Source organism: Burkholderia sp. SCN-KJ, assembly GCF_024656005.1.
GTDB lineage: Bacteria > Pseudomonadota > Gammaproteobacteria > Burkholderiales > Burkholderiaceae > Burkholderia.
In genome coordinates, this window is sequence record NZ_JANKOG010000028.1 from 1 (window position 1) to 86,200 (window position 86,200).

Here is an 86,200-nt window from a genome sequence, read left to right on the forward strand (position 1 = left end):
GCCTCCAGAGACAGGACAGGAAGTGAGAGAAATCCCGAGGGTCCAGGGTGGGCGGCCGCGGCGTCGGGATCGTCGTCGCGGCGGGGCGCCCGTGCTGTCGCACACGTCCGATGCGGTGCGCTCGGCGGGCGAGTGCTCCAAGCTTAGTCAATCGATTCGGCGCGCGAGGCACCCGTCAGGGAAAATCTCCGGTCGCGTTCGCGTAATCGATCCCCATCGAAGAACGATGCTATGCGCGCAACAACCGCGCTTCCAGTCCCTTAGAATGCCGTCAGTGTTCTATGGGTGGAACAATCATGGATGACCTGAACGACCTCTACTATTTCGTGAAGGTGGTCGAGCACGGCGGCTTCACGCAGGCGGGGCGGGCGCTGGATGTCCCGAAGTCGACGCTGAGCCGGCGCATCGCCGCGCTGGAAGCGCACTACGACGTGCGGCTGCTGCAGCGGACGACGCGTCATTTCACGGTCACGGAAACCGGCCGCGAATTCTACGAACGCTGCCTCGCGGTGCTGGTCGAGGCCGACGCGGCGCGCGAGGTGATCGAGCGCCGGCACGCGGAGCCGCGCGGGATCGTCCGCGTGAGCTGCCCGACCGCGCTGCTCGAATATCGCGTGAGCGAGCTCGTCGCGCGCTTCATGGCGATCCATCCGGCGGTGCACGTGCATCTCGAAGCGACGAACCGCCGCGTCGACCTGCTGAGCGAAGGCTTCGACCTGGCGCTGCGCGTGCGTTTCCCGCCGCTGGAGGACAGCGACCTCGTGATGCGGATTCTCGGCGACAGCCCGCAGCGGCTGGTGGCCGCGCCGCAGTGGCTGGCCGGACGCACGGTCCCGGCCGACCCGGCCGAGCTGGCCGGCGAGCCGAGCCTCGACTGGGGGCCGCCGCGGCAGCACGTGTGGCAGCTGGTCGGGCCGCACGGCGAGCAGGCGCAGCTGCGCCATCATCCGCGCTACATCTCCGACGACATGCACGCGTTGCGCGACGCGGCGATTCATGGCGTCGGCATCGTGCAGTTGCCGTGCATGGTCATCGAGGACGACCTGCGCGACGGCACGCTGATCGACGTGCTGCCCGGGTGGGCGCCGAAGGGCGGCGTGATTCACGCGGTGTTCCCGTCCCGGCGCGGGCTTCTGCCGCGCGTGCGGCTGCTGATCGACTTCCTTGCCGAGCATATTCGCAAGGACTGACGGCGGCCGGCGGGGCCGGTGCGCTACAAATAATCGTCTGACAAATCGGGGCGCCGTCCCGCCGGCCGCGACCACGCGTATACCCTCGATGCGCGCGGGTACGCCAGCGGGTGCGGATTGGTGTTAAATATATTTTGGCGCGCCGTGACCGGCGTGCAATGGGGGCGCACCGGGGGCGAGTCGACTCGGGGCGGTACACGGCACGAAGAATCGCTACGAATCGGGCGCATCAGACCCGGTCGAACTGACGGCAGGATTCATCTTGAATACCGAACCGCAAAGTTCTCGCTACAGTCTCGGCCTCGCAGCGGAAGTGCTCGCATCCGAGCAAAGCGTGCTGAGGCTGATCACACGCAATACACCCCTGCCGGAACTGCTCGTCGAGGTCTGCCGGCGCGCCGAGGCGCTGCTCGGCGACGGCGCGTCGTGCACGATCCTGCTGCTCGACGCGGACGGCATGCACGTGCACGTCGGCGCCGCGCCGTCGCTGCCCGTGCAGTACAGCGCGGCGATCGACGGCGCATCGATCGGGCCCGCCGCGGGCTCGTGCGGCACGGCGATGTACGAGCGCCGGATGATCGCCGTCGAAGACATCGAAACCGATCCCTTGTGGGCCGACTATCGTTCGTTCGCGTTGCCGCACGGCCTGCGCGCGTGCTGGTCGGTGCCGTTCCTGGACGATGCGGGCACCGTGCTCGGCGCATTCGCCGTCTATCACCGTACGCCGCGGCGGCCCACCGATGCCGAAACCGACCTGCTGCGCGATATCGGCAACAGCGTCGGCCTCGCGGTGCACCAGGACTGGATCGCGCGGCAGCTCGCGCGCAGCGAGGAACATCACCGCCTGGTCGTCAACAGCCTGAACGAAGGGATTCTCGTCGTGTCGCGCGACGGCATCGTGATCGCGAGCAATCCGAGCGCGAACCGGATGATGCGCGCGAAGGGCGACCTCGTCGGCCGCCGGCTGTCGACGGTGATTCTGTACAAGCTGCGCGAGGACGGCACGCCGATCGCGCCCGACGACTGGCCGAGCCGGCTCGCGTTCACCACGGCCATGCCGCAGCTCGACTACTCGGTCGGCTTCGGGCTCGCCGACGGCGACGTCATCTGGGTGCGCGGCAACGCGGTGCCGATCGTGAAACCGGGCGAGACGCAGCCCGAATCGGTGCTCGTGTCGTTTCATGACATCGGCCCCGTGCGCGAAGCGCAGCAGCAACTGCGCTACCTGGCGACGCGCGACGCGCTGACGGGCCTCTACAACCGGCGCTGGCTCTCCGAGCGGATGCGCGAGCTGTTCGGCGCGCGCGAGGCGGCGGCCGGGCCCGCGCACGTCGCGATCCTGTTCATCGATCTCGTCGGCTTCAAGAAGGTCAACGACACGGCCGGCCACGAGGCCGGCGACGCGCTCTTGCGCAGCGTCGCCGCGCGCCTCGCGGCCTGCGCGGGCGGGCGCCACGCGCTCACGCGCGTCGGCGGCGACGAGTTCGTGATCCTCGTCGACCACTGCGACGATCCCGACGAGCTGGCCATGCTCGCGCGCGAGGTGATCGACACGATCGCGAAGCCGTTCGAGATCGCGAACAACGAATACTGGCTCGGCGTATCGATCGGGATCAGCGTCGCGCCGCGCGACGGCGACGATGCGGTCACGCTGATGCGCAACGCCGACTCCGCGATGTACGACGCGAAGCAGCGCGGCCGCAACCACTTCACGTTCTTCACCGCGCAGCTGAACCTGCGCCTGCAGCGCCGCTTCGCGATCGAGCAGTCGCTGCGGCGCGCGCTCTCCTCGGACATGCTGCGGCTCGCGTACCAGCCGGTCGTCGACGCGCGCAGCGGCCGCACGGTCGGCGCCGAAGCGCTGCTGCGCTGGACGAGCCCCGAACTCGGGCCGATGTCTCCGGCGGAATTCATTCCGGTCGCGGAAGATACCGGGCTGATTGTCGCGATCGGCCAGTGGGTGCTCGAAACGGCCTGCCGGCAGGCCGCCGAATGGCGCCGCACGATCGCGCCCGACCTGATGCTCGCGGTCAACCTGTCGCCGCGGCAGTTCCACGAGGGGCTCGTCGAGTCGGTCTACCACTGCCTCGCGCAGACGCAGCTCGATCCGGGGGCGCTCGAGCTGGAGATTACCGAAGGACTGCTGATGAACGACACGGACACCGTGCTGCCGATGCTCGAAGCGCTCACGGACATGAACGTGCGGATCTCGGTCGACGATTTCGGCACCGGCTACTCGTCGCTCGCCTACCTGAAGCGTTTCCCGCTGCACAACCTGAAGGTCGACCGTTCGTTCGTATCGGGCGTGCCCGATCATCGCGACTCGGTCGCGATCACGCAGGCCGTCGTCGCGATGGCGCATTCCCTCGGGATGAAGGTCACCGCGGAAGGCGTCGAGACCCAGGCGCAGTCGTGGTTCCTGCAGCAGATCGGCTGCGACATGCAGCAGGGCTACCTGTTCGGCCGGCCGCTCGATCCGACCGATTACGCGCGCCGGCTCGTCACCGTGTAGGCGTTCAGGCGAAACCGCCGCCGGCCGGCTGAACCGGGGGCGCCGGCGGCGCGTCGATCTCGACGCGATTCTTGCCGTCGTGCTTCGCGCGATACAGCGCGCGATCGGCCGCCTCGATCAGCGAGGTGGTCGGCAGGCCGAGGGCCGGCACGATGCTCGCGCCGCCGATGCTGATCGTCACGTAGCGGCCCGTCGACGCGTGCACATGCTCGAGCCGCAGCGACTCGACCGCGAGGCGGATCTTCTCGCCGAGCAGCCGCGCGGCGCCCGGCGACGTGGCCGGCATCACGACCGCGAACTCCTCGCCGCCGAAACGCGCGGCGAGATCGCCGGACTGCCCGAGACAGCGCTCGATGGTCGTCGCGACCTGCTTGAGCACGCTGTCGCCCGACACGTGGCCGTATGTGTCGTTGTACAGCTTGAAGTTGTCGACGTCGATCATCAGCAGCGACAGCTCGCTGCGCTCGCGCGTGCCGCGCCGCCATTCGGCCGCCAGGTATTCGTCGAGATAGCGGCGGTTCGACAGCCCGGTCAGGCCGTCCGAATGCGTGAGGCGCCGCAGTTCGAGATTGGCCTCGAGCAGTTGCTGCTGCGATTGCCGCAGCGCGCGATAGGCCTCGTCGCGCTGCAGCAGGTTCATGTACGAGCGCGAGTGATAGCGGATCCGCGCGACCAGCTCGATGCGGTCGGGCAGTTTCACGAGATAGTCGTTCGCGCCGGCCGCGAACGCGGCGCTCTTGATCACCGGCTCTTCCTGCGTCGACAGCACGATGATCGGCACGTCACGCGTCGCCGGATTCGCGCGGTACGCCTTCACGAGGCTCAACCCGTCGATGCCGGGCATCACGAGATCCTGCAGGATCACGGTCGGCCGCGTCTCGATCGCGGTCGCCAGCGCGTCGTCCGAGCGCGGGCAGTAGTGGAAGTCGATGCCGTCCTCGTCGACGAGCGCGCGCCGGATGGCTTCCGCGACGATCGTCTGGTCGTCGACGAGCAGGACCATCGCGGGGGTGTCGGCGTGCGGCATGGGCGGCAGGTGCGCGGCGTCGAACGCCGCCTGCGGGCCGCCGGGCGGGCGGGTGAGGTCGCTGGTCATGATTGATGCAGGGTCGCGCCATGGCTGCGACGGGTGTGACAGGGTTTCATTGGGTTAGATTCGCGCGAGTGCCGCCAGCTCGCCCGCGATGCGCTCGAGCGGCAGGATCGCGCGGGCCGCGTCGAGCGTCGCGGCCGCCTTCGGCATGCCGTAGACGGCGCTGGTCGCCTCGTCCTGCGCGATCGTGTGATAGCCCTTCATCCGCAGGGCCTTCAGGCCGATCGCGCCGTCGCGTCCCATGCCGGTCAGCAGCACGCCGATCACGCGGCCCGGCCAGTGCTCGGTCAGGCTGTTGAAGAACACGTCGACCGACGGCCGGTACGGCGTGGCGGCCGGTTCGCGCGTGTATTCGAGCGTGCCGGTGCGCGTGATGCGCAGGTGATCGTCGGTCGCCGCGAGCAGCGCGACGCCCGGCTGCGGGCGGTCGCCTTCGTGCGCCACGCGCACGGTCAGCGGCGTCTGGCCGTCGAGCCATTGCGCCATTCCTTCGGCGAACGCGCGATCGACGTGCTGGACGATCACGATCGGCGCGCTGAAGTCGGCGGGCAGGCCGCCGAGGATCGACGCGAGCGCGCCGGGGCCGCCGGCGGACGCGCCGATCGCGATCAGCGGGCCGCCGCCCGTGCGCGAGGCCGTGCCGGCCGCGCGGACACCGCCGGGCGCGTCGAGCAGGCGGCCGATCTGGTCGATCTTGGCGAGCAGCAGCCGCGCGCCGTCGCCGGCCGCGTCTTCGCCGAGGCGAGGCGTATCGACCGCGTCGAGCGCGCCGGCACCCATCGCTTCGAACACGCGCCATGCGTTCGCGCCGATGCAGCTCGTCACGATCAGGATCGCGCACGGGCGGGCGGAACGCATGATCCGCCGCGTCGCCTCGATCCCGTCGCACTTCGGCATGACCAGGTCCATCAGCACGACGTCGGGCGGTTGCGCGGCGCACAGTTCGACGGCTTGCGCGCCGTCGGTCGCGACCCACAGCACGCGATGCTCGGGCCGGCGCGCGAGCGCGCGGCGCATCGCCTCGACGGCAAGCGGGAGGTCGTTGACGATGCCGATATTCACAAGCGGGATGCTCCGGTCGGTTCGTAGTGTTGGATATGGGCCGGGTTCATGAAAGGCAGTGCCGGTTCGGCGCCGCCGAACGGCGTCGGCGGGCGCGCGGCACGGAATTCTTTTCGATTGGCGACGTCCGCATGCTGTCATGCGACGCGAGCGGCGGCAATCGAAAAAATTGCGCATTGCGTCGTTTCCGACCCTTTTCTCTAATCCGAGGCGACATTTTTGCCGCCCGCGAAGGCGGACGGCCATCTGCGGGACGATGCGGCGGTGCGGAAACCCGTTGCCGGCGCGTTCGTTTCGGCGGGAAACGGGCGCATGCGGGCGCATGCGCGGGCATCGGCGAGCCGGCCGCGCGGGCCGGCGCACCGCGCCCGGGGCGCGTTCAGTCGATCAATGGCTGCGCGCGTACCCCTGGATCAGCGCGCGCATCATCCCTTCGACGGTTGCGTCGAGCAGGTCGGCTTCCTGCTCCGATTCCTCGACGAGCGCGGCATAGGCGGTCGCGAGCGTCACGCGGTCGACTTCCTGGCGTTGTTCCATCAGCGTCACCATCCCGTCCTTCGCCAGATGAGCGGAGAACGCGCGGCTGCCGATGGTCTGGAATACGTCAATCATGGCGGCTCTCCCGAACGTTGCCGATGCCTTCCAGTTTAGTCGGCGCACCGGCGCTCCGCCATGCGCGGCGGGCGCGCCGGCCGCCCGCGGTTCGCGCGGCGCAAGCGTGCGTGCCGCGCGCGCCGCCGGTGCCGCCCGCTGCCGACCGCACACGGCTGAAACATCGCTGACACAAGGCCGACACAAGGCCGACACACGGTAGTACCGGTTTCAACGTTTACCCGAAGCATCAAATTGTCGACTTTTTATCGATAAAGTCTCGTGTTAGATTTTGCGGCCTGAACCCGGTCGAAACCGGGCGGGCGGCACGTCGTCACGGCGCCGCGCATCCAACACAAGGAGGAGCAATGCTGGTGCTGATTGGCGTGCCGATCGTCGTGATCGGTTTCGCGCTGCGCTTCAACGCGCTGCTGGTGGTGACGATCGCGGGCCTCGCGACGGGGCTGGCGGGCGGGATGCCGCTCGTCGGCATCGTCAGCGCATTCGGCAAGGCGTTCGCCGACAACCGCTACATGGGGCTGATCTGGCTGACGCTGCCGGTGATCGCGCTGCTCGAGCGCAACGGCCTCAAGGAACAGGCGAAGCGGATGATCTCGCGCGTGCACGCGGCGACCACCGGCCGCGTGCTGATGCTGTATTTCGTGCTGCGCCAGGTGACGGCCGCGCTCGGCCTCACGTCGCTCGGCGGACACGCGCAGATGGTGCGGCCGCTGATCGCGCCGATGGCCGAGGCCGCGGCCGTCGGCCGGCACGGCGACCTGCCCGAGTCGGTGCGCCAGCAGATCCGCGCGCACGCGTCGGCCGCCGACAACGTCGCCGTGTTCTTCGGCGAGGACATCTTCATCGCGATCCAGTCGATCCTGTTGATCAAGGGCTTTCTCGAACAGAACGGGATCGCGATCGAGCCGCTGCACCTGTCGGTCTGGGCGATCCCGACCGCGGTCGCCGCGCTGCTGATTCACTGCACGCGGCTCGCGCTGCTCGATCATCGGCTGTCGCGCGGCTTCGGCGCATTCGGGCGGGAGGGCGCGCGATGATCGGCCTCGAACCGCTGTACACGCTCGCCGGGCTGATGTTCGCCGCGTTCGCGTGCTTCAACCTGACGGACCGCACGAACCCGCGCCGTGTCGTCAATTTCGCGTTCTGGGCGATCTACGCGCTCACGTTCCTGTTCGGCGCGCTGCTGCCGCACTTCGTGACGGGCTGCCTCGCGATCGCGCTCGCGCTGATCGCGGGCTCGGGCAAGCTGGGGCGCGGCAAGTCGGACGAAGCCGGCGACGCGGCAGCCGCGCGGCGCGACGCGAAGGCGCTGCGCTTCGGCAACCGGCTGTTCCTGCCCGCGCTGCTGATTCCCGTCGTCACGCTGATCGGCACGTTCGCGCTCAAGCTCGTGCCGTTCGTCGAGCCGAAGAGCGTGACGCTGATCTCGCTCGTGCTCGGCACGCTCGTCGCGTTCGCCGTCGCGCTCGCGATGCTGCGCGATTCGCCGGTGCACGCGCTGAAGGAGGCGCGTCACACGATGGACGCGGTCGGCTGGGCCGCGATCCTGCCGCAGATGCTCGCGGCGCTCGGCGCGCTGTTCGCGGTCGCGGGCGTCGGCGGCGTGGTGGCGGGGCTCGTGAAGGACTGGGTGCCGATCGATTCGCCATTCGCGGTCGTCGCCGCCTATACGGTCGGCATGGCGCTGTTCACGATGATCATGGGCAACGGGTTCGCCGCGTTCCCGGTGATGACGGCCGGCATCGGCCTGCCGCTGATCGTCCACCAGTTCCACGGCAACCCGGCGATCCTCGGCGCGATCGGGATGCTGAGCGGCTTCTGCGGTACGCTGATGACGCCGATGGCCGCGAACTTCAACATCGTGCCGGCCGCGCTGCTCGAACTGAAGGACAAGAACGGCGTGATCAAGGCGCAGTGGCCGACCGCCGTGCTGCTGCTGGCCGTCAACACGCTGCTGATGTACGCGTTCGTATTCCGCTTCTGACGAGACTGACGAGATGCCCATGACCGACCGACTGACCCCCGGACTCGCCTCGAAATTCGCGTCGCTCGCGCTCGCGCACCTGACCCGCGAATATCCGAACAAGCTCACCCATTCGCTCGAAGGCCCGCACGACGTGCAGGGGCCGCGCGCGTTGCACCCGATCTTCTACGGCAGCTACGACTGGCATTCGTGCGTGCATGGCTACTGGCTCGTGCTGCGCGTGCTCGAACGCTATCCGGCGCTGGCGGAAGCCGAGCGGATCATCGCCGTCGTCGACGCGCATTTCACCGACGCGAACGTCGCCGGCGAACGCGCGTATCTTGCGCTGCCGCACAACAGCGGCTTCGAGCGGCCGTACGGATGGGCGTGGCTGCTGGCGCTGTCCGCGCAGCTGGAACGGCTCGCGCTGAAGGGCGTGGTGCCGCAGGCCGCCCGCTGGGCGAAGACGATCGCGCCGCTCGCCGACCTGTTCGTCGCGCGCTTCGAGACCTTCCTGCCGAAGGCGACCTATCCGCTGCGGGTCGGCACGCACTTCAACACCGCGTTCGCACTGGCGCTCGCGCTCGACTTCGCGCGCGCGACGCAGCGCGACGGGCTCGCGGCACTGATCGTCGATACCGCGAGACGCTGGCACCTGAACGATGTCGCGTGCCAGGCGTGGGAGCCGTCGGGCGACGAGTTCCTGTCGCCCGCGCTGATGGAGGCGGAGCTGATGCGGCGCGTGCTGCCGGCCGCCGAATTCGACGGCTGGTTCGCGCGTTTCCTGCCGGATCTCGCGCGCGGCGAGCCGGCGACGCTGTTCGTGCCGGCGACGGTCAGCGACCGCAGCGACGGCAAGATCGCGCATCTGGACGGCTTGAACCTGAGCCGCGCGTGGTGCCAGCGCGCGCTGGCCGGCGCGCTGCCGGAAGACGATGCACGGCGCGCGAGGCTGCTCGATGCGGCCGACCGGCATCTCGCGAGCGCGCTCGCGCACGTGGCCGGCGATTACATGGGCGAGCACTGGCTCGCGACGTTCGCGCTGCTGGCGATCGAAGGCTCCGTGTACTGAATCCGTCAGGTTTTCGTGAGGGGCGACGGCTTTGCATCCGGCGCAATACCGCTTTCCACCGGCCGACCGGCTCGACCGGGCGGCAGACTCGATACACTGCCGTACCGGTTGCACGGGCCCCGGCATTCAGGCCCCGACGAAGGAGACAAGACAGATGGACACCCAACGCGCAGCGGTCGTGACGTACCGCGGCAAGGCGATCGAGAATAGACACGTCGCCGACGTGGCGGTGGTGGATGCCGGCGGCAAGCTGCTGTTCCGGCTTGGCAATCCGTACCGGATGACGCTCGCGCGCTCGGCGGCGAAGCCGGCCCAGGCGCTGTCCGTGATCGAGACGGGCGCGCCCGAGCGGTTCGGTTTCGACGACGCGGACATCGCGTTGATGTGCGCGTCGCACAGCAGCGAGGAGCGGCACATCGCGCGCACGCGGGCGATGCTGGAGAAGGTCGACGCGCAGGAGTCGGATCTGCGGTGCGGCGGGCATGCGCCGCTGTCGGACGCGGTGTACCGGTCGTGGATCAAGCGCGACTACACGCCGACCGGCGTCTGCAGCAACTGTTCGGGCAAGCATGTCGGGATGCTGGCCGGCGCGCGGGCGATCGGCGCCGCGATCGCCGACTATCATCTGCCGGAGCATCCGATGCAGGTGCGCGTGAAGCAGGTGGTCGCCAACGCGTGCGGCCTGCGCGACGACGAGGTCGACTGGGCGATCGACGGCTGCAACCTGCCGACGCCGGCGTTCCCGCTCGATCGCCTCGCGCGTCTTTACGCATCGCTGGCCGACGGCGCGGATACGGTGGCAGCCGGCGGCGCCGCGGCGACCGGTCGCGTGCGTGCGCTGGCGCGCATTCATCATGCGATGACGGCCCATCCGGAGCTTGTCGCCGGAGAAGGGCGCTACTGCACGGTGCTGATGGATGCGTTCGACGGGCAGGTCGTCGGCAAGCTCGGTGCGGATGCGTGCTACGGGATCGGCGTACGCGCATCGGCGCGCACGCGGGCGCTCGGCGCCGACGGCGCGCTCGGCCTCTCGGTGAAGATCGAGGACGGCAACATCGACGTGCTGTACATGATGGTCAGCGAACTGCTCGAGCGTCTGCAGATCGGCACGGACGCGCAGCGCGCGCGGCTCGCCGCGTTCCACCGGCCGCGGATGCTGAACACGCAGGGTGTCGAGGTCGGGCACGCGACGTTCCCGTTCGAATTGCAGCCGGCCTGACGGGCGTCGGCGCACCGATGCCGCGGGCCGCGGTGCGCAGCGGCGCCGCGTTGCCGGCCGGCGCGACGGCAGCCGCTACGCGCCCGCGTCGCGAATCTTCGCCAGCTCGACTTCCGACAGCTCGCCGATGTGCGCGAGATGCTCCATGAGGAAGTCCTTCAGCACGCGCAGCTTCGCCGAGCTGCGCCGGTTCGACAGATACGCGATGTAGATGTAGTCGCCCGTCAGCTTGTTCTGCAGCCGGTAGCGCGGCAGCACGGCTTCGAGCCGACCGCTCGCGAGCAGGTCGCGCACCAGCCAGATCTCGAATTCGGCGATGCCGAGCCCCGCGCAGGTCGCATCCAGCAGCAGTTCCGAATGATCGGTGACGAGGTTGCCGGCCGGCAGCACGCTGTGCCGCGCGTCGCCGCGCACGAGCTCCCACCGCGGATCGCCTTCCGGGTGCACGTAGCGCAGGCAGTTGTGATGCCGGAGATCGTCCGGCGTCGCGGGGCGTCCGCAGCGGTCGAGATAGCCGGGCGTCGCGCACAGGATGCTGTCGTTGCGCGACAGCCGGTGGACGACCAGGTTGTCCAGGTAGTTCTCGCCCTCGTGAATGTCGAGGTCGAAGCCGCCGGCGACGAGGTCGTTGTGGTTGTCGGTGAGCCGCACGTCGAGCTGGATCGTCGGGTAGCGCGCGAGAAACGGCGCGATCATCGGCGCGAGGTGGCGGCGGCCGAACGCGACCGGCGCGGTGAGCTTCAGCGGGCCGCTCGGCTGCGAATTGAGCTCGGCGACGACGCGCAGCGTGTCGTCGAGATCGGCGATCAGCGTGACCGCGCGTTCCAGGTAGATGTGGCCGGCCTCGGTCAGCGTCACGCTGTGCGTCGAGCGATGCAGCAGCGCGACGCCAAGCGCGTCCTCGATCGCCGTGATCTTGCGCGCGACGGTGGACGTCGACACATGCATCTCCTTCGCGACCGCGGAAAAACTCCCCATTTCGACGACCCGCACGAACGCGCGCATCGCGCCGAGGTGATCGATGCCGGTGTCTCTTGCCATTGTTTTCATTCGTCTCTCGTTGTTGCATCCCACGCAAAACCGCTTTCGATAATACAGAGGCGAGCTTCTTTATGCAAAGGCATAGAATGCGAACCCGTCGTACGGGGAAGCGGGGAACGCAGCCGCCTTGCCGCGGCGGCACGAGACATTTCAGGAGGGGCACCCATGACGGAAAACGGCTTCCGCGTCGAAGCGGATCTCTTAGGGAAACGAAGCATTCCGGATTCGGCGTACTACGGCGTCCATACGCTGCGCGCGAAGGAGAACTTCGACATTTCGGGGCGCACGATCGCGTCGCTGCCGTACCTCGTCATGGCGCTCGCGGCGGTGAAGGAAGCCGCGGCCGACGCGAACTGCGAGCTCGGGCTGCTGCCGGACGCGTATCGCGACGCGATCGCCGCCGCCTGTGTCGAGATCCGCGAAGGCCGCCTGCACGACCAGTTCGTGGTCGACATCATCCAGGGCGGGGCCGGCACGTCGACCAACATGAACGCCAACGAGGTGATCTGCAACCGCGCGCTCGAGATCATGGGGCATGCACGCGGGCAGTACGAATACCTGCATCCCAACGAGCACGTCAACCTCGCGCAGAGCACGAACGACGTCTATCCGACCGCGATCCGGATCGCGACCTGCTTCGCGGTCGAGCATCTGCTCGACGCGATGGCGCGCCTGCGCGATGCGTTCGCGGAGAAGGCCGACGCGTTCTCGGATCTGCTGAAGCTCGGCCGCACGCAGTTGCAGGACGCCGTGCCGATGACGCTCGGCCAGGAGTTCTCGACCTACGCGGTGATGGTGACGGAAGACATCGCGCGCCTGCAGGAAGCCGGCTTGCTGATGCGCGAGATCAATCTCGGCGCGACCGCGATCGGCACCGGCATCACCGCCCATCCGCAGTACGCGGAGAAGGCGCTGGCCGCGCTGCGCCGCATCACCGGCCTGGACCTGAGCACCGCGCCGAACCTGATCGAGGCGACGCAGGACTGCGGCGCGTTCGTGCAGGTCTCCGGCGTGCTGAAGCGGATCGCGGTCAAGCTGTCGAAGATCTGCAACGACCTGCGGCTGCTGTCGAGCGGCCCGCGTGCCGGCTTCGGCGAAATCAACCTGCCGCCGGTGCAGGCCGGCTCGTCGATCATGCCGGGCAAGGTGAACCCGGTGATTCCGGAAGTCGTGAACCAGGTCGCGTTCGAAGTGTTCGGCAACGACCTGACGGTGACCTTCGCCGCCGAGGCCGGCCAGCTTCAGCTCAACGCGTTCGAGCCGGTGATCGCGAGCGCGCTGTTCCGCAGCTTCGGCCATCTGACGGCCGCCTGCACGACGCTCGCGGACCGCTGCGTGAGCGGAATCACCGCGAACCCCGAGCGCTTGCGCGAAACGATGGAGCGGTCGGTCGCGCTCGCGACCGCGCTGAACCCGTACATCGGCTACAAGCGCGCGACCGCCGTGGCCGCCGAGGCGCACGCGAGCGGCAAGTCGATCCGCGAAGTCGTGCTCGATCGCGAGCTGATGACCGCCGCGCAACTGGACGAGGCGCTGCAGCCCGAAGCGCTGATCCGTCCGCGCGCGTACTGATTCCGGCCGCGCGGCGCCGGCGCCTGCCGCCGGCGGCCCGCGCGCGGCCGTTCCCGCAGCGCCCGTCGACGGGCGCGACACATCAAGAAACGGAGACACACCATGAAGCACGCCAGCGAGCGCGCGGCCGACCCGGCCGGCGGCGCGGACCCCCGTCATGCCGATCGCGACGCGATGTTCGCGTCGCACGAGGCCGGCTATGCGCAGCACCTGAAGCCCCGACACGTGCAGATGATCGCGATGGGCGGTGCGATCGGCACCGGCCTCTTTCTCGGCGCGGGCGGCCGCCTGCAGAGCGCGGGGCCCGCGCTGGCCGTCGTGTATCTCGTGTGCGGCGCGTTCGCCTTCCTGATCATGCGCGCGCTCGGCGAGCTCGTGATGCACCGGCCGACCAGCGGCTCGTTCGTGTCGTACGCACGGGAGTTCATGGGCGAGCGCGCGTCGTTCGTCGCGGGCTGGATGTACTACCTGAACTGGGCGACCACCGGCATCGTCGACATCACCGCGGTGGCGATCTACATGAAGTACTGGGCCGTGTTCACCGACGTGCCGCAGTGGGTGTTCGCGCTCGGCGCGCTGGGGATCGTGTCGGTGATGAACATGATCGGCGTGAAGGTGTTCGGCGAGATGGAGTTCTGGTTCTCGATCGTCAAGGTGGGGACGCTCGCGCTGTTCCTCGCGGTCGGCGCCGTGTTTCTCGCGAGCGGCCATCCGGTTGCCGGGCAGATGCCGGGGCTGCACCTGATCGCGGATCACGGCGGGATCTTCCCGCACGGGATCCTGCCGGCGGTGCTGATCGTGCAGGGCGTCGTGTTCGCGTATGCGAGCATCGAGCTCGTCGGCGTCGCGGCCGGCGAGACCGCCGATGCGCGCAAGGTGCTGCCGAAGGCGATCAACAGCGTGATGTGGCGCATCGCGCTGTTCTACGTCGGCTCCGTCGTGCTGCTGACGATGCTGCTGCCGTGGACCGCGTACAGCGCGCACGAAAGCCCGTTCGTGACGTTCTTCAGCAAGCTCGGCGTGCCGTACGTCGGCACGGTGATGAACGTCGTGGTGCTGACCGCCGCGCTGTCGAGCCTGAACTCCGGCCTCTATTCGACCGGGCGCGTGCTGCGTTCGCTCGCGATGGGCGGCTCGGCGCCGCGCTTCGTGTCGCGGATGAACGCGCGCGGCGTGCCGTACGGCGGGATCCTGGTCACGGTCGCGGTCAATGCGATCGGCGTGCCGCTGAATTACATCGTGCCGGCGCAGGCGTTCGAGATCGTGCTGAACATGGCGTCGCTCGGGATCATCACGACCTGGGGCTTCATCGTGATGTGCCAGATCCTGTTCCGCCGCGCGGTCAATCGCGGCGAGCTGAGCCCCGTGTCATTCCGGATGCCTGGCGCGCCGTTCACGTCGTGGCTCACGCTCGGGTTCCTGGTCAGCGTGCTGGTGCTGATGGCGTTCGATTACCCGGGCGGCACGTGGACCGTCGCGATGATTCCCGTGGTCGTGCTCGCGCTCGTGGTCGGCTGGAAGCTGGCCAAGCGCGGTGCCGCGCGAGAGGCTGCTGCCGAGGCTCGCGTGCCGGTCGTTGCCGATCCGGCGAGCAACGTCTGACGACAGGCCCGGGCGGGCGACCGCCCGGTGCGCTCAGTTCAACCCGGCGCGTGCGCCGACCCAGCGGCTGAAGTCGCGGGCCATCTGCGCGGTCAGTTCGTGGCCGGCGTCGTAGAGCCGCGTATCGTGCGCGACGCCGAGCGCCGTCAGCTTCGCGTCGGCCGTGTTCGCCCACGCGACCGGTAGCTTGTCGTCGAAGCGGCCGTGCATCACCAGCGCGTGCAGCGGGCTCAACGCATCGCGCGACGCGATCAGCGGATCGATCTCCGGCAGGATGCGCCCGCACAGCACCGCGAACGCGGCGACGTCGGCCGGCGAGGTGAGACCGACGCTCGCGCTCATGATGCCGCCCTGGCTGAAGCCGGCGATCACGGTGGGCAAGGCGGCGGGTTCGTTCCCGGTGTCCCGCGCGCGCAACGCGCGCAGCAGCGCGATCAACTGCACACGGCTCGCCTCCGCGCGGGCCGCATCGATTTCCGGACCGTTCGGGCCGAAGCGCACCGGAAACCACGCGTGCTGGCCGGGGCCGAACGTCAGCGGCCCGCGCACGAACGCGATTTCGACGCGCGGATCGATCGTGCCGGCCAGGTTCAGCAGGTTGGTTTCGTTGCCGCCGACGCCGTGCAGCAGCAACAGGCGGCCCGCGGGGCGGCCGGCGGCCGGGCGCAGCCGGTAGTGGAGGCCGGATTCGGGGTCGGTGGTCAGCGGCAGGACATCGGTCATTGCGTGGGTCCGGTGGGGAAGTGATCCGATAGTCTAGAACGCGCGGACGGGGAGATGAATCGCCGGATGGTGATTGATTGTTTCCTGATGGGAATGAATGTGGGGCAGGATGTCCGATATGGGGTACGGCTACATGTGTCCCCCGCGAGCAAATTTCCCGAGAGGCGACCGTTCATCACCAATATGTCGACCGCACGATTCGCCGCCGCGACCCACAGTCGGCAAAATATCCACGTTTTGTCGATGCATGGAGTGCCGAGATGGAGACCGCCAGGATTTTCGAGCACGATGGATCGCAGGCTGTTTGCTTGCCGAAGGATTTCCGCTTCGATACCACGGAGGTCCGGATTCGGCGGCACGCCGCTGATCGGCCCGGTTGATGCCGATTTCGAGGAGGCTTCGACAAGCGCGCCCGCCGCTCATGAATGCTCCGGGCCGGACGTGTTCGAATGAAGTTTCTGCTGGATATCACCGCAACCGGATCACCGTCGACTTCAACTCCGTGTACTTCTCCAACGCGTGCAATGAGTTGTCGCGCCCGTTGCCCGATTCCTTGAAGCCGCCGAACGGGAAGTTCATGTCGTCGGTTTCCTCGTAGCCGTTCACCCACACCGTGCCGGCCCGCAGCCGCCGCGCGGTTTCGTGCGCGGTCGTCAGGTTCGCGGTCCACACCGACGCCGCGAGCCCATAACGCGTGTCGTTCGCGAGCGCGACGGCCGTATCGAGATCGTCGAACGCGGTCACCGCCAGCACCGGCCCGAAAATCTCCTCGCGCACGATCCGCGCATCGGCCCGCGGACAGTCGAACACGGTCGGCTCGACGTACTGGCCGCCGCTCGCGGCGCGCGCGCGCCGGCCGCCCGCGAGCAGCGTCGCCTCGTCGCGGCCGGCGTCGACGTAGCCGAGCACGCGCTCGACCTGCGCGGCGTCGATCAGGCTGCCCATCCGCGTGTCGGGCGACAGCGGATCGCCGGGCGCATACTCGGGCGCGATCGCGAGCACGCGCGCGACCAGTTCGTCGCGGATCGCGCGATGGACGAGCAGGCGCGAACCCGCCGTGCACATCTGCCCGGTGTTGTAGAACACCGCATGCGCGACGGTGCGCGCCGCGCGTTCGAGATCGGGGCAATCGGGCAGCACGATCTGCGGCGACTTGCCGCCGAGTTCGAGCCATACGCGCTTCAGGTTCGAATCGGCCGCGCAGCGCGCGACTTTATGGCCGACCGCGGTCGAGCCGGTAAACGCGATGCAGTCGACGTCCGGATGCCGCGCGAGCGCTTCGCCTGCATCGCCGAACCCCGGCAGCACGTTCAGCACGCCGGCCGGCAGCCCGGCCTGCACGGCCAGCGCGGCGAGCCGCAGCGCGCTCAGCGGCGACTTCTCGGACGGCTTGAGCACGACGCTGTTGCCGGCCGCGAGCGCGGGCGCGCATTTCCACATCGCGATCATCGCGGGGAAATTCCACGGCACGACAGCCGCGACCACGCCGATCGGCTCGCGCGTGACGAGTCCGACGAGATGCGCGTCGGCTGGCGCGACTTCGCCGCCGGTCTTGTCGATCGCCTCGGCGAACCACTCGGCGCAATAAGCGGTGGACGGGATGTCGATCGTGGTCGTATCGCCGATCGGCTTGCCGGTGTCGAGCGTTTCGAGCAGCGCGAGATCGTTCGCGTGCTCGCGGATCAACGCGGCCCAGCGCAGCAGCACGCGCTTGCGTTCGCGCGGCGATGCGTCGCGCCAGATGCCGCTTTCGAACGCGCGCCGCGCGGCGGCGACCGCGAGGTCGGCGTCGGCCGCGCGGCAATGCGCGACCTGCGCGAGCACGCGGCCGTCGATCGGGCTCGTGCATGTGAAGGTGGCGCCGTCGTGCGCGTCGCGGAACGTGCCGTCCACGAACGCGCGGGAAGCGATGTCGAGCTGGCCGGCGCGGCTGCGCCAGGCGTCGTGCGTCTGCATGGGAAAACTCCGTCGTGGTTCGGCTTGGTCAGCGGGAAGTGGAAGTGGCGGAAGCAGTGGAAACGGCAGGCACCGCGCGGCGGATCGCGATCGCACGGCCCGCGTGCGGCTCGCGCGGCGCGCGCGCATGCTCGGCGTGAATCGCGTCGAGATGCCGGCGGATCGCGTCCGGAAACGGCGCCGAGCGTTTCGCGCGCATGTCCACGTGCGTGAGCAGCTGTTCGCCGGTCGCGAGTTGCGCGCCGGTCGTCGCGTGATGCATCGAATGGAACACGTGCAGCCGGCGATCGTCCAGGTCGAGCAGCCGCACCGTGAGCCGCAGCGGCTCGCCGAGCATCGCTTCGCGCAGGTGGCGGATGTGCGTTTCCGCGGAATAGATCGAGCAGCCGGCTTCGCGATAGTCGTCGTCGATGCCGAAGTAGCGGAAGAACGCATCGCTGCTGTCGCCGAACACGAGCAGGTAGCACGACTCGCTCATGTGGCCGTTGTAGTCGACCCATTCGGGCTGCACGATGCAGCGATGCAGTTCGAGCGGCGTCGCGATCGGCGCGGCCGGGTCGTACGGGCGCGACTTCTGTCCTTCGTAGGCCGAGCGCAGGCGCGGCTCGGCGGCGGGGCTGAGGGTGGTCGTCATCCAGTGCACTCCGAGGTTCGGAACGGGCCCGCACGTCGTCCGCGGGGCTGCCGGTCGATGTTATGACGGGTTGAACGTTTTTTCAATAATGAAATCGCCGATGGGTGTAAACACCGGTGCATCCGACCTCGTCAATCGATTGAACATTCATTCAGCAAAACCTATACTCGCCAGCGCCGCGGTGCCGAAGCGAAGCAGGCGGGCGGCGTTCACGCACAACGAAAATCGAGCCGCCGTGCGCGGCAACCGGAGACACCGAAAATGAAGAAGCGCTTCCTGCTGGCCGGCATGATGTCGGTGATGGTCCACGGCTACGCCCATGCCCAGAGCAGCGTGTCGCTGTACGGGATTATCGACGGCGGCATCACCTACGTGAACAACACGGGCGGCGCGCACGCGTACCTGTTCGACGACGGCGTGTCGTACGGCAACCGCGTCGGCCTGATGGGCACCGAGGATCTCGGCGGCGGCAACAAGGCGGTGTTCAAGCTCGAGAGCGGCTTCCGGCTCGGCACCGGCAGGCTGAACCAGGGTGGCGCGATGTTCGGGCGGCAGGCGTACGTCGGGCTCGGCAACGACTGGGGCACGCTGACGTTCGGTAATCAGTACGACTTCGCATTCGACTTCACGGCCGCGTACAACGTCAGCGCCTTCGGTAGCGGCTACGGCGTGCATCTCGGCGATTTCGACCGCCAGAGCGGGGACCGGCTGCAGAACGCGGTGAAATTCGTCAGCAACAGCTTCCACGGGCTCGTGGTCGGCGGCATGTATTCGTTCAGCAACGACGCGGGCAGCTTCCATGACGGGAGCGCATGGAGCGTGGGCGCGAGCTACACGCACGGCGATTTCTCGGCGGGCGGCAACTACACGCGGCTCAACGCGCCACGCCGGCTTGCCGCGCTCGATCCGTATGCGCAGATGGGCGTGCGGACGATGCTCGGGCAGACGGTCGCAACGGTCGACCCGGCGACGGGCGCCGTCACCGACCTGCACGATTCGACGCCGTTCTCGATCGATTCGCAATCGATCTTCGGTGTCGGCGCGTCGTACACGTTCGGCAAGCTGACGCTGAACGCGGACTTCAGCAACACGACGTTCAAGGGCTACGGACAATCGTCGACGATGCGCGTGTACGAAGCGGGCGGCCTCTACCAGGCGACCGTGCCGCTGTCGCTCGTCGCCGGCTATCAGTACACGACGTTCGAAGGTCATCACTGGCACGAAGTCGCGCTCGGCGCGCATTACGCGCTGTCGAAGCGCACCGACGTGTATGCGGCGGTCGACTGGATGCGTGCATCGAACGGCGTCGACGCGGTGATCGGCTACAGCTTCACGCCGTCGACGAGCCGCACGCAGGCCGCCGCGCGCATCGGCATGCGGCACAATTTCTGATCCTCACTCGTTCCCGGGCCGGTTCGGGCGGCCCCGTCGATCATGTCCGATCCTTCCTTGAACGGCGACGTCGTCGCCGCGCTGCGCGACGCACTCGGCGCCGATTGCGTCAGCGTGGGCGACGCCATCGGCGCGCGTCATTTCACGAACTACGGCGAAGCGGCCGGCCCGCGGCCGCGTGCGTTGGTGCGGCCGCGCAGCGTCGACGACGTGAGCCGCGCGCTCGCGATCTGCACCGCGTATCGTCAGACGGTCGTGCCGCAGGGCGGAATGACGGGGCTCGCGGCAGGCGCCGGGCCCGGTGCGCAGGACGTCGTGCTGTCGCTCGACCGCATGAAGGGCGTCGTCGAGATCGATGCGGACGCGGCCACCGTCACCGCGTGGGCCGGCACGACGCTGCAGGAGCTGCAGCAGGCAGTGGACGACGCGGGATTCGCGCTCGGTATCGATCTCGGCGCGCGCGGCTCGTGCCAGATCGGCGGCAACGTCGCGACCAATGCGGGCGGCAATCGCGTGATCCGCTACGGTACGACGCGCGAGCAGGTACTCGGCCTCGAGGTCGTGCTGGCCGACGGCACCGTGCTGAGTTCGCTGAACAAGATGCTGAAGAACAACGCGGGTTACGACCTGCGGCAGATTTTCGTTGGCAGCGAAGGCACGCTCGGCGTCATCACGCGCGTCGTGCTGCGGCTCCATCCGCGGCTCGCCGCGCCATCCACCGCGTTGTGCGCGGTGCGCGATACGGCGGCGGCGCTCGCGCTGCTGCGCGACGCGCGTGCCGCATGCGCGGACTTGCTGAGCTTCGAGGCGATGTGGCCGGCGTTCTACGGCTACGTATGCGCGCATACGCCCGGCACGCGCGCGCCGCTGCCGGCGGACGGCGGCGTCAAGGTGCTGATCGAATGCGCGAGCGGCGATGCCGCGCAGACGGCCGAACGGTTCGAAGCGGTGCTGGCCGACTGGCTCGAACGCGGGCTGATCGACGATGCGGCGCTCGCGCAGACCGCGGCCGATGCGCAGGCCTTCTGGACGGTGCGCGAAGGGCTCGCGATCGACGATCTCCCTGGCGTCGTCAATTTCGACGTCGGCATTCCGCCGCGCGCGACGGAGAAGTTCATCGACGCGTGCGAGCGCGCGCTGAACGCACGCTGGCCCGGGGCGCACGTGTTCTTCTTCGGCCACCTCGGCGACAGCAACCTGCATGTGTGCGTTTCCGCGCCGTATGCGACGGGCGAGGGCGCGCACGACGTCGACGCGGTGTTGTATCCGCTCGTGCGCGATGCGGGCGGCTCGGTGTCGGCCGAGCACGGGATTGGCCGCTACAAGCGCGACTGGCTCGGTTGTTCGCGCAGCGACGCCGAGATCGCCGCGATGCGACATCTCAAGCATGCATTCGATCCGTTCGGACTTCTGAATCCCGGCAAAGTGATCTGAACGGCGGATCGTTCTTCGTTTTCGATGGACGACTCGGCAATCAGGCAGCGGCCCGCTCGCGCATCACGCGAGCGGGCCGCCGCGTTTCAGGCCGGCATCACGCGTCGAGCCGCACCAGCGCATCGACGGCCACCGCGCCGCGTTCCATCACCAGCAGCGGATTGACGTCGAGTTCGACGAGCGTGTCGGCGTGCGCCTGTGCGAAACGCGCGATCGCCATCACGTTCGCGACGACCGCATCGAGATCGGCCTTCGGCCGCCCGCGATAGCCGGTCAGCAGCGGGCCGAGCTTCAACCCGAGCAGTGCGTCGCGCACGTCGCTTTCGCGCACCGGCAGCAGCAGCGTCGCGGTGTCGCGGATCAGTTCGACCAGCACGCCGCCGGTGCCGAGCACCAGCGCGAGACCGAAATTCGGCTCGCGCTTCACGCCGACGATCAGCTCGAGCAGCGGCGCGTCGGCCATCTTCTCGACGAGGATGCGTTCGACGTGCACATCCGACGCATAACGCGCGACCTGTTCGGTCATTCGCGCGACGGCGTCGGCCACGGCTTCGGGCGAGCCGAGCTTCAGCGCGACCGCGCCGGCTTCGGTCTTGTGCGGCAGGCGATCGCTGACCACTTTCACGCAGACCGGAAAGCCGAGCCGCTGCGCGGCGGCCGGCGCATCGGCGGGCGCGACGCATTCGGCCGGCGGCACGTCGAGCCCCTGCGCGGCCAGCATCCGCTTGCTCGCCCATTCGTCGTGCAGCGTCGCGGTGCCGTGGCCGCCGCCGCCCGCGCGCAGCACCGGCAGCGTGTTCAGCGCGTCGGCGTCGAGCACGCGGCGGCGCGTGTCGCCGTAGGCCATCGCCGCGCCGATCGCAGCGATCCCGTCGGCCAGCCCCTGCAGCGGCGCGACGCCGGCGGCGGCCATGCGGGCCGCGTGATCGGGCGGCGTCAGGTCCGGAAACACCGAGATCACCGCGCCGACCACGCCGTGCTGGCGTGCGGACGCCGCGAACGCGTCCGCGGCGATATCGCACAGCGGCCGCTCGCCGGTCGCTTCCTGCGGATAGTCGAGGATCATCGCGGCGGCGCCCGGGCGATCGGCGAGCAGCGCGTCGCAGCACGCGCGCATCTTGTCGGGGTCGCCCCACGGCGTGGTCGTGAAGTCGAGCGGGTTCGCGATCGTCGCGTACGCGGGCAGCACGTTGCCGAGCGCGTCGCGGCCGGCATCGCCGACCGGCGGAAAAGCGATGCCGCGCGCTTCGCCGAGATCGGCGACGAGCCCCGCATCGCCGCCGGACGTCGCCAGCGCTGCGAGCGTGCGGCGCTCGGGCACGCCTGCGATCGCGAGCAGCTTCAACGTCTCGACGAGGCCGACCGGGTCCTTCACGCGAATCACGCCGAGCCGCCGGAACAGCGCGTCATACAGCGCGTCCGAGCCCGCGAGCGAACTCGTGTGGCTCATCGCGAGCTGCGCGCCGAGCGTCGACGTGCCGCTCTTCAGTGCGACGATCGGCACGCCGCGCGCGAGCGCGCGGGCCGCGGCCTCGCTGAACGCGCGCACGTCCTTCAGCCCTTCGAGATGCACGCCGATCGCGCGGATGCGCGGATCGTCGACGAACGCATCGACGAGGCGCGCGATATCGACCGACGCCTGGTTGCCGACGCTCGCGAGATACGCGAACGGCACCGAGCGCGCGCTCATCGACAGGTTGTACGCGAGGTTGCCGCTCTGCGTGATCACCGCGACGCCCGATTCGACGCGCGGCGCGCAATGCGCGACCGGCCACAGCGCGCTGCCGTTCAGCCCGTTGATCAGGCCGTAGCAATTCGGGCCGAGCACGGCCATGTCGCCGGCCGCGTCGACCAGCGCCTGCTGCAGCGCGGCACCGTCGGCGCCCGTTTCGGAGAAACCCGACGCATACACGATCGCGCCGCCGGCGCCGCGTGCGGCGAGCGCGCGCACGACGTCGATCGCCTGGCGCGCGGGCACCGCGACGAACACGGCGTCCGGCGCGGCGGGCAGGTCGGCGACGCTCGCATGGCAGCGCACGCCGTCGATCTCCGCATGATTCGGATTGACGAGCCGGATATCGCCGGCATAGCCGTAATCGCGACAGCGCTGCACGGCGCCCGCGATGCCGCGTCCGCCGACGAACGCGATGCTGGCCGGGTCGAGCAGCCGGCGCAGATTGGCCGCGGCGGCCGCGCGGCGATCCCTGACTGCGGGAGAGGAAGTCATGAAAGGTCCTTTCGGAAGTCGCGCCGGACGCGCCGGCGCGACGATTCGCGTCAGCTGTAGCGTCGGAGGATTTCCTTGGACAGGATATGGCGCTGGATCTCGGACGTGCCTTCCCAGATGCGCTCGATGCGCGCATCGCGCCAGAAGCGCTCGATCGGCAGTTCATCCATCAGCCCCATGCCGCCGTAGATCTGCACCGCGTGATCGGTCACGCGGCCGAGTGTCTCGGTCGCGAGCAGCTTCGCGAGTGCGGCGTCGCCGTCGGTCATCGTGCCCTGGTCGAGCTTCTGCGCGGTGTACAGCGTGACGAGTTCCGCCGCGCGGATCTCGGTCTGCATGTCCGCGAGCTTGAACGACGTGCCCTGGAAGTCGCCGATGCGCTTGCCGAACTGATGACGCGTCGCGGCCCATTCGGCGGCCATCTCGAACGCGCGCTGCGCGCGGCCGATGTTGTTCGCGGCGACCATCACGCGGCCGGCGGTCAGCCAGTCGTTCGCGAGCTCGAAGCCGCGATGCTCGTCGCCGAGGATCTGCGCGGCGCTCACGCGGCAGTCGGAGAGGAAGATCTCCGACTGGTGATAGCCGCGCAGGCTCGTGCAGTGCGGGCCGCGCCGCACGGTCATGCCCGGCGTGTCCTTGTCGATCAGGAAGCAGGTCACGCGCTTGCGCTTCTGGCCGCGTACTTCCTCCTCGCCGGTGACGGCGAACAGGATCACGAAGTCGGCCGTGTCCGCATGACTGATGAAGTGCTTGCTGCCGTTGATCACGTAGTCGTCACCGTCGCGCACCGCGCGCGTGCGGATGCCCATCGCGTCGGAGCCGGCGCCCGGCTCGGTCAGCGCGAAGCAGTCGACGCGCTCGCCGCGCACGGCCGGCTTCAGGTAGCGCTCGACCTGGTCGCCCTTGCACGCCATCAGGATCTTGCTCGGCCGCGCGACGAACACGTGCAGCGCCCAGCTCGTGCGGCCGAGCTCGCGTTCGACGAGCGCCTGCGTCACGTAGTCGAGCCCCGGGCCACCGGCGCTCTCGGGCATGTTGAACGCATAGAAGCCGAGCTCGAGCGACTTGCGGCGGATCGAGTCGGCGAGTTCGGGCGGCACGTCGTCCGCGCGATCGACCGCGAATTCATGAGGCTGCAGTTCCTTCTCGACGAACTGACGCAGCGACGTCACCAGCATTTCCTGCTCTTGGGTCAGCGAAAAATCCATCGATCATCTCCCGACAAAATGAGGTGCGCGACCTTCGACCGACGCGCGAAGCGCTTCCTGGCCGTCCTCGCTGTGACCGCACGCGACGCCGGCCGCCAGCTCGCCGCGCAGTTGCTCGGCGAGGGTGTGCGTGAGCGATTGCGCGAGCAGCGCCTTGGTGTGGCCGAACGCGACGCTCGGCCCTTGCGCCAGACGCGCGGCGAACGCGGCGACGTGCGTCGCGAAATCGTCGGCGTCGACGACTTCGGACACGAGCCCCGCGGCGAGCGCATCCTGCGCGTTCCAGCGTTCGTTCAGAAAGATGAAGCGGCGTGCGACGTCCGGGCGCGCGATGCGCGGCAGGAACCAGCTTCCGCCCATGTCGGGGCTGTAGCCCATGCCCGTATACCCGCAGCGCAGCGTCGCGGCCGTGCTCGCGATGCGGAAGTCGCACGCGAAGCCGATGTCGGTGCCGGCGCCGACCGTCGAGCCGTTCAGCGCGGCGATCGTCGGACGCGGAAATGCGGCGAGCGTCTGCACGAAACGGTGCGCACGCTCGGTCCAGCCGTAGGTGTCGAGTTCGCCGTTGCGCTCGGCCTCGGCCCATTCGTCGACGTCCGCGCCCGCACAGAACGCGCTGCCGGTGCCGGTCAGTACGACGCAGCGCACGGCCGGATCGTTCGCGAGCGCGTCGAGCGTCTCGCGAAGAAAGTCGAGATGCGGCCGCGCGAGCGAATTGCGTTTCGCCGGGCGGTTCAGGCGAAGGGTCACGACGCCGTCGTGCCGTTCGATTCGAATGTCCTCGATGCTCATGCTGATCACTGTCTCCTGGTTGTTGTGTGTCGGGGTGGTGTCAGAGCCGGCAAGGGTCGCCGCTACTTGCGGACCGCATTTCGGCATAGTATAAGTTCTGTTAAATGAACGTTCAACCCAATTGTGAGTCGACCAGGAGACACACGATGAGCGCGGTGATGGAGACGTCGGCAGGTGTGGAGGACGGCAAGACCGGGGCGCATGCGGCACGCGCGGCAGCGGCGCGGCATGCGGCGGGCGGCGCGGGCCTGCAGATCGATCGCGTGTCGAAGCGCTACGGCGGCGTGCACGCGCTGCGCGAAACGACGATCGACATTCCGCGCGGCGAATTCCTGACGATCCTCGGGCCGTCGGGTTCGGGCAAGACGACGCTGCTGACGATCGTCGCGGGCTTCGAGCATCCGAGCAGCGGCGACCTGCGCGTCGGCGGCCGCAGCATCGTCGCGTTGCCGCCCGAGAAGCGCAACTTCGGGATGGTGTTCCAGGGCTATGCGCTGTTTCCGCACATGACGGTCGAACAGAACGTCGCGTATCCGCTGATGGTGCGCAAGCAGAAAGGGCCCGACGCGGTGAAGCGCGTGAAGGCCGCGCTCGATCTCGTGCGGCTCGGCCATCTCGCCGATCGCCTGCCGCGCCAGTTGTCGGGTGGCCAGCAGCAGCGCGTCGCGATCGCGCGCGCGCTGGTGTTCGATCCCGATCTCGTGCTGCTCGACGAGCCGCTCGGCGCGCTCGACCGCAAGCTGCGAGGCGAGGTGCAGGTCGAGCTGAAGGCGCTGCACGAGCGGCTCGGCGCGACGTTCCTGTTCGTCACGCACGACCAGGAGGAAGCGCTGTCGATGTCGGACCGGATCGCGATCATGCGCGACGGCCGGCTCGAACAGATCGGCACGCCGGACGGGCTCTACGAGCAGCCGGCCAACCGCTTCGTCGCGGACTTCCTCGGCAAGAGCAATTTCATCGAAGGTGTCGCGCTCGGCGGCGATGCTTCGACGACGCATTACCGCGTCGGCGATGCGCGCTTCGTCGCGCCTGCGTGCGGTGCGCGGCCCGACGAGCCGCTGCTGTTCGCGCTGCGCCCGGAGAAGGTCGCGGTGTCGGCGACGTCGTGCGGCGGCGCGCACAACGAAGTCGCGGGCCGCATTCGCCACTGGAGCTATTTCGGTTCGTCGTACCGCTTCGAGATCGAGACGCCGGCGCTCGGCCGCGTGACGGCCGACGTGCCCGCATGGCGCGGGCTCGCGTCACCACGCAGCGGCATGGACGTGTTCGTGCAGTGGGAGCGCGACGCGACGTGTCGGATCGCGGCCGACTGACGCGGCGCACGCTGCATCTCGCGCGAAGCGGCACGAGTCGCCGTCGCCGCCGACTCACCGACTGACGGATTCACTGATTCACCGATTCACCGACGCCCGAAAACGACGAGACGCGTGCGGGCGCTGACCAGCCTGGAGGAGACACCATGACGAACCGCCATCTGCAGGACCTGCTCGACCAAGCACGCGAACTTCAACCGGCGACGTCGCAGCGCCGCCGCGATTTTCTGCGGTTGTGCGCGGCGGCCGGCATCGCGCCGACGCTGCTGTCGCTCGGCGCGAAGGACGCACTCGCGTCGAACCCGAAGGAAATCGTGCTCAGCGCATGGGGCGGCGAAGCGCGTTCGGCGTTCCGCTCCGCGTACATGGACCCGTTCACGAAGGCGAGCGGCATCCGGATGGGCTACGACTCGTCGCCGGAGGATGGCAAGATCAAGGCGATGGTCGAGAACCGGAACGTGATCTGGGACGTGATGGATCTCGACGGCTTCGCTGCGATCAAGCTCGGCAAGCAGGGCTTCCTGCGGCCGATCGACTATTCGGTCGTCGGCCGCAACACGCTGCCGGGGCTCGCATCGGACTTCGGCGTGCCGTCGTACCTGCTGAGCTACGTGCTCGTCTACGACGCGCGCAAGTTCGGCGCGAATCCGCCGAAGAACTGGGCCGATTTCTGGAACGTCGGCAAGTTTCCGGGCAAGCGCGGGCTGTGGAAATGGATGGGCGGCGCGCTCGAAGCCGCGCTGATGGCCGACGGCGTCGACAAGGACAAGGTCTATCCGATCGACGTGCCGCGCGCGCTGAAGAAGCTGAAGGAATTGCGCTCGAACATGCTGCTGTGGGATTCGGGCGCGGACAGCCTGCAGCTGCTGCGCAACGGCGAAGTCAGCATGGCGTGCATCTGGCATACGCGCGCGAACGTGATCCGGCGCGAGAGCAACGGTCGGTTCCGCTATACGTGGGAGCAGGGGCTCGCGTCATGCGACGTGTGGGGCGTGCCGAAAAACAATCCGTCGGGCGACGCCGTCTGGCAGTTCATCAAGTTCGTGCAGGGCGTCGAGCCGCAGGTGCGCCTGCTGTCGCTGCTCGGCAACGGGCCGGTGACGCCGGCCGCGACCGCCGCGGTGCCGCAGGCGCTACGCGCCGACAACCCGGGCACGCCGGAGAACTGGGCGAAGCAGTGCAAGGTGAATCCCGAGTGGTGGGCACAGCACTACGAAGCGACGCTCGCGCAGTACACCGACCTGATGTCGTCCTGAGCCGCCGCCTCGTGAGCGTGACGCCATGAATACCCTGTCTACTCCCGTCGCGGGCGCGGTCCCGCTCGGCCGCGCGAAGGCCGATCGTTACTGGCTGCTCGTCGTGCCGCTGCTCGCGGTGCTGATCGTGCTGTACGTGTATCCGCTCGTGCGCGTGCTGTGGCTCGGCTTCACGGTGCCGGAGCCGGGCCTGCACAACTATGCGCGGCTGCTCGGCAATCATGGCGTGCATCGCGTGCTGTGGACCACGCTGCGCGTGTGCGCGGTCACGACCGTGTGTTCGGTCGCGCTCGGCTATGCGATTGCGTATGCGATGGCGCACGTCGGCCCGCGGCAACGGATGGCGCTGATGTTCGGGCTGCTCGTGCCGTTCTGGGCGTCGGTGCTGGTGCGCGCGTTCTCGTGGCTGTTCCTGCTCGGCGAGCAGGGGCTCGTCAACACGCTGCTGCTGCGCATCGGGCTGATCGACGCGCCGCTGCCGCTGATGCGAAACGAGGTCGGCGTCGTGATCGGGATGATCCACTTCATGATTCCGTACGCGGTGCTGCCGCTGTACGCGAACATGAAGGGCATCGATCCGCAGCTCGCGCGTGCCTCGCAGGGGCTCGGCGCGGGCGCTTTCGTCACGTTCCGCAAGGTGTATTTCCCGCAGACGCGACCGGGCATCGTCGGCGCGGCGATCCTCGTGTTCATCTTCTCGCTCGGCTTCTACGTGACGCCGGTGATACTCGGCGGCGGCCGCACCGTGATGATCGCCGAATACATCAGCACGCAGATCCTGCAGCTCGTGAACTGGGGCAGCGGGGCGGCGCTCGCGTCGCTGCTGCTGGCGTCGATCCTGGCCGCGCTCGCGCTGCTCGCGCGTTTCGTCGACCTGCGCGAGCTGTTCGGCGCGCGCTGACCCCAACGGAGGAGGTTCCGATGAACACCCGAATGACCGCAGGACGCGCGCTCGTGGTCGGTATCGCGTGGGCCGCGATCCTGTTCCTGATGCTGCCGCTGCTCGTGTCGGTGCCCGTCTCGCTGACGCCGAGTGACTACCTGTCGATGCCGGACGGCGCGCTGTCGCTGCGGCACTACCGCGTGCTGCTCGACGACGACGGCTGGGTGTCGAGCTTCCTGCAGAGCGGGCTGATCGCGCTGGTGTCGTCGGCGATCTCGGTCGCGCTCGGCACGCTGTGCGCGATCGGGCTGTGGAAAGTCGCGTCGCGGCGCGGCGAGTTCGTGCGCGGCGTGATCCTGTTCCCGCTGATCGTGCCGCCGATCGTGTCGGCGCTCGCGTTCTACCGGCTGTGGGGCGAACTCGGGATGCTCGACAGCTATCCCGCCGCGATCCTGTCGCACGTCGTGCTGTCGGTGCCTTACGTCGTGGTGGCGGTTTCGGCATCGCTCGCGACCGTCGGGCTGCGCATCGAGCAGGCATCGCGCAGCCTCGGTGCGAACGTCGCGCAGACGCTGCGCTACGTGATCCTGCCGTCGATCCGGCCGGGCGTGCTGTCGGCCGCGGTGTTCGCGTTCATCCTGTCGTGGGACGAACTCGTCGTCACGCTGTTCATCTCGAGCCGGAACGTCTATACGCTGCCGCGCCGCATGTGGGACGGGATGCGCGAGAACGTCGATCCGGCGATCGCGTCGGTATCCACGCTTTTGCTCGTCGCGACCTGCGTCGCGATCGGCCTGTCGCTGCTGCGCAAGCGTGCGGCCGGGTCCGTCTGAATCCAGCAGTTCAACGTTACGTCGCGGAGAAAACTCGCACCATGAAAGTCCTGATCGTTCACGCCCATCCCGAACCGCAGTCGTTCACGACGTCGATGCTGCACCGCGCGGTGAGCACGCTCGAAGCGCAGGGGCATACCGTGACGGTGTCCGACCTGTACGCGATGCAGTGGAATCCGGTCGCGAGCGCGGCCGATTTCGGCGTGCGCAAGAACCCCGACTATCTCGTCTACGCGCTGGAGCAGCGCGAGAACGTCGCCGCGCACGCGATCGCGCCCGACATTGCCGCGGAACTCGACAAGCTTGCCGCGTGCGACCTGCTGATCCTGAGCTTTCCGCTGTTCTGGTGCTCGGTGCCGGCGATCATGAAAGGCTGGATCGACCGCGTGCTCGTGTCGGGCAAGGTGTACGGCGGCGTGCGCTTCTACGATCGCGGCGGGATGCGCGGCAAGCGCGCGCTGCTCGCCTATACGTGCGGCGGCCGCGACTACATGTTCGGTGCAGACGGCGTGCACGGCGAAATGGACCTGATGCTGCGCCACGTGTTGCGCGGCACGCTCGGCTACGCAGGCTTCGACGTGCTGCCGTCGTTCGTCGGCTATCACGTGCCGTACATCGGCGACGCGGAGCGCGCGGCCGTGCTCGAACGCTACGACGCCTACCTCGCAGAGCTCGACCGGCACGAACCGATGGCGTTTCCGACGCTCGACGATTTCGATGGCGACATGCGGCCGCGCGAACGCGCGCCGCAGGACGCCACGCAGGATTGATCACGCCCGGCCGCGTCGCCACCGCGCCGCTTATCCACCCGACCGCATGTGAGTTCGAGCGATGACCCTGACGTCGAGCGACGTGCTGCTGTTCCTGACCGGGCTCCTGACGCTGTTCTGTCCGCCCGTCGCGATCCCGATGTATGCGGCCGTCACCGGGCATTTTCCCGACGTGACACAGCGGCAGATCGCGTTCAGGCTGTTCGCGTGGATCGCGGCGCTGATGATCGGCGCGGTGTGGGGCGGCCAGTTCCTGCTGCGCATGCTCGGCCTCACGCTCGGTGCGCTGACGCTGACGGGCGGCCTCGTGCTGTGCCTGTGGTCGATCCCGATGATGCGCGGCACGGCGAACGACGAGCGCAGCGGCGGCGACACGCGGCTCGAGTATGCGCAATGGCGCAGCTACATCGCGGTGCCGCTGATCTTCCCGCTGTCGATCGGCAGCGCGGTGATGTCGCTCGTGATCACGACCGCGACGCGCTTTCATACGCCGGCCGACCTGCTGGCGCTGAGCGCGGCGTGCGTGCTGCACGCGGGCGTGATCGGGCTCACGTATGCGTGCTCGGCGTCGTGGTGCCGGCGGCTCGGCGAGATCGGCAGGACGCTGGTCGAGCGGCTGTCGGGCATCGTGCTGACCGCGATCGCGTTCCAGATGCTCGCGCAGGGCGTGCGCGAACTGTTGCCGGGGCTCGCGCATTGACGGCCTCGCGGGGCCGCGCGCTATCCACCTCCTTACCCTGAATGATGGGAATCACATGAAAACAGTAGGCATGTACCTGATCGATCTGCTCGCCGCCTACGGCGTCGACACGGTGTTCGGCATTCCCGGCGTGCATACGATCGAGCTGTACCGCGGGCTCGCCGGCAGCGCGCTGCGCCACGTGAGCGCACGCCACGAGCAGGGCCTCGGCTTCATGGCGGACGGCTATGCGCGCGCGACCGGCAAGCCCGGCGTGTGTTTCGTGATCACCGGCCCCGGCATGACGAACATCGCGACGTCGATGGCGCAGGCGTATGCGGATTCGATTCCGATGCTGGTGATTTCGAGCGTCAACGCGTCCGGCGACATCGGCTCCGGCAACGGCCATCTGCACGAACTGCCGGACCAGCACGCGTTCGCGGAGAACATCGCCGCGTTCAGCTACACGGTGCCGCGCGCCGACGCGCTGCCGCAGGCCATCGCACGCGCGTTCGCGGTGTTCTCGGGCGGCCGGCCGCGCCCCGTGCATCTGCAGATTCCGCTCGACGTGCTCGCGGCGCCGGCCGACACGTTGCCGCCTGTGCCGGCCGTGCCGCCGCGCATCACGCCGGGCCCCGCATCGGCCGACGGCATCGACGCATTGCGTGCGAAGGCCGCCGTCGCGCGCGCACCATTGATTCTCGCGGGCGGCGGTGCACTCGACGCGGCCGCCGACGTGCGCTGGCTCGCGGAAACGCTCGACGCGCCGGTCGTGATGACGATCAACGGGCGCGGCGTGCTGCCGAGCGCGCATCCGCTCGGCGTGTCGTGGTCGGCGTCGAGCGATGCGGTGCGCGCGCTGATGCGCGACAGCGACCTGATCGTCGCGCTCGGCACCGAGCTCGGCCCGACCGATTACGACCTGTATGCGACGCGCAGCTTCTCGATGCCCGCGCCGCTCGTGCGGATCGACATCGATCCGCAGCAGCTGTGCCGCAATGCGGTGCCCGCGCTGCCGCTGCTCGGCGACGTCGGCGAAACGCTGCGCGCGCTGCGGCGCGTGTGGCCGGGCGATGCGCGGGCGCGCGCTGACGGCGACGGCGTTGAACGCGCGGCGACGTGCCGTTTGGCCGCGCGGCAGGAACTGAACAACGAAATGCGGCGCGATCTCGCGCTGCTCGACAGCGTGCGCGACGCGCTGCCCGATGCGGCGCTCGTCGGCGATTCGACGCGGATCGTCTATGCGGGCAACGTCGGCTTCGCGGCGTCGCGTCCGCGCAGCTGGTTCAACGCGTCGGTCGGCTTCGGCTCGCTCGGCTACGGGCTGCCGGCCGCGGTCGGCGCGAGCCTCGGCGATGCATCGCGGCCGGTGGTCTGCCTCGCCGGCGACGGCGGGTTCCAGTACACGCTCGCCGAACTGGGCACCGCGGTGCAGCATCGCGCGCGCGTGATCGTCGTACTGCTGAACAACGGCGGTTACGGAGAGATCAAGCGTGCGATGGTCGACGGCGGCGTCGAGCCGGTCGGCGTGGATCTGCATACGCCCGATTTCGTCGCGCTTGCGCGCGCGTATGGATGGGGCGCGCAGCGCGTCGAAGAGGGTGCGTCGCTGGCCGGTGCGCTCGGCGAAGCGGCCGCGCACGATGCGCCGTACCTGATCGAGATTCGTGCGGCCTGAAAATGCGACGGCCTCGCAATGCGAGGCCGTCGTGCCGGTTGTGGCGCGAGTGCGCCGGCTTGCCGGCGCGGCGCGTTGCGTGCGTTACGCGCGCTTGCGCGCCGTCTTCGACGGTGGCAGGAACGAATCGACGACGCGTAGGCAGCTCGTCAGCGCGTCCTCCGCGGTGAACGACGTCGGGTCGCGCGCGAGTTCGAGCCAGAAGCCGTCGATCACGGCCGTCAGCGTCAGCGCGGCGAGTTCGCTGTCGACGGTGCCGCCGCGCACTTCCGCGATCTGGTCGAACAGCTTCTTCAACGCCTGCCGGTAGCCGGCATACAGCTCCTTGTGCGCCTTGCGGATCACCGGATCGCTGTGCGCGACGCTCCAGAAGCCGAGCCAGACCTTCACGTTCTTCGGCGCGAACACCGGCGCGGCGAAACACACCTTGATGATCGCGTCGAGCTTGTCCTCGGGGCCCGTCGCGTTCGCGGCGGCCGCGCGCGACACGTCGAGCAGGTCGGCCGCGAGCCGCTTGTAGGTCTGCGCCATCAGCTCGTCTTTCGACTGGAAGTGATGGTTGATCAGCCCGCGCGACACCTTCGCTTCCGCGCAGATGCGGTCGATCGTGGTTTCCGAATAGCTGTAGCGCGCGATGCAGCGCATCGTCGCGTCGATGATCGATTGCTGCCGCACCGCGGGTGTTTCTCGGATGCCGCGGCTGCGGGTCTGAACCGGTGCGCTGCCAGGAGTCTTTTTCACGGGGGACCTTACGGAATCGTCATGGCACCGATTATAGGGGAGTGTCGGACGCTTGTTCAATTACAGCGATGGAACCCGCGAAAACCCTTGCTTCCGGATTATTGAAATCTGTTGAACCCTTGTTCAACAGAGCCTATACTCGACTCCGCATGAGGTTGGTCGGCCATTCAACAAGACGCCGCGATCCCGCGCGGGACGGGCGTGAGAATTCGACACAGGAGACAGCATGTTGGCGCGGGTGGAGAGCGTGAAGACGGCGGTCGATGAGCGCGTGCAGGTGACGGACCTGCACAAGCGGTTCGGCGAGCTGGAGGTGTTGAAGGGCATGTCGCTGAGCGCGCGCGAAGGCGAAGTGATCTCGCTGATCGGCGCGAGCGGCTCGGGCAAGAGCACGCTGCTTCGCTGCATCAACCTGCTCGAGACGCCGACCCGCGGGCGCATCGTCGTCGATGGCGAGGAGATCGGGCTGAAGCTCGACCGCAAGGGCCGCACCGTGCCGACCGATCCGCGCCAGGTCGAACGCATTCGCACGCGGCTCGGCATGGTGTTCCAGAGCTTCAATCTGTGGGCGCACCGCACGGTGCTCGAGAACGTGATCGAGATGCCCGTGCACGTGCTGCGCGAACCGCGCGCCGAAGCGGTCGCGCGCGCCGAGCAACTGCTCGAACGCGTCGGCCTCGCCGACAAGCGCAACGTTTATCCGGCGTTCCTGTCCGGCGGCCAGCAGCAGCGTGTCGCGATCGCGCGCGCGCTCGCGATGCGGCCGAAAGTGATGCTGTTCGACGAGCCGACTTCCGCGCTCGATCCCGAACGCGTCGGCGAAGTGCTGAAGGTGATCCGCGATCTCGCGTGCGAAGGCCGCACGATGATTCTCGTCACGCACGAGATGGCATTCGCGCGCGACGTGTCGAACAAGGTGCTGTTCCTGCACGAGGGACGCGTCGAGGAGAGCGGCACGCCGGCCGAGATCTTCGATGCGCCGCAGAGCGAACGCTGCCGCCAGTTCGTCAACGCGCACCGGCAACGTCACTGAGCCGATGGCACGGCCCGCGCGTGCCTGCCTGCGCGGCCGGCCACACCGATACCGGCCGTACCGATCTCGTATCTTTCCAGCCAGGAGTCCGACCATGAAGCGTGTCGTTCGCAGTCTGCTGTGCCTGTTGAGTCTCGTTCTCGCGGCGCTTGCGCCGTTCGGTTCCGCGCATGCGTCGTCGGGCGTGCTGCGCTTCGGCGTCGCCGCCGAGCCGTATCCGCCGTTCCTGATGAAGAGCCCGACCGGGCAGTGGAGCGGCTTCGAGGCCGACCTGATCCGCGCGGTGTGCGAGCAGATGAAGGCGAAGTGCGAGATCAAGGAAGTCGCGTGGGACGGCATCATCCCGGCGCTGCTCAGCGACAAGATCGACGTGATCTTCAACTCGATGTCGATCACGCCGGAGCGCCAGAAGGTGATCGCGTTCTCGCGGCCGTACTACGAGACGCCGGGCACCTTCGTCGGCGCGAAGAACCAGAAGCTCACGCTGACGCCGGACGGCCTGAAGGGCAAGGTGATCGGCGTGCAGGGCTCGACCGCGAACGCCGAGTTCATCAAGATGGCGTACGGCAAGACCGCGACGGTGCGGCTCTACAACACGCAGGACGATTGCAACTCGGACCTCGTCGCGGGCCGCATCGACACGATGTATCTCGACCAGCTCGGCATTCTCGACTTCCTGAAGTCGAAGGACGGTGCGACGTTCGAGCTGAAAGGGCCCGGCAGCGTGAAGATGGATCCGGCGATCTTCGGCTACGGCGTCGGCGCGGGAATGCGCAAGGCCGATGCGCCGCTCAAGCAGCAGATGGACCAGGCGCTCGAGCAGTTGCATGCGTCGGGCAAGTACGCGCAGATCGCGAAGAAGTATTTCCCGATCGACCTCTGGCCGCACTGATCGCACAATTTCGCGCCGACGGGCGCCACGCACGGACGAGGAGGCGGCATGGACGGTTGGGGATGGGTGAGCTACCTGGGCATGGACCCGGACGGCTGGGGCGTCGCGCTGCTGCAGGGCGCGGGCGTGACGCTCGAGATTTCGCTCGGCGCGTTCGTCGTCGGCATCGTGCTCGGGCTCCTGGGCGCGGCAGCGAAGCTGTCCGGCGTGCGCGCGTTCGAGCGGCTCGCGCAGGGCTACACGACGCTGTGCCGCGCGGTGCCCGAACTGCTGCTGATCCTGCTGCTCTACTACGCGGGCACCGACGCGATCAACCTGCTGATGACGGCGATCGGCGTCGGGCCGGTCGCGGTCAACGGCTTCGCGGCCGCGGTGATCGTGCTCGGCATCGTGCAGGGCGCGTATGCGGCCGAGATCATCCGCGGTGCGATCCTCGCGATCCCGTACGGGCAGATCGAAGCCGCGCGCGCGTTCGGCGCGCCGCCGGCGCTCGTGTTCCGCCGCGTGACGCTGCCGGCGATGGCGCCGTATGCACTGGCCGGCTTCACGAACCTGTGGCTGATCCTCGTGAAGGATAGCGCGCTGATCAGCGTGGTCGGCTACAGCGAGCTGCTCTACACCGCGAAGCAGGCGGCCGGTTCGACGCGCGAGTACCTGCACTACTACCTGATGGTCGCGGCCGTGTATTTCGGGATCACGTCGCTGTCGGGCATGCTGTTCCGCGAGATCGAACGGCGCTTCGGCCGCTGGATGCCGGCATCGTGACCCACGTCCCGCCTTTCCACGCATCTTTCGACCAAACCGGATCAATGCCATGGACCTGAGCGTACTGTCTTCCTACGGGTCGCTGCTGCTGCTCGGCGTGCTGACCACCGTCAAGCTGCTCGTCGTGTCGGCCGTATTCGGCTTCGGGCTCGCGATCGCCGTCGCGTTCGCGCGGCTGTCGGGCAATGCAGTCGTCGCTCGCGTCAGCAAGGCGTTCACCGAAGTGATCCGCGGCACGCCGCTGCTCGTGCAGATCTACCTGATCTACTATGGCGTCGGCTCGCTGTTCGCCGGCTGGCCCGCGCTGCGCGACAGCGTGCTGTGGCCGTTCCTGCGCGACGGCTTCTGGTATGTCGCGTTCGCGCTGGTGATCAGCGTCGGCGCGTACGTCGGCGAAGTGCTGCGCGCCGGGCTGCGCGGTGTGCCGAAGGGCGAGATCGAGGCCGCGCGCGCGATGGGGATGCGCCCGTCGATGATCGCGCGGCGCGTGTGGCTGCCGCGCGCGATCCAGATCCTGCTGCCGACGCTCGCGGGCGAAACGGTGATGCTGCTGAAATCGACCGCGCTCGCGTCGACGGTCGCGGTGATGGACGTGCTCGGCGCCGCGAACTACATCCGCGCGCAGACCTTGCGGACCTACGAGCCGCTGCTGGCGATCGCGGTGATCTACGTCGTGCTCGCGTTCGCGATCGAGTGCGCGTTCGGCCGGCTCGAGCGGCGTGTGCCGGTGCGCATGCCGCGTTGAACGAACCCTTGATGGCGCGGCGGCCGGGCGGGCGCCGCGCGACGGAGAACACATGAACTATTCGAAGCTGGTCGAGCGCCTGCAGGGCAAGCGCACGACCGCCTGGGACATTCATTACGCGGCGCAGGCGGCCGTCGCGGCGGGCGAGCCGGCGATCGTGCTGAGCGTCGGCGATCCGGATTTCCCGACCCCCGACGTGATCGTCGAACGCGCGGTGACCGCGCTGCGCGGCGGCGATACGCACTACAGCGAAGTGCGCGGGCGTGCCGAGCTGCGCGCGGCGATCGCGCGCGAGCATGCGAAGGCGTGCGGGCAGGCGGTCGGCGCCGAGCACGTGATCGTGACGGCCGGCGCGCAGAACGCGCTGTTCGCGATGGCGCTGTGCCTGTGCGAGGCCGGCGACGAGGTGCTCGTGCCGGAGCCGATGTACCTCACGTACGAAGCCAGCGTGCGCGCGTCGGGCGCGACGCTCGTGCCGGTGCCGGTCGATGCGGCTCGCGGTTTTCATCTCGACGTCGACGCGCTCGCAGCGGCCGTGACGCCGCGCACGAAAGCGATCTTCTTCGCGACGCCGTGCAATCCGACCGGCGTCGTGATGCCGCGCGCCGATCTCGAACGGATCGCGCGGCTCGCGTGCGAGCGCGACCTGTGGGTCGTGTCCGACGAGGTCTACGCGGAGCTGACGTTCGAGCGCGACATGGTCAGCATCGCGTCGCTGCCGGGGATGGCCGGGCGCACGGTGACGATCGGCAGCCTGTCGAAATCGCATGCGATGCCGGGCTGGCGGGTCGGCTGGGCGATCGGCCCGACCGAGCTGATCGAGCATGCGGAACGGCTCGCGCTGTGCATGCTGTACGGGCTGCCCGGCTTCGTGCAGCAGGCGGCCGTCACCGCGCTCGACAACAAAGCCGCGATCGTCGCCGACATGCGCGAGCTGTATCGGCGCCGCCGCGACCTCGCGTACGCGCGCCTGCGCGACGTGCCGGGGCTGCGCTGCCTGCTGCCGGAAGCCGGGATGTTCATGATGGTCGACGTGCGCGGCACGGGGCTGGATGCGCATGCTTTCACGTGGGGGCTGTTCCGCGCGAAGCAGGTCGCGCTGCTCGATGCGAGCGCGTTCGGCGAGACGGCGTCGGGCTTCGTGCGCTTCGGCTTCGTCGTCGACGACGCGAAGCTCGCCGACGCGTGCGAGCGCATCGCGGCATTCGTTGCGAGCCTCGGCGGGAACGCGCGCGCGGCGTCGTGATGCACGTTCGGAACCGGAAGGAGGAGCGACGATGATCGAAACGCTGACATGGCAGGTGCCGGGCGACGGCGGTCAGCCGCTCGCGATCCGCGCGTGGCGGCTGTCGGGCGGCGACGGGCCGCGCGTACACCTGCAGGCCGGCGTGCATGCGGACGAGATCGCCGGCATGCTCCTGCTGCACCGGTTGCTGCCGCAACTTTGCGCGGCCCACGATCGCGGCGTGCTGCGTGGCACGGTGACGGTCGTGCCGCAGGCGAATCCGCTCGGGCTCGCGCAGTTCCGGCAAGGGCGGCTGCTCGGCCGCTTCCACGACGCGACGCATCGCAATTTCAACCGGCATTTCCACGAATCGGCTGCGGCGCGCCGGCCCGCGACGACGTTCGCCGCGTGGCAGCGCACGGTGTTCGACGCCGCGTGCGACGCCGACATCGTGCTCGATCTGCACACCGATTCCGAGGCGCTGCCGTACGTGTACCTGCATCGCGATCTGTGGCCGGCTGGCCGCGATCTCGCGGCCGCGCTCGACGTGGACGTCGCGATCCTGTGGGACGAGGACGACGACGGCGCGTTCGAAGGCGCGATCGCCGCGCACTGGGTGCGCGACGGCGGTTTGCGCGAGCGACTCGTCGCGACGATCGAACTGCGCGGCCAATCCGACGTGTCCGACACGCTCGCAGAACGCGATGCCGACGGCGTCCTTGCGTTCCTGCGCGGCCGCGGCGTGATCGCGGAACCGGCCGGCGTGCGCGACTGGCATGGCGACGCCGTGCCGATCGCGCACATGGAAACCGTGCTCGCGCCGGTGTCGGGCGTGCTCGTGTACGAACGCGAACTCGGCGCGACGGTCGACGCCGGCGAGCACATCGCGCGGATCGTCGCGCAGCCGGGCGTGCCCGGCTGCGAGCACGTGCTGGTGGCGCCGCAAGCCGGGCGCATCGTCACGCGCAATCGCGAGCGGCTGGTCGCGCAGGGCGACGTCGCGTTGAAGCTGACCGGGTCGCGGCCGTCGGCAGGCTGGTCGGGCGGTGCGCTCGATCCGTGAGCGGCAATGACGCGGCCCGCCGACCCGGCCCGCGCATGATCTCCGTTTTCGCGCGTAGATGACTCCGCGAGCGATTCGATTCACGGATAATGCGCAAACGTTTCACCGGTATTCGACCGGATTGAATTGCCGAATCGAGAATCGAAGAATAAATTTCCGGATGCGATTATTCCGCGCGGCCCGGCAAGCGGCCAGAGCCTGGAGGCGCCGGAGGTTAACGGCCCATTCGAGGAAAACTTTAGGATTTTCCCGTCGCAATTAATCATTGCGATTTCCTCAACGGCCGATTGATTTTCAGTCATCGGACGGTCATACACCATCCCCGATAATTCGCCGCTCACATTCTTTCAATAGGCCAGAGCGCGATCGAAGCCGGATCGCTGCGGGGAGCTGTACTCATGACCATCCGTCATCGCATTACGCTGCTAGTCGTCCTGACGTTTTTCGCGTTGTCCGCGATCGGCGTGTACGCCGTATACCAGACGCGCAAGAGCGCGTCCGAGGTGCGTCAGGTTACCCAGGGAATCGTGCCGAGCGCGCTCGCGTCGGCGGATCTCGTCGCCGGCGTGAAGAACATCCAGATCGCGACGATGACGCTGGTGTACGCGCCCGACGCGAACACCGCCGCGCAGGCGCGCGACGAGCTGAAGGCGAAGCAGGGTGCGCTGCGCGCCGCGCTCGACGCCCAGGCGAAATCGGCGGTCGGCCGCGCACAGGAAGGCCTCGTCGCGCAGGCGAAGGACAGCGCCGCGAACTACTTCGCCGCGATCGACGACACCGTGAAGATGAAGGCCGACGGCAAGCCCGAGATGGCGCAGGCGTACCTGTTCGCGAACGTCGCGCAGTATCGCGACGAACTCGAAAGCATCGTCGACACGCTGCGCGTCGAGAAGAACCGCCAGAAGGACGACGCGATCCGTGCGCTGAACGGCATGCTCGCGACGACGGCCACCGCGATCGCGGGGGTGGCGGGCACGGTGGTCGTGCTGCTGACCGCGCTCGGCTTCGTGCTGTATCGCCAGATCACGCGTCCGCTGATCGGGATGCAGACGGCGATGAGCGAGATCGCGACGAGCCAGGATTTCACGCGCCGCGTGCCGGTGGGCCGGATGGACGAGATCGGCCATTCGATCGTCGCGTTCAACGGGATGATCGAGAAGATCCAGGAGAACGCCGCACAGCTGAAGCAGAAGACGGCTGACATCCAGGCGATGCTGCAGAACATGCAGCAGGGGATCCTGACGGTCGTCGAAGGCGGGGTCGTGCATGCGGAGTATTCGGCTTACCTCGAAACCATCTTCGAAACGAACGACATCGCCGGCCGCGACCTGATGGCACTCGTGTTCGACGATTCGGGCATCGGTTCCGACGCGCGCTCGCAGGTCGACGCGGCCGTGCATGCGTGCCTCGGCGAGGACAGCATGAACTTCGCGTTCAACGAGCACCTGCTCGTCAACGAAGTCGCGAAGCGGATGCCGGACGGCCGCGAGAAATGGCTCGACCTGAGCTGGTCGGCGATCACCGACGAGACCGACACGGTCGTGCGGCTGATGCTGTGCGTGCGCGACGTGACGGAGATCCGCGAGCTGACCGCGCAGGCCGGCGAGCAGCAGCGCCGCCTCGAGATGATCGGCGAGATCCTGTCGATCAGCCAGGACAAGTTCCACGACTTCGTGCACAGCGCGAAGGGTTTCCTCAGCGAGAACGAGCGGATGATCCGCCAGCACGAACGCGCGGATCACTCGATCGTCGCGGCGCTGTTCCGCAACATGCACACGATCAAGGGCAATGCGCGCACGTACAGCCTGCAGCACCTGACCAACATCGTTCACGAAGCGGAGCAGGCGTACGAATCGCTGCGCCGCGCCGACGGCGGCCCCGAGTGGAACCGCGATGCGCTGATGGACGATCTCGCCCGCGTGCGCGAGGCGGTCGACCGCTACGCGACGATCAACGCGGTCACGCTCGGCCGCCACGGCGAGGCGTCGCAGCATGGCGGCGCCGACTACCTGATGGTCGAGCGCGCGCACATCAGCGAGAGCCTGCGCATGCTCGACGGCGCCGATCCGGCGAACGCGGGCGACTGGCACGCGGCGCGCGATTCGGTGCGCCGCCTGTTGAGCCAGTTCGGCACGCAGGGCATCGGCGATGCGCTGGGCGGCGTGATCGAATCGCTGCCGTCGCTCGCGGCCGAACTCGGCAAGCCGGCGCCCGTCGTGCATATCGACAGCAACGGCCATCGCGTGCGCAGCGAGATCGGCGCGACGCTGACGAACGCGTTCATGCACCTGCTGCGCAACGCGATCGACCACGGCATCGAAACGTCGGACGAGCGTCGCGCGGCCGGCAAGGCGCCGGCCGGCAAGATCGACATCGCGGTCGACGTCGACGGCGATGCACTGCGCTTCGTGCTCGCCGACGACGGCCGCGGCCTCGCGCTCGACCGGATTCGCGGGATCGCGCGCGAGCGCGGCTGGATCGACGCCGGCAACGAAGCCGGGTTGACCGACGAAGCCGTGGCCGAACTGATCTTCCGCCCGGGCTTCTCGACCGCGCGCGCGGTGACCGAGGTATCGGGGCGCGGCGTCGGGATGGACGCGGTGCGCAACTTCCTGAAGCGCGACGGCGGCAATATCGCGCTGCGCTTTACCGACGATCGCGTCGGCGCGTCGTATCGCGCGTTCGAGACGATCGTGTCGCTGCCGGCGCGTTTCGCGGCGGACGGTGCGGTCAACGGCGTGGCCAACGCTGCGGCGCGCGAAGTCGGGCAGCCGGCGCACGCCGTGAACGTCGACGCAACGGAGTGATCGTGCAAGCGTGGATGATCCCGATCGGTGCCGCGCTGGCGGGCGGCCTCGTGGTCGCGGCGATCGCCGCGTTCGCGTGGCGCATCGCACGCGCGCGGCTCGTTGCCGCGCTGACGCGCGAAGCGGACGCGTTGCGCGCCGCGCTCGATGCGGCCGATGCGCGGGCCGACGAAGCCGCGGCCGCACATGCGGAAGCCGCACAGGCATGGACGCGCCGCGAAACGGAACTCGAGGAAACGCGGGCGCGCGAGGCAGCCGGCACCGGCGAGCAGCGCGACGCGCTGCAGGCGCTCGCGGCCGAGCGCGCCGCGCTGTCGCAGCACGCGGCGAAGCTCGCCGACGAAGCTGCGCGGCTGCGCGGGCTGGCCGGCACGTTCGAGCGCTGGCACGAGCAGATGATCTCGCTGACCACGCAGAACCAGGACATGCGCACGAAGAACCAGGAGCTGTCGGCGATCGTCGCGCACGTGTCGATCGTCTCGCTGAACGCATCGATCGAGGCCGCGCGCGCGGGCGCCGCGGGACGCGGCTTCTCGATCGTCGCGAGCGAGGTGCGCGGGCTTGCCGCGCGCTCGCAGCAACTGTCGAACAGCTATCGCGACAGCCTGAACCGCAACGATCTCGTGACGGCCGCGACGTTCCAGGACATCCAGGCCGGCGGCAAGATGATCACGGCCGCGCTCGCGACGGTCGAGACGCTGGCCGGGCAGCTGCATGCGCGGCTCGAAGGAGCGGCGGCGTGATCAGTGCGCAGGCCCGGGCCGGTTTCGAGCGAATCTTCTTCGATGCGGCGCGCACGCGGCTCGCGTCCGGCGGCGCATGCGAGATCCGGCCGGCTGCCGACGACGCACATGGTGCGTCACATGACCCATCCCGCACGAAGTCGCGCGCGATGCCGAAGATCGCGGAACACGTCGCAGTGCTGACGATCTCGGCGCTGCATTTCCGGCTGCTGCTCGCGCTGCGCTTTCGGGACGACGAGCCGACGCGCCGCCATTTCGCTGCGGCGACACCCGGCGCGAGCGCGCAGCGGCCGCTGCCCGAAGCGTTCATGGAAGTCGCGAACCTGTGCTGCGGCGCGATCAACCAGGCGCTGACCGTGCCGTTCCCGGATCTCGGGATGTCGACGCCTTACCTGCTGAGCGGCGCGAGCATCGACTACCTGCAGGCGCTGAATCCCGGCCACGTGGCCGCGTACGACGTGACGCTCGACGGCGACGTGCGGATCGGCGCGACGCTGTGCGTATGCGCGAACGCGCCGGTCGATTTCCACGTGTCGGAAGCGGCGAGCGTGGACACGGGCGGCGAGCTCGAACTGTTTTGACCGATTGCGAGGACTCCGCGACATGACCGTAGATCAACCCGTCAGCAAGGTGCTCGTGCTCGACGACAGCCGCGCGCATGCGGCAACGCTCAAGCGCTTCTGCGACGAGCACAACCTGGTCGGCCTGACCGTGCGGCGCAACCGGCTGCTGAAGGTGCTGCGCTCGAACATCGATCTCGGCGCGATCCTGCTCGCCGAGGACTACGGCGGCTCGCCGGACGAAAGCGCGATCGTCGCGACGCAGATCGATGCGCTGCGACCCGAGCTGCCGATCATCCTGCGCCGCATGTCGAATGGAGACGCGTCGCGCGACGGGCTGCCCGATGCGCTCGCGCGCGTCGCGTGCGCGGCCTACGTCGCCGACGACCTGACGCCGCTCAAGCGCGCGATCGACGAGTACCTGTTCGGCCGCGACTACCCGAACGCACTGGTGCGCGGCATCGCGGAGATCACCGAGGCGCGGCTCGACAGCCTGTTCCCCGGCATGACGATCGAGCGCGACACGCCGTGCATCGTGCGCGACCAGATCATCTTCGGCGAGGTGTTCAGCCTGATCGCGCTGGAAAGCGCATGGTGCCGCGGCTACATGCTGCTGCAGACGAGCGAGCAGCCACTGCTCGACATGATCGGCGGCACGCGCGACGACGGCCGCGCACCCGATTTCCGCGACGTGAACAGCGTGCTCGGCGAGCTGACCAACCTCGTGTGGGGCGCGTTCAAGAACCGCTATCTCGGCGACGCGGAGGCCCTTGCGCGCCATCCGGTGCAGGTGCCGCTCGTCGTCAATCACAAGCAGAAGTTCATTTCGTTCGGCGGCGACTGTCCGCAGCTCTGTTTCAAGTACCGGATGACCGACCCCGCATCGGGGCGGTCGGTGCGGCTCGACCAGCGTTTCGTGTTCAGCCTGAGCTGGTCGCCGGAGGATTTCCGCGAATCCGTGCAGGACGTGGGGCCGATGGTCGAATCGGGCGAACTCGAACTGTTTTGAATGTTGAAGTCGGCAACGACGAAAGGGGAAGACGGCATGGCAAAGATTCTGGTGGTCGACGATTCGGGCACGGTGCGTGACGAAGTCGCGGGTTTCCTGCGCAATCACGGGCTCGACGTCGCGACGGCGGTGGACGGCAAGGACGGGCTCGCGAAGCTCAAGGCGACGCCCGGCGTGCGCCTCGTGATCAGCGACGTGAACATGCCGAACATGGACGGCCTGACGATGGTCGAGAAGATCCGCGGCGAGCTGGCGAACACGTCGGTCAACGTGGTGATGCTGACGACCGAAAGCAGCCCGGCGATGAAGGAGCGCGGCAAGGCCGCCGGCGTGAAGGGCTGGATCGTGAAACCGTTCAAGGGCGACGCGGTGCTCGACGCGCTGAAGAAGCTCGCGGGCTGAGCCGATATTCGGCGGGAGCGGGCTCGATACCGCTTGAGCGTTCAACGTTGCGGTCCGGAACGCGCGACCGCTGCGTCGCCGGTTGCAACGGGACGTTCGCGGGCGAGCGTGCCGGGTGCGCGCAGGGCGGTGCGATCCGCATTCAGGACGGCGCGACGGGCGAAATTCGCGATGTGCGCTCCTGCACGCGACCCTGACCACGCACGCGAGTGACGCGCAGCCCGATTCCCGCGAACGTCTGCTGCGCCGGCGGTCCGTCCGCTTCGCTGGACGTCGCGCGCAAACTGGAGGACGATTCGTGATCATGTCGATCGCGAATCCGGACGCGTGTTGCCCGTGCCGCCGGTTCGCGTCCGATCGAACCCCATCGAGCGGAGCATCATGGAATCCAGTCACGAGACAGCCGAACCGATCCTGCTGCGCGAGGCCCACGACGGCGTCGTCACGCTGCGGCTGAACCGGCCGCAACAGTTCAACGCGTTGTCGGAGGCGATGCTGGCGAGCCTGCAGGACGCGTTCGATTCGCTGGCCGCCGATCCGCACGTGCGCTGTGTCGTGCTCGCCGCGCAGGGCAAGGCGTTCTGCGCGGGCCACGACCTGCGGCAGATGCGCGGCAAGCCCGAACTCGATTATTACCGCACGCTGTTCGCGCAATGCAGCCGCGTGATGCTCGCGATGCGCGCGCTGCCGGTGCCGGTCATCGCGCGCGTGCAGGGCATCGCGACGGCGGCCGGCTGCCAGCTCGTCGCCGCGTGCGATCTCGCCGTGGCGGCCGACACCGCGCGCTTCGCGGTATCCGGAATCAACGTCGGGCTGTTCTGTTCGACGCCTGCCGTTGCGTTGAGCCGCAACGTGTCGGCGAAGCGCGCGTTCGACATGCTCGTCACCGGGCGTTTCATCGATGCGGCGACGGCCGCCGCGTGGGGGCTCGTCAACGAAGCGGTGCCCGAGGATGCGCTCGACGCGGCCGTCGCGCGCAAGGTCGCGGAGATCGTCGCGAAGAGCCCGGCGGCGGTGCGCTACGGCAAGCAGATGTTCTACCGGCAGCGAGAACTGCCGCTGGACGACGCATACGCTTTTGCGGGCGATGTGATGGCGCGCAACATGATGGAAGAGGACGCCGGCGAGGGGATCGATGCGTTCCTGGAGAAGCGCAAGCCGACGTGGCGTGCGTAGTTCGTAGCGCGCGGCGCCTGTGGCCCGGTTGCGCGGGCGGGCGGGGCCTGCGTCCCGCCGGTGCTTCGCCGTCGGCACATGCGGCAAAAGCAGGCCGCAAAAGCAGACCGCACAAAACAAGCGGACCGCCCGACGCGGCCCGCAAGCGGATTCCAAGCGTCCGGATGCGCAGCGACCCGCGAGCGTGCCGCCGCATCCGCGCCCCGGTCATCGCCCGTAGCTGCCCGTGCGCGGCGCCGGCTGCACCGTCGACGCGCCGGACGGCACGACCACGACCGGCACGCGGCGCGCGAGCGCGCACATCAGCTCGTAGCCGATCGTGCCGCTGGCTTCCGCGACGTCGTCGACCTTCACCTGATCGCCCCACAGCTCGACGCTCGAGCCGATGCCGGCATCCGGGCACGGCGTCAGGTCGACGGTCAGCATGTCCATCGACACGCGGCCGACGACGCGCGTCATCACGCCGTCCACCGCGATCGGCGTGCCGGTGGGCGCGTGGCGCGGATAGCCGTCCGCGTAGCCGCACGCGACGACGCCGATCCGCATCGGCTGGTCGGCGGTGAAGCGGCGGCCGTAGCCGACCGTTTCTTCCGGCGCGAGCGTCTGCACGCCGATGATCTTGCTGGTCAGCGTCATCGCGGCCATCAGCGGCGTGTCGGCGATGTGCCGTGACGCGCCGGTCGGCGACGCGCCATACAGGATCGTGCCCGGCCGGACCCAGTCGCGATGCGCGCGCGGATGCCACAGCACGGCCGCCGAATTCGATGTCGAGCGCTCGCCCGGAATCCCGGCGGTGGCCGCATCGAACTGCTCGAGCTGCCAGTCGACTTCGCCTTCGTCGGCGTTTGCGAAATGCATCATCAGCGTGATCTTGCCGATCGATGGCGCGGCCGCGGCGCGCTCCCACGCGGCACGGAATGCGTGGGGCCGGTAGCCGAGCCGGTTCATCCCGGAGTTCATCTTCAGCTGGATGTCGATCGGTTGCCGAGGCTTCGCGGCGATCAGCAGGTCGAGCTGCGCGTCGCAGTGCACGGCCACCGTCAGCCGGTAACGATCGGCCAGTTCGACGTCGGCCGGCTCGAAGATGCCTTCGAGCAGCAGCACCGGCTTGTCCCAGCCGAGTTCCCGCACACGCACGGCTTCGTCGAGATCGAGCAGCGCGATGCCGTCGGCGGCCGCGAGGCCCGGGTAGATCCGCTCGATCCCGTGACCGTAGGCGTTGGCCTTGATCACGGCCCATACGCGCGATTGCGCGGCGGTGCGGCGGATGAAGTCGAGGTTGTGGCGGACGGCGTCGGGACGGATATGGGCGACGATGGGACGGGGCATGGGCGGGCTCGGGTCGAAAGTCGTTCGGTGCGCGCGCGGCGGCGCGGGTCAGTGGCTGGTGCGTTTGCGCACCCAGCCAGTGTTGAGCGCTATCTTATTGGTGTTCGACCAGTTTTAATTAACGTATTTGTCGGCGATTTGGTGGAATTTTTTGTACCGGACCCATGTCGACACGGCCTTCGCCAGCCTGCCTTGCCGAGTCTCCCGTCTAGAAAACCGGTGCGCGAACGGCGCGACGCAATGCTAAGCTCTGCGCGACCATGTCATTGATCAATGTAATCATAAAGGAGGGGACTTTGATGACGACGTCCCAGCTGTGCCTGTTCATCGCGGCGCTGTTGCCGTTCCCGATGACGTTCCTGGCCAAGGCCCGCAAGGGTTACGACAACCACACGCCGCGCGAGTACCTCGCGAAGCTCGAAGGCTGGCGCGCGCGGGCGCAGGCCGCGCACCAGAATGCGTGGGAAGCGCTGGCGCTGTTCACGGCCGGATTGGTCGTCGCATGGCACAACGGCGCGAATGCGCACCACGTCGACCAGCTCGCGATGGGGTTCGTCGCGATTCGCGTCGTCTATGCGCTGATGTACCTGCTGAACTGGGCGTCGCTGCGTTCGCTCGTGTGGTCCGGCGGGATGGCGTGCGTCGTCGCGCTGTTCTTCGCGACGCCGTGACGCGGTAGCGAACCGGCGATGCCTGCGCCCGCTGTGCGCGCGGGCTCGCTACGCGCCGCCCGCGTCGCGCGCGTGACTGTCGTTGGATGCGGGCGCAACGATCTTCGCGCGCTGGAGCGGCGGTGCATCGGCTTCGCGGCGCAGGAACGCGATCAACGGATCGAGCAGCCGGTGCCGCGCCGACGGATTGCGGCGCAGCACGAAGCGCCACGACGCATCGCGCTCGAGGCCCGGCACCAGCGGCACCAGGCGGCCGCTGCGCAGTTCGGGCTCGATAAGCGGCACGCGGCCGAGCGCGATGCCCGCGCCGCCGACCGCCGCGCCGATCACCTGGCTGAAACTGCTGTAACGGACGATCTTCGTCTCGAAGTCGTCCGGCAGGCCGAAGTGCACGGCCCAGTTGCGCCAATCGATCTCGGGGCTGTCCTCGTGCATCTCCTGCAGCAGCCGCGAGCGGCACACGTACCCGGATGCGTACGGGAACAGCTCGGGGCTGCACACCGGAAACACGGTCTCCCGCATCAGGATGTCGTCGTCGGCGCGCAGCCGGTGCGCGGGCACGTGCACGATCGCGAGATCGACGCCGCTGCGCGCGAAATCCGGTTCGTCGTCGACCACGACGGCGTGCAGCGGTGTGTCGGGATGAAGCGACGAGAATTCCGCGAGGCGGCGCGCGAGCCACATCGACGAAAACGGCGCGTTGGCGGACACGGTCAGCCGTTGCGCGGTGGTGCCGCGAATCTCGGCGCACGCGTCGGTCAGCTTCGACAGCGCATCGCTGACGGCCGGCAGCAGGCGGGCGCCCGCTTGCGTGAGGCCGATGCCGCCGAGCCCCGTGCTGCGTTCGAGCAGGCGGGCACCCAGCGATTCCTCGAGCGCGCGGATCTGGTGACTGATCGCGCTCGTCGACACGTTCAGCTCGGCCGCCGCGCGTGCGAACCCGCCGAGGCGGACGGCCGCCTCGAAAGCACGCAGCGCGCTGAGGGGTGGGAGGTGCGACATGCGGGGTATTGTAGTTGACTCAACACCCGTTGAAAAATCATCTTTTGCCGCGCGTCGGGGGCGCGGGTAGCCTTGGTCCGGTCAATCGAATCGAACGAAAAAACCGACCGGAGGGCTTCATGTATTTCGACCGACGACTATGGGCGATGATGGCGGGATTGCGCTGGCGGGTCGCCGCCGCGGTCGCGCTCGGGCTGCTCGCGATGGGTGTCGGCATCCTGCGGTTCGTGTTTCTCGGCCGTGTGCTCGCGCTTGTCTTTGCCGGCGCGCCGGCGCGCGATATCGCCGAAACCGTCGTTGCAACCGCGGCCTGCGTGCTGCTGCGCGCATGGCTCGACCATCGCCGCACGGTGCTCGCGCAGCAGACGGCCGGGCGTGTGCAGTCCACGCTGCGCGCGCGGCTATTCGACCGGATCGCGACGCTCGGCCCCGCATGGTTCAGCGGCGAGCGCACGGGCGGCGTGATGCTGGCTGTCGTCGACGGCGTCGAACAGCTGCAGACCTTCTTCGGCGTCTACCTGCCGCAACTCGTGATCGCCGCGTGCGCGCCGGTGATGATCTTCGCGGTGCTCGCATGGTGGGACGTGCCGACGGCCGCGATCCTGCTGGTCGCGGCGCTCGTCACGCTCGCGCTGCCGCAACTCGTGCATCGCGCCGACCGGCGCGCGGCGCTCGCCCGCTCGGCCGCGTTCAAGGCGTTCGGCGAGGAGTTTCTCGACGCGGTGCAGGGCCTGCCGACGCTGAAGGCGTTCGGGCAGAGCGGCGCGTTCGGCGCGAAGCTGGCGGCGAAGGCGCGCGCATTGTGCGACAGCACGTTCTGGGTGCTCGCGCTCGGGCTGCTGACGCGGCTCTTCACCGATCTCGGCACCGGCCTCGGCGCGGCGGCGGCGATCGCGGTCGGCGCATGGCGCGTGCGCCACGGCGACATGAGCCTCGAGGCGCTGCTGATCGTGCTGATGGCCGGCAGCGAAATCTTCCGGCCGCTGCGCGACCTGCGCGGCGTGCTGCACCAGGGGATGATCGGCCAGTCGGCGGCGAACGCGATTCACGCGCTGCTCGATGCGGGCAGCGACACGCCGGCCGCCGCGGCGCCGCGCGTGCCGCACCTGCGGCCGGAGATCGTGTTCGACGGCGTCAGCTTCGCGTATCCGGGGCGTCGCGCGGATGCGCATGCGGCGCTGGGCTTCACGGTGCGCGAAGGCGAGACGGTCGCGATCGTCGGCCCGAGCGGCGCGGGCAAGTCGACCATCGTGCGCCTGCTGCTGCGCCAGCACGATGCGCAGGGCGGCACGATCCGCATCGGCGGGCACGACGTGCGTACGCTCGACGCCGATCAGGTGCGCGAGATGATCGCGGTGGTCGCGCAGGACGCGACGCTGTTCGACGGCAGCGTCGCCGACAACCTGCGGCTCGGCCGGCCTGATGCGAGCGACGCGGACATGATCGCGGCCGCGCGAGCCGCCAATGCGCACGATTTCATCTCGGCGCTGCCCGACGGCTATGCGACGCGCATCGGCGAACGCGGGCTGATGCTGTCGGGCGGCCAGCGCCAGCGGATCGCGATCGCGCGCGCACTGTTGCGCGATGCGCCGATCCTGCTGCTCGACGAGGCGCTGTCGTCGGTCGATGCGGAGAACGAAGCGCTGATCCAGCAGGCGCTCGACCGGCTCACGCGCGGGCGTACGACGCTCGTGCTCGCGCACCGGCTGTCCAGCGTGATCGGCGCCGATCGCATCCTGGTGCTCGACCAGGGGCGGGTGGTCGACGCGGGCACGCACGCGGAACTGATCGCGCGCGACGGCCCGTATCGCCAGCTGATGGGGCCTCAACTGGAGGCCGCCGCCGAAGCCGTCGGCACGGCCGCGATGACCGGCGGCGCGGGCGCGCATGCCGCATCGGGCCCGCAGGTCAGGCCGCTGAACGACGACGCGGCGACGATCGGCTGGCCCGAAACGTTGCGCGCGCTGCTGCGCTTCGTCGGTCCGTGGAAGGGCAAGGTCCTGTTGACCGTGCTGTTCGGGATCGGCCGCGTGCTCGCGTTCATCGGCGTCGGCGTGATCGGTGCGCGGGTGGTCGGCGGCGTGTCGGACGGACACGCGAACGGCGCGCTCGTCGCGGCGCTGCTGGTCGTCGCGCCGGTCGCGGCGGTGCTGCACTGGCTCGAATCGTGGCTCGCGCACGACATCGCGTACCGGCTGCTCGCCGAGATGCGCATCGCGCTGTTCGCGACGCTCGAACGGCTCGCGCCGGCCGGTTTGCTGCGGCGCCGCTCAGGCGACCTGGTCGCGCTCGCGACGCAGGACGTCGAGACCGTCGAATACTTCTACGCGCATACGCTCGCGCCGGCGTTCGTCGCGGTGCTGGTGCCGGCCGGCGTGCTGGTGTTGCTCGCGTCGGTCGCATGGCCGCTCGCGCTGGTGTTGCTGCCGTTCCTGCTGTGGGCCGGGCTGGCGCCCGTGCTGGCGCGGCGCGACGTCGACCGGCTCGGTACCGGCGCACGCGAGGCGCTCGGCCTGCTCGGCGCGCACCTGACCGAAACGATCCAGGGGCTCGCGGAACTGACCGCGTTCCAGGCACTCGCGCGCCGGCGTGCCGCGTTCGTCGCGCAAGCCGACGCGTACCGGCAGCAGCGCGCGAAGCTGCTCGACGATCTGTCGGCGCAGAGCGCCGCGCTCGAAGTCGCGAGCGGGCTCGGCGGGCTGGCCGTCGCGGCACTCGGCGCGCTGCTGTGCGCGCGCGGCTGGTTCGCGCACGAAGCGTTGCCGCTGCTGGTGCTGGTCGCGGTGGCCGCCTTCATGCCGGTGGCCGAGATCGGCCAGGTCGCGCGGCAGCTGGCCGACACGATTGCATCGACGCGGCGCTTGCGCGCGCTCGAGAAGGAGCCGGTGACGGTCGTCGACGGCGCGCATGCGCTGTCCGGCGACGCGACCGTGCGGTTCGAGGACGCGGGCTTCACGTACCCGGGCCGCGGCGTGCCGGCGATCGATCGCGTGAGTTTCGAGGTGCCGCCCGGCAGCACGGTCGCGCTGGTGGGCGCATCGGGCGCCGGCAAGTCGACCGTCGCGAGCCTGCTGCTGCGCTTCTGGGATCCGCAGCACGGGCGCGTGACGCTCGGCGGCGTCGACCTGCGCGATCTGCGGCTCGACGATCTGCGCCGGCACATCGCGCTGGTTGCGCAGGATACCTATCTGTTCAACGACACGCTCGAAGCGAACATCCGGCTCGCGGCGCACGATGCATCGGACGAGGACGTCCGGCGCGCGATCGACCACGCGGCGCTGGGCGCATTCGTCGCGCGGCTGCCCGACGGGCTCGCGACGCGGGTCGGCGAGCGCGGCGTGCAGCTGTCCGGCGGACAGCGCCAGCGCGTCGCGATCGCCCGTGCGTTCCTGAAGGATGCGCCGGTGCTGATCCTCGACGAAGCGACGTCGCACCTCGACACGATCAGCGAGCAGCAGATCCGCGCGGCGCTGGAGGACCTGATGGCGCAGCGGACCTCGATCATCATCGCGCACCGGCTGTCGACCGTCCGCAACGCGGACACGATCCTCGTGCTCGAGCACGGCAGGATCATCGAGGCGGGAACGCATGCGGCGCTGATCGCGCGGCAGGGTGCGTATGCGCGGCTGGTTTCGCATCAGGCGAGCGGGGTGGCGGCGTAACGGATGTCGCGTTGAAGTCGTGCCGGGCGGCGTGGCCGCTCGAAGTTTATTCCGTTCGTTGAGCGGCGGCGGTTGCCGGCAAATACCGCTCGCCCGCCTCATCCCCGAGTCTAGGCCGCGCTGCGCGCTCCCGCCGTCATTCCCCCGCCTTTTCCTCCGACCAATCCCGCCCGTCCCGCGCGGGTTTGTCTCGATGCAATTACCTGTTGCGCGTTTTTTTGTTGTCGTAGTATCCGTGTTGACAACACTTGTTGCACTAATGTCTAATTCAACATCGCATGTTGCGGTGCGGCTTGATGTCGTCGTTCCCCGGCCAGCCGGCCGGTTACATCGCTCAACCATGCGGAGAAATGCCATGAGTCGCCGTTCCTTCCTGAAAGCCGTCGCGGTGGTCGCCGCGCTCGGCGCCAGCATCGCGCACGCGGATACCAAGACGCTCGTCGTCGGGACCGATACGTCGTTCATGCCGTTCGAGTTCAAGCAGGGCGACAAGTACGTCGGCTTCGATCTCGACCTGTGGGCGGAGATCGCGAAGGACCAGGGCTGGAAATACACGATCCAGCCGATGGATTTCGCGGGTCTCATCCCGGCGCTGCAGACGCAGAACATCGACGTCGCGCTGTCGGGGATGACCATCAAGGAAGAGCGCAAGAAGGCGATCGACTTCTCCGCGCCGTACTACGACAGCGGGCTCGCGGCGATGGTGCAGGCCGACAACACGTCGATCAAGTCGATCGACGACCTGAACGGCAAGGTGATCGCCGCGAAGACGGGCACCGCGACGATCGACTGGATCAAGGCGCACCTGAAGCCGAAGGAGATCCGCCAGTTCCCGAACATCGACCAGGCGTACCTCGCGCTCGAGGCCGGCCGCGTCGACGCGGCGATGCACGACACGCCGAACGTGCTGTTCTTCGTGAACAACGAAGGCAAGGGCAAGGTGAAGGTCGCGGGCCAGCCGGTGAGCGGAGACAAGTACGGGATCGGCTTCCCGAAGGGCAGCCCGCTCGTGCCGAAGGTCAACGCGTCGCTCGTGAAGATCAAGTCCGATGGCCGCTACGCGCAGATCTACAAGAAGTGGTTCGGCGCCGAGCCGCCGAAGCTGTGAGCGTGACGGCGCAACAGGGCGCGGCCGGGCGGCCGCGCCGGTCTTGAATCGAACGGGGAGCGACACGTGAATTTCGATTGGTCGGCGATCTGGGCGGCGTTGCCGGACCTGATGGACGGGGTCCGGTTGACGGTGTTCATCGCATTTTTCGGGCTGGTGGGCGGGTTCGTCGTCGGGATGATCGCGGGCATGTTCCGCGCATACGGACCGAAGGCGATGAACGTGCTCGCACAGGTTTATATTGAACTGATCCGCGGCACGCCGATCGTCGTGCAGGTGATGTTCCTGTACTTCGCGCTGCCGCTGCTCGCGCATATCCGCATCGACGGCCTGACGGCCGCGATCATCGCGATCACGGTGAATTCCGGCGCGTATCTCGCGGAAGTGGTGCGCGGCGCGCTGCTGTCGATCCCGAAGGGGCTGACGGAAGCGGGGCTCGCGATGGGCCTGTCGATGCCGCGCGTGCTGCTGAAGGTGGTCGGGCCGCTCGCGTTCCGGCGGCTGATTCCGCCGCTCGGCAACCAGTGCATCGTGAGCCTGAAGGACACGTCGCTGTTCATCGTGATCGGCGTCGGCGAACTGACGCGCAAGGGGCAGGAAATCATTGCCGGCAATTTCCAGGCCGTCGAAATCTGGACCGCGGTGGCCATCATCTACCTGATGCTGACCGGCGCGATGACGCTGACGCTGCGGCTCGTCGAAAAGCGCATGAGGATCCTATGAGCATGATCGAATTCCAGAACGTGTCGAAGAGCTTCGGCCATGTGCCGGTGCTCAAGCATATCGACCTGAAGATCGACGCGGGCGAAGTCGTGGTCGTGATCGGTCCGTCGGGCTCGGGCAAGTCGACGATGTTGCGCTGTATCAACGCGCTCGAGAAAATCACCGGCGGCGAGCTGCTGGTCGACGGCCAGAGCGTGCGCGGCAACGCGTCGACGATTCGCAACATCCGGCTCGAGGCCGGCATGGTGTTCCAGCAGTTCAACCTGTTTCCGCAAATGACCGCGCTCGAGAACGTGATGTTCGGGCCGATCCAGGTGCGCGGTGCGTCGCGCGCCGACGCGCGCGACCAGGCGATGGCGCTGCTCGACAAGGTGGGCCTCGAATCGCGCGCGAATCATTACCCGTCGGAGCTGTCGGGCGGCCAGCAGCAGCGTGTCGCGATCGCGCGTGCGCTCGCGATCCGGCCGCGGCTGATGCTGTTCGACGAGCCGACGTCGGCGCTCGATCCGGAATTGCGCCACGAAGTGCTGAAAGTGATGCAGGATCTCGCAACCGAAGGGATGACGATGATCGTCGTCACGCACGAGATCGGCTTCGCGAAGCGGGTCGGCACGCGACTCCTGTTCATGGATCAGGGCGGCATCGCCGAGGACGGCCATCCGGTCGACCTGATCGACCGGCCGCCGACACCGCGCCTGAAGGAATTCCTGAAACACGTGTCCTGAACGAAACCGAATTGCCCGACATGCCGCTTTCCCTTTCCCCCGTCATCGCCGGCACACCGTTCGACATCGGCGTGCGTCTCGGCGAGCTTGCCCGCCCCGTGTTCGATGCGTACATGCAGCAGAGCAGCGCATGGCAGGCCGTGCGCCGCTGGCGCGGCCATCCGTTCGTCGCCGCGCTGCGGCAGGCCGCGCTGGCCGCGCACCCCGACCTCGTCGCGGAACTGGACGGGATCGCGGCGGGCGTCGGCTGGCCGGCGGAGGACATCTTCCTGTGGAACTGCCGCGGCGAACTGATCCACAACGCGCCGGACGGCTGCACGACGCTCGCCGGGCGCGACGCGCACGGCACGCGCTGGATCGCGCACAACGAGGACGGCGATCCGTACCTGCGCGAGCGTTGCCTGCTGGTCGACGTGCAGCCGCAGGGCAAGCCGGGCTTCATCAGCTTCTATTACCCGGGCTCGCTGCCCGGACATACGTTCGCCGCGAACCGCGCGGGCATCGCGCAGGCGATCAACAACCTGCGCATCCGCACGCCCGCGGCCGGCGTGCCGCGGATGATCCTCGCGCGTGCGGTGCTCGATGCGACGTCGCTCGACGCAGCCGCCGACGTGCTGCGCACCCATGCGCGCGCGAGCGGCTTTCACCACACGCTCGGCGCGACCGGCGATACGCGGCTCTTGAGCATCGAGGCGAGCGTCGCGCGCTGTTCGGTCGTCGACGTTTCGCAACTCACCGGCCACGCGAATCATCTCGTGCATTCGGGCTGCGAGGCCGAAGCGCAGATCGTCACGCAATCGTCCGGCGATCGCCAGCGGCGCGTCGATGCGCTGACGCCGGCCATCGATGCGATCGACGAAGCTGCGCTGCTGCGTGTGCTCGGCGATCGCGCACCGGAAGGGCTGCCGATCTATCGCGACGATCCGGCCGATCCCGACGACGAAAACACGCTGGCGACCGCCGTGTTCGCGATTCGCGACACCGCGATCGACTTCACCGTTCATCAACACGGCACGCAGCGCTTCGCGACGCGCATCGTGCCGTCCGCGCACGCGCCCTGCGCGTCCTGACCATGAGGCAACGCATGACGACCGTTTTCCATCGCGCTCCGCGCGCCACCTTGCCCGTCGCCGTCGCAGGCGACGGCATCGAGATCATCGATTCGACCGGCAAACGCTATATCGACGCATGCGGTGGCGCGGCCGTGTCGTGTCTCGGGCACAGCAACCAGCGCGTGATCGATGCGATCAAGCGGCAGGCGCAGCAACTGCCGTATGCGCATACGTCGTTCTTCACGACCGAGGTGGCCGAGGAGCTGGCCGACCGGCTCGTCGAGGCCGCGCCGGCCGGCCTCGAACACGTGTATTTCGTGTCGGGCGGATCGGAGGCGGTCGAAGCCGCATTGAAGCTTGCGCGCCAGTATTTCGTCGAAAAGGGCGAGCCGCAACGCCGCCATTTCATCGCACGCCGCCAGAGCTATCACGGCAACACGCTCGGCGCACTCGCGATCGGCGGCAACGCATGGCGGCGCGAGCCGTTCCTGCCGCTGCTGATCGAAGCGCACCACGTGAGCCCGTGTTATGCGTATCGCGACCAGCAGGCGGGAGAAACCGACGAAGCGTATGCGCAGCGCCTGGCTGACGAACTGGAGCAGAAGATCGTCGAACTCGGCGCGGAAAACGTCGCGGCGTTCGTCGCGGAGACGGTGGTCGGCGCGACGGCCGGCGCGGTGCCGCCGGTGCGTACCTACCTGAAGAAGATCCGCGCGGTGTGCGACAAGTACGGCGTGCTGCTGATTCTCGATGAAATCATGTCGGGGATGGGGCGTACCGGTTACCTGTTCGCATGCGACGAAGACGGAGTCGCGCCCGACCTGCTGACGATCGCGAAAGGGCTCGGCGCGGGTTACCAGCCGATCGGCGCGACACTGGTGAGCGATCGCATCTACCGGACGATCGTCGACGGCTCGGGCTTCTTCCAGCACGGCCACACGTATCTCGGCCACGCAACCGCCTGTGCGGCCGCGCTCGAAGTGCAGCGCGTGATCGCCGAAGAGAAGCTGCTCGACAACGTGAAGGCGCGCGGCGAGCAACTGCGGGCGTCGCTGCGCGAGCAGTACGGTGCGCATCCGCATGTCGGCGACGTGCGCGGCCGCGGGCTGTTCGTCGGCGTCGAGCTCGTGCGCGATCGCGACAGCAAGGCGACGTTCGATCCCGCGCTGAAGCTGCATGCTGCGGTCAAGCGCGAGGCGATGCAGCGCGGCCTGATGGTGTATCCGATGGGCGGCACGATCGACGGCGTGCACGGCGATCACATCCTGGTCGCACCGCCGTTCGTCTGCACTGCGCAGCAGATCGACACGATCGTCGAGCGGCTGTCCGGCGCGATCGACGCGGCGCTCGCGTCGGCCGGCGCGTGAATCACGACCTCACCGAACCCTCGCCATGACAGACAGACTGCCTCCCTTCGATCCCGCATCGGCCACCGACGAGCAGAAGGCCGTGCTCGCGGACATTCTCAGCGGCCCGCGCGGCAACCTGAACGGGCCGTTCCTCGGCTGGATCGCGAGCCCCGAGCTTGCGCAGCACGCGCAGCGGCTCGGCGCGTTCTGCCGCTATCGCACGGGTTTGCCGCTGCGGCTGTCGGAACTCGCGATTCTCGTGACGGCCGCGCGCTGGCGCTCGCAGGCCGAGTGGCACATCCACCAACCGATCGCGCTCGATGCCGGCGTGCCGGCCGCGACGGCCGAAGCGATCCGCCGTGGCGTCGAGCCGGCATTCGAATCGGACGACGATGCGCTGATCCATGCGTTCGCGACCGAGCTGTACGACACGCGGCGCGTGAGCGACGCGACGTTCGCGCGCGCGCAGGCGCGATTCGGCCACGAGACCGTGGTGAACCTCGTCGCGCTGCTCGGCTATTACGCGCTCGTGGCGATGACGCTCAACACGTTCGGTATGCGCGCTGACGGACAAACTGAGTTACCGTTTCCGGAATAATCGCCGCATGCGCGCGGGTCGGCAGCACGCCGCGCGCGCATTCCGGTTGCGTCGAAAAGCCCGTCGGCACGGGCTTTTCGGCGTGCCGGCACGATTCGATCGGCAACCTCTGCGCGTCTTGCCGATGCACCTCGCACCGCCTGCGCTTCAGCGCAGGAAATTTTCCCCGTACCTAGAATTCCGTAAAACAACTTACGGGGGAAATATCGATGCGCTGGGTCCTGTTGATCGTGTTCATTGCGTGTGTCGTCCATACGCACCGGCGCGGCAAGGTTCGGCACAGGTTGTTCAGGCAACTATCCGATCACTCGACCTTCACCGCGCCGCTGAACTGCTTTTCCTACGCGTTCTCGTCGGTGCCGACCACGCCGTTTCTCGACACGCGGCACTTTCCGGAACTCGCCGTGCTGCAGCGCGAATGGCGGACCTTCCGCGAGGAGGCGCTCGCGTTGCGCGATGCCAGCCGGATCAAGGCGTCGGGCGAGTACAACGACATCGGCTTCAATTCGTTCTTTCGCAACGGCTGGAAGCGCTTCTATCTGAAGTGGTACGACGCGCCGCATCCGTCCGCGCAGGCGCTGTGTCCGCGCACGGTCGAGATTCTGTCGCGGATTCCGTCGATCAAGGCCGCGATGTTCGCGCAGTTGCCGCCGGGCGGCAAGCTCGGCCTGCATCGCGATCCGTATGCGGGCTCGCTGCGCTACCACCTCGGGCTCGACACGCCGAACGACGACGCGTGCCGGATCGTCGTGGACGGCGAGTCGTATGCGTGGCGCGACGGCGAGGCCGTGATGTTCGACGAGACCTATCTGCACTGGGCCGAGAATCGCACCGCGCACGATCGCGTGATCCTGTTCTGCGACATCGACCGCCCGATGAAATATCGTTGGGCGCAGCGCATCAACGATGCGTTCGGGCAACTGCTGATGCGCGCGGCCGCGTCGCCGAACGAAACGGGCGACCGCACGGGCGGGCTCAATCACGCATTCAAGTACCTGTATGCGATTCGCCGCGCCGGCAAGCGGCTGAAGGCGTGGAATCGCACCGTGTACTACGTCGTCAAGTGGGCGCTGTTCGGCGGGATCGCGGTCGCGATTTTCTGCATCTGAAGGCGGAAGGCAGACGGTGCCGAACCGTCAGACGATAGGGCGCGCAGCATCGTACGGCCTCCGCGCTCTTGGGGTCGACGTCAATGCAACGAATTGTATTCGTGCGGGATCATGCGCGAACGCACGCGTATCATGGCTTGTTCACGTCGATTTGGATCGGTGAGCAAGCATGACTCGTACCCGTAAGACATTGATGATCGCCGGCGGTTTGCTGGTTGCCGCGGCAGGCACCGGCTACGTGATGCTCCTGCGTGCGGACCACCGCGCGATCGCGGAAGCCGGGATCGGCGATTCCGCAGCACCTGCCGCCGCCGTGACCGCGGCGAACGACGGCCACACCGCACAAGGCACGATCGCGCCGCCCGCGCCCGTCGCCGTCCCGTCCGCACATGTGGACGCGGCCGTGCCGCAACCCGCGGCCGTAGCGCCGCCCGCCGCGGCCGCTGCGCGTACGCATGCGGCACCGGCATCCGCCGCCGTCGCGCCGGTCATCGCCGCACCGGCGAAACCGGCGCCACCGGCGAAACCGAGTGCGCCGCCACCGACCGTCCACGTCGTGACGATCGAGCCGGAGGATGCGACCCCGCCGAAGGCCAAGCCGGCACAACCGGTACCAGCGCCGGTACAAGCAGCGCAATCGGCCCAGCCGGCGCAATCTGCACAATCTGCGCCGCCGGCCCAGGCCGCGCAGGCAACCCGGCCGAGCCAGCAGGCGGCGTATCAGCCTCCGCAGCACGCGGCGCGCAAACGCGACGGGCTCGAGCGACACGCGGCAGCACCGTCCGCCATGAAATCCGAAACCCCGGAAACCGCTGCGCTCGTGCGTGAATCGGCGAAGCTGGATCCGTCGTTGCCGGCGCCGCAATACGTGGCGACGCCGAGCGGCGATCGGCAGCACACGTCGGCGGGGGCGAATGCGGTCGCTGCCGCGATGACCGACCAGCTGGTCAGGCAGTCGAGCAATATCAAGGCGCCCGCACCGGCGAACGCCGGGCCCGGCGCGACCCAGTGAGCAGGGCGCCGCAGCGCGCGCGCCGTGCTGCTCCGCACCGGATGAAAAAGGGCCCCGCACGCCGACCAGGGCATGCGGGGCCAAGAGAGACGAACCTGTGCGGTGCGTCGCGCGTTACGCGGCGATCGCTTCTTCGGCCTGCGGCGCGTCGGCCGTAGCCGGCGTCGTGTCCTGCCGGATCAGGTGATCGAACGCGCCGAGCGATGCCTTCGCGCCTTCGCCCACCGCGATCACGATCTGCTTGAACGGCACCGTCGTCACGTCGCCGGCGGCAAACACGCCCGGCACCGACGTCGCACCGCGCGCATCGACGACGATCTCGCCGTGCTTCGACAGTTCGACCGTGCCCTTCAGCCATTCGGTGTTCGGCACGAGGCCGATCTGCACGAACACGCCTTCGAGATCGACGCGCTTCGTTTCGCCCGAACGCCGATCCTTGTAGACGAGCCCGTTCAGCTTGCTGCCGTCGCCGGTCAGCTCGGTCGTCTGCGCCTGCGTGACGATCGTCACGTTCGGCAGGCTGCGCAGCTTGCGCTGCAGCACTTCGTCCGCGCGCAGTTGCGCACCGAATTCGATCAGCGTGACGGCTTTCACGATGCCTGCCAGGTCGATCGCGGCCTCGACGCCCGAGTTGCCGCCGCCGACCACCGCGACGCGCTTGCCCTTGAACAGCGGGCCGTCGCAGTGCGGGCAGTACGCGACACCGCGGTTGCGGTATTCGCGCTCGCCCGGCACGTTGATTTCGCGCCAGCGCGCGCCGGTCGCGAGGACGATCGTCTTCGCCTTCAGCACCGCGCCGTTCGCCAGGCGGATCTGATGCACGTCGCCCGGAATCAGCGCGTCGGCGCGCTGCACGTCCATGATGTCGACGTCGTACTGCTTCACGTGCTGCTCGAGCGCCGCGGCGAACTTCGGCCCTTCGGTTTCCTGGACCGACACGAAGTTCTCGATCGCCATCGTGTCGAGCACCTGGCCGCCGAAACGCTCGGCGACGACGCCCGTCGCGATGCCCTTGCGCGCCGAGTAGATTGCCGCGGCCGCACCGGCCGGGCCGCCGCCGACGATCAGCGTGTCGAACACCGGCTTGTTCTCGAGCGACTTCGCGGCGCGCTCGCCGGCGCCCGTGTCGAGCTTCGCGAGGATTTCCTTCACGCTGCTGCGGCCCTGGCCGAACGATTCGCCGTTCAGGAACATCGTGGGCACGGCCATGATCTGGCGCGCGTCGACTTCGTTCTGGAACAGCGCGCCGTCGATCGCGACGTGGCGGATGCGCGGGTTGATCAGCGACATCACGTTCAGCGCCTGCACGACTTCCGGGCAGTTCTGGCACGACAGCGAGAAATACGTCTCGAACGCGTAGTCGCCGTCGAGCGCGCGGATCTGTTCGATCACGTCGTCGTCGAGCTTGACCGGATGGCCGCCCGTCTGCAGCAGCGCGAGCACGAGCGACGTGAATTCATGGCCCATCGGGATGCCGGCGAAGCGGATGCCGGCCGGCTTGCCGGGTTCGCCGATCGAGAACGACGGCTTGCGCTCGACATCGTCGCGGCGTTCGGTCACGGTCACGCGCGACGTCAGCGACGCAATCTCGTTCAGCAGCGCAAGCAGTTCCTGCGATTTCGCGCTGTCGTCGAGCGACGCGACGAGTTCGATCGGGCGCGTGATCTTTTCGAGGTACGCTTTCAGTTGGTTCTTGAGATTGGCGTCGAGCATGGCGTTTCGGATTCCGTATTGATTTGGCTGCTCGGGCACGTCGTGCCGGAGGAGGGTGCGGGCCGCGGAAGGCGGCCGGCTGGGTGCTCGTTGGGCGCCTCGAGCGAGGCGCGCCGGGCGACCCTTAGATCTTGCCGATCAGGTCGAGCGACGGGGTCAGCGTTTCCGCACCCGGCGTCCACTTGGCCGGGCACACTTCACCCGGGTGTGCCGCGATGTATTGCGCAGCCTGCACCTTGCGCAGCAGTTCGCCTGCGTCGCGGCCGATGCCGTTGTCGTGGATTTCGCACAGCTTGATCTCGCCTTCCGGGTTGATCACGAACGTGCCGCGCAGCGCCATCCCTTCTTCCTCGATCAGCACGTCGAAGTTGCGCGACAGCGTGAGCGTCGGGTCGCCGATCATCGGGTACTTGATCTTGCCGATCGTGTCCGACGTGTCGTGCCATGCCTTGTGCGTGAAGTGCGTGTCGGTCGACACGCCGTAGATTTCGACACCCAGCTTCTGGAATTCCGCGTAGCGGTCGGCGAGGTCGCCCAGCTCGGTCGGGCAGACGAACGTGAAGTCGGCCGGGTAGAACACGACGACGGACCACTTGCCCTTGAAGTTCTCTTCGGTCACGGGCACGAAATCGCCGTTGTGGTATGCGGTTGCCTTGAACGGTTTGATTTGGGTGTTGATGATCGGCATCTTGCGAGTTCCTTTGCTTGGGTGTTGATGAAGTGTTGCCAGTATCCGGGTTCACCCCTGGTTTGTGAAATTGCTTGTTTCAATCCGCGGCATCGGGAATTTCTATCCGCATCCGGCCCCGTCGCGGCGGCTCGTCCGGGCGGCCCGTGCCATTCGGGCCGGGCCTTCCGGCGGATTTCGGCCGGCCGGCGCTTCTGACACATTGGGCGTGCGGGAGGGCGCGGCGCCGGGAGAGGGTGCCGCACCTCGCGCAAGGGTCCGGCGCCCGTTCTGCACGAACGGCCGCGCGGTCGTTCGATACTCCCCGTCCCACTGCCGCCATGAACCTCTTTTCCGGACGCGCCGCGCGCGCGCTGCTTGCCTGGTTCCGCGAGTTCGTCCCCGAGCGGCGATGCCTGCATCGGCCCTTGCGCGGCGCGGCCTGCGTACTCGTGACCGTGTCGTGCGCCGCGCCGGCGCTGGCCCTCGATGCCGCCGCGCCGGCCGTGCCGGCGGCGCCCGCCACCACGGCGACCGGGCTCGTGCAGATGCCCGACGGCCGGCTGCTCGCGCCGGAGTTTGCCCGCATCGTCACGCGCGGCACGCTCGTCGTCGCGGTGCTCGGCGTAGATCAGCCGCCGTTCTTCATGTCGCGCAACGGCGCATTGGCGGGCGTCGACATCGACCTCGCCGACGAACTCGCCAGGAAGCTCGGCGTGCCGGTGCAGTTCGACCGCGATGCGCGCACGTTCGACGACGTCGTTCATCTGCTCGCGACCGGGCAGGCCGACGTCGCGATCAGCAAGCTGTCGCGCACGCTGCCGCGGGCGCAGGTGGTGCGCTTCAGCACGCCGTACATCAGCCTGCGGCGCGCGCTGCTGATCAACCGCGTCGGCTTCGCCGAACTCGCGAAAGGGCGGCCGCTGCCCGAAGTCGTGCGCGACTATCGCGGCACGATCGGCGTCGTCGCGGGGTCGGCCTACGCCGAATACGCGCGCAACGATTTCCCGGCCGCGCGGGTGCGCACCTATCCGAGCTGGCCGGCGACGCTCGACGCGCTGAACGCCGGCGCGGTCACGGCCGTGTATCGCGACGAGCTCGCGATCAAGCGCGTGATGCAGGACGACCCGACCGCGCCGATCCGGCTGCGCGTCGCGACCTTCGACGACCTCACCGACGCGCTTGCCGTCGGCGTGCCGGTGTCCATGCCGACGCTGCTTGCGTTCGTCAACCAGTTCCTGGCCGAGCGCAACAAGCGGCTCGACGTGAAATCCCTGCTCGATGCGATGGGTCGCTGACATGAACATGAACGAGAACATCAGGATCGCACCGCGCATCGAGCGGCTGCATGCGCTCGCGATCCATCCGTTGACGGTCTTCGGCAGCCTCGCGCTCGGCATCGTGGCGGGCGTATTGTGGCCGGCGGCCGCGCCGCAATTCGACTACGTGGGCCAGGTGTACGTCGGCCTGCTCAAGATGACGGCGCTGCCGTTCATGACGGCCGCGGTGATCTTCAGCCTGCAGCGGCTGCTGCGCGACGGCAACGCGTCGGATCTCGTGCTGCGCGTGATCACGATCTTCAGCTGCGTGTCGGTGTTCGTCGTCGCGGTCGGCGCGGTCGTGCTGGTCGCGATGCGGCCGGGCGAGCACCTGTCGACCGCGACGCTGAAGGCGTTCGGCGCGCTGGTCGGCAGCGACGGCGCGGCGAGCGATACCGTGATGACGCTCTACGGCAGCGATCCCGCGGAGAAGTCGTCGGGCCTCGCCGACATGCTGATCGCGCTGGTGCCCGGCAACTTCTTCGCGGCGCTCGCGAGCGGCGACACGCTGAAGGCGCTGGTGTTCTCGCTGTTCTTCGGGTTCGCGTCGGGGCGCGTGCCGGCCAGCATCTCGGCGGCGCTGAGCCAGACGCTGGAGACCGTCTATTGCACGTGCCAGAAGATCATGCACTGGCTCGCGTACCCGACGCCGATCGTGCTGTTCTGCGGCGGCGCCGCGCAGATCGGCACGTCGGGGTTCGGGCCGCTCGAGGCGATGGTCCGCTTCGTCGCCGCGTTCGCCGTCGTCGCGCTCGTGCTGATCGCGGCGGCGATCGCCGTGATCTGGAAGCGCTCGGGCGCGACGCTGGCCGGGACGCTCGCCGGCTTGCGCACGCCGTTCGCGATGGCACTCGCCACGCGCAGCAGCGTGGCCTGCATGCCGAGCATGATCGAGTGCCTGGCCGACGGCTTCGGCTTCGCCCGCGCGCGTGTCGAGCTGGTCGTGCCACTCGCCGTGTCGCTGCTGCGCGTCGGGCCGATGGTCTATTACGCGAGTGCGACGCTGTTCGTCGCGCAACTCTACGAGCGGTCGCTCGGCCCCGGCGAGCTGTGCGTCGTGCTGGTCGCGTCGGTGCTGGCCGGGTTCGCGTCGACGGGCACGTCGGGCGTCGTGACGGTGTCGCTCACCGGCATGGTGTGCGCGGCGCTGCACCTGCCGTTCGAGGCCGCGTTCGTGCTGTTCGTGGCGGTCGATCCGTTCTGCGAGATGTTGCGGACGCTGTTGCTGGTGATCGGCAACTCGGCCGTCGTATCCGCGATCTGCGCGCGGCCGCCGCGCGCGTGAAGGAGACGTCATGGCACTCGTCGGCGTACTGGGCGGAATGGGGCCGCTGGCCACGGTCGACTTCATGCATCGCGTGATGCGCCTGACGCGTGCGCGCTGCGACCAGGAGCACCTGCCGATGGTCGTCGCGAACCTGACGCAGACGCCCGATCGTTCGCGCGCGATCATCGACGGCGGGCCCGATCCGCTGCCGGCGCTGCTCGAGGGCGTCGCGCTGCTGAACCGCTGCGGTGTCGACGTGATCGCGATCCCGTGCAATTCGGCGCATCACTGGTATGCGCCGCTGCGCGAACGCAGCGCGGCGCCGATCCTGCATATCGTCGATGCGTCGGTGGCCGCGTTGCCGGCCGGCGTGCGGCGCGTCGCCGTGCTCGCCACAGGCGGCACGCTGGTGTCGGGCTTCTACCAGGCGGCGCTGCGTGCGCGCGGCTTCGAGCCCGTGATGCCGGACGTGGCCGCGCAGCGCGACATCGCCGCGTGCATCGCGGCGGTCAAGGCGGGGAAGATCGATGCGTCGGTGCGGTGCCTGTCGCGCGCGCTCGCGATGCTGGCGCGACGGGACGTGGGCGTCGCGGTGATGGGCTGCACGGAAATCCCGATCGCCGCGCGGGCGGTGCGCGATACGCCGTTTGCATTGGTCGACAGCACGAACGAGCTGGCGCGCGCGACGGTCGCCTATGCGGCCGAGCGCGGATGGGGGCGGCCGGTGTGACGCGCGGCGACGGCGGGACGCGCGGCTGTCCGCCACGCATGACGGACGCCGCTCGCGCTAGATCTGATACGGCGCGCGGACGCCCGGTTCGGTGACGGGAAAATCCTTCGTGTTGCGCGATACGAGCAACAGGCCGTTCACTTGCGCCGATGCCCAGACGATCGCATCGGGCAGACGAATGCGACGTTCCTTGCGAATCGTTACGGCACGGTTCGCCACCATGCTGTCGAGCGGGATGATGTCGAACGACGAAAGCCATGCGCGAATTGCCGCATCGTCGCCGGCCGTCGCGCCGACCATGACTTCCATCCAGGTCACCATGCTGATCGCCCGGTAGTCGTAGCGGGCCAGTTCCGCGCGCGCGGACTCCGCGCCGCCGAGATAGTCGATCAGGATGTTGGTATCGAAGAGGGCTCTTACCATTCCGAACGCAGTGCCTCCTGCCAGGTGAGCCCGTCGACCGCGCGATCCTTCCACAGGCCGAATACGGTGGGGGCATGGGGCGGCCGTTGCTGCACCTGCACGAGGCAGGCGTCGGCCGGAAGCGCGCGGCCCGCATACCTGGCCGCGCTTTGAGTGTCGATGTGTGCTTTTACCATTCCGAACGCAGTGCCTCCTGATAGGTGAGCCCGTCGACCGCGCGATCCTTCCACAGGCCGAATACGTGATCGGCATGCGCGCGCTTGTGTTGCGCGATATACGCGTCGATCGCATCGCGAATGATCGCGGCGCGAGGGCGTTGCTCAGTCTCGACGATGGCGGCCAGTTCGTCGAGCTGGCCATTCGACAGATCGATCAGGATACGGCTCATCGCAACCTCCGATATATGATATGCATATCATATATACACGTGCGGACGTCCGCAAGTCACCGGCTTGCCCGGCAAGCGCGCCGTTCCGCCGGCAGGCGGCGGAGCGGGGGCTCAGGCGGCGATCTTCCTCAGCCAGTCGGCGAGCCGTCTCGCCCCGTCCGGCATGTCCGCATCCTCGCGCGTGCACAGGTAGTAGTCGCGCCCGTCGTCGAGCGCGTGGTCGAACAGCTTCACGAGTTCGCCGCTGGCCAGTTCGCGCTCGACCAGCGGCGCGCGCAGCAGCGCCGCGCCGAGATCCGCGCGCGCCGCGCTCAGCGTCAGTTGCCCGTCCTCGAACATCGGCCCCACCGCATGCGACACGTGCCGCACGCCGGCGCCCTGCAGCCAGTTGACCCAGGTGCTGCGATCCTCGTCGTGCACGAGCGGCGCCTGCGCGAGATCGGCCGGCGTGCGGAACGGCCCGTGGCGCTTCAGGAACGACGGGCTGCACATCGGCACCATCGCGCCCGGCAGCAGCCGCTCGCAGCGGTAGCCGGGCCAGTCGCCGGTGCCGAAGCGGATCGACAGGTCGGACGCGTCGCTTCGATAGTTGCGGTGATGCGCATACAGCACGGTCACGTCGACGTCGGTGTTCTCGGCGAGGAACGCATGCAGCCGCGGGATGAACCAGCCGATGCCGAGCAGCGGAATCAGGCTGATCGTGATCTGCCGCAGCGACGACCGGTCGCGCACGAAGCGCGTCGCGCTGCGCAGCACCGAGAACGCGGCGCTGATCGAGCGGTAGTAGTCGCGCCCCTCGTCGGTGAGCGCGAGCAGCCGGCCTTCGCGCACGGTCAGCGGCGTCTGGATGAACACCTCGAGCAGCTGCAACTGGTGGCTGACCGCGGACGGCGTGATGTCGAGCTCGTGCGCGGCCGCAGTGACCGACCCGAGACGCGCGAATGCCTCGAACGCGCGGACGGCGCGTAACGGCGGATCGTGCGGCAATTGTTCGATATTTTTCATGTGTCGAATTTTATCGAAAAATCAGGGTAAGCGACAACGTAAAAATATCCTTTATTTACAGGCTATTGCGCTATTGTGTCGGGAATGGCATAAGCATCCAACAATTGAATATTTGGGGTGAGCGTGCCAAATATTTAATATTTTTCATGTTTTGATTCGAATCCCCGAGCCCCGCACATGAAAATCGCCTTTCTTCCCGCCAGCTTCGCATTCTCCGCGGCCGCGCTGATCGCCGCCGTTCCCGCCTTCGCGCAGTCCGCGCCGCAGACGATCCTGATCGGTCTCGCCGCGCCGCTCACCGGCCCGTCGGCGCGGATCGGCAAGGATCTGCAAAACGGCGCGCAACTCGCGATCGACGACGCGAACGCGAAACATCCGAGCATCGGCGGCAAGCCGGTCGTCTACAAGCTCGTCGCGGCCGACGATCAATCCGACCCGCGCACGGCCGTCGCGGTCGCGCAGCAGCTCGTCGACCAGCACGTGATTGGCGTCGTCGGCCACTGGAACACGGGTTGCAGCGTGCCGGCGTCGCGCGTCTACCGCGATGCGGGCATTGCGCAGATCGCGCCGGCGTCCACCGGCCACCAATACACGCAGCAGGGCTACGCGACGGCGTTCCGTATCATGGGTCACGACGATGCGGGCGGCAATTTCACCGGCGCCTACGCGGTGAAGACGCTGAAGGCGCAACGCATCGCGGTGATCGACGATCGCACGTCGTTCGGTGCAGGCCTCGCCGACCAGTTCATCAAGGGCGTGCAGGCGAACGGCGGCACGATCGTCGACCGCCAGTACGTGAACGACAAGACGACCGACTTCAGCGGCGTGCTGACCGCGGTCAAGGGCAAGCGCGCGGATCTCGTGTTCTTCGGCGGGCTCGACGCGCAAGCCGCGCCGATCGCGCGCCGGATGCGCCAGCTCGGCGTGAACGCGCCGCTGCTCGGCGCCGGCGGCTTCGTGAGCCAGACCTTCCTGTCGCTCGCGGGCAAGGACGGCGACGGCGTGACGGCACTCGAACCGGGCCTGCCGCTCGACCGGATGCCGGGCGGCAAGGCGTTCGACGCCCAGTACCGCGCCCGCTTCAACGCGCCGATCGAACTGCATGCGCCGTTCGCGTACGACGCGGCGGCCACGCTGATCGCGGCCGCGCAAAAGGCCGGCACGACGCAGCCGGCGAAGCTGGTCGCGGCCGTGCGCGCGATCGACCGGCCCGGCGTGACCGGCCGGGTCGCGTTCGACGGCGAAGGCAACCTGAAGGACCCGGCATTCACGATCTACCAGGTGCGCGGCGGCAAGTGGACCGTCGTCGACGTGCTCGGCGGCGCGCACCCGGCAACGAAATGACGACGGAGACGAACCCCATGACCGACACCACCCACGCATCCGCGGCGGCACCCGAGGACACGCGCCTCGGCATCCTCGCGCGGCGCCGCATCGAAGCGGAAATCATCAAGCCTATCTACGAGATCATGAAGCGCGAATTCGGCACCGAGCGCGCGCAGGCCGTGATCGCGGAGGCCGTGCGCGGCGCGGCCGTCGACGCGGGCCGCACGTTCGCCGCGCAGGAGCCCGACGGCACGAGCGTGCAGTCGTTCATCGCGCTGCAGGTGCTGTGGGAGAAGGACGATGCGCTCGACGTCGAGGTGCGCCGCGCGGACGACACGCACTACGACTACGACGTGCATCGCTGCAGCTACGCGGAGATGTATCACGCGATGGGGCTCGGCGAGATCGGCCACTTGCTGAGCTGCGCGCGCGACAGCTACTTCATCGAGGGTTACGACCCGCGCATCGCGCTGACGCGCACGAGCACGATCATGCAGGGCGGCAAGCGCTGCGATTTCCGCTATGCGCTGCAGGCGGCGCCGCGCGACGACACCCCGGAGGCCGGCAATGCGTGACGATCTCGCGATCGCGCCGCGCGTCGACGGCGCGCGCCTGTGGGCATCGCTCGAACGCATGGCGCAGATCGGCGCGACGCCGAAGGGCGGTGTCTGCCGTCTCGCGCTGACCGACCTCGACCGCGAGTCGCGCGACCTGTTCGTGCAGTGGGCACGCGATGCCGGCTGCACGGTGCGGGTGGACCGGATGGGCAACGTGTTCGCGCGTCGCGCGGGCCGCAATCCCGACGCCGCGCCGGTGATGACCGGCTCGCACGCCGATTCGCAGCCGACGGGCGGCCGCTACGACGGCATCTATGGCGTGCTCGGCGGCCTCGAGGTCGTGCGCGCGCTGAACGACGCGGGCATCGAGACCGAGCGCCCGATCGACGTCGTGATCTGGACCAACGAGGAAGGTTCGCGCTTCGCGCCGGCGATGATCTCGGCCGGCGTGTTCTCGGGCGTCTATTCGCTCGAATACGGGCTGTCGCGTGCCGACGGCGCGGGCAGGACGATCGGCGAGGAACTCGCGCGGATCGGCTATGCGGGCGCCGAGCCGGTCGGCGGCTATCCGGTGCATGCCGCGTACGAACTGCATATCGAGCAGGGCGCGATTCTCGAACGCGCGGGCAGGACGATCGGCGTCGTGACGGCCGGGCAGGGGCAGCGCTGGTACGAGGTGACGCTGACGGGCGTCGACGCGCACGCGGGCACGACGCCGATGGAATTCCGGCGCGACACGCTCGTGGGCGCCGCGCGGATGATCGAATTCGTCGATGCGCTCGGCCGCCGCCATGCGCCGCATGCGCGCGCGACGGTCGGGATGATCGAGGCGCGGCCGAATTCGCGCAACACGGTGCCGGGCGGCTGTTTCTTCACGGTCGAGTTCCGCCATCCCGACGATGCGGTGCTCGACGAACTCGACGCGGCGCTGCGTGCGGAACTGGCGCGCGTGGCGGCCGACGCCGGGCTCGGCGCGCAGATCGAGCAGATCTTCACGTACCCGCCGGTGCCGTTCGCGCCGCGCTGCATCGACGCGGTGCGCGATGCGGCGCAGGCGCTCGGGCTGTCGCACATGGACATCGTGTCCGGCGCGGGTCACGACGCGTGCTACGTCGCGCGCGTCGCGCCGACCGGCATGATCTTCGTGCCGTGCGTCGACGGGCTGAGCCACAACGAAGCCGAGGCGATCACGCCGGAATGGTCGGCGGCGGGCGCCGACGTGCTGCTGCGCGCAGTGCTGCAAAGCGCGCAGGAACCGGGCGCGTGACGCGCACCTGACGGGCGCGGCTTACTTGCCGGCCTTGCGCCGCGCCATGTACGCGAGGTACGCGACGATCTGGTCGAGTTCCCGGTCGCTCAACTGATCGGGCGGGAACGCCGGCATCACGCGGCCCGGCCAGTCGCGCACCGCTGCCGGGTTGCGGATGTAGCGGCGCAGCGCGGCCGGCTGGAAGTAGTCGACCGGATTCATCGGTGCGTTCAGGTCGGGGCCGGCCTGGCTGCTGCCCGCGCCGTCGACGCGGTGGCACGCAAGGCATTGCGTGACGAACAGCCGCTGGCCCGCGCGGGCCGGATCGTTCGCCGGCAACGCCGGATCGACGGCGAGCGACGGCCAGCGCGCGAGCGGCGACGATTCGATCGTGATGCGCACGATCTGATACGGCCACTGCTCGCCGCGCACCGACGACGCGTCCGGCCCGAGCCACACGAGATAGAACGGCCCCGCGCCGACCTGCTTGCCCGGCAGCTTCGGCCACGGGTGCGCGGGGTCCTCGATCGCGAGCCACGCGACGGCGCCGGCCGGCGCACGGCGGCGCGCGAGATCCAGCGGCAGTTGCGCGGCGAAACCGTCGGCCGCGCGCGTTTCGAGCACGCCGTCCGCCGGCAGCGGCGTGTCGCCGAGCAGGGCGGCGAACGGTACCGCGCGGAACGTCATCGGCCGGCCGTACGCGATGTCGCGCGGCACGTGGATGTCCGTCGCGTCGGCGCGCGCGAGCAGCGCCTGGCGCGTCAGGACGCGCGGCGTGCCGTCGGTTTCGAGTTCGAGCGAGCCCTGGGCGGACGCGCGCGTCGCGATCAGGCACACCGTCACCAGCAACAGCGAAAACCACCGGCGCTTCAGCATTCGTTCTCCGTGGGGGCGTTCCGGCGGCGGCAGAAAGGCGAGCGCCGCGGCCGATGGATGGAATCGGGCGACAGTCTATCCGGTACGGGCGGCGCTGGCGACTTCGGCGCGGGAGCGGTATGAGGAATCGGGCCGGGCTGCCGCTGCGAGTCCGACTACTGGGCGACTACCGGGCGACTGCCGAGCGCGGCCGATGCGCGCGGCGGGATCGCACTGCGCGATTCGGGCAAAGGCGCGAACGAGCGGATCGAGCGCGTCGGGCCGGATCGACGTGCCGGGTCGCCGTCAATGCGTCGAACACTGCGCGTCGGCCTTCGGCAACGGCGTTTCCCGCGTCGTGTCGAAATCCGCTTCGCGTGCGCCGGACGGCGTCAGCGACACGAAATGCATCGTCCCGCCGCGTGCCGGGAACCCGGCGATGCCGGTCGAGCCCCACGGAATCGGCGAACGCTGCACGCCGCTCACCGACATGCCCGTCGGCGCAAGCGCCAGGGTCAGCAGCCGCCCGTCGCGGGTCGGCACATAGGCATGCGTGCCGTCGACACCGATCCCGGCCTCGCGCACCGACGCCGGCAGGCAGTCGAGCGTGGCCAGACGGCGGCCGTCCGGGTCGATCAGCATCGCGACGCCGCGATTGTCCGCCGTCGTCGTGACGACGACGAAGCGGTCGACCGCCGGCACATACGCGGACGAATAGACGTAGTACTGGATCGTGTCGTTCAGCGGCCCGAGCATGTCGAGTTTCGCCGTGACCGGATCGAACATCGCGTATTCGAGCGTCGCGTCCGTGCTGCCCTCGATGTATTTTTGCCAGACCAGCAGCGCGCGCCGTGGCGAACCCGCGACCACGGGCCACCATTCGCGGCGGTGCGGCGCGACCGGCACATGGTTCAGCACGCGTCCTTCGGCATCGTAGGTCTTCACGTAGACGCCGTTGCCGGTGCCGAGGTTGTCGATGCCGCCGCCGTCGATCCAGTCGGCGGAATAGAACACGACGTAGCGTTCGCCCACCGCGGCGACGTGGCCCGAGTGGCCGCCTGCTTCGACGTCGTTCGGGTAGGGCTTGACCGGCTTCAGGTCGCGCCGATAGACGCCGTATCGCTGGCTGACCACCTGCGGCGTGTTCCAGCCGTCCTCGAACGTGACGAAGATGTCGCCGCGCGGGTTCTGCGCGATCGACACGGGCTCCTGCGCTTCCGGGCGGCTGATGAACGTATGGACGCGCAGCAGGCGCGGCTTGCCCGGCAGCCATTCGCCGACGTACACGTCATGCGGCCAGTCGCCGTTGCGCAGTGCGCCGCGCGGCACGATGCCCGAGCTGCTGAAGAACACCCAGCGCCGGCCGTCGCCGGCGTCGGCCACGCCGATCCCGTGCATGAAGCGCCGCGGGTCGCCGCGCTCCTGCGGCGACTGAGGCGACTGCGGCGACTGCGGCGACGCCGGCGCCTCCACGGTCACGGTGTGCACGACCGGCGCGCCGGCAAACGCTTGCGACGGCGCGGCGAACGCGCAGCACGCGCCGCAGAGCACGGTCGCGACGCGCCACGCGGCGGCGCGCCCGAACGCATGCGGGCGCGCGCTGGCGACCTGCGCCGCGACCGGCCGCCGCATCATTCGACGGTGACCGATTTCGCGAGATTGCGCGGCTTGTCGACGTCGGCGCCGCGCGCGCAGCCGACGTGATACGCGAGCAGCTGCAACGGGATCACGTTGACGATCGGCGACAGCGCGTCGCCCGATTCGCGCACGCGGATCAGGTGCGTGTCGCGGTCGGCGTCGATCTCGAGATGATGGCCGGCGAGCACGTACAGCCGTCCGCCGCGCGCGCGCACCTCGGCCATGTTGGACTTCAGCTTCTGGAACAGGCGGTCGTCCGGCGCGATCGTGACGACCGGCATCGCGCTCGTGACGAGCGCGAGCGGGCCATGCTTCAGTTCGCCGGCCGGATAGCCTTCCGCATGGATGTACGACACTTCCTTGAGCTTCAGCGCGCCTTCGAGCGCGATCGGATAGTGAATGCCGCGCCCGAGGAACAGCGCGTTCTCGGTGCGCGCGAACTTCGCGGCCCAGCCCATGATCTGCGTTTCCAGCGCGAGTGCGTGGCCGATGCGCTCCGGCAGTTCGTGCAGCTGCTTCAGGTGCGTCGCGACTTGCGCGGCGTCGAGCCGGCCGCGCTGCTGCGCGAGCGCGAGCGTCAGCAGGAACAGCGCGACGAGCTGGGTCGTGAACGCCTTGGTCGACGCGACGCCGAGCTCGATTCCGGCGCGTGTCAGGAAGCTGAGCGGCGCGCTGCGCGCGATCGAACTCGTTGCCACGTTGCAGATTGCCATCGACATGTCCTGGCCCATCGCGCGCGCGCGCTCGATCGCGCCGATCGTGTCGGCGGTCTCGCCGGACTGCGAAATGCCGACGACGAGCGTGCGCGGATCGGGCACGGTATCGCGATAGCGGTATTCGCTCGCGATCTCGACCTGCGCCGGGATGCCCGCGATGCCCTCGAGCCAGTATTTCGCGGTCAGGCCCGCGTAGTAGCTGGTGCCGCAGCCGAGCAGCAGCACGCTTCGGGTCTTCGACAGCAGCGCACGCGTGCTGTCGCTGCCGCCGAACAGCGCGGGCGAGACCGTGTCGATGCCGTCGATCGTGGCGGCGATCGCCTTCGGCTGTTCGAAGATCTCCTTCTGCATGAAATGCTGGTACGGGCCGAGCGCGGCGTCGTCGTCGCGCGGCTTGACGAGGCACAGCGGACGCTGTGCTTCGCTCCCGACCGAGTCGACCACGGCGATCCGCTCCGGCGTGATCAGCGCAACGTCACCGTCTTCCAGGTAGACGAAACGGTCGGTCAGGTCGCCGAGTGCCGCGCAATCGGACGCGAGATAGTTCTGGTCCGCGCCGATGCCGATCACGAGCGGCGAGCCCGCGCGCGCGGCGACGAGCCGCTGCGGCTCGCGCGCGCTCAGCACGGCGATCGCGTACGCGCCGTGCAGCCGCTTGACCGCGCGAATAACGGCATCGAACAGGTCGTCGCGATACATGCTGTGGATCAGGTGCGCGATTACCTCGGTGTCGGTCTCGCCGCGAAACGTATAGCCGCGTTCCCGCAGTTCGGCGCGCAGCGCATCGTGGTTTTCGATGATGCCGTTGTGCACGACCGCGATCGTGTCGCCCGACATGATCGGGTGCGCGTTCATTTCCGACGGTGCGCCGTGCGTTGCCCAGCGCGTGTGCGCGATGCACGTCTGCGCTTCGAGACCGAGGGTCAGCACGCGGTCCTGCAGGTCCGCCACGCGCCGCAACGTGCGTTCGCTGCGCAGGCAGCCGTCACGCAGCACGGCGATGCCGCACGAATCGTAGCCGCGATATTCGAGCCGGCTCAGTGCATTGACCAGTTGAGGGACCTGATTTTTCAGGCCGCTTGCTCCGACGATTCCGCACATGATTCACCTCGTCTACAGGAAGTTTTCCGGCCGGCGCGCGACGCGTGCCAGGACGATTTCAGGCGCGCCGTCGCGTCATGCGGCGTGCGCGGTGCGCAGTGCATCGCGGCACGGCGCCGGTGACCTATTCGCGGGGCTGCGGTCCCGCATGCGCGATCCATTCGATGCCCGAGATCGAGCCGTTCGCATCGTGCGACGCGACGAGAATGCGCGTCGTGCGCCGCGCGCCGCGCCGGCGGGCGCCCGCGAGCGCGGTCGGCGGCACCGAGCGCATCTTCACGCTGGCCGAGCGCCGCAGCATCTTCGACACGCGCAACCGGTACGCGAGCGGATGCACGACGCGTCCCGCGATCAGCCACGTGACGATCGTGCCGGCGATCAGCGCGATGCTCGTCACGTAGAACACGATCTGCTCGATCGGCATCTCGGCCTCGTTGAACGGCAGCAGGTAGCGGTACGTGTAGATGCAGATCGATGCCCATACGCCACCGACCAGCGCGGGCCGCACGAGGCGGAACCATGCGACGAGCACGGGCCCGACGATGACGCCGCGCTCGGCGATCATTTCGCGCGGCGCGCGCAGGGAAAGGTCAATAATCGGCGCGTTCTTCATGTTGAATGCCTCGGTCGGGACTGACCCAGACGGCGCGCTTGCCGCGGCCCCGCAGTACGACGGCGGGCAGGGCGACGACGGTGGTGATCATGCTGATCAGCCAGAACGCGACGGGGTACCAGACGGTGTCAAGGAAATACATCAGGAGTTGTTCGTCGTAGCGACGATCGATCATGCTGCCGATGATCAGCTGCAGGATGCAGGTTGCGACCAGCAGCATCCCGTGCCAGTGCGGCACCACGGACACATGCCAGTCGGGCGGAAGCGGGTAGATGACATCGACGAGCGCGAGCAGCAGGATGAACGACATCGAATAGGCCCACGTGATGCCGATCAGGTACTCGACGAACAGCGGCCACATCATCATCTGGGTCGGCCGCGCGAGCGTGCCCGCGTACTTGATCAGCACCTGGATGCCGCCTTTCGCCCAGCGCAATCGCTGCCGGTAGAGGCCCTTCAGCGTCTCGGGCATCAGGATCCAGCTGAGCGCGTGCGGCTCGTACACGACGCGCCAGTCGCGGCACTGCAGCTTCCAGCTGATGTCGATGTCCTCGGTCAGCATGTCCGAGCTCCAGTAGCCGACGTCGGCGAGCGCGGTCTTGCGGAACATCGTGATCACGCCCGACACCGTGAAGATGCGGCCGTACACTTGCTGCGTGCGCTTGATCAGGCCGACGATCGACGAGAATTCGCCGACCTGCATGCGTCCCAGCAGCGACGTGCGCGTGCGGATGCGCGGGTTGCCGGTGACTGCGCCGACGCCCGGGTCGGTCAGGAAGTGCTCGAGCATCCAGCCGATCGCGTCGTGCGCGAGCAGCGCATCGCCGTCGATGCAGAGCAGGTATTCCGCGTTCGATACGGCCGCCGCGGTGGTGAGCCCGACCGCCTTGCCTTCGTTGCGCGCGTGATGGATGACGAGCAGCCGCGGGATCTCGACGGCCAGCTCGTTGAGGATGTCGCCCGTGCGGTCCCGGCTGCCGTCGTTGACCGCGATGATGTCGTAGTTCGGGTAGTCCATCGCGTTGAGGTGGCGGATCACGCTGCGCGCGTTGGCGGCCTCGTTGAAGCACGGCACGACGATCGAGATCTTCGGGATGCCGCTCGCGGCGATCGTGCGCGTCGACAGCTTGCGTCCCTCCTCGAGCAGGAAGTAATGGACGACGCCACCGATCATCCACAGATACGACATGAAGAACGGATAGTAGAAGACGAAGTCCTGCAGGCGCTGGATGATGCCGTGGGTGGTCATGGCGTCTTGGTCCCCTGTGCATGCTGCATCTGCATCAGCGCGTTGATGGAGGTCGGATCGAGGCGTGACTTCAGCGACATCACGTCGCGCATCGCGTCGAGTTCCGGCTGGCCGTTCAGGAAGTTGTCCGGGTAGTAGCCGAAATTCACGGCACCCTCGCTGCGCAGTCGTCGCATCTGCGCAAGCAGCGTGCCGGCCGGCACCTGCTTCTGCGTGCGCCAGTCGTACGACTGCAGTTCGAACACGGTGCGCTGCAGCCCGCGCTGCTTGGCGCGGACGGCCCGCACGAGCTGGTCCAGCCAGCCTTCGGGATCCTTCGCCTGCTCCATGTACGGCATCGCCATCAGCGCGACGTAGTCGTAAGTGGCGAGGAAATCGTCGTAGTTCTGCGCGTACCACGCTTCCGATTCGGGCTTGAGCACCGGCAGCGCGTAGATGTTGCGCGCGGTCAGCACGTCGCCCGCGTTCTGATGGGCCAGCACGATCTGTTCGAGCTGGCGGGTCAGGTCGATCAGGTAGCGCGACTTCTGGCGCGTCCAGCGTTTCAACAGGTCGGGGTTGTCGCGGATCTTGCCGACGTCGGCCGGCAGCCCCCACTGCGAATAGGTGCGCAGCGCATGCCGGCCCGCATCCTCGTAGTCGTCGAGCACGGCGTCGTCGCCGAACAGGATGCCGCTGAACGACGCGTGCTTGCTGAGATCCTCGTAGATCTGCTGGATCATCAGCCGCGCCTCCGGATCGAACGGGCTCAGCCGGAACACGCGCGTGCCGTTCTCGCGGGCCGGCGCGCCGCCGAAGGCGCTGACGGCCTCGAGCCCGCGCTGCTTGTCCGGCGGCGGCCGGAACGCGAGCACCGGCATCCACGCGTACACCTGCACGTTGGAGCGCGTGTTGAGCTGCCACGCGGCGCGCGAGAACAGGTCGGCGCGCATCGGCAGGTGCCGGTTCGGGAAATACACCGCTTCGGCCACGCCCGTGCCTTTCGGATCGGCATACGCCTGCAGGTACACCGATTTCGGCTGCATCCGGTAGATGCGTTCGATCAGCTTGCCGAGATTCGCTTCCTGCCGCGCGGGATCCGGATCGTAGACCTGGTCGAGATCGACCTGCACGGTGCGCTCGGGCACGTCGACGTCGCCGCGGTTGGAGGCCGGCTCGCGCATCGAGCGTTCGAACCCGCCGATGTCGACGTCGTACATCATCAGGATCCGTCTCAGCCGGTCCAGCGGCACGTCCGGCGTATTCGGGCCGGCATCGAGGCTGAACTGGATGTCCATGCCGAGCGACGTCGATATCTGGCGCACGGGCTGGTTTTCCGCGCCGTATGGCCACACCATCGAGCGTGCGACGATGCCCGTGTGTTCGCGGATCTGGCGCACGCACGTCTGCAGGTCGTCGTGCACGCGTGCGTGGAATTCTGCGTCGGTTTCATAGCGTTTCTGGTCTTGCAGGTAGAGGTGCGACGTAGTCGCCGGCAACTCGTTGCCTTGCGGATTCGCGATCGCGCCGTGATGGAGGTTGTGGGTATGGCAGCCGAGCTCGACGAGGTCCGACTGGCCGAGCTTCTTCACCTCGTCCCACGACAGGAAGTAGTCGCGCGGCACCCGGACCTTGTCGCTGATGCGGATCGGCGTATCCGGCGGTGCATCGATCCACGCGGTGACGATGCCCATCACGGCCGGATACTTGAAGCGCTCGAGCAGCGGCAGCACTTTCGTGTAGTGGCTGCGAAAGCCGTCGTCGAACGTGAGCAGCACGGAGCGCGGCGGCAGCGGCTTGCCGCCGTGCCGGGACGCCTCGATCTGCTTGACCGTGATGGTGTGGTAATTGTTGGTCTGCAGCCACGAGAAGATCGCGGTCAGCGTGCCGGTATCGACCGCGAACGGGTCGACCAGCGCCGACGGGGACTTGAACGACTGCATCAGGTTGTCGCGCACGTCATGCAGGCAGATGACGCGAAACGTCTTGCCGTCGGCCGGATCGGATGGCGGCAGCAGGTCGATCATCTTGGCGTTCGTCACGCCCGGGAACAGCGAACAGGCGGTGAACGTGCCGAGGCATCCGCACATGAAGGTCCGTCTGGTTTGCATTGCGCGATCTCCTTGCTAGAACGGCAGGTTGAGCGACAGGAAGCCGGTTTCGGAGCGCTCGCGCTGGCCGTCGTACGCGTGGCTGCTGACCTCGACGCCATAGCTCAGCGTGATGTCGTGCTTGAACGTCCACGCGTGCTCGAGACGCGCGCTCCACAGCGGGCTGCTGCCGAAGCCGCGCTCGTTGTACACGCCGCCCGACGCCGAGACGCGCTGCTGCAGCGACATGTCGCCCTTCTTCCACAGCGTCAGCTGGTGCATGACGGTCGCCGCGGCCGCATAGTCGCGGCGCGGACTGAAGTAGGGCGCGTCGTTGCGCGTGTTGCTGTCGGTGCCGAGATCCAGCGAGACGTTGACGAGCTGCCTGGCGGACGTGTACACACGCTGCGTGGCGGTTGCCGTGATTTCCTGGTGCAGGTTCGAATCGCTGTAGCGGCTCACGCCGTAGCTCAGCTTGACCTCGCGGCGGTCGTTCTGGCGATACACGACCGACGCGTTCGCGGAGCGGCCCCAGATATGCGCGGCATACGCCTTCCACGGCAGCGAGTTGTCGTTGCTGTCGAGGCCGGCGCTGACCGTCCAGTAGTCGTTCAGCGCGTACGCGATCGACCCGCGGCCGCCGGTTCGGCCGTCCCCGCCGAAGGAGCGCGTAACTTCGCCCAGCACGGTGAGCGGCCCGTGCCGGTAGTCGCCGCCGACGCCCGTGCGCGTGCGGCTGACGCTGCCGGAATCGGTTTGCGCATGGCCGAAGAACGTATGCGAGAAGACGCGCCAGTTGTCTCCGAATGGTTGCGAATACACGTAGCTGTCCGATGTGAAGCTGTTGTCGGCCAGCGCGCTGTTGCCGTGCTCGAAGCTCAGGTCGGTCGTGAACACGGGGCTGCGGTATGCCTTGTAGTCGCGCTTGAAGATGCGCACGGCGCCGCTGTCCGGGAACGTGTTGTCGAGGGTCTGCTCGACGTTCTTCGCGGTTGCGTAGTCGTCTGCCGTCAGCGCCGCGCGGCCGAGGCCGGCGAGCATCTCGACGCTGTCCGGGTGGTCGGTCAGCGAGGCGCGATACATCGCGATCGCCTGGCGGGGATGCGACTGGCCGGATACCGCGTCGGCGTGCGCGGCACGGATCTCCGCGTTGAACGGCACCTCCTTCTCGAGCTGTTCCAGCGCGGCGATCCCCTCGTCGGTGTGACCCGTGAAGATCAGGTATTGCGCGCGCAGCCGGTAGTAGCGCAGATAGTCGCTTTCTTCCGGACCGACGTTGCGCACTTCGTTGACGGGCGGCAGGGACTTGCCCATGTCGTCGAGCACCTGCTTCGCGTCCGCCGCGCGTGCCTGGTCGACATACGACCAGAACAGCCCTTCGCGAAGTTCGATCGGACGCGTGCGTGCGCCGTACTGGAAGCCGCGGGTCGCACGGTCCGTAGGCGACGCGGTCGCCTGGTTCAGCGCACGCTGGTACACGCCGTTCGCCTTGCCCGGTTCGCTCAGGTACAGGTAGGCGTCGCCGACCGCCGCCAGCGCGTCGATCGAGATCTCCGCATTGGACGGGATTGTCTCGAACGTCTCGACGGCCGGCTTCATGTCGCCGCGTGCCGCGAGGGCGACCGTGCGGTCGCCCGCGAGCGCCGTCCTGACCGGCGCATAGTCGGGTGTGGCCGGCATCCGCTTGTCGAGGTCGTCGGCCGCGCGCAGCGCGTTGTCGATCCCGTCGAAGCGGTCCGGACTCGTCATCGAGCGCGACTTGTCGCGTCCGCCGCGCACCTGCTGGCGTATCGACAGTTCTTCCAGTTGCGCGATGTCGACGGCCGAGAACGCATCGGGCCGTGCCTTCGCTTCCTCGAGCGCCTGGATCGCGCCGCCGCTCGCCGCGAGGCCGAACACGTCGTTGCGCACGGTCGCGACATCGGCGGTACGGAGATTCGGTATCTGGGCATTCGGTGTCTGGACGTCGGGGCCTTGCGATCGCTGGATCGATTCGCCGGGTAGCTGGGCGCCGGGCGTCTGCGAATTCGGTGCCTGCGAGGACGGCGGCTGAGCGCCGGGCGTCTGGGTCACCGGCGCAGGCGAGGTCGGCATGGGGGTGCCGGATGCCTGCGCGGTTTGCGTCGGTGTCGTCGCTGTCGTCGGGGCGTTCGGCGATGGGGCGGCTGCGGCCGGCGCGGGCTGGGTCGGCGCGTCCGATGCGTGCGCGGCTGGTGCCGATGTATTCGGCGGCGCGGCGTCGGGTGCCTGGGCAAGCGGCATTGAAGCATCAGACGATTGCGCGGCCGACGCTGATGTATTCGGCGGCGCGCTGTCGGGCGCTTGGGCAAGCGGGATGGAAGCGTCCGGCGATTGCGCGGGTGGAGCCGATGTATTCGACGGCGCGGTGTCGGGCGCCTGGGCAAGCGGGATTGAAGTATCCGACGATTGCGCGGCTGGAGCCGATGTATTCGGCGGCGCGGTGTCGGGTGCCTGGGCAAGCTGGATTGAAGCGTCCGACGATTGCGCGGCTGGAGCCGATGTGTTCGGCGGCGCGGTGTCGGGTGCCTGGGCAAGCTGGATTGAAGCGTCCGACGATCGCGCGTCCGGCGCCGGTTCACTCGGCTGCGCCGCGTCCGGCTCCACCACGACCGTGGTCGGCATCGCCTGCGGCTGCGGGTTCGACGCCTGCGCGATCTGCATCGACGCATCCGATGCCTGCGCGATCGGCGTCGGCGCATGCGGGGGCAGGGTGTCCGAACCCTGCGCGAGCCACATCGACGCCCCCGTCGGCTGCATGCCGGGCGGCAGCGCATCCGGCGCGCCGTGGGTGCCTGCGACTTCCCTCGCGCTGCCCGGTTCCGCGTCGCCTTCGGCGGCAAGACAGGAGCCGGACGCGATGAGCAGCAACAGCAAGGGCGCATGCAGGAGGATCCGCCGGTTGGGCGGAGCGACGGTGGTGCATTGTTGTTGACGATTGTTAGCCACGATGTCTCCTCACTCTGAAACGATCACATCGGTTGCACGCCCGACGATGCGCGTCGCCGGTCGTCGTGCTGCCGGGCAGTGAGGCCCGGCAGCGTCCGGCCGCTTCACAGGCGGTTGCGGATCGCTTGTCCAAGCAGTGCGCGCGATTCGCTGTTCTTCGGGTCGATGGCGAGAGCCCGGCTCGCGTTCTGCTCGACGCAGATCCATTCGTCGATCCGTGCGCACCAGCGCGCCCTGGCGAGGGCGCGGGCGCCTTCCATCTCGTCGCGCGTGACGCTGGTGGTCTCCATGTGCGTCGTGTCGGCGATATCCGATTGCGGTTGCCGTTTCGGCGTGGGATCGGTGTGTTGTCTCGCGCGTGCCAGCGCCTGCGAACGCGACGTCCGGTGCGTGTCAGCGGGGCGTGCCGCGCGAGCGCCGGCCGATGCGGCGTGTGCGCTGGCCGCGAGCGTCGTGGTCGGCACATGCGCGGGGCGCGTGTGTTTCGCGGCGGAGCGGGCGGTCGGTGGTGGCGGCACGGCCGGAGCGGTCGCGGCCGACCCGGCAGGCATTGCCGACGCAAACGGCGTACCCGGTACGGAAGGCGTGACCGGCTCGGCCTGCGCGGCCGTCGACGCCGCGCGGGAGGCGTCGGCCGTCGCGGCCACGATGGCCTGGCGATACTTCCCGACGGTGGTGCCGATCAAGCCGGCGATGTCGTGCGTCACGGTTGCATGGCTGCCCCCCACCACGTCCCGCTCGAGGTACGCGAATGCGCCGAAGATCGCGGCAAATGCGACGATGCTGAGCGCCGCATTCTTTCCCGGTCCCCAGGAAGGCTTCGGCTGACGGACGGGCGCGCCGTCCGGTCGCTCTGCACGAGTCATTCGATTCTCCTGTCGATGGATTGCAGTACAAGACGCGGGTGCGCGCCCTCGGCGCGCGGATCCGACTGTCGTTCACCACCGCAACTGCGTGGTGAGTGCGCCGGTTTCGACGACCGCGAACTGGGTGGCTCCCTGATAAGTGCCTTCGACCCGGTAACTTGCTTCGGGCACGCTGAACAGACAGCGCGAACCCGTCGCGTTGAATTCGACGAGGACACGTCCGTGCCGTCGCAGTCGCACCTGTACGTTCGACAGCGGTTGCCCGGTGGTGCCTGATACGAACGACACGCCGAGGTTGTACGGACGGCCATCGGGGGGCAGCGGCGCGGTACCGTCGATGCGCGCGTCGCCGCAGATGTACGAAATCATGTATCGGCCGTCGCCGGCATCGGACGCCGCTGGCGGGGCTTGGGTTTGAGTCTGGGCCACGGCATTGATGCAGAGTGCGAATACGGCAATGCCGACAAGCGGGCGAGCATGCTGTTCAAACGAGGAAGACATTGCAACCTCCATCCGAAATCGCTGGCAACGCATTTATTCCGATTTGAAAATTAGCGACGCTATTTCGTTTTGCGACAACGCTATTGATACACGATGGGTTTCGAACAAACAATCGTGTGTGGCCCGGATGGGACAAGCTTTAAATGTCTTATTTAAATAGGATTGGCAATAATTCGACGAAATGGATCAGTGCTGAACAAAGGCGATATTTCCGAATATGAAGTTTGCTCATCGGTAGCGATGACCATTTCGCAAATTTCCGACGTAAGTGGTACCGACGTTTGTGCCGAAAAGTAACGACTGATAAAAGGAAGACTTGCCTCTTTCATCTAGGCATTACGGTGGTTTTCGGAGGGCAGGTCAGGAGAATGAAAGAGGGGATATGGCTTAATTGGTTGAAAATGCCATTGCATGAAAAGAGAAACTTTTAATTTGTTCTGTAACAGGGTATTTCTGTCTTACGAATCGGGAATTTATTCGGGGTCGATGATTTCGATGTAAATTAAAGCAATTCAGCTCGCAAACGTTTGCTTGCTTTACAGGTTTAATCGAGGTATGGAACGCATATCGAAGACCGAGCAGGATCGGAAAATGCTCTGCGATTGCTCGCGTGAAATACCGGCGCGCCGGGCGGATCGGATCCGCGCGGCGCGCTGGCGAGTCGGGTGACGAGGGACGGTGAAGGGCGCTACCGGCTGCCGCCGGCGCTGCGGCGCGCGATGCGCACGGCCGGCGCGATCGACTCCTCGGTCGCGCGCGCGCCGTCGGCCGTGCGCGGCCGGTTCATGATGTAGGTCCACAGCTGTTCGGCCGCGAGCCCGCGCTTGCGCGCGGACCGGTACAGGCGGATCTCGAGTTCGGTGATCCAGTCCGCCGAGCCCGCGCGGACGAGCGAGCCCTCCGCGAGTTCCTTCGCCACGCAGCTTTCGGGCAGCCAGCCGATCCCGTGCCCGGCCACGACCATCCCCTTCAGCGCCTCGGACATGTGCGTCTCGAAGCATCGGTGCAGCGCGTACGGTTCGGCCGCGTTCAGCAGCAGCATCTCGACCACGTTCCCGAGGAACGCGCCCGACGAATACGCGAGCAGCGGCAGCGGCGCGTCCGGCGTGCCCGGCAGTTCGAATACCGGTTTGCCGCGCGCGTCGGGCGTCGACACCGGCAGGATCCGTTCGACGCCGAGCGTGACGAACGGGAAGTGGTTCGGATCGAGCACGATCGGCAGTTGCGGATGGTGATAGCCGAGCAGCAGGTCGCATTCACCTTCGACGAGCTGCTGCACGCCTTCAGGCACGTTCACCGCGTTGACGCGTGCGGTCACGTGGCCGACTTCGCCGTTCAGCTGCTTGAGCCATTCGGGGAACAGCGTGAACACGAGCGTATGCGCGACCGCGAAGCGCACCACCTGGTCGCTTGCCGCGAACTGGTCATAGCCGTTCACGAGGTTGCGTGCCGCATACATGCTGCGCAGGATGTCCGCGGCCAGCCCGCGGAACATCTGTCCGGCCGGCGTCAGCGCGATCGGGTTGATGCTGCGGTCGACCAGCTTCGCGTCCATCCACGTTTCGAGCGCGGCGATGCGTCGGCTGAACGCCGACTGCGTGAGGTGCCGATGACGCGCGGCCCGGGAAAAGCTCTTGGTATCCGCAAGGCTCAGGAAATCTTCCAGCCACTTTGCTTCCATGTTGATCTTCGCTGTTTATAGTCGGCGCCGGGAGGAGCGGCACCATTTCACTGAACCGGTTTGGTAGCGTACCGCGCCTCGCGCATGGGGGCCGATGTTTTTTTTCGATCGGTGTCAGTCGAAATATGCATGGGCGTTGTCGGCGGGATTACGGCTGCATAAGTTCGAGGTGCCGGACCCGGCTAACCGGTTAGTTCACCGCGTCGAACTGCCCGACCTGCCGCAGACGGTACTTCCCCCAGGGCCGGCCTCGTGCCGGCCCGCCTTTCCGCCATTCCGCCCGGTTAACCGAAGGATGCGGCGCCATTCCCGTCCGCGGTGCAGGACGGGCCGCCGCGACGGGCTGCTGCCGCCGCGTCGCGGTTCGCTGCGATGCGGCAAGACCGGCCGAGGAGGTGGCGGGACGCGGTCGAGTGCACGGCGGCGGGAAGCCGTGCCGGTACGGGCTCGGAGCTGCTGTCGGCGGGCAGCGCGGCAACGGGCAGGCGTGCGGGCAGGGGAAGTATTGGTGCAGTGCAGCTTGCACAGTCGTGACACGCAGGGGAACTATGTTTCACAGACGCGGCGCAGCAGCGGCCGTGCACGGGCACGGCACGCCGCTGGCGCGTCTCGCGCCGTGCGTCGCACCATCATGGTGCGGGATGCTGCGGGGGCGTGCCGGCCGCGCGACAAAAAGGGGGACCTGAGGGGTTATCGCAAGGCACGTTCCTTGCAAGGCAGTTAGTACGCCGGTCCGGCATGCGCAATGCCAGGGAAAACGATCGATGGAGAAAAAGATCGATGAAGCCATTCGATGAAATGCTGCAATCCGGCGATATGGTGAGGGCGCCTTACGCGCGCCTCAAGCAGTGGCTCGACACGCAGAACCCTGCAAGCCTCGCCCAGAAGGCCCACGATGCGGAAGGCGTGTTCCGCAGGACGGGCATCACGTTCGCCGTGTACGGCGACGCGCAGGCCGCCGAGCGCCTGATTCCATTCGACATCGTGCCGCGGATCATCTCGGGCGCGGAATGGAGCCGGCTGTCGCTCGGCATCGAGCAGCGCGTGATGGCGCTCAACGCGTTCCTCGACGACATCTACCAT

The 86,200-nt window shown here is 68.2% G+C and carries 75 protein-coding genes; 46 read left to right on the plus strand and 29 right to left on the minus strand.

Annotation, left to right across the window (positions count from 1 at the left end; genetic code table 11):
* The first annotated feature begins 296 nt into the window (after window positions 1-296).
* Window positions 297-1,190, plus strand: a complete 894-nt coding sequence (locus NQV17_RS31865; RefSeq protein WP_257775313.1) for a LysR substrate-binding domain-containing protein — start codon at window positions 297-299, stop codon at window positions 1,188-1,190.
* Between the two features lie 262 nt (window positions 1,191-1,452).
* Window positions 1,453-3,702, plus strand: coding sequence for a bifunctional diguanylate cyclase/phosphodiesterase (locus NQV17_RS31870; protein WP_257775314.1), 2,250 nt, complete (start codon window positions 1,453-1,455; stop codon window positions 3,700-3,702).
* 4 nt (window positions 3,703-3,706) lie between these two features.
* Here NQV17_RS31870 and NQV17_RS31875 read toward each other — a convergent pair whose 3' ends face one another.
* The 3 genes from NQV17_RS31875 to NQV17_RS31885 form a co-directional block, all read right to left on the minus strand.
* A complete protein-coding gene (locus NQV17_RS31875) occupies window positions 3,707-4,798 on the minus strand; it encodes a diguanylate cyclase domain-containing protein (RefSeq protein ID WP_308237500.1) in 1,092 nt (363 codons plus the stop codon).
* A gap of 54 nt (window positions 4,799-4,852) precedes the next feature.
* Complete coding sequence (locus tag NQV17_RS31880) at window positions 4,853-5,857, minus strand: chemotaxis response regulator protein-glutamate methylesterase (RefSeq protein ID WP_257775315.1); 1,005 nt, start codon at window positions 5,855-5,857, stop codon at window positions 4,853-4,855.
* A 387-nt stretch (window positions 5,858-6,244) separates the two neighbouring features.
* Window positions 6,245-6,469: a hypothetical protein gene (locus NQV17_RS31885; RefSeq protein ID WP_006750126.1), complete on the minus strand. Its 225-nt coding sequence runs from the start codon at window positions 6,467-6,469 to the stop codon at window positions 6,245-6,247.
* A 347-nt stretch (window positions 6,470-6,816) separates the two neighbouring features.
* Here NQV17_RS31885 and NQV17_RS31890 point away from each other — a divergent pair, with 347 nt between their 5' ends.
* From NQV17_RS31890 to NQV17_RS31905, 4 genes are all read left to right on the plus strand, one after another.
* Window positions 6,817-7,506 carry a DUF969 domain-containing protein gene (locus NQV17_RS31890; RefSeq protein WP_257775316.1) on the plus strand — a complete coding sequence of 230 codons (690 nt, stop codon included), beginning with the start codon at window positions 6,817-6,819 and terminating at the stop codon, window positions 7,504-7,506.
* A complete protein-coding gene (locus tag NQV17_RS31895; RefSeq protein ID WP_257775317.1) occupies window positions 7,503-8,453 on the plus strand; it encodes a DUF979 domain-containing protein in 951 nt (316 codons plus the stop codon). Before NQV17_RS31890 ends, NQV17_RS31895 begins: the two co-directional genes overlap by 4 nt.
* A 19-nt stretch (window positions 8,454-8,472) precedes the next feature.
* A complete protein-coding gene (locus tag NQV17_RS31900; protein ID WP_257775318.1) occupies window positions 8,473-9,504 on the plus strand; it encodes a DUF2891 domain-containing protein in 1,032 nt (343 codons plus the stop codon).
* Window positions 9,505-9,658: 154 nt separating this feature from the next.
* Window positions 9,659-10,723, plus strand: a complete 1,065-nt coding sequence (locus NQV17_RS31905) for an asparaginase (RefSeq protein WP_257775319.1) — start codon at window positions 9,659-9,661, stop codon at window positions 10,721-10,723.
* Between the two features lie 75 nt (window positions 10,724-10,798).
* Here NQV17_RS31905 and NQV17_RS31910 read toward each other — a convergent pair whose 3' ends face one another.
* A complete protein-coding gene (locus NQV17_RS31910; protein ID WP_257775320.1) occupies window positions 10,799-11,773 on the minus strand; it encodes a LysR family transcriptional regulator in 975 nt (324 codons plus the stop codon).
* 156 nt (window positions 11,774-11,929) lie between these two features.
* Here NQV17_RS31910 and aspA point away from each other — a divergent pair, with 156 nt between their 5' ends.
* On the plus strand, window positions 11,930-13,336 hold the full coding sequence (gene aspA, locus NQV17_RS31915) for an aspartate ammonia-lyase (RefSeq protein ID WP_257775321.1): 1,407 nt from the start codon (window positions 11,930-11,932) through the stop codon (window positions 13,334-13,336).
* 102 nt (window positions 13,337-13,438) lie between these two features.
* Window positions 13,439-14,938, plus strand: a complete 1,500-nt coding sequence (locus NQV17_RS31920; protein WP_257775322.1) for an amino acid permease — start codon at window positions 13,439-13,441, stop codon at window positions 14,936-14,938.
* A gap of 33 nt (window positions 14,939-14,971) precedes the next feature.
* Here NQV17_RS31920 and NQV17_RS31925 read toward each other — a convergent pair whose 3' ends face one another.
* The 3 genes from NQV17_RS31925 to NQV17_RS31935 all read right to left on the minus strand — a co-directional run bounded on the left by NQV17_RS31925 (window position 14,972) and on the right by NQV17_RS31935 (window position 18,251).
* Complete coding sequence (locus NQV17_RS31925; protein ID WP_257775323.1) at window positions 14,972-15,661, minus strand: alpha/beta hydrolase; 690 nt, start codon at window positions 15,659-15,661, stop codon at window positions 14,972-14,974.
* 468 nt (window positions 15,662-16,129) lie between these two features.
* Window positions 16,130-17,617 carry an aldehyde dehydrogenase gene (locus NQV17_RS31930; protein WP_044843918.1) on the minus strand — a complete coding sequence of 496 codons (1,488 nt, stop codon included), beginning with the start codon at window positions 17,615-17,617 and terminating at the stop codon, window positions 16,130-16,132.
* 28 nt (window positions 17,618-17,645) lie between these two features.
* Entirely contained in the window at window positions 17,646-18,251 is a 606-nt protein-coding gene (locus NQV17_RS31935; RefSeq protein WP_257775324.1) for a thioesterase family protein, read from the minus strand.
* Between the two features lie 261 nt (window positions 18,252-18,512).
* Between NQV17_RS31935 and NQV17_RS31940 the strand changes: the two genes are divergently transcribed.
* Together NQV17_RS31940 and NQV17_RS31945 are read left to right on the plus strand one after the other, a co-directional pair.
* On the plus strand, window positions 18,513-19,643 hold the full coding sequence (locus tag NQV17_RS31940) for a porin (RefSeq protein WP_124522966.1): 1,131 nt from the start codon (window positions 18,513-18,515) through the stop codon (window positions 19,641-19,643).
* Between the two features lie 42 nt (window positions 19,644-19,685).
* On the plus strand, window positions 19,686-21,077 hold the full coding sequence (locus NQV17_RS31945) for an FAD-binding oxidoreductase (protein WP_257775325.1): 1,392 nt from the start codon (window positions 19,686-19,688) through the stop codon (window positions 21,075-21,077).
* Window positions 21,078-21,174: 97 nt separating this feature from the next.
* Here NQV17_RS31945 and NQV17_RS31950 read toward each other — a convergent pair whose 3' ends face one another.
* The 3 genes from NQV17_RS31950 to NQV17_RS31960 are packed head-to-tail and all read right to left on the minus strand — an operon-like array spanning window position 21,175 to window position 25,304.
* Window positions 21,175-23,304 carry an acetate--CoA ligase family protein gene (locus NQV17_RS31950; protein WP_257775326.1) on the minus strand — a complete coding sequence of 710 codons (2,130 nt, stop codon included), beginning with the start codon at window positions 23,302-23,304 and terminating at the stop codon, window positions 21,175-21,177.
* Window positions 23,305-23,354: 50 nt separating this feature from the next.
* A complete protein-coding gene (locus tag NQV17_RS31955; RefSeq protein ID WP_257775327.1) occupies window positions 23,355-24,512 on the minus strand; it encodes an acyl-CoA dehydrogenase family protein in 1,158 nt (385 codons plus the stop codon).
* Between the two features lie 3 nt (window positions 24,513-24,515).
* On the minus strand, window positions 24,516-25,304 hold the full coding sequence (locus tag NQV17_RS31960; protein ID WP_044843924.1) for an enoyl-CoA hydratase/isomerase family protein: 789 nt from the start codon (window positions 25,302-25,304) through the stop codon (window positions 24,516-24,518).
* 146 nt (window positions 25,305-25,450) lie between these two features.
* Between NQV17_RS31960 and NQV17_RS31965 the strand changes: the two genes are divergently transcribed.
* From NQV17_RS31965 to NQV17_RS31995, 7 genes are all read left to right on the plus strand, one after another.
* Entirely contained in the window at window positions 25,451-26,617 is a 1,167-nt protein-coding gene (locus NQV17_RS31965) for an ABC transporter ATP-binding protein (RefSeq protein WP_257775328.1), read from the plus strand.
* A 146-nt stretch (window positions 26,618-26,763) separates the two neighbouring features.
* Window positions 26,764-27,873 carry an ABC transporter substrate-binding protein gene (locus NQV17_RS31970; RefSeq protein ID WP_257775329.1) on the plus strand — a complete coding sequence of 370 codons (1,110 nt, stop codon included), beginning with the start codon at window positions 26,764-26,766 and terminating at the stop codon, window positions 27,871-27,873.
* A 25-nt stretch (window positions 27,874-27,898) separates the two neighbouring features.
* Window positions 27,899-28,774, plus strand: a complete 876-nt coding sequence (locus tag NQV17_RS31975; protein ID WP_124488860.1) for an ABC transporter permease — start codon at window positions 27,899-27,901, stop codon at window positions 28,772-28,774.
* 20 nt (window positions 28,775-28,794) lie between these two features.
* Window positions 28,795-29,589, plus strand: coding sequence for an ABC transporter permease (locus NQV17_RS31980; RefSeq protein WP_124488859.1), 795 nt, complete (start codon window positions 28,795-28,797; stop codon window positions 29,587-29,589).
* Window positions 29,590-29,630: 41 nt separating this feature from the next.
* Window positions 29,631-30,359, plus strand: coding sequence for an NAD(P)H-dependent oxidoreductase (locus tag NQV17_RS31985; RefSeq protein WP_044843929.1), 729 nt, complete (start codon window positions 29,631-29,633; stop codon window positions 30,357-30,359).
* A gap of 61 nt (window positions 30,360-30,420) precedes the next feature.
* Window positions 30,421-31,059, plus strand: coding sequence for a MarC family protein (locus NQV17_RS31990; protein WP_124523801.1), 639 nt, complete (start codon window positions 30,421-30,423; stop codon window positions 31,057-31,059).
* A 55-nt stretch (window positions 31,060-31,114) separates the two neighbouring features.
* A complete protein-coding gene (locus tag NQV17_RS31995; protein ID WP_257775330.1) occupies window positions 31,115-32,716 on the plus strand; it encodes a 5-guanidino-2-oxopentanoate decarboxylase in 1,602 nt (533 codons plus the stop codon).
* Between the two features lie 84 nt (window positions 32,717-32,800).
* On the opposite strand, the gene NQV17_RS32000 is transcribed toward NQV17_RS31995, so the two are convergent.
* On the minus strand, window positions 32,801-33,457 hold the full coding sequence (locus NQV17_RS32000; RefSeq protein ID WP_257775331.1) for a TetR family transcriptional regulator C-terminal domain-containing protein: 657 nt from the start codon (window positions 33,455-33,457) through the stop codon (window positions 32,801-32,803).
* A 226-nt stretch (window positions 33,458-33,683) separates the two neighbouring features.
* Between NQV17_RS32000 and NQV17_RS32005 the strand changes: the two genes are divergently transcribed.
* The 12 genes from NQV17_RS32005 to NQV17_RS32060 all read left to right on the plus strand — a co-directional run bounded on the left by NQV17_RS32005 (window position 33,684) and on the right by NQV17_RS32060 (window position 45,877).
* Window positions 33,684-34,490 (plus strand): ABC transporter ATP-binding protein, encoded by an 807-nt coding sequence (locus NQV17_RS32005; RefSeq protein ID WP_257775332.1) that lies wholly within the window; start codon window positions 33,684-33,686, stop codon window positions 34,488-34,490.
* 94 nt (window positions 34,491-34,584) lie between these two features.
* On the plus strand, window positions 34,585-35,382 hold the full coding sequence (locus tag NQV17_RS32010; RefSeq protein ID WP_257775333.1) for a transporter substrate-binding domain-containing protein: 798 nt from the start codon (window positions 34,585-34,587) through the stop codon (window positions 35,380-35,382).
* 48 nt (window positions 35,383-35,430) lie between these two features.
* Window positions 35,431-36,147: an ABC transporter permease gene (locus NQV17_RS32015; RefSeq protein WP_257775334.1), complete on the plus strand. Its 717-nt coding sequence runs from the start codon at window positions 35,431-35,433 to the stop codon at window positions 36,145-36,147.
* A gap of 49 nt (window positions 36,148-36,196) precedes the next feature.
* The gene (locus NQV17_RS32020) at window positions 36,197-36,892 is read left to right on the plus strand and encodes an ABC transporter permease (protein WP_257775336.1); all 696 of its coding nucleotides are present in this window, start codon (window positions 36,197-36,199) and stop codon (window positions 36,890-36,892) included.
* Window positions 36,893-36,944: 52 nt separating this feature from the next.
* Window positions 36,945-38,138 carry a pyridoxal phosphate-dependent aminotransferase gene (locus tag NQV17_RS32025; RefSeq protein WP_257775337.1) on the plus strand — a complete coding sequence of 398 codons (1,194 nt, stop codon included), beginning with the start codon at window positions 36,945-36,947 and terminating at the stop codon, window positions 38,136-38,138.
* Between the two features lie 31 nt (window positions 38,139-38,169).
* Window positions 38,170-39,180 (plus strand): succinylglutamate desuccinylase/aspartoacylase family protein, encoded by a 1,011-nt coding sequence (locus tag NQV17_RS32030; protein WP_257775338.1) that lies wholly within the window; start codon window positions 38,170-38,172, stop codon window positions 39,178-39,180.
* 398 nt (window positions 39,181-39,578) lie between these two features.
* Complete coding sequence (locus NQV17_RS32035) at window positions 39,579-41,987, plus strand: ATP-binding protein (RefSeq protein ID WP_257775339.1); 2,409 nt, start codon at window positions 39,579-39,581, stop codon at window positions 41,985-41,987.
* A 2-nt stretch (window positions 41,988-41,989) separates the two neighbouring features.
* Window positions 41,990-42,730 carry a methyl-accepting chemotaxis protein gene (locus NQV17_RS32040; protein ID WP_257775340.1) on the plus strand — a complete coding sequence of 247 codons (741 nt, stop codon included), beginning with the start codon at window positions 41,990-41,992 and terminating at the stop codon, window positions 42,728-42,730.
* A complete protein-coding gene (locus NQV17_RS32045; protein WP_257775341.1) occupies window positions 42,727-43,311 on the plus strand; it encodes a hypothetical protein in 585 nt (194 codons plus the stop codon). Before NQV17_RS32040 ends, NQV17_RS32045 begins: the two co-directional genes overlap by 4 nt.
* Before the next feature lie 22 nt (window positions 43,312-43,333).
* Window positions 43,334-44,299 (plus strand): chemotaxis protein CheX, encoded by a 966-nt coding sequence (locus NQV17_RS32050; protein ID WP_257775342.1) that lies wholly within the window; start codon window positions 43,334-43,336, stop codon window positions 44,297-44,299.
* Window positions 44,300-44,335: 36 nt separating this feature from the next.
* Complete coding sequence (locus tag NQV17_RS32055) at window positions 44,336-44,701, plus strand: response regulator (protein WP_006765703.1); 366 nt, start codon at window positions 44,336-44,338, stop codon at window positions 44,699-44,701.
* Window positions 44,702-45,082: 381 nt separating this feature from the next.
* A complete protein-coding gene (locus NQV17_RS32060) occupies window positions 45,083-45,877 on the plus strand; it encodes an enoyl-CoA hydratase (protein WP_257775343.1) in 795 nt (264 codons plus the stop codon).
* Window positions 45,878-46,084: 207 nt separating this feature from the next.
* Here the strand turns inward: NQV17_RS32060 and alr are convergent, their stop codons facing one another.
* Entirely contained in the window at window positions 46,085-47,206 is a 1,122-nt protein-coding gene (gene alr / locus NQV17_RS32065) for an alanine racemase (RefSeq protein WP_257775344.1), read from the minus strand.
* Window positions 47,207-47,505: 299 nt separating this feature from the next.
* On the opposite strand from alr, the gene NQV17_RS32070 reads away from it, so the two are divergent.
* The gene (locus tag NQV17_RS32070; RefSeq protein ID WP_044843943.1) at window positions 47,506-47,877 is read left to right on the plus strand and encodes an MAPEG family protein; all 372 of its coding nucleotides are present in this window, start codon (window positions 47,506-47,508) and stop codon (window positions 47,875-47,877) included.
* A 48-nt stretch (window positions 47,878-47,925) separates the two neighbouring features.
* Here the strand turns inward: NQV17_RS32070 and NQV17_RS32075 are convergent, their stop codons facing one another.
* Window positions 47,926-48,879, minus strand: coding sequence for a LysR family transcriptional regulator (locus NQV17_RS32075; protein WP_044843944.1), 954 nt, complete (start codon window positions 48,877-48,879; stop codon window positions 47,926-47,928).
* A 119-nt stretch (window positions 48,880-48,998) separates the two neighbouring features.
* Here NQV17_RS32075 and NQV17_RS32080 point away from each other — a divergent pair, with 119 nt between their 5' ends.
* The 9 genes from NQV17_RS32080 (at window position 48,999) to NQV17_RS32120 (ending at window position 60,217) form a co-directional block, all read left to right on the plus strand.
* Window positions 48,999-52,541 (plus strand): ABC transporter ATP-binding protein, encoded by a 3,543-nt coding sequence (locus NQV17_RS32080; RefSeq protein ID WP_257775345.1) that lies wholly within the window; start codon window positions 48,999-49,001, stop codon window positions 52,539-52,541.
* A gap of 355 nt (window positions 52,542-52,896) precedes the next feature.
* Complete coding sequence (gene glnH, locus NQV17_RS32085) at window positions 52,897-53,649, plus strand: glutamine ABC transporter substrate-binding protein GlnH (protein WP_044843946.1); 753 nt, start codon at window positions 52,897-52,899, stop codon at window positions 53,647-53,649.
* Window positions 53,650-53,715: 66 nt separating this feature from the next.
* Window positions 53,716-54,372: a glutamine ABC transporter permease GlnP gene (glnP, locus tag NQV17_RS32090; protein WP_044843947.1), complete on the plus strand. Its 657-nt coding sequence runs from the start codon at window positions 53,716-53,718 to the stop codon at window positions 54,370-54,372.
* Window positions 54,369-55,097, plus strand: coding sequence for a glutamine ABC transporter ATP-binding protein GlnQ (gene glnQ, locus NQV17_RS32095; protein ID WP_014899691.1), 729 nt, complete (start codon window positions 54,369-54,371; stop codon window positions 55,095-55,097). The genes glnP and glnQ overlap by 4 nt, the downstream gene beginning before the upstream one ends.
* A gap of 20 nt (window positions 55,098-55,117) precedes the next feature.
* Window positions 55,118-56,167: a C45 family peptidase gene (locus NQV17_RS32100; protein WP_257775347.1), complete on the plus strand. Its 1,050-nt coding sequence runs from the start codon at window positions 55,118-55,120 to the stop codon at window positions 56,165-56,167.
* A 14-nt stretch (window positions 56,168-56,181) separates the two neighbouring features.
* The gene (locus tag NQV17_RS32105; protein ID WP_044844010.1) at window positions 56,182-57,516 is read left to right on the plus strand and encodes an aspartate aminotransferase family protein; all 1,335 of its coding nucleotides are present in this window, start codon (window positions 56,182-56,184) and stop codon (window positions 57,514-57,516) included.
* Window positions 57,517-57,541: 25 nt separating this feature from the next.
* Window positions 57,542-58,096, plus strand: coding sequence for a carboxymuconolactone decarboxylase family protein (locus tag NQV17_RS32110; protein ID WP_257775348.1), 555 nt, complete (start codon window positions 57,542-57,544; stop codon window positions 58,094-58,096).
* Between the two features lie 209 nt (window positions 58,097-58,305).
* Window positions 58,306-59,205 (plus strand): lipid A hydroxylase LpxO, encoded by a 900-nt coding sequence (gene lpxO / locus NQV17_RS32115; protein ID WP_124667695.1) that lies wholly within the window; start codon window positions 58,306-58,308, stop codon window positions 59,203-59,205.
* A 169-nt stretch (window positions 59,206-59,374) separates the two neighbouring features.
* Window positions 59,375-60,217: an extensin gene (locus NQV17_RS32120; RefSeq protein WP_257775349.1), complete on the plus strand. Its 843-nt coding sequence runs from the start codon at window positions 59,375-59,377 to the stop codon at window positions 60,215-60,217.
* A 114-nt stretch (window positions 60,218-60,331) separates the two neighbouring features.
* On the opposite strand, the gene ahpF is transcribed toward NQV17_RS32120, so the two are convergent.
* Window positions 60,332-61,930, minus strand: a complete 1,599-nt coding sequence (ahpF, locus tag NQV17_RS32125) for an alkyl hydroperoxide reductase subunit F (RefSeq protein WP_257775350.1) — start codon at window positions 61,928-61,930, stop codon at window positions 60,332-60,334.
* Between the two features lie 124 nt (window positions 61,931-62,054).
* Window positions 62,055-62,618 (minus strand): alkyl hydroperoxide reductase subunit C, encoded by a 564-nt coding sequence (ahpC, locus tag NQV17_RS32130; RefSeq protein WP_006750178.1) that lies wholly within the window; start codon window positions 62,616-62,618, stop codon window positions 62,055-62,057.
* Between the two features lie 320 nt (window positions 62,619-62,938).
* Between ahpC and NQV17_RS32135 the strand changes: the two genes are divergently transcribed.
* From NQV17_RS32135 to NQV17_RS32145, 3 genes are read left to right on the plus strand one after another with little or no spacing between them, the layout of a single operon-like run.
* Window positions 62,939-63,895, plus strand: a complete 957-nt coding sequence (locus NQV17_RS32135) for an ABC transporter substrate-binding protein (RefSeq protein ID WP_257775351.1) — start codon at window positions 62,939-62,941, stop codon at window positions 63,893-63,895.
* A gap of 1 nt (window position 63,896) precedes the next feature.
* Complete coding sequence (locus NQV17_RS32140; protein ID WP_257775352.1) at window positions 63,897-65,201, plus strand: dicarboxylate/amino acid:cation symporter; 1,305 nt, start codon at window positions 63,897-63,899, stop codon at window positions 65,199-65,201.
* A 10-nt stretch (window positions 65,202-65,211) separates the two neighbouring features.
* Complete coding sequence (locus tag NQV17_RS32145; RefSeq protein WP_257775353.1) at window positions 65,212-65,913, plus strand: aspartate/glutamate racemase family protein; 702 nt, start codon at window positions 65,212-65,214, stop codon at window positions 65,911-65,913.
* A 57-nt stretch (window positions 65,914-65,970) separates the two neighbouring features.
* Here the strand turns inward: NQV17_RS32145 and NQV17_RS32150 are convergent, their stop codons facing one another.
* From NQV17_RS32150 to NQV17_RS32165, 4 genes are all read right to left on the minus strand, one after another.
* Window positions 65,971-66,336: a type II toxin-antitoxin system VapC family toxin gene (locus NQV17_RS32150; RefSeq protein ID WP_257775354.1), complete on the minus strand. Its 366-nt coding sequence runs from the start codon at window positions 66,334-66,336 to the stop codon at window positions 65,971-65,973.
* Entirely contained in the window at window positions 66,330-66,512 is a 183-nt protein-coding gene (locus NQV17_RS32155) for a hypothetical protein (protein ID WP_257775355.1), read from the minus strand. The genes NQV17_RS32150 and NQV17_RS32155 overlap by 7 nt, the downstream gene beginning before the upstream one ends.
* Entirely contained in the window at window positions 66,506-66,724 is a 219-nt protein-coding gene (locus NQV17_RS32160; RefSeq protein WP_044843958.1) for a ribbon-helix-helix protein, CopG family, read from the minus strand. The genes NQV17_RS32155 and NQV17_RS32160 overlap by 7 nt, the downstream gene beginning before the upstream one ends.
* Before the next feature lie 111 nt (window positions 66,725-66,835).
* On the minus strand, window positions 66,836-67,729 hold the full coding sequence (locus NQV17_RS32165; protein ID WP_257775356.1) for a LysR substrate-binding domain-containing protein: 894 nt from the start codon (window positions 67,727-67,729) through the stop codon (window positions 66,836-66,838).
* A 177-nt stretch (window positions 67,730-67,906) separates the two neighbouring features.
* On the opposite strand from NQV17_RS32165, the gene NQV17_RS32170 reads away from it, so the two are divergent.
* The 3 genes from NQV17_RS32170 to NQV17_RS32180 are packed head-to-tail and all read left to right on the plus strand — an operon-like array spanning window position 67,907 to window position 70,879.
* Window positions 67,907-69,073 carry a branched-chain amino acid ABC transporter substrate-binding protein gene (locus tag NQV17_RS32170; RefSeq protein ID WP_044843960.1) on the plus strand — a complete coding sequence of 389 codons (1,167 nt, stop codon included), beginning with the start codon at window positions 67,907-67,909 and terminating at the stop codon, window positions 69,071-69,073.
* A gap of 17 nt (window positions 69,074-69,090) precedes the next feature.
* Window positions 69,091-69,630: an L-2-amino-thiazoline-4-carboxylic acid hydrolase gene (locus tag NQV17_RS32175; protein ID WP_044843961.1), complete on the plus strand. Its 540-nt coding sequence runs from the start codon at window positions 69,091-69,093 to the stop codon at window positions 69,628-69,630.
* Complete coding sequence (locus tag NQV17_RS32180) at window positions 69,623-70,879, plus strand: Zn-dependent hydrolase (RefSeq protein ID WP_257775357.1); 1,257 nt, start codon at window positions 69,623-69,625, stop codon at window positions 70,877-70,879. The genes NQV17_RS32175 and NQV17_RS32180 overlap by 8 nt, the downstream gene beginning before the upstream one ends.
* Before the next feature lie 21 nt (window positions 70,880-70,900).
* Here the strand turns inward: NQV17_RS32180 and NQV17_RS32185 are convergent, their stop codons facing one another.
* The 10 genes from NQV17_RS32185 to NQV17_RS32235 all read right to left on the minus strand — a co-directional run bounded on the left by NQV17_RS32185 (window position 70,901) and on the right by NQV17_RS32235 (window position 85,117).
* Window positions 70,901-71,737, minus strand: coding sequence for a cytochrome c (locus NQV17_RS32185; protein ID WP_257775358.1), 837 nt, complete (start codon window positions 71,735-71,737; stop codon window positions 70,901-70,903).
* A gap of 285 nt (window positions 71,738-72,022) precedes the next feature.
* A complete protein-coding gene (locus NQV17_RS32190) occupies window positions 72,023-73,348 on the minus strand; it encodes a hypothetical protein (protein WP_257775370.1) in 1,326 nt (441 codons plus the stop codon).
* Complete coding sequence (glmS, locus tag NQV17_RS32195; RefSeq protein WP_257775359.1) at window positions 73,348-75,171, minus strand: glutamine--fructose-6-phosphate transaminase (isomerizing); 1,824 nt, start codon at window positions 75,169-75,171, stop codon at window positions 73,348-73,350. The genes NQV17_RS32190 and glmS overlap by 1 nt, the downstream gene beginning before the upstream one ends.
* A 124-nt stretch (window positions 75,172-75,295) precedes the next feature.
* Window positions 75,296-75,784: a Biofilm PGA synthesis auxiliary protein PgaD gene (locus tag NQV17_RS32200; RefSeq protein WP_257775360.1), complete on the minus strand. Its 489-nt coding sequence runs from the start codon at window positions 75,782-75,784 to the stop codon at window positions 75,296-75,298.
* Window positions 75,762-77,033, minus strand: coding sequence for a poly-beta-1,6-N-acetyl-D-glucosamine synthase (pgaC, locus tag NQV17_RS32205; protein WP_257775361.1), 1,272 nt, complete (start codon window positions 77,031-77,033; stop codon window positions 75,762-75,764). The genes NQV17_RS32200 and pgaC overlap by 23 nt, the downstream gene beginning before the upstream one ends.
* Window positions 77,030-79,123 (minus strand): poly-beta-1,6-N-acetyl-D-glucosamine N-deacetylase PgaB, encoded by a 2,094-nt coding sequence (pgaB, locus tag NQV17_RS32210; protein ID WP_257775362.1) that lies wholly within the window; start codon window positions 79,121-79,123, stop codon window positions 77,030-77,032. Before pgaB ends, pgaC begins: the two co-directional genes overlap by 4 nt.
* Before the next feature lie 15 nt (window positions 79,124-79,138).
* On the minus strand, window positions 79,139-82,069 hold the full coding sequence (pgaA, locus tag NQV17_RS32215) for a poly-beta-1,6 N-acetyl-D-glucosamine export porin PgaA (protein ID WP_374692780.1): 2,931 nt from the start codon (window positions 82,067-82,069) through the stop codon (window positions 79,139-79,141).
* 104 nt (window positions 82,070-82,173) lie between these two features.
* A complete protein-coding gene (locus NQV17_RS32225) occupies window positions 82,174-82,935 on the minus strand; it encodes a hypothetical protein (RefSeq protein ID WP_257775365.1) in 762 nt (253 codons plus the stop codon).
* Between the two features lie 72 nt (window positions 82,936-83,007).
* Window positions 83,008-83,436: a hypothetical protein gene (locus NQV17_RS32230; RefSeq protein ID WP_257775366.1), complete on the minus strand. Its 429-nt coding sequence runs from the start codon at window positions 83,434-83,436 to the stop codon at window positions 83,008-83,010.
* Between the two features lie 688 nt (window positions 83,437-84,124).
* A complete protein-coding gene (locus NQV17_RS32235) occupies window positions 84,125-85,117 on the minus strand; it encodes a LysR substrate-binding domain-containing protein (RefSeq protein ID WP_257775367.1) in 993 nt (330 codons plus the stop codon).
* A gap of 738 nt (window positions 85,118-85,855) precedes the next feature.
* Between NQV17_RS32235 and NQV17_RS32240 the strand changes: the two genes are divergently transcribed.
* A partial coding sequence (locus NQV17_RS32240) for a circularly permuted type 2 ATP-grasp protein (RefSeq protein ID WP_308237542.1) occupies window positions 85,856-86,200 on the plus strand: 345 nt, incomplete at its 3' end.

Bases quoted from the DNA above. Each gene is read 5' to 3' on its own strand.
- NQV17_RS31865 (WP_257775313.1), top strand. From the start codon at position 297: ATGGATGACCTGAACGACCTCTACTATTTCGTGAAGGTGGTCGAGCAC.
- NQV17_RS31875 (WP_308237500.1), bottom strand. From the start codon at position 4,798: ATGACCAGCGACCTCACCCGCCCGCCCGGCGGCCCGCAGGCGGCGTTC.
- NQV17_RS31885 (WP_006750126.1), bottom strand. From the start codon at position 6,469: ATGATTGACGTATTCCAGACCATCGGCAGCCGCGCGTTCTCCGCTCAT.
- NQV17_RS31890 (WP_257775316.1), top strand. From the start codon at position 6,817: ATGCTGGTGCTGATTGGCGTGCCGATCGTCGTGATCGGTTTCGCGCTG.
- NQV17_RS31895 (WP_257775317.1), top strand. From the start codon at position 7,503: ATGATCGGCCTCGAACCGCTGTACACGCTCGCCGGGCTGATGTTCGCC.
- NQV17_RS31900 (WP_257775318.1), top strand. From the start codon at position 8,473: ATGACCGACCGACTGACCCCCGGACTCGCCTCGAAATTCGCGTCGCTC.
- NQV17_RS31905 (WP_257775319.1), top strand. From the start codon at position 9,659: ATGGACACCCAACGCGCAGCGGTCGTGACGTACCGCGGCAAGGCGATC.
- NQV17_RS31910 (WP_257775320.1), bottom strand. From the start codon at position 11,773: ATGAAAACAATGGCAAGAGACACCGGCATCGATCACCTCGGCGCGATG.
- aspA (WP_257775321.1), top strand. From the start codon at position 11,930: ATGACGGAAAACGGCTTCCGCGTCGAAGCGGATCTCTTAGGGAAACGA.
- NQV17_RS31920 (WP_257775322.1), top strand. From the start codon at position 13,439: ATGAAGCACGCCAGCGAGCGCGCGGCCGACCCGGCCGGCGGCGCGGAC.
- NQV17_RS31925 (WP_257775323.1), bottom strand. From the start codon at position 15,661: ATGACCGATGTCCTGCCGCTGACCACCGACCCCGAATCCGGCCTCCAC.
- NQV17_RS31930 (WP_044843918.1), bottom strand. From the start codon at position 17,617: ATGCAGACGCACGACGCCTGGCGCAGCCGCGCCGGCCAGCTCGACATC.
- NQV17_RS31935 (WP_257775324.1), bottom strand. From the start codon at position 18,251: ATGACGACCACCCTCAGCCCCGCCGCCGAGCCGCGCCTGCGCTCGGCC.
- NQV17_RS31940 (WP_124522966.1), top strand. From the start codon at position 18,513: ATGAAGAAGCGCTTCCTGCTGGCCGGCATGATGTCGGTGATGGTCCAC.
- NQV17_RS31945 (WP_257775325.1), top strand. From the start codon at position 19,686: ATGTCCGATCCTTCCTTGAACGGCGACGTCGTCGCCGCGCTGCGCGAC.
- NQV17_RS31950 (WP_257775326.1), bottom strand. From the start codon at position 23,304: ATGACTTCCTCTCCCGCAGTCAGGGATCGCCGCGCGGCCGCCGCGGCC.
- NQV17_RS31955 (WP_257775327.1), bottom strand. From the start codon at position 24,512: ATGGATTTTTCGCTGACCCAAGAGCAGGAAATGCTGGTGACGTCGCTG.
- NQV17_RS31960 (WP_044843924.1), bottom strand. From the start codon at position 25,304: ATGAGCATCGAGGACATTCGAATCGAACGGCACGACGGCGTCGTGACC.
- NQV17_RS31965 (WP_257775328.1), top strand. From the start codon at position 25,451: ATGAGCGCGGTGATGGAGACGTCGGCAGGTGTGGAGGACGGCAAGACC.
- NQV17_RS31970 (WP_257775329.1), top strand. From the start codon at position 26,764: ATGACGAACCGCCATCTGCAGGACCTGCTCGACCAAGCACGCGAACTT.
- NQV17_RS31975 (WP_124488860.1), top strand. From the start codon at position 27,899: ATGAATACCCTGTCTACTCCCGTCGCGGGCGCGGTCCCGCTCGGCCGC.
- NQV17_RS31980 (WP_124488859.1), top strand. From the start codon at position 28,795: ATGAACACCCGAATGACCGCAGGACGCGCGCTCGTGGTCGGTATCGCG.
- NQV17_RS31985 (WP_044843929.1), top strand. From the start codon at position 29,631: ATGAAAGTCCTGATCGTTCACGCCCATCCCGAACCGCAGTCGTTCACG.
- NQV17_RS31990 (WP_124523801.1), top strand. From the start codon at position 30,421: ATGACCCTGACGTCGAGCGACGTGCTGCTGTTCCTGACCGGGCTCCTG.
- NQV17_RS31995 (WP_257775330.1), top strand. From the start codon at position 31,115: ATGAAAACAGTAGGCATGTACCTGATCGATCTGCTCGCCGCCTACGGC.
- NQV17_RS32005 (WP_257775332.1), top strand. From the start codon at position 33,684: ATGTTGGCGCGGGTGGAGAGCGTGAAGACGGCGGTCGATGAGCGCGTG.
- NQV17_RS32010 (WP_257775333.1), top strand. From the start codon at position 34,585: ATGAAGCGTGTCGTTCGCAGTCTGCTGTGCCTGTTGAGTCTCGTTCTC.
- NQV17_RS32015 (WP_257775334.1), top strand. From the start codon at position 35,431: ATGGACGGTTGGGGATGGGTGAGCTACCTGGGCATGGACCCGGACGGC.
- NQV17_RS32020 (WP_257775336.1), top strand. From the start codon at position 36,197: ATGGACCTGAGCGTACTGTCTTCCTACGGGTCGCTGCTGCTGCTCGGC.
- NQV17_RS32025 (WP_257775337.1), top strand. From the start codon at position 36,945: ATGAACTATTCGAAGCTGGTCGAGCGCCTGCAGGGCAAGCGCACGACC.
- NQV17_RS32030 (WP_257775338.1), top strand. From the start codon at position 38,170: ATGATCGAAACGCTGACATGGCAGGTGCCGGGCGACGGCGGTCAGCCG.
- NQV17_RS32035 (WP_257775339.1), top strand. From the start codon at position 39,579: ATGACCATCCGTCATCGCATTACGCTGCTAGTCGTCCTGACGTTTTTC.
- NQV17_RS32050 (WP_257775342.1), top strand. From the start codon at position 43,334: ATGACCGTAGATCAACCCGTCAGCAAGGTGCTCGTGCTCGACGACAGC.
- NQV17_RS32055 (WP_006765703.1), top strand. From the start codon at position 44,336: ATGGCAAAGATTCTGGTGGTCGACGATTCGGGCACGGTGCGTGACGAA.
- NQV17_RS32060 (WP_257775343.1), top strand. From the start codon at position 45,083: ATGGAATCCAGTCACGAGACAGCCGAACCGATCCTGCTGCGCGAGGCC.
- alr (WP_257775344.1), bottom strand. From the start codon at position 47,206: ATGCCCCGTCCCATCGTCGCCCATATCCGTCCCGACGCCGTCCGCCAC.
- NQV17_RS32070 (WP_044843943.1), top strand. From the start codon at position 47,506: ATGACGACGTCCCAGCTGTGCCTGTTCATCGCGGCGCTGTTGCCGTTC.
- NQV17_RS32075 (WP_044843944.1), bottom strand. From the start codon at position 48,879: ATGTCGCACCTCCCACCCCTCAGCGCGCTGCGTGCTTTCGAGGCGGCC.
- NQV17_RS32080 (WP_257775345.1), top strand. From the start codon at position 48,999: ATGTATTTCGACCGACGACTATGGGCGATGATGGCGGGATTGCGCTGG.
- glnH (WP_044843946.1), top strand. From the start codon at position 52,897: ATGAGTCGCCGTTCCTTCCTGAAAGCCGTCGCGGTGGTCGCCGCGCTC.
- glnQ (WP_014899691.1), top strand. From the start codon at position 54,369: ATGAGCATGATCGAATTCCAGAACGTGTCGAAGAGCTTCGGCCATGTG.
- NQV17_RS32100 (WP_257775347.1), top strand. From the start codon at position 55,118: ATGCCGCTTTCCCTTTCCCCCGTCATCGCCGGCACACCGTTCGACATC.
- NQV17_RS32105 (WP_044844010.1), top strand. From the start codon at position 56,182: ATGACGACCGTTTTCCATCGCGCTCCGCGCGCCACCTTGCCCGTCGCC.
- NQV17_RS32110 (WP_257775348.1), top strand. From the start codon at position 57,542: ATGACAGACAGACTGCCTCCCTTCGATCCCGCATCGGCCACCGACGAG.
- lpxO (WP_124667695.1), top strand. From the start codon at position 58,306: ATGCGCTGGGTCCTGTTGATCGTGTTCATTGCGTGTGTCGTCCATACG.
- NQV17_RS32120 (WP_257775349.1), top strand. From the start codon at position 59,375: ATGACTCGTACCCGTAAGACATTGATGATCGCCGGCGGTTTGCTGGTT.
- ahpF (WP_257775350.1), bottom strand. From the start codon at position 61,930: ATGCTCGACGCCAATCTCAAGAACCAACTGAAAGCGTACCTCGAAAAG.
- ahpC (WP_006750178.1), bottom strand. From the start codon at position 62,618: ATGCCGATCATCAACACCCAAATCAAACCGTTCAAGGCAACCGCATAC.
- NQV17_RS32135 (WP_257775351.1), top strand. From the start codon at position 62,939: ATGAACCTCTTTTCCGGACGCGCCGCGCGCGCGCTGCTTGCCTGGTTC.
- NQV17_RS32140 (WP_257775352.1), top strand. From the start codon at position 63,897: ATGAACATGAACGAGAACATCAGGATCGCACCGCGCATCGAGCGGCTG.
- NQV17_RS32145 (WP_257775353.1), top strand. From the start codon at position 65,212: ATGGCACTCGTCGGCGTACTGGGCGGAATGGGGCCGCTGGCCACGGTC.
- NQV17_RS32150 (WP_257775354.1), bottom strand. From the start codon at position 66,336: ATGGTAAGAGCCCTCTTCGATACCAACATCCTGATCGACTATCTCGGC.
- NQV17_RS32155 (WP_257775355.1), bottom strand. From the start codon at position 66,512: ATGGTAAAAGCACACATCGACACTCAAAGCGCGGCCAGGTATGCGGGC.
- NQV17_RS32160 (WP_044843958.1), bottom strand. From the start codon at position 66,724: ATGAGCCGTATCCTGATCGATCTGTCGAATGGCCAGCTCGACGAACTG.
- NQV17_RS32165 (WP_257775356.1), bottom strand. From the start codon at position 67,729: ATGAAAAATATCGAACAATTGCCGCACGATCCGCCGTTACGCGCCGTC.
- NQV17_RS32170 (WP_044843960.1), top strand. From the start codon at position 67,907: ATGAAAATCGCCTTTCTTCCCGCCAGCTTCGCATTCTCCGCGGCCGCG.
- NQV17_RS32175 (WP_044843961.1), top strand. From the start codon at position 69,091: ATGACCGACACCACCCACGCATCCGCGGCGGCACCCGAGGACACGCGC.
- NQV17_RS32180 (WP_257775357.1), top strand. From the start codon at position 69,623: ATGCGTGACGATCTCGCGATCGCGCCGCGCGTCGACGGCGCGCGCCTG.
- NQV17_RS32185 (WP_257775358.1), bottom strand. From the start codon at position 71,737: ATGCTGAAGCGCCGGTGGTTTTCGCTGTTGCTGGTGACGGTGTGCCTG.
- NQV17_RS32190 (WP_257775370.1), bottom strand. From the start codon at position 73,348: ATGCGGCGGCCGGTCGCGGCGCAGGTCGCCAGCGCGCGCCCGCATGCG.
- glmS (WP_257775359.1), bottom strand. From the start codon at position 75,171: ATGTGCGGAATCGTCGGAGCAAGCGGCCTGAAAAATCAGGTCCCTCAA.
- NQV17_RS32200 (WP_257775360.1), bottom strand. From the start codon at position 75,784: ATGAAGAACGCGCCGATTATTGACCTTTCCCTGCGCGCGCCGCGCGAA.
- pgaC (WP_257775361.1), bottom strand. From the start codon at position 77,033: ATGACCACCCACGGCATCATCCAGCGCCTGCAGGACTTCGTCTTCTAC.
- pgaB (WP_257775362.1), bottom strand. From the start codon at position 79,123: ATGCAAACCAGACGGACCTTCATGTGCGGATGCCTCGGCACGTTCACC.
- NQV17_RS32225 (WP_257775365.1), bottom strand. From the start codon at position 82,935: ATGACTCGTGCAGAGCGACCGGACGGCGCGCCCGTCCGTCAGCCGAAG.
- NQV17_RS32230 (WP_257775366.1), bottom strand. From the start codon at position 83,436: ATGTCTTCCTCGTTTGAACAGCATGCTCGCCCGCTTGTCGGCATTGCC.
- NQV17_RS32235 (WP_257775367.1), bottom strand. From the start codon at position 85,117: ATGGAAGCAAAGTGGCTGGAAGATTTCCTGAGCCTTGCGGATACCAAG.